Raw genomic sequence first — 115,343 nt, 5'->3', positions numbered from 1 at the left:
GCAAGGGTCGGAAATTCGTCCACATCGACATCGAACCCACCCAGATCGGACGCGTCTTCGCTCCCGACTACGGAGTCGCCTCGGACGCCGGAGCCGCCCTCGATGCGCTGCTGGCGGGTGCACGCTCTCGGTCGGGCGGGCTGCCGGACTTCACCGGTTGGGCTGGCGAATGCACGGCACGGAAGTCGACCGAGCACCGGAAGACGAACTTCACCGAGGTGCCGATCAAGCCGCAGCGCGTCTATCAGGAGATGAACCAGGCCTTCGGCCGCGACGTCACCTACGTCTCGACGATCGGGCTCAGCCAGATCGCCGGTGCTCAGATGCTGCACGTCTACCGGCCCCGGCACTGGATCAACGCGGGACAGGCCGGTCCTTTGGGCTGGACCGGACCGGCCGCACTCGGAGTGGCCAAGGGCAAGCCCGGCGAGACCGTCGTGGCGCTGTCCGGTGACTACGACTTCCAGTTCATGATCGAAGGGCTCGCTGTCGGCGCGCAGCACCGGATCCCCTATGTCCACGTCGTCGTCAACAACTCCTACCTCGGTCTCATCCGCCAGTCCCAGCGCGGATTCGAGATGGACTACGAGGTGTCGCTGGCCTTCGAGAATATCAACGCCGCGGGTTCCGCATCATCCGGTTACGGAGTCGACCATGTGGCCGTGGCCCAGGGGCTCGGGTGCAAGGCGCTGCGGGTCGAGGATCCCGAACTCATCGGCGAAGGCCTGCGGGTGGCCAAGGAACTCATGGACGAGCATCAGGTGCCCGTGGTCGTCGAGGTCATCCTCGAGCGCGTCACGAACATCTCGATGGGAACCGCCCTCGATCAGATCAATGAGTTCGAGACGCTCGCCCAGACCCCGGCCGACGCTCCGACGGCGCTGAGCCCGATGGGCGAACTGGCCGCAGCGAAATAGGCCGGGCCCGGTCTCGCTGGCCCGAACCGCGGGAGGGCTGGGCCGAACCGCGGGAGGGCTGGGCCGAACCGCCCGAGGCGAGTAGGCTAGAACGGTATACCGAAACTGCATCCACCGGCCCCCAGGGGCGGGCGACCGAGGAGGAAAATTGAGCAACGACGCCGACTTCGACCTGATCATCCGTGCCGAGAAGGCTCTGCTGCCCGAGGGTATCGAACCGGTGACGATCGGGGTCAGGGATGGGAAGATCGCCGAGATCGCCCGCGGTGGACAGGATCTGGACGCGGCCGCCTCGGCGGAGGTGAAAGTCATCGAGGTCGGGGATGATCGGGTGCTGCTGCCCGGTCTCGTCGACTCCCACGTCCACGTCAACGATCCCGGTCGCGCCGAGTGGGAGGGCTTCGCCAGCGCCACCCGCGCAGCTGCGGCCGGGGGAGTGACGACGATCGTCGACATGCCGCTGAACTCGCTGCCGCCGACGGTCAACGTCGCAGCCTTGGAGACGAAACGCGAGGTCGCAGGTCCCAAGGCCTTCGTCGACGTCGGCTTCTGGGGCGGGGCGATCCCCGGCAACACTGCGGATCTGCGGCCCCTGCATGAGGCCGGCGTCTACGGCTTCAAATGCTTCCTCGAGGACTCCGGCGTCGAGGAGTTCCCGCCGCTCGAACCGGCCGAGATGAAGGCGGATATGGCCGAGATCGCCTCCTTCGACGGACTGCTCATCGTCCACGCCGAGGACCACGAGGTGATGACGTCGGCGCCGAAGAACTCGGGTCCGAAGTTCGCCGACTTCCTCGCCACGCGCCCCCGCGAGGCCGAGAACGTCGCGATCGCCCGGGTCATCGACGCCGCCCGGGAGACCGGGGCCCGGGCGCACATTCTGCACCTGTCCTCGGCCGATGCGCTCGACCAGATCGCCGCGGCCAAGGCCGAGGGCATCAAGCTGACTGTCGAGACCTGCCCGCACTACCTCGTCTTCACCGCCGAGGAGATCCCGGACGGGGCGACGACGCACAAATGCTGCCCGCCGATCCGTGAGGAATCGAACCGGGAGGCGCTGTGGCAGGGGCTCATCGACGGCACGATCGACTGCATCGTCTCCGACCATTCGCCCTCGACGGCCGAGCTCAAGCTGCTCGACACCGGTGATTTCGGTGCGGCGTGGGGTGGGATCTCTTCGCTGCAGCTGGGGCTCTCGCTCGTGTGGACCGAAGCCGCGAAGCGCGGAATCGAGCTCGCCGAGGTGGTCCGCTGGATGTCCGCGGCACCGGCGGCCGTGGCGCGGGTCGAAGGCAAGGGAACGATCGCCGAGGGCAATGACGCGGACTTCGCCGTCTTCGCCCCCGACGAGGAGTGGACAGTGCGGGCTACGGAGCTCTGGCATCGCAATCAGATCAGCGCGTACGACACTCGCACCGTCCGCGGCCGGGTCACGCAGACGGTGCTGCGCGGCGCCCCGGTCGACTTCGAGGCCCCCGCCGGCCGCCTCCTCACCGCCCGCTGACCAATTGCTACCTGACGGCGGCCCAGCAACCCCGCGCGTGGTTGCTGGGCCGCCGTCAGGTAGTTCTGGGGAGAAGTTATCCACAGATTGCACTCGTCTATTGTCTTTTGGTGCGAGACGATGCAATTTGGTGTTATGTATCTGTGTATGACAACTGAGAAGCTCTACCGCTTGGGTTTCACCAAGGATGAAATCAGGCGCGGAGAGCGATGCTGCCTCACGCGCATCGCCCGCGGACGCTATGTGGCGACCGGATCGTGCGACGACGCACGACACGAAACCATCTGGGCGGCCCTGAGTGAAGCGGACTTCGAGGAGTTCGGCCACCAAGGCGATATGCGCGACGAGATCGAACCCCTGAGGGTCCTCATCCGCACGCGTGCGGAGAAGATCCACACCGCATCCGGCAGGTGGCGGGTGACGAAGGGACGAGAAGTCTTCTCGCATCTGTCAGCGGCGCTCGTCCACGGCCTCCCGCTCGCCTATCCGGCCGAGACGAGGGTGGAGGTGTTCCGGCCGAACGTCAGTCGCAAGTACCGGCACCTCTACGTGCGCAATCGCGAGGTGCCGTCGGCGCATCGGAAGATGGTCGGCATCTATGCGGTGACGACGATGGAGCGCACGCTCATCGACATCGCCCGTGACTACCCACCGGACGTGTCTGTGCCGATGTTCGACGAAGTGATCCGTCGGGGCCGCACTACGCGTTTTCGCATCGAGGCGGTGCTGGCCGAATGCCCCGAATCCCGCCGGGACGCGGCAGTGCTGCGTGCCCTCGACCTCGCCGACGGGCGGCGGGAGGCCCCTTCGGAGTCGATCGCGGCGGTGCGCTTCTTCGAACACGGAATTACTGGTTTCGAACCGCAGGTGGAGTTCTTCGGCCACCTCGGCGAAGTCATCGCCCGCGTCGACTTCTGCAACCACGATGCCCGACTCATCATCGAGATCGATGGGCTGGAGAAATACACGATGGAGGGGCGTTCGACTCGTGAGAGTCTCGCTGCAGAGAAGGCTCGCGAAGCCGCGCTCGAAGCCAGGGGGTACAAGATCATCCGTCTGACCTTCGGCGATCTGTTCCGCACGGCGCCGTTCGAACGGATCCTGGGCATCCTCGCCGCGCGTCTGCGCACCGGATGATCCCGCCCCGAACTACCCGACGGCGGCTCAGCAACCTCGCGCGAGGTTGCTGAGCCGCCGTCAGGTAGCAATTAGGGGAGGAGTTGGGTGCGGAGGCGGGCGACGTGGCCGCGGGCGTCGACGTTGTACTCGGCGTGAGTGAGCGTGCCGTCGGCGCCGATGACGAAGGTCGAGCGCTGGGTTCCCTGGAACGTGTGCTCCCCGATCGTCTTCTGCCCGTAGCTGCCGTAAGCCTTCGCCACCGCCGCACCGGGGTCGGAGAGCAGCGAGAACGTCAGGCCTTCCTCAGCGGCGAATTCCTTGAGCGATTCGGTGTCGTCGGGGGAGACTCCGAGGACCTCGAAGCCGGCGGCCGCCAGGGCAGAGAGATTGTCCCGGAAATCGCAGGCCTCCGTCGTGCAGCCCGGCGATGCCGCCTTCGGGTAGAAGTAGAGGATGGCGCTGCGGCCGGCGAAGTCGTCCTTCGACACGGTCCGTCCCTCGGCGTCGGTGAGCGTGAAGTCGGGAGCGATGTCTCCGACGGTGAGCTGAGTCTGATTGGTCGTGGTCATGGTGCGTCCTTTCGTCGTTGAAATGGTGTGTTCGGCGGCGAGTTGAGTGCACACGCCTGCGCGGCCGTGTCCTCGATGAGCGCTTCGGCGCGCTCGGACAGGGTGGCCAGGTCCGCGGGTCCCGGTGCGATCGACAGCGCCGCCGTGATCCCGGCCTCCCAGCACTCCGCGGCGGACAGGCCGACCCGACCGGCGATGACGATCACCCTCGCCGAGGCGGGGGCGTGGTCCCGTACGGCCGCGACGACCTTCCCGCCCAAGGATTGGGAATCGAAGGACCCCTCTCCCGTGAGCACAAAGTCGGCCTCGGCCAGCGCCTCGGACAGGCCCACAGCCTCGGCGACCATCGTCGATCCGGGAACCACCTCGGCGCCGAGCAGCGTCGTCAGCGCCAGCGGAATCCCGCCGGCGGCCCCGAACCCCGGAGTCGCCGCCAGATCCTTCGCCTCGGCAGAGGTGCCGGTGAGCACCTCGGCCAAATGACCCAGCCCGGAATCGAGCACGGCTACCGAGTCCGCGTCCGCCCCCTTCTGCGGACCGAAGACAGCGGCGGCCCCGCGGGGCCCGGTGAGCGGATTGTCGACATCGACGGCGATGCGCCACCGCACGGCCGTCGCCCGCCGGTCCAGCCCCGAAGTGTCCACCGCAGCGATCGCGGCCAGGCCGCCTCCGCCCGGTGTGACCGGCTGACCTGCAACGTCGGTGAAGCGTGCGCCGAGGGCGGCCAGTATTCCGGTTCCGCCGTCCGTGCTCGCCGAGCCGCCGATGCACAGCAGGATCTCCTCGACGCCGAGGTCGAGTGCCGCGGCCGCGATGAGCCCGACGCCGTAGGTATCGGCGCGTTCGGGCTGCAGCTCCACGTCCGAGACCTGCGGCAGGCCATTGGCTTGGGCCGCCTCGATGACCGCGGTCTTTCCGTCGGGGGAGAGGCCGAAGTCCGCCGAGGTGGTCCTGCCCAGGGCATCGACCGTGTCCACAGTGCGCGGCCGGGTTCCCCAGACGGCGAGCAGGGCGTCGAGCGTGCCCTCCCCGCCGTCGGCGAAGGGCAGTTCGGTGACTCGTGCGCCGGGGAAGACCGCCCGAGCTCCGCGGGCCATGGCGGCCGCGGCGGCGGGAGCGGAGGCCGAGCCCTTGAATGAGTCAGGGGCGCAGACGATTGACGGGGTCTGATCTGTCGTTGTCAGGCTCATGCACTCATTCAACCTCATCGTCGATGGCCGGGTGTGCGGCGGTTGCCACACGAACAGTATCCACCATACGGAAGAAAGTTTCCACAAAAATGTGTGAGCAATTTGACATTGCCGATGACGCCCAGCAGACTCGGAGCAGTTGTTCGGAAATGGTATTCCGAACGGTGAAAGTCATTCAGCGCCTGCCAAGGAGGTCGCCGTGGACCTGGCCGAGTTCAACCGACTCCCAGCCGATGATGCCCGCGGAATTCTGCGTCCCTGCCTCGACGTCGACCGGTGGATCGACGCGATCGTCGACGCCCGCCCCCTGGCCGACCTCGACTCCGCCAAGGCGGCGTCCAGCGCCGCCGCACCGCTGACCACCGCCGAGATCGACGCGGCGATGTCCCATCATCCGCGCATCGGTGAGAAGGCGAAGGGCGATAGCGCCGAGGCGGCCCACTCGAGCCGTGAACAGGCCGGACTCGGCACCCTGGAAGCCGATGTGCAGTCCCAGCTGGCCGCCGGAAACGCCGCCTACGAAGACCGCTTCGACCGCGTCTTCCTCATCCGCGCCGCCGGTCGCACCCCTGAGGAGATCCTGTCCGAACTGCAGCGCCGAATGGACAACACAGCCAAGGATGAGACCGCCGAGGTCGGGCAGCAGCTCATCCAGATCGCCGAACTCAGACTCGAAGGGATCCTCTCATGAGCTTCATCACCGCCCATGCACTCGACTCCATGGTCGGCACCCCCGCCGCCGACCTCGAGGTCACTCTCTACTCCGGCGACGAAGTCATCGTCTCGGCTCGCACCGACGACAACGGGCGAGTCTCCGACTTCGGCCCCGACCACCTCGAGCCGGGGGACTACCGGATCGTCTTCGGCACCGGCGACTACTTCGCTGCCCGCGAGATCGATCACTTCCACCCCGTGGTCACCATCGACTTCACCGTCCAGGCCGGGCAGGAGCACTATCACATCCCGCTGCTGCTCAGCCCCTTCGCCTACAGCACCTACCGCGGCAGCTGAGCCGCGCCCACAATCGCTCACAGGGGAAGCAGGCCCCCTGCAGGATCTCCATCCTCAACAAACCGCCGAAGCCGACCGGGAACTGCCGGCAGGCCTCGCCAATCGAATGGTCACGGCTTGTGCAGGTGCGCACGCCGACGAACTGGAGGAAGAAAATGAGCAAGGTCCGACTGACATCGAACCAGTACGGCAAGGCGGAGAACCGACTCATGCGGGTCTACCGCGACGCCGACCGCCACGAGATCCGCGATCTGAACGTCACTTCACAGCTGTGGGGCGACTTCGAGACCGCTCACACCGAGGGCGACAACGAGCACGTCGTCGCCACCGACACCCAGAAGAACACCGTCTTCGCGAAGGCCAAGGAGCTGGGCGTGAGCTCGCCCGAACAGTTCCTCATGGGTCTGGCCGACCATTTCACATCGAGTTTCGACTGGGTCACCGGCGGACGCTGGGAAGCCGAAGAATACGGCTGGGACCGGATCAACGACCACAAGCACTCGTTCTACAAGTCCGCTCCCGAGGTCCGCACCGTCGTCTTCACCCGTGACGGCGACAAGGACACGCTGATCTCCGGCTTCAACGGACTCACCGTGCTCAAGACCACGGAGTCGGGCTTCGTCGGCTACCCGAAGGACAAGTACACGACCCTGCCGGAGACCCAGGATCGGATCCTCGCGACAGATATCGCCACCCGGTGGATCTACAACACCACCGACCTCGACTTCGAAGCCGTGTACACCAAGGTCAAGGAGATCATCCTCGACTCCTTCACCGATCACTTTTCCCACGCCCTGCAGCACACGCTGTACCAGATGGGCGAGAAGGTCATCGAGGCGGTGCCGGAGATCGACGAGATCCGCTTCTCCTGCCCGAACAAGCACCACTTCCTCTATGACATCGAACGTTTCGGGTTCGAGAACCCGAACGAGGTCTTCATCGTCGCTGACCGCCCCTACGGCCTCATCGAAGCCGCCTTCACCCGTGAAGGCGTCGACGAGAACAAGGATGCATGGGCACAGGTCGCCGGCTTCTGCTGAGATCTGAACATCACCTGCTGAGACAGGACTTTCCATCTCCGGGCTCCCGGGGTACTGTTCCGGGAGCCCGGACCCCGTGAGAAGGAAACCCCGATATGACACAGGACACAACCTCGGCGAGTCCGAGGGGAAGCGTCGACGAAGAGGTCGATGAATGGATCGAGTCCTGGGAAGGGCTCGTCGGCGCGCGCGGAACCCAGCGCGCGGCCGAGATCATGGAGGCGCTGCGTGCACGCGCGGCCACGAACTCCGTTGCCCAGCCCAAGGTCACCACCACTGACTACGTCAACACCATCCCCGTTGACCAGGAGCCGTTCTATCCCGGCGAGGAGAAGGTCGAGCGCCGCTTCCGCAGATGGCTGCGGTGGAATGCCGCAATGCTCGTCCATCGGGCGCAGCGGCCCGAGATCTCCGTGGGCGGGCACATCTCCACCTACGCCGGAGCCGCCACGCTCTACGAAATCGGATTCAACAACTTCTTCCGTGGTCAGGACCATCCCGGCGGCGGCGACCAGGTCTTCTTCCAGGGCCATGCCTCACCGGGAATGTACGCCAGGGCGTTCCTCGAGGGCCGCCTGACCGAGGCCGACCTCGACGGGTTCCGGCAGGAGGTCTCACGCGCCCCGCACGGACTGAGCTCGTATCCGCACCCACGGCTGATGCCGGAGTTCTGGCAGTTCCCGACCGTGTCGATGGGTCTGGGCCCGATCAACGCGATCTACCAGGCGCAGATGAACCGCTACCTCCACAACCGCGGCATCTCCGATACCTCGGACCAGCGGGTGTGGGCGTTCCTCGGCGACGGCGAGATGGACGAACCCGAATCGCGCGGCGCCCTGCAGCTGGCCGCGAACGAAGGGCTGGACAATCTCACCTTCGTCATCAACTGCAACCTCCAGCGTCTCGACGGACCGGTGCGCGGAAACGGGAAGATCGTCCAGGAGCTCGAGGCGACCTTCACCGGCGCCGGCTGGGACGTCATCAAGGTGCTGTGGGGCCGCGAATGGGACGACCTGCTGGCCGAGGATCGCACCGGCGACCTCGTGAAGATCATGAACGAGACCCTCGACGGTGACTACCAGACCTTCAAGGCCGAATCCGGCGGATTCATCCGCGACAACTTCTTCGGCCGCACCCCTGCGACGAAGGGGCTCGTCGACCACCTGTCCGACGACGAAATCTGGAACCTCAAGCGCGGCGGCCATGACTACCACAAGGTCTTCGCCGCCTACCAGAAGGCCGTGAACACCAAGGGCAAGCCGACCGTCATCCTCGTGCAGACCGTCAAGGGCTACGGTCTGGGCACGACGTTCGAGTCCCGCAACGCCACGCACCAGATGAAGAAGTTCACCGCCGACGACGTCAAGGCCTTTCGCGATCGGATGGACATCCCGATCAGCGACAAGGTCATCGACGAGGACCCGTACGCGGTGCCCTACTACCACCCCGGCAAGGATGACGACGCGATCCAGTACATGCTCGACAGGCGTCGCCAGCTCGGCGGATTCCTGCCGGCGCGCAAACCCGAGCACAACAAGATCACCCTGCCGGCGCCCAGCGACAAGGCGTTCTCGCAGACGAAGAAGGGCTCGGGGCAGCAGATGGCCGCCTCGACGATGGCCTTCGTCCGGCTGCTCAAGGACCTCATGCGTGAGAAGGGGCTGGGCGAGCGGATCGTGCCCATCATCCCCGATGAGGCCCGCACCTTCGGCATCGACGCGTTCTTCCCGACCGCGAAGATCTATAACCCGAACGGGCAGAACTACCTCGCCGTCGACCGCGAGATGTTCCTCTCGTACAAGGAAGCCACGAGCGGGCAGCTCCTCCACGTGGGCATCAACGAGGCCGGTGCCGCGGCCGGATTCACCGCTGCGGGAACCGCGTACTCCACCCACGGCGAACCGATGATCCCGATCTACGTGTTCTACTCGATGTTCGGGTTCCAGCGCACCGGCGACGCCTTCTGGGCTGCCGGCGACCAGATGACCCGTGGGTTCATCATCGGCGCCACCGCCGGCCGCACGACCCTGACCGGTGAGGGCCTGCAGCACGCCGACGGACATTCCCCGGTGCTCGCGGCCACGAACCCGGCCGTGCGCGTCTTCGATCCGGCCTTCGGCTACGAGATCGGGCATATCGTCCGCGACGGTCTGCATCGCATGTACGGAGAGCACGACCTCGGCGAGGACGAGCGCAACGTCATGTACTACCTCACCGTGTACAACGAACCGATGCTCCAGCCCGCCGAACCGGAGGACGTCGATGTCGAGGGCATCCTCAAGGGCATCCACCGCGTCGCCGAGGCGGCTGCGGGCGACCGTCCGCAAGCGCAGCTGCTCGCCTCCGGTGTGGCCGTGCCCTGGGCACTCGAGGCCCGGGACCTGCTCGCAGCCGACTGGGGCGTCGACGCCGCCGTATGGTCCGTGACCTCATGGGCCCAGTTGCGCCGAGACGGTCTCGAATGCGAAGCCGCAGAACTCAACGCCGCCGACGGTGGCGACGAGTCCGCGGACCGCGTTCCGTATGTGCGTCAGAAGCTGGAGGGCCAGCCCGGTCCGATCGTGGCCACGAGCGACTTCGACTCCACCCAGCCGGACCTCATCCGGCCGTACCTGGACCACGATTTCGCGACCCTCGGCGCGGACGGGTTCGGCTTTTCCGACACCCGTGCCGCCGCGCGCAGGCACTTCAAGATCGACGCGCACTCGATGGTCGTGCGCACCCTGCAGCTGCTCGCCAAGCGCGGTGAGATCGACGGATCCATTCCCGCCGAGGCGGCTCGACGTTATCGTCTGAACGACGTCAACGCCGGCACCTCGGGAACGGCCGGCGGAGACTCCTGACCGGTTCGGGAACCGAAGCCAGAGTCAGCGGCCGCTCTGCATCTCTGCGGAGATGCGGGCGGCTGCGTCTTTGAGCAGCGGTACGGCGCGATCGGCGAACGACTGGTCGACGCGGCTGATCGGTCCCGATACGGAGATCGCCAGAGGAACGGGTGAGTCGGGGATGGCCATGGCAAAGCAGCGCACTCCGAGCTCCTGCTCCTGTTCGTCGATGGCATAGCCGCGCTCACGGATGCGGCCGAGTTCGGCTTCGAGGTCCTCGATCGTCCCGATGCTGTATTCCGTGGGGGTGGGCATTCCGGCGGTGGCGGCGATATGCCGCACCTGCTCAAATTCGAGCCCCGCGAGGATGGCCTTGCCGACCCCGGTGGCGTGCATATGGGCACGGCGTCCCACCTCGGTGAACATCCTCATCTGACGTTCGGAGGCGACCTGATCGACGTAGACGACCATGTCTCCGTCCATCGTCGCGACGTTCGCCGACTCCCCGAGCTCGGCGACGAGCTCACGCAGATAGGGGCGGGCGACGGCACCGAGCTGGGAGCCGGCGATATCGCCGAGTCGCACCAACCCGGGTCCGAGCGCATAGCCGCGGTCGGGCAGCTGTCGGACCACACCGAGGTTGACCAGGGTGTTGAGCAGACGATGGATCGTCGGCAGGGGCAGATTGACGTCCGCGGCGATATGGCTCAGCGTCGCCGATCCTGCGGAGTTCGCGATGCACTCAAGCAGTCCGAACGCGCGTTCGACGGACTGCACGCCGCCTTTGGACTGGCGGATTGCCGGGGTGTCCTTGCTGCTCATCGATGTTCCTTAATCTGTGGTGAGTCTCGGCTGTGAGACTCCGTTCAGTCTAGTCCCGAAATGGAAGAAACTTTCCGAATCCACTGACACTGTCTAGTACTTCCACTCGGCAAAAGTTATTCTCCATAATACGGAAACTCGATATCAAGGAGGATATTGCCCATGGTCGCCACCAGCCCCGGATACTCCACCCCGGCTGCGTCATCCCCTCCGTGTTCGATCCCGAAGTCGCGAAGAAGGTCGCCGAGGCGGTCGCCCGGGTCTCGTCCTGAAACCCCAGAGAGCCTTGCGTGCCTGGGGACGGAGAATGAGAGACAATGAGGCAAGGTCAGGCATCGCCGCCTCGCCGTCGAACCCCGTGCAGAGAAAGAGAATGTGAAAGTGGAACGATCAACACTCGCCGATATCGACTCACTGCTGGGAGACACGGATGAGCTTCTGGCGACCGCATACCCCGGTGATCGTGACGTCCGCCAGCCAGTGCACACCGTGTACGTGCCCGGACACCGCACGAGTGCGGACCTGCCGTACCAGTGGGGGCAGCAGGCGCTCGAATGCGTCGAGGCCCACGGCGGAATGCTGCAGCTGGCCGAACGCGTCATCACCGCCGGCCGGAAAGAAGCCGGCCCCGCGATCCCCGGCCAGGTGCCCAGCATCCACCAGGTGGCACGGGAGGCCGAACTCCTCGCCGAGGCGGTCACCGCGAAGCTCGAACGTGAGCCGATCGAGGACCTGCGTCTGGACTTCGAAGACGGGTTCGGCGACCAGGGGGATGAGACCGAGGACCGGTGGGTCGTCCAGGCCGCCCGCGATGCGGTGGCCGGCCGCTCGGAGAAGGCAGCCCCAGGCTTCGTCGGCATCCGGTTCAAATGCATGGAGAAGGCTACCCGGCAACGCGGTCTGCGCACTCTCGACCTGTTCCTCTCCGAACTCATCAAGGCAGGCGGCAGCCTGCCGGAGAATCTCGTGCTCACCCTCCCGAAGGTCAGCACCGTCGATCAGGTCCGGGCGATGGTGCTCGCCGCGCGAGCGCTGGAAGCCGAGCACAGCCTCGGCGAAGGGACGATCACCTTCGAGATCCAGGTCGAGACCCCGCAGCTCGTCCTCGCCGCCGATGGCACCGTGCCGCTGGCGACGGCGCTGCACGCCGGGGCCGGGCGCGTGAGCTCGCTGCACTACGGAACCTATGACTATTCGGCGTCGATGGGCGTGGCCGCGGCCTACCAGGCGATGGACCATCCGGTCGCGGATTTCGCGAAGAACCAGATGATGCTCGCCGTCGCCGGCACCGGAGTCCACCTCTCCGACGGGTCGACGAACATCCTCCCGCTCGGCGAACCCGCCGAGGTCCACCATGCGTGGGCACTGCATGCAGGCCTCGTCCGCCGCCACCTCAAACGAGGGATCTACCAGGGCTGGGACCTGCACCCGCACCAGCTGCCGACCCGGTTCCTGGCGACCTTCGCCTTCTACCGCGAAGGCGGGCCACGGGCGGCGCAGCGCCTGCACGACTACGTGTTCAAGGCGGATTCGACGGTCCTCGACGAACCCGCGACCGCGAAGGCGCTCGCCCGCTACCTCGACAGGGGACTCGTCTGCGGAGCCCACACCGAGGAATTCGTGACCTCGCGGACGAATCTCAGCCTCACCCAACTCGGGCAGCTCGCCCGCACCGGCTCGCTCGACTGAGCCCACCGACCACCGACCGAAGGAGACCCTGCCCATGACGACGACCGACCCGTACACCTACTGGGCCCCGACCGGCGGCCACCCGCCGCAGTCCGATCTGCTCACCGACCGAGCACTGGTCACCGAGGCCTATACGGTCATCCCGCGCGGAGTGATGCGCGATATCGTCACTTCGAACCTGCCCGAGTGGACCGGGACCCGATCGTGGGTGCTGAGCAAGCCCGTGGCCGGGGGAGCGGTGACGTTCTCGCAGACGATCCTCGAAGTCGCGCCTGGCGGCGGCTCGCAGGCGCCGGAACCGCAGCCCGAGGTCGAGGGGTTCCTCTTCGTCATGGCGGGAACGCTCGAGGTCACCCACGAGGGAACCGCGCACACGCTGACCCCCGGTGGGTTCGCGTTCCTGCCCGCCGGATCGACGTGGTCGACGACGTCCACCGGCACCGAGGCGGCCCGTTTCCACTGGGTGCGCAAACGCTACCAGCCCGTGGCGGGACTGACCCCTGAAGCGAAGTTCGGCAACGAAGCCGATGTCGAACCGTCGCCGATGCCCGGAACCGACGGACGCTGGCGCACGACCCGTCCGCTCGACCCGGACGACCTCGCCTACGACATGCACGTCAACATCGTCACCTTCGAAGCCGGAGCGGTCATCCCGTTCGCGGAGACGCACGAGATGGAGCACGGCCTCTACGTGCTCGAGGGCAAGGCCGTCTACCGTCTCAACGGCGACTGGGTCGAGGTGCAGGAGGGCGACTTCATCTCCATGCGCGCCTTCTGCCCGCAGGCCTGCTACGCCGGAGGGCCCGGACGCTTCCGCTACCTGCTGTACAAGGACGTCAACCGCCAAGTCGAGCTCTGAGGTTCTCGACGCTCCGAACTCCTGAGGGAACGCAAGAAGCGGCTGGCCGGAAAGGCTTCCGGCCAGCCGCTTCTCCTGTATGTCAGTCGGCTGAGTGCGTCAGTCCGCTCAGATGAGCTGCAGGGTCCGCGAGGTGTACTCGGAGACCTCCTTGAGCAGCGTCTCGTCATCGACGAGGTCGCGGCCGAGCGACGGGATCATGTCCTTGAAGGACTTCTCCCAGCCGGCGAACTCGCGGGGGAAGCAGGTCTTGAGCAGGTTGACCATGATCGGCACGGCGGTCGAGGCACCCGGTGAGGCGCCGAGCAGAGCCGCAATCGATCCGTCGGCCGAGGAGATGAGTTCGGTGCCGAACTGGAGGACGCCGCCCTTCTTCGGATCCTTCTTCATCACCTGCACGCGCTGACCGGCCTGGATGAACTCCCAGTCGGACGGGTCGATGTTCGGGATGAACTGGTGCATAGCCTCGAAGCGCGCCTTCTTCGTCGCAGCCAGCTCACCGAGCAGGTAGGTGACGAGGTCGGTGTTGTCTTTGGCGACGTTGAGCATCGTGGCGAGGTTGTTCCCGCGCACGGAGAACGGCAGGTCGGTGAAACGGCCCTTCTTGAGGAACTTCGGCGAGAAGCCGGCATAGGGGCCGAACATCAGGTAGTCCTTGCCGTCGACGACACGGGTGTCGAGGTGCGGCACAGACATCGGGGGAGCGCCCTGCGCCGCCTGGCCGTAGACCTTCGCCTGGTGGCGGGCGACGAGATCCTCATTGCCGGTGCGCAGGAAGATTCCGGAGACCGGGAAGCCGCCGTAGCCGCGGCCCTCGGGGATCCCCGACTTCTGGAGCAGGGGCAGGGCACCGCCGCCGGCACCGACGAAGACGAACTTCGCGCCGATTCGGTGGGTCTCATGGGACAGCAGGTCCTTGACCGTCAGTGTCCACCCGTCGGAGGCGCGTTCGAGGTCGGTGACCTGGTGGCTGGTGCGCACGGTCGCCCCCTTGTCCGCGATGTAGCTCAGGAGCTGGCGCGACAGGGAGCCGAAGTCTACGTCGGTGCCCAGTTCGGTTCGCGAGATGCCGTTGACCTGTCCGGGCCCGCGGCCTTCGAACATCAGCGGCAGCCATTCGGCTTGGGTCGCCGGGTCGTCGGAGTACTCCATCTGCGAGAACAGCGGGTTTCGCACCATCGTCTCGTAGCGGCGCTTGATGTAGTCGCGGCCCTTCTCGCCACGGCCATAGCTGACGTGGGGGATCGGGTTGATGAACGACTTCGGGTCGGTGAGCACACCGGTGTCGACGAGGTGCGACCAGTACTGGCGCGAGTGGTGGAACTGCTGGTTGATCGTCGAGGCCTTCTGCAGGTCGATGTCGCCGTTGGAGTCCTCGGGGGTGTAGTTGAGTTCGCAGAGTGCGGCGTGGCCGGTGCCCGCATTGTTCCAGGGGTCGGAGCTCTCCGAGGCCACATAGTCGAGCTTCTCGTAGACACGGATGTTCCAGTCGGGCTGAAGTTCGGTCAACATGGCACCGAGGGTGGCGCTCATGATTCCGCCGCCGATCAAGACGACGTCGACCTTTTCCTGCGGTGAGGGCATTTGGACTCTCATTCCTCGTCACTGACTGCTTCTATTCGTCTCCCAGACTACTCTTCGGTGTCGGCTCACCTGTAACCAGGGCAGGGTGAACACCCGTGCGTGGGAGCATTATCACAGCGGATGGGCGTCCGCCGCGCCCGCCCGTATCCGACCGTTCGGTCACATTCCCCGGACACTCTGTGTCGCCCGCCACAAGGTGTGCAAACATGGGCACATGTCCAATCGTTTCCAGCTCCGTGACGCGCTCGCCGAATTCCCTCCCTACGTTCCCGGCAAGCCTCCCGTCGCGTCCCCCGGCCTGACCCCGTACAAGCTGTCCTCGAACGAGAACCACCTGCCGCCGCTGCCTGGTGTCCTCGACGCCGTCACCGCCGCAGCGGCGATTCCCGCGAACTATCCCGACCCCACCGCTGCCGCCCTCGTGGCCGACATCGCCGATCGTCTCGATGTCGACCCCGCCGAGGTGGTCCCCGGCGCCGGCGCCTCCGAGATCCTGTCCGCGCTGACGAACATCACCCTCGAATCCGGCACCTCCGTGGTCTATCCGTGGCCGTCGTTCGAGATGTACCCGATCCTCGCCTCGGCCCGCGGGGCGGAGAAGCGACCCGTTGACCTCATGCCAGACGGCCGACACGACTTCGCAGGGCTCGCCGCCGCGATCGATGACACGACCCGCATGGTGCTGCTGTGTTCGCCGAACAATCCGACCGGTCCGACGATCACCGACGCCGAGCTCCAGGGCTTCCTCGCCGAGGTGCCCGACAACGTCATCGTCGTCCTCGACGAGGCGTACCTCGAATTCGCCACCGAGGCCGCGGACAGTCTGGCCGCGCGGAAGAAGCATGCGAACCTCGTGCTCGCACGTACCTTCTCGAAGGCGCACGGCCTGGCCGGTCTGCGCGTGGGCTACGGCATCGCTGATGTCGAGATCGCCTCGGCGATGCGCCAGGTCATCGCCCCATTCTCCGTCACCGCCGGTGCCCAGGCCGCCGCCCGGGAATCCCTGGCACGCGTCGACGAGGTGGCCGTACGCGCCAAGGAAGTCGCCGCGGTGCGCGACCGATTCGCCCATGATCTGCGAGAGCTGGGTCTGTCCGTGCCCGACGCTCAGGGCAACTATGTGTGGATCGCACTCGACCCCGAGGCGGCCGTCGCCTTCGAAGGTGAGTGCGCGAAACAGGCCGTTGCCGTGCGTCGCCTGCAGGGAGGGGTGCGTGTGAGCATCGGACCCGATGAGGCTCTCGACCGCGTGCTCAAGGTGGCCGCGTCGCTGTGACGACGAGTGCGGAGACGACGGTGGGCACGGATCTGGACGGACTTGCGGCCGAACTGAGCTCGGGCGCCCTGGTCACCGACCGGGATGTCATCGACTCCTACTCGTCGGACAAGGCCCTGTTCTGTCCGGTGGGGACCGCCTCGGCGCTCGTGCGAGCGGCCGACGTCGATGATGTGGTCGCGGCGATGCGGTTTGCCACGGCGCATCGGATCCCGGTGGTCACTCAAGGTGCCAGGACGGGACTGTCGGGGGCGGCGAACGCCACCGACGGAGCGATCCTGCTCAACCTCGCGAAACTGAACGCGATCGTCGACATCGACGAGGTCAACCAGACGTGCCGGCTCCAACCCGGAGTCATCAACCAAGACCTCAAGACCGCGCTGGCCGAGCACGGTCTGTCGTATCCGCCGGATCCGGGGTCGGTGGCGATCTCCACGATCGGCGGGAACGTCGCGACGAACGCCGGCGGCATGTGCTGTGTGAAATACGGGGTGACGCGAGACTATGTGCGGGGACTGACCGTGGTCCTCGCGGATGGGACAGTGACCCGGTTGGGTCGGCAGACTGCGAAGGGGGTGGCCGGTCTCGATCTGGCGGGACTGTTCGTCGGGTCCGAGGGGACTCTGGGCGTCATCGTCGAGATCACCCTCGGGCTCAAACCTCTGCTGGCGCCGCCGGTGACCGGAGTCGGGATCTTCCCGGACATGGAGTCGGCCGGGCATACGGTCTCTGAGTTTATGGCCTCCGGGGCGGCCCCGTCGATGCTCGAGCTCATGGACGGAAGCACCGTGGGCATGATCAATGCCTACGGTGATTTCGGACTGCCCGACGAGGCCGGTGCGCTGTTGTTGGTGCAGTCGGATGCTCCGGGGCAGGCCGGTATGAGCGAGTTGGAATCGTTCGAAGCGATCGCCACGGCGCAGGGCGCCGATGAGGTGTTCGTCTCCGACGATCCGGCGGACTCGGAGATGCTCGTCGCGGCACGGCGGGCGGTGTCGCCGGCGTTGGAGAAGTATGTATCCGGGATTGGTGGGGGAGAGCTCATCGATGATGTTTGCGTTCCCCGGTCCCGCCTCGGCGAGTTCTTCGCCAGCTTGGACGAGATCGCGGGTCGGCATTCGGTGGAGGTGTCCACGGCCGGGCATGCCGGGGACGGGAATATGCATCCGAGTGTGCTCTTCGACGCCCAGGATGAGGCGAGTGTGGCCGAGGCGAAGGAGACGTTCGCTGAGATCATGCAGCTGGGTCTCGATCTGGGTGGGACGATCACGGGTGAGCACGGCGTCGGGTATCTGAAGAAGGACTGGCTGGTGCGCGAACTCGATGCGGGTGCGCGGGCGCTGCAGACCTCGATCAAGGCGGCGGTGGATCCGTTGGGGATCCTCAACCCGGGCAAGATGCTCGGCTGAGATCTCGGGTGATCGAACTCAGCCCGGTCGACGCATGTCGAAACGCTGATCCGAGCTGATCCCGAAGTATGCGGTCGGTCCTCCGCCGCGCAGCACCGGTTCGGCGGCGACTGTGTCGACGATTCCGTTGTCGAGCAGGGATTCGTCGAGATGGACACCCACCACTTCGCCCACGGTGAACCACGAGCCCGAGCCTTCGCCGTCCGAGGTGCGGAGGTCGATGATCTGGGTGACTCGGCATTCGAAGGTCGCCGGTGAGGCTGCCACGCGTGGCGCAGAGATCTCCACGGACTCGGCCGCCTCGACTTCTGCGGCGGTGAACTCGTCGACCTCAGCGGTGGTCGACGAGGCGTTCATCGCCTCGGCGAGGGGCCGAGTGACGAGATTCCACGTGAACTCCCCAGTCTCCCGGCAGTTGGCGACGGTGTCCTTCCACGCGTTACTGGAGAAGCCTACGAGCGGTGGAGAGTAGTTCAGCGCATTGAAGAACGAATAGGGCGCGAGGTTCCGACGACCGTCGGCATCGAGGGTGCCGATCCAGCCGATGGGACGCGGCGCGACGATGGCGTTGAAGGGGTCGTGCGGCAGGCGGTGGCCCTCGGAGGGGCGATAGAAGTGGGTCACCCGACCTATTCAAGCAGGTGTTCGGGGAGAGCGCACTGTGCGGGACGGTCTCTGTCTGGTTTCGTCCGTGACACGATGATGACGGAGTGTGGCGCTCCGTGACACCGCTCACACACTGGCTTCCTGTCGCGGTCTACCGTGATGGCATGACTCTCACCCAGCTGCCCGTCCTCGACCTCAGCCTCGCCGATGACCCTGCGACCGCGGCCGACTTCCGCGCCGAGCTGCGTCGTGTCACCCACGAGATCGGCTTCTTCTACCTCACCGGCCACGGCCTCCCCGAGAACGAATTCACCCGCATCATCGACACCGCTCAGCGGTTCTTCGCCCTGCCCGAGGCCGACAAGCTCGCGATCGAGAACACGAACTCGCCCCACTTCCGCGGCTACACCCGCACCGGCGGGGAACGCACCCGAGGCAAGGTCGACTGGCGCGAACAGATCGACATCGGACCCGAACGCGCACCCGTGGCCGAACCCGTCCACGATTACGACCACCTCACCGGCCCCAACCAGTACCCGAAGGCACTGCCCGAACTGCGGGAGGTCACCGACTCGTGGCACGCCCGGCTGAGCGAGGTCGGCAACCGACTGCTCAGCGAGTGGGCACTCAGCCTCGGCCAGAGCGCCGACCACTTCGCCGAGGCGTTCGCCACCGATCCCGAATCCTTCATCAAGATCGTCCGCTACCCCGCGGCCGAGGACGACACCGTCACCCAGGGCGTCGGCGAACACCGCGACGGCGGCACCCTCACCCTGCTCTATCCGCAGCCGGGAACGAAGGGTCTGCAGGTGCTCACCGACGACGGCTGGATCGACGCCGACCCGATTCCCAACTCCTTCGTCGTCAACATCGGCAAACTCCTCGAAGTCGCCACCGACGGCTACCTCAAGGCCACCGTCCATCGGGTGCTGCCGACGAAGCCCGGCGAGGATCGGATCTCGATTCCGTTCTTCTTCAACCCTGCGCTCAGCTCACAGCTGCCGCCGGTCGAGTTGCCCGCCGAATTCGCCGAGCAGGCTCGCGGAGTCTCCGTCGACGAACTCGACGCGCTGCACTCGGTCTACGGAGAGAACGCGTTCATGTCGCGCGTCCGCTCCCACCCGAACGTCGCCGAGAAGTTCTACCCGGAGCACGTGAGCACCACGCCCTGAGCTCTCTGGCCAAATCGGTCAGGGCTCGGCGATCAGCGCTCAGTCTGCTCCGCCAGCCTCGCAATATCTGTCGCACGCACCCGGCAACAGCCGCCGATGAGGCGGGCACCGAGGCGGGCCCACGACTTCAGCGGCCACGATCCGATACCGGCCTCTGTGCCGTCTTCGCGCCATTGCATGGCGGTCGCGTCGTAGGTCTCGCCCGAATTCGGGTAGGCGATGAGCGGCAGCTCGGTGTGCGCGGACAGTTCTCTCAGTGCCGGAGTCACGAGGGACGGGCGAACGCAGTTGACCCCGACCGCCCGCACGCTCGCCGAGGCGGCCGCCACCTCGGCGAGTTCTGCCATGGAGCTGCCGTCGGGCAGGGTGACAGCCGTGCCAGTGCCCTCGCGTAGAGTGCCACTCACCCACGCGGGCAGCCCGACCTCCTCGGCGAGTCCGAGGATCGCGCCGATCTCGTCGAGACGCGGCTGGGTCTCGAAGGCGAGCAGATCCACTCCCGCCTCGGCGAGAGCTGTGATGCGGGGGCGATGAAAGGCGGTGTACTCGGCGACTGTCAATCGGTAGTCACCCGTGTACTCCGCGCCGTCGCCCAAGGCGGCGCCGTAGGGGCCGACGGACCCGGCGACGAGCACGCGTGCATCGCTATGGCCGGGACCGCTGCCGGATAGCGAGGCAGACGCTTCCGTGCCGGTCGGCGGGGCTGCCACCTCGGCGGCGAAGCGGGCGATCTCCACGCTGCGGTTGATGATCTCACGTCCCTCGTCGGCGCTGACCCCGGCCGCGGCAAATCCGAGCGGGGTCGCCTGATAGCTCGCGGTCGTCACGATCCGGGCACCGGCGGCGACGAACTCGGCATGCACCTCGGTGAGCGTCTGGGCGTCGTTGCGGATGAGCTCGGCCGACCACAGCTCATGGCTGAGGCCGATGCCGCGGGTCTCGAGCGCTGTGCCCAGCCCGCCGTCGAGGACGAGGGGGTGGGCCGCCTCGGCGGAGGCGAGCATCTGCGCGAAAGTCATGGTCCCAGTTAAGCTTGTCCGGTGAGCTCAATCGAATCCCTAGCATCATCTGAGACGTCGACCCCTGGGCCGGCGGGCGACGCCATCAACGACCGGTCCCGCTTCGGCTTCGAGGTGGGCACGCGCCTGGACACGGGCGGACGCACCGGAGTCATCCACACCCCGCACGGGGACATCCAGACCCCGGCGTTCATTCCGGTCGGCACGAAGGCCACGGTCAAAGCCGTCCGCCCCGACGAGGTCGCCGAACTCGGCGGACAGGCGGTGCTCTCCAACGCCTACCACCTCTATCTGCAGCCGGGCTCGGACCTCATCGACGAGGCCGGGGGACTGGGTGAGTTCATGAACTGGCACGGACCCACGTTCACCGACTCGGGCGGATTCCAGGTGATGAGTCTCGGCTCCGGGTTCAAGAAGGTCATCTCGATGGAGTCGACGGGTGAGCAGAATGACGAACTCGTCGCCGTCGGCAAGGAACGGCTGTCGAATGTCGACGACGACGGGGTGACGTTCAAGTCCCACCTCGACGGATCGATGCACCGGTTCACCCCGGAGATCTCGATGCGGGTCCAGCACGAACTCGGCGCCGACATCATGTTCGCCTTCGACGAGCTCACCACGCTGGTCAACACCCGCGGCTACCAGGAGGAATCGGTTGAGCGGACCCGACTGTGGGCGCTCCGCTGCATCGACGAGCACTTCCGCCTCACCGAGGCCCGTTCTCACCGGCCGTACCAGGCGCTTTTCGGTGTGCTGCAGGGTGCACAGTACGAAGACCTGCGGCGCAAGGCCGCTCGTGACCTCGGCGCCATGGACTTCGACGGCTTCGGCATCGGCGGGGCGCTGGAGAAGGAGAACCTCGGCATCATCATCCGCTGGGTGTGCGAGGAGCTGCCGGAGAACAAACCGCGGCACCTGCTGGGCATCTCCGAACCCGACGACCTGTTCGAGGCGATCAAGACCGGCGCGGACACCTTCGACTGCGTCTCGCCCTCCCGCGTGGCCCGCAATGCCGCGATCTACACCCGCGACGGCCGGTACAACCTCACCGGCGCGAAGTACCGCCGTGATTTCGGCCCGCTCGACCCGGACTGTTCGTGCTACACGTGCCAGAACTACTCACGGGCGTACCTGCGGCACCTGTACAAGGCGAAGGAGATGCTCTTCTCCACCCTGTGCACCATCCACAACGAGCACTTCGTCGTCTCGCTCGTCGCCGAGATCCGTCAGGCGATGATCGACGGCCGCTTCGACGAACTCGAAACCGAGGTCCTCGGCCGGTACTACGCGAAGAAGTAGGCGCGCTTTCGGCAGTCGCTGCGATCGCCCCGGCCCCACACGCTGCCGCCCGCGGTGAGTCATCGACTTCTGATCAGCGCATCGAGTTCAATCCCGATGACCTGATCAGAAGTCGATGCGACCAGGGACGAAACTCGATGACACTTGCCGTCGGCCCCCTCTCGTACAAGGCCGGCCACATTGCGTCCGGTCGGCCTAAGCCCGGGCCTCGTCGAGTTCGTAGCTGGGTTCGTGGCGCTTGACGAGCTTGATGACCCGGTAGGTCACGGGCAGGAAGATGATCTCGACGGCGACCTTGTAGACGAAGCCGACGATGATGTAGTTGAGGAAGTCGAGCCCCGGGATGACACCGGCGAAGGCGATGATGCAGAACAGAAGCGTGTCGACGAACTCGCCGACACCGGTCGACGTGAGCAGCCGCACCCACAGCTTCGACTCGCCCATGCGCTTCTTCACCGCCACGAGCACCCACGAATTGAGCAGCTGGCCGACGAAGTAGCCGACGAGGGAAGCCGCGACGATGCGTGGGTAGAAGCCGAGCACGGCGGCGAAGGCGTCCTGGTTCTCGTAACCGGGCCCCGGAGGCGAGATGAGTACGAGCCAGAAGACGAAAGTGGCCAGAATCTGCAGAGCGAATCCGGTGATCACGGCCTTGCGAGCGGCTTTGAAGCCGTACACCTCGCTGATCACATCGCCGAGGATGTACGCGATGGGGAAGAGGAACGCGCCGCCGTCGGTGACGATCGGACCGAAGCCGATGACCTTCGTTGCCGAGATGTTCGAGATGATGAGCACCGCGCAGAACACGGCGAGGAAGACCGCGTAGTAGCGGCCCCGGGAGGAAGCGAAAGCTGCGAATCGTGCAGCCGAGGTGGTGGTGTGCGCCGGACCGGTGGTGCGATCCGGCTGCCCAGACTCTGCTTCGGAACGTCCGGACTCGGCCTCAGGCCTCTTCTGCGACAACGGTGATTTCCTTCCCTCCGGTGACCGCGAGCAGCTGCTCGTACGTCAGAGGCACCATCGAATTCGGTGTCCCCGCGCCGGCCCAGAGAACAGGATAGTCCTTCAGCGACACATCGACATAGGTGGGAATCGGCGCCGGGTGCCCGCAGGGAGCGACCCCGCCGATGACCTGCCCGGTGGCCTCGCGGACGAGTTCCTTCGACGCCCGGTCGAGGGAGTCGACGCCGATGAGTTCGGCGACATGTGCGGTGTCGACCCGGTGGGCGCCCGAGGCCATGATGAGCACGGGGTCGCCGTCGGAGGAGAAGATGAGGCTGTTCGCGATCGCCCCGACCTCGATGCCCAGCGCTTCGGCCGCCGCGGCCGCCGTCGGCGTCGAACCGTCGAAGATCTCGATGCGCGGATCGATGCCCGCAGCCGCGAGATCAGCGGCGACCGCCTCGTGGTTGGGGTGGTCCCACTTCGCCGAGGCGACTCCGGACTCGGTCTCGGTCGTTTCCTCCTCGTCCTCCCCGTCGACCTCGGTGACGGGTTCCGCGAGGCCGCGACGACGCAGCAGGGGCGCGACGTCAGGGCGGGTGCCGAAGAAGCGTTCGATCGCCGACATCGGATCGACCGAGTAGCCGGGGGCGAGGATGGCTTCACGGAAGGCGTCTCCGGCCTCGCGGTTGAGGCCGCCCTGGGATTCGAACCATTCGCTCACCCAGGCGGCGATGACCTCGGAGTAGAGGTAGGAGTAGTAGCCGGCGGCATAGCCGGAGGCGAAGATGTGCCCGAAGTAGGTCGACCGGTAACGCGGCGGCACGAGTGGCGAGAAGCCGGCGGCGGCGAGCACCTCGGATTCGAAGGACAGCACATCGGTGATGTGCTCGCCGGCCTCGAGCGAATGCCACGACAGGTCGAGCATCGCGGCGGCGAGGTATTCGATGGTGTCGAAGCCCTGCCCGAACTTCTCGCTGGCGATGAGGGCGTCGACGAGTTGGGCCGGCATCGGCTCACCCGTGTCGACGTGTTTGGCGAAGTGGGGGAGGACCTGCGGGTGGAAGCGCCACATCTCGTTGAGCTGCGAGGGGAATTCGACGTAGTCGCGGGGGACCGCGGTGCCCGCCGTCGACGGGTACGTCGAGTTCGCGAAGAGCCCGTGTAGGACGTGGCCGAATTCGTGGAAGAACGTCGTCAGCTCGGTCGGGTTGAGCAGAGTGGGCCGGCCCGGTCCGGGCTTGGCGAGATTCAGCGAGAGGGTGACGACCGGCAGCAGACCGGTCAGCCGGGAGGCGGGAACCAGCTGGTCCATCCAGGCTCCGCCGCGTTTCGTGTCCCGGGCGTAGGGGTCGATGAGGACGAGGCCCAGGGGGCGTTCGGTGACGTCGGTGACCTCATAGGCGCGCACGTCCTCATGCCAGGCGGTGACGCCGTCATAGGGGGCGAAGGTGACGCCGTAGAGTCCGGTGGCCGCGCGGAAGACACCCTCGGTGAGCACGGTGTCGAACTCGAAGTACTTGGCCACCTCGTCTGAGTCGATGCCGAATTCGTCGGCCCGGTACTTCGCGAGGTAGTACTTCACGTCCTCGGGCGCGACGTCGTCGAGTCCGTAGCGGTCCCGAACCAGGCCGAGCTCCTCGTCGAGCTGAGCCTTGGCGGGGTTGATCAGGGAGGACACGATATCTGCAGCGGCGTCCGGATTGCCGGCGGTCTGATTGTCGATGGCGAAGGACGAGAACGAAGGGTATCCGAGCAGATGCGCCTTCAGCGCACGCAGCGCCGTGGTGTCGGCGACCTGGGTGCGGGTGTCGCCGTCGCCGCCGCGGGACCCGCGGGCCATCGAATTATTCAGCACATGCCGGCGCGTCTGTGCTGTGTCCAGGGATTCGAGGACGAGCTGCTGGGTGAAGTTGTTCAGCGGCAGCAGGTAGCCGTCGACGCCGCGTTCGGCGGCACGATTCGCCGCTGCCGCGATCTGATCGTCGTTCATCCCGGCCAGGGATTCGGCTTCGCTGAGGTGGACGGCCAATTCGCGCGTATCGAGCTGCAGCGCGCGGGAGAACGAGTTCTCCAATGTGGTCAGTTCGGCCGCGATCGTGGCCATCTGCTCGCGTTCGTCCTCGCCGAGGCGGGCTCCCGCACGCACGAACTGATCGATGGTCAGCTCCTGCTGACGCTTGTCCTCGGGGTTGAGGTCGGAGACCGAGACCTGTTCGATGCGGTGGAAGAGGTCGACGTTAAGCAGGATCTCGGTCTCGGTGGCCGACAGGAGTTCCCAGGTCTCGGAGACGGCGTCGGTGAGCTCGGGGCGCAGATGATTCGATTCGATGGCTGCCGCGACGGAGGCGATGCGGGTCATCGGCACGGACGCGGATTCGAATCTCACAGTGGTGGAGAAGAACGTGGACTCGGCGTCGTCGGCGATGATGGCAGCCACCTCGGCGCGAGCGAAATCGGTCGCCGTGCGAACCGCGGTCAACAGCGTCTTCGGGGTGACTGCGGCGAAGTCGGGCAGCGAATAGTCGGTCTGCGGGTCGAGGAACGCTTCCCAGACATCGATGCTGTTCGGATCTGCGCTCATTCTCGACGATTCACTTTCTTAGCGGTTGAGGGTTCGCTCTGATCCTAACGTGAGTCGACCGTCCAGTGCATGATCGCTGGTTACACTGGTTTCCATGGGCACTGGGCAGGGCAAGTCCCTCACACTCAACAGCGCGTTCCGGCTCGGTTTCACCGGAGCCTTGGGCGTGGGGCTGGCGATCCTGGTGATGACGGCGCTGCAGTCCGTGGCGACCGTGATCATCTACATCGGTCTGGCGCTGTTCCTCGCTCTCGGGCTCGAACCGATCGTCCAGTGGTTCGTCGACCGCAAGGTGCCGCGGTCGCTGTCGGTGCTCATCGTCGTCGTGGCCTTCATCCTCATCGTCGTCGGCGTCGCACTGCTCATCGCCCCGGCAGTAATCAGTCAGATCCAGACGTTCGTCGCGGATCTGCCCGGGATCGTGGCGAACCTTGCCACGACCGGGTGGGTGACGGAGCTCGAGGAGCAATTCACCGGCGCGATCGACATCGATGCGGTGTTCGCCAACATCTCGGAGTGGGCCTCGGATCCGAAGAATGTGCTGTCCCTCGGCGGCGGCGTCGTCTCGATCGGGGCGGGGATCTTGAGCTTTCTCACCGGCGTGATCATCGTCGTCATCCTCACCATCTACTTCGCCGTGTCCATGCCGACGATCAGATCCGCGATGTTCTCCCTGGTCGCGGCCTCATCGCGACCGACGGTCGAATCCGTCACCGAGGAGGTCACCCGATCCATCGGACGCTACGTCCTCGGTCAGGTGTCCTTGGGCGTCATCAACGGCGTATGCTCGGCAATCTTCCTCACCATCATCGGCGCCCCGCTGCCGGCGCTGTTGGCGTTCGTGGCGTTCCTCGCCTCGCTCATTCCCCTGGTCGGTCCGATCACCGGTGCGATCATCATCACCGCGTCCTGCCTGATGGTCTCGCCCGGGCTGGGCATCACAGCCGGAATCTACTACCTCGTGTACATGCAGGTCGAGGCGTATCTGCTCAGCCCGCGGATCATGAACAAGGCCGTCGACGTGCCCGGTGCACTCGTCATCATCGCCGCGATCGCCGGCGGAACCCTCGGAGGCGTGCTCGGTGCGGTGGTCGCGGTGCCGGTGGCCGCCTCGGCGCTCATCATCATCCGCAAGGTCGTCGTCCCGGCGCAGGCGAAGAAGTAGGAGCGGCGGGCCGACTGTCAGTCGTGGTCGTCGTGGTGGTCTGAACCGATCCGGGTGACGAGGGCGTGGATGATGAGCTTGACGATGAAGTATGTGCCGAAATAGCCGACTGCTGCGACGACGAGTGTGACGAGCAGGTTGGACTCCCCGGTGCCGACCACTGACAGTGTGGCGAACACCGTGACGGTGATCGCCGCGAGATACGGGATCAGTCGGAGGACGGGGGATTCGGGCTCGCTCATGGGGCTGAGTCTAGCAACGGGGCACCGGAGCATCGACGTGGAGTCTAGGGTGGAGCCCATGACTGAAACGGGCCGTAGAGCCGGGGCGTAGAGCCTGACGACCGCATCGACATCTTCTCGGATTCCTGCCGACGATATGCGACTTCTCGCTGGCAGGGTGCCACCTGCGAACTCCCTCAACGGCTATTGTCCGCGCCTGGGTTCCGGCTTAGGGTGAGAAGGACACAGACATATCCGCTCCGCGCCTCCGAGCGGCATCGGACGAGGCGCATGATGCGGGTGGATGGACCCACACGAAGGAGTGTCATGGCAGTCTGGTCAGCGCCCGGTACCGACGGGCGCACTCGTCACGGTCAGGCTCCGCTATGGGAACTACACCGGGGGAGAGTGGGTGCCGCCGTGAGAACCACAAGATGATGCTCGACCACTACCAGCAGACGAAGAACCTGCTGGTCCGCTACTCCGAAAATGCTTAAGGATTCTTCTGATGAGTGAAACAGCCGAAACTGCCGCTCTCGAATCGACACCGACGATCGAGGGCGAAGAGAAATCGCGAGTGGCGATGACTGAGGCCGCCATCGACCTGCTGACCAGCCTCGTCGACAAACACGGCCAGCTCATGTTCCACCAGTCCGGTGGCTGCTGTGACGGCTCGTCGCCCATGTGCTTCCCCGAAGGCGACTTCCTCACCTCGGAAGCCGATGTGCTGCTCGGTCACTTCGACCTGCCCATCGACGATGCTGAGAAGGCCGGACTGGACTTCTGGATGTCGACGGAGCAGTTCGAGTACTGGAAGCACACGCATCTGACGATCGATGTGGTGCCGGGACGGGGGAGCGGCTTCAGCGTCGAATCACCGACGGGAAACCGCTTCATCATCCGCTCGACGCTCATGGACGTCGGCTGAGCCGAGGCGCGACCGGGGAACCGGCGCGGTTATCGCTCGATTGTGTGGTCGATCCACGGTGTTCTGATCGCAGAAAACGCCGTGGATCGACCACACAATCGATGCCGCAGAACGCGTGTAGCCACCGCGCCTGCGAGAAGAGGTCACTTCCCGGCGTTCAGCTGCTCCGGCTCGCCGAGGGAGAGCATCAGCCGGTTCGCCCAGTTGAAGAAGGCGGCACAGCTGAGTGCGTCGATGATGTCGCCGTCGCCCAGACCCGCCGCACGCAGCTGCTCGACGTGTGCGACGCCGAAGGTCTGCGGGGTCAGGGTCAGCGCCACGGAGGCATCGACGACGGCGTCCCACACCTGATCACAGAGGTGGCTCTTCGCGCCGATTCCTTCGTCGAGGAGGCGCTGGACGACGTCCCGACGCCCGGATTCCTCGCTGGCCCGATCCGCGTGGACCGACGCACAGAACAGGCACCCGTTGAGCCGCGAGGCCGCGGTCGCGGCGAGTTCGCGTTCGGCGCGGCCGAGCCCGTCGGTGGTGTTGAAGAAGATGTCGAAGTCGGTCAGGGTCCGTGCCTTGAGTGCGGCAGGATCCCTCGCCAGCAGCCGGAAGTACGGGTTCTTCGCCCGTCCTGCCTCGATGAGGGCATCCCGTTGGTCATCGCTGAGGTCCGCCTCGGCGACGGGAGCGATCCACGGCACCCACCCGAGCCCGCCCCGCTGGAACAGCTCGGGACGATTGAGGCTCGGGTACGTCTTCACCCGGTCCCCGACGGACTGCAGTGCGTCGTCCACCTTCGCCGAGGCGTGGCTGTCGTCGGCATCGTCCGTCTCGTTCGCGGATTCGCCTTCCGACCGATCCGCCTGGTGCGGTTGGGCATCCGCGGTCGCGGAGGCCGCATCGGTGAGTGCGGCGAGTCCGGTGCTGATGCGGATCTGGAAGTTGAGGAACGACACGAGCTGAGCGAGGGTGACGATGCCGTCCTCGTCCCATCCCGCCTCGAGCAGAAGCGCGAGGTGACCCGGGCGGCTGTCGCGCGGATGGAGGACGAGAAGATGAGCGAATTCGAGTCCTGCCGTCAGCTTCTCACCGAGTCGCGCCGCCGTCGCCTCGGCGGCAGTCAGCCACGGCCCGGGGGCGTTCTCTTCGGCCAACGCCGCGGATTCGAAGATTCCGTAGGGACCAGCGGTGCCGGCAGGCGAGGTCGCCTCGTCGAGGAGTTCGGCGACCGCCCAGGACACGGACTCGTCTTCGTCGCGCAGGAGATCACGGTAGAACTCCTCGGCCCGCGCGGAACCGAGCAGACCCGCGGTGAACGCGGCGATCGCATATCGGTCGCGGAAGCTCACGTTCTTCGGATCAGCGGGTTCGAGCAGAGCTTCGAAACTCAGCTGCGCGTTCTCCTTCGCCTGCGCCCGGTGGTCGCGCAGCTCATCGAGAGGATCGTTCGCCGCGATTCCGGCGAGGAGGTTGATGATATCGGCCATCTCAGCGCACCTTCTCCTTGGTCACAGACAATCCGAGCGCCGGAGCCACCTCGGTGGCCAGCAGCTCGATCGACCGCAGAGTGGTCTCGTTCGTGGCCGGAACCGAGTGCACCTGGAAGCTGACATCGGTGGCCCGGTCGAGGACGCGGTCGTGACGCAGCCCCTCGACCACCTGCTCGGGCGTGCCGAGGTAGGTGTCGGTGGCGATGAGGAGCTCATCGAGACTCAGCCCAGAGGTGTCATAGCCGACGAGTCGGTCGGCCTCGGCCCGCAGCGCCGGTTCGGTGATCTCGCGCAGCCGGGGCAGATCCTCGGTATCGGCGACCACGGCGGTACGAGAGGCGAGGATGCGCGGTTCGGCCCCCTCAGGCAGCTGGGAGAGATAGGTGTCGATGACCGGCAGCTGAACCTCATCGAGAGGTGCCGACGGGTTGTCCTTGGGCCGTGGCTGTGTCCGCGAGAGCATGAGTCCGTCACCGGCGGCGCCTGCCGCACCGGCCCCGCCGGCGGAGAACGTCGCCTGCCACAGTCGTCGCTCGAGGCTCGGACGCTGCCCATCGGGAGCGGGGTAGAGGCCATGGTCGGTGGGCAGCCGGTCGCCTGAGAACAGTGTGCGCAGGGTCGCGAGATTGTCGGCGAAGACTTCACGACGCTCATCGAAGCTCGTGCCGAAGGCGGGGAACGACTTCGGGTTCCCGCCCGAGCCCAAACCGATCTCGAGGCGACCGCCGGAGAGTTCGTCGAGGACGGCGGCGTCTTCGGCCACGCGGACGGCATTCTCCATCGGCAGGGTGATGATCGCGGTGCCCAGAGAGATTCGGGTGGTGCGGGCGGCGGCGTGGGAGAGGAAGACGAGCGGGGACGGCAGCCCGCCCTCGGCCGCGGAGAAGTGATGCTGGGCGACCCAGGCCGAATGGAAGCCGAAGTCCTCGGCTGCCTCGATCTGTTCGAGGGCGAAGCGATAGCGGTCCGCGGCCGGGGCATCTTCGAGCAGGCGGGTGAAGAATCCGAGCTTCGGTCCGGTCGTCCGGGTGTCGGTGGGTTGCGGGGTCATGGTTCTCAGCTTTCTGCTGCTGCGGTGAGCAGGGTAGGGGTTGCCGGTCGATTGTTCGCAGGCGCTGAGGCGACCGACAGCGTCGCGGGACGGGGGATCGCCTCAAGCAGAGTGCGGGTATAGGCGGAGCGTGGGCGAGTGAAGATCTCTTCGGTCGCGCCGTCGTCGACGAGGTGTCCGTGCGACATCACGGACACCGTATCAGCGATCTGGCGGACGACGGCGAGGTCGTGGGTGATGAAGACGTAGGTCAGACCGAGCTCCCGCTGCAGCTCGTCGAGCAGTGTGAGGATCTGCGCCTGCACGGTCACGTCGAGAGCCGAGACCGCCTCGTCGAAGACGACGAGTTCGGGTTCGACGATGAGGGCGCGGGCTATCGCCACCCGCTGCAGCTGACCGCCGGAGAGTTCGGCGGGGCGCCGATCGAGGAAGTCGGCGGGCAGCGCCACCCGGTCCATCGCCTCGGTGACGAGCCGTGGCCGGGAGGCGCGATCGCCGAGGCGGAAGTTGCGCAGAGGCTCCGTCAGGGTCGACCGGATCGAATGCTTGGGATCGAGAGCGGAGAACGGGTTCTGATGGACGAGCTGCACGGTGCGCCGGAACTCCCGCAGCCGCTGCCGTGAGGGACGACCGCGTCCGAGCTCTGCAGCATCGAAGTCACCGATGCGCACATGCCCGGACTGCGGGGTGAGGAACCCGGTCAGCGCCTTGCCCGTGGTCGTCTTGCCCGACCCGGACTCGCCGACGAGACCGTGCGTGGTCCCGCGCGCCACAGTGAAGTCCACCCCCTCGATGCCGGTGATCCGATCATCCGTACGGTCGAAGACATGGGTGAGAGATTCGACGGAGACGAACGGGTCTGTGGACTCCGTGGTCGCCTCGGCGCGGACAGATCGTGCCTTCGTCTGCAGTGCGGGAGCGTCGGCGATGAGACGGGTGGTGTAATCGGTGGCCGGGTCGGAGAAGACCCGTCCGGCCGGCCCCGATTCGACGATGCGCCCGCCCTGCATGACCACGACCTCGTCGGCGCGTTCGCCGGCGACGGCGAGATCGTGGGTGATGAAGAGGATGCCCATCCCGGTCTCGGCGCGCAGTTCGTCGAGGAGGTCAAGGACCTGCTTCTGGACGGTGACGTCGAGGGCGGAGGTGGGTTCGTCGGCGATGAGCAGGCGCGGGCGCAGCGCGATGGCGGCGGCGATGAGCACACGCTGTCGCATCCCACCGGAGAGCTCATGCGGGAACTGGTCGGCCCGCTTCTCCGGCTGGTCGATGCCGACCCGGTCCAGCAACTCGATGACCTGGGCGCGAGCCTCGGCGCGGCCCGCTCGACGGTGGATACGCAGCGCCTCGGCGACGGATTTCCCGACCGTCTGCAGCGGATTGAGCGAGGACCCCGGATCCTGTGGGACGTAGCCGATCTGAGATCCGCGCACACCGCGCCAACCGGAGGTGCCCAGGCTGAGCAGATCAACTTCGCCGAGGCGGATCCGCCCGGCCGCGACCCTGGCCGAGGAGGGGAGGAGGCCGATGAGGGCGTTCGCCGTCGTCGACTTCCCCGAACCGGATTCCCCGACCACGGCGGTCATCGAACCGGGATGGACCACGAGATCGAGCTCGCTCACGGCCGGTGCCGCGGAGCCGCCTCGGTGGGAGTAGTCGACGGACAGGCCGTCGATGCGCAGCAGTGAGGAGTCGGTCATGATGTCACCTTTCGCAGGGTGTTGCCGATCTGGTGGGTGGTGAGCACGATGGCCATGACCACGAGGCCGGGCAGCACGGTCAGCCACCAGGCGGTGGCGACGAAATTGCGGCCTTCGGCGATGATGAGTCCCCATTCCGGGGTGGGCGGCGGGGTGCCATAGCCGAGGAACCCGAGCGTGGAGATCTGGAGGATCGCCGAACCGACCTGGAGGACCGCCAGCGAGAGCACGGGAGAGATCGAATTCGGGAGGATATGGCGAGCGAGGACGGAGAAGAAGGTGCCGCCGGAACCGTAGGCCGCGGCCACGAAGTCGCTCGTACTGATCTGCACCGCCTGTGACCTGGCGAGACGCGCAAACTGGGCGATGGCGGTGACGCCGACGGCGATGGCCGCGTTGATCGTGCCGAAGCCGAGGACCACGACGATCGAAAGGCTGAGCAGGATCGCGGGGATGGACAGCAGCACATCGATCAGGCGCATGAGCACATCGTCGATGAGTCCGCGCCGGGTGCCGGCGATGAGCCCGATCGTGGTGCCGACGATCAGCCCGACCCCGACAGCCACGAGCGCGGCCAACAGGGATTGGGAGGCGCCGTAGACGACTCGGGTGAAGGCATCCCTGCCGGTCTGGTCGGTGCCGAACCAATGCTCGAGACTCGGTGCCAGCAGGGCAGGGGTATCTCCGCCGTCGTTGGGGTCGAAGTGGGTGAAGAGGCCGGGAGCCAGCGCCCAGGCGACGGCGATGAGCAGAACCAGAGCGGAGACGATGGTCGCCGGGGAGAGCGCGGCGCGGGCCCGGCCGCCGCGTGCGCGCCGGGTCTCAGTGCCCTGGCCGCGGGTGAAGACGATGCTCACGAGTTCTTCTCCTTCGTCTCGTCATTCCAGTCGAGGTCGACGCCGACGCTGGCAGCGGATGCCGTGAGAGCGCGACGTGCCGGTTCATCGTGGATGCGCAGGGCCCTGCCCGCCGAGGCGGAGCTGGGTTTCGTGCGCAGCCGGACGTCGATGACAGGGTAGAGGAGGTCGACTGCGAGGTTGATGATGACGTAGCCGAAGGTGGCGATGACCACGACGGCCAGCAGGATCGGATTGTCCCGGTGAGTGACCGCTTGGGCGGTGATGAGTCCGATGCCGTTGCGGCCGAACACGGTCTCGGTGACCACTGCGCCGGCGACGAGTTCTCCGAAGACGAGGCCGATGATCGTCAGCCCCGGCAGCACCGCATTGCGGGCGACGGTGTGGACGAGGATCCACAGTTCGGAGGCGCCCTTCGCGGTGGTGACCTTGACGAATCCGGAGGCCTGCACCTCGGTGATGGAGCGGATGAGCACCTGGGCGATCGGGGCCGAGAGCGGAACCGCCACGGTCAGGGTCGGCAGCACGAGCGCCTCGGCGGGGCCGGGATCGACGACGGAGACGACGCCGAGCTGGAAGGAGAATACCTGTATGAGCAGGATTCCGAGCCAGAACACCGGGATCGAGATGAAGAGACTGGGCACCGAGTCGAGGACCAGGCGCACCCGAGCAGTCGGCCCGGTGGACGGTCCGAAGGTGGCGAAGACGGCGATGATCACGGCGAGGACGAGGGCGGTGACGAACCCGGAGGCCGCGAGGACTGCGGTCGACGGCAGAGCCGCAGCGATGATCGTAGACACGGCCGCACCGGTCTGGACCGAATAGCCGAAGTCGCCAGTGAGGAACCCGGTGAGGCTGAGGACGTAACGCGACCACCAGGAGTCGTCGGCGCCGGTGGCCTCACGGATCTCGGCGATCTGGTCATTGGACAGACCCAGGGCGGGATCGGCGAAGCGGGCAGTGACGCCGTCGCCGGGGATGAGGCTGAGCAGGATGAACGCCGCGGTGAACGCGAGCAGCAGCACGAGGATCGCTTGGCCCAGGCGCAGGATGAGGTAGCGGGTGTCGAGGATCATTTCTCTCCTGCCAGCCAGGTGCTGTAGAAGTCGGGCCGTCCCACGGGTTCGGTGGCGAAGCCGTGGACGCGGCGGCGGAAGGCGAAGACCTGCGGCTCTTCGAAGAACGGCAGCACATAGGCCTGGTCGACGAGGTAGTTCTGGACAGCCTCGGCGGCTTTTTGGCGCTTCTCCTGGTTCGATTCGGATGCCAGCGTCTCGAGGAGTTCGTCGACCTTCGCATCGATCGAATCGTCGTCGGCGTCGGGGCGGTCGGCTCCGTTGAGGAAGACATCGCGGTTGCGTGAGGAGTAGTTCGAGCGCAGGTTGTCGAAGTCGGCGCGGGCGACCATGGAATGGTAGATCTGCACGGTGTCGAGTTCGAGGGCGTCGAGGGTCTGCTTGGATTGGTCGCCGGGATTGATCGACAGGCGTACGCCCACACGGCGCAGCTGCTGTTGGATGAGGGTCTGGACCTCGTTCGACCGCGGCTGCGGCAGGGCGATATTCACCGTCAGCGCCAACGGCTTGCCGTCCTTGACGCGGTAGCCCTGTCCGTTGCGCTCGCTCCACCCGGCCTCATCGAGGAGGCGGTTCGCCTTGTCCGGGTCGAAGTCCCACGACCCCGACTGGTCGACATACCCCATGGCGCCCTTGGCCAGCAGACCGGTGGCCAGGGGGTAGTTCGGGGTGAAGAGCTTGTCGACGATCTCTTGGCGATCGATGGCGGCGATGAGCGCTCGCCGGACGTCGATTTCGGCAAGAAGGTCGTGGCGGAACCGGAAGTTGATGCTGTTGTTGATTCCGTTCGTCGCCTTCGCATAGAGACGCAGCCCCTGCTCGGTGACACGGGACTCGTCCGGAGCCTGGACGTCGCGGACGCCGTCTGCCTGTCCGGAGAGCACGGCTCCGATGCGCACGGAGTATTCGTTGTTGGTCAGATAGTCGATGCCGTCGAGATGGGCTCGGCCCTGGTGCTTCAGATGCGGGGGAGCCCAGTCGTAGTCTTCGCGGGCACGGACGGAGAGCTTTGTGCCGATGGTCTCGGCCGTGATGTGGAAGGGCCCGCAGGTGTGGATCTGCGTGGCTCCGCCCGGGCCGAAGCCTGCGGCGTCGAGGTCGAGAGTGGAATCGGCGAGCAGTCCTGCGTTCATCGTCGACGTCGCCTGTGCGAAACCGGGGGAGGGGGCGGAGAAGTGGAACCGAACCCGATGCTCGTCGAGGACTTCGCTGCGCTCGTAGTTCGAGATCTGTTCGGACACCGGCAGCGTGCGTGCTTCGTCGCCGCGGCCGAAGAGGTCGAAGTTCTTCGCCACATTCTCAGGAGTCAGCGGCGAACCGTCCGAATAGGTCACGCCCTCACGGATGGTGAATGTGTAGGTCGTGGAATCGGCATTCGTCTCCGGAAGTTCGGTGGCCAGCCACGGATGAAGCTCGAGGGTCTTCGGATCCTGCCACAACAGGCGTGCGGAGATGTTGTTCATGATCCCGCCGTTGGGGTAGAAGCCGACCGACGGCGGGTAGAGCAGGGTCCACGTCTGGGGTTCGAAGTAGGTGAGCACTCCGCCGCGGACGGGTTCGCCCTCGGCCAGCGAACCGGAATCGTGGGGTGTGCAGGCGCTGAGGGTGAGCAGAGTGCCGAAACCGAGACCGAGGCTGAGGACCGAGCGTCGGTCGAGGCGGCGCTGAGTCAGACTCGCGGAGACGGAGAGACGGTCTGTCATCGAAGAGGTCCTTCGGGCAAGTGGGATGGATCAGAGGGAGCTGAGTGTGATAGTTCAACAATTTGCGGACATCGCAGGTGCCGCTGACGGCAGGCAGAGGCGGTGTCCGGTGCGGGGCCCGAAGTGGATGTGCATGCTTTGAGTTAAGCGCATCCGTGCAATCTCCGTCAATCCGGGGCTTAATATTGTGACATGTTGAACAGTGCGGAATTCGATCATCTCGTCATCGCCGTCCCAGATCTGCAGAAATATGTTGAGCAATGTGAGGGTCGTCTGGGGGTGAGTGCGGTCAACGGTGGTGCGCATCCTGGCTTGGGCACGGCCAATGCGCTGCTCGGGCTCGAGCTCAGCGATGAACTCTCCGATTCGCTGGGACTCACACGTCAGAGCGGTCCGAAACCGCTCACGTACCTCGAGATCCTCGGTCCCGACCCCGAGCAGGACCCGGCGCTGGCGGACACGCGGCTGGCCGGGGTCACAGCACCGACCGTGCAGAGGTGGGCGATCCGTCCGGACGATTTCGACGGCTTCGTCACGGCCGCTGCGCGGTCACGGGAACCGCGCGTCCGCCTCGGCGAGGTCCATGACATGACCCGCCGCAGACCGGACGGAGCGGTCCTCGACTGGCGCCTGACCAGGCGCACCCCGCTGCCGTGGTCGGGGATCCAACCGTTCCTCATCGATTGGAAGGACTCCGAGCATCCCGCGATGCAGGAGATGCCGTCGGTCCGACTCGAGAGCCTGTGGGGCACGAGCGACGACCCGGAAGCGGTAGGTTCGGTCCTTGACTTCCTCGGCATCGGGCTCGACCTCATTGCCCTCGATGTCGAAGAAGGGGAGACTGAGGGCCTACACGCTCATCTGAAAGGTCCGGGTGGATCATGGACTCTCTGAAAACCATTCCCGCGCAGCTCGACCACCTCATCATCACGGTGCCCGACCTCGACGCCGGGGTCGCCGCCGTGGAAGAGGCCACCGGGCTGCGCGCGGTTCCCGGCGGTTCGCACCCGGGGCGAGGGACCGCGAACTATCTGCTCGGGCTCACCCCGAATGGTTGGCCGGAGGGAGCCTACACCTACCTCGAGATCCTCGGCCCCGACCCGCAGCAGGCGCCGCCCGCCGACGGCACCCTGCCGCTCGACGCTCATCTGGCCGCCGAGCCGACCCTGCAGACCTGGGCCATCCATCCGCCGGCGTTCCTCGCGAAGATCGCGGCCGCGAACACCGCGGGCATCGACTTCGGCGAGGTCCAGGACATGGCTCGGGACACTGCCGAGGGCGACCGCCTCGAATGGCGACTGACCACCCGATCTCCATTGCCGCATGGTGGTGCGCAGCCGTTCCTCATCGACTGGGGCGAATCCGTCCATCCCGCCGAGGCGGCCTTGCCCGCCCTCGAACTGCTCGATTTCCGTGTGGAATCGCCGGACCCCGAGGCGGCGCGGCAGGTGCTCGAGGTGCTCGGGGCCGGTGACACCGCGGTAGTCGAGGGGCCGGACTGTCGTCTGCGTGCCAGGTTGCGCGGACCCGGCGGCGTACTCGAGTTCTGACTTCGCCGAAAAACAGGCGGAGTGTCGAGACACGGGTGTGCGCGCACGTTTGTCGACACTTAACCCGTTTCTCGATGAATCGGCAGGAGATAAACTCACAGGCGTGCTCAGTCGAACCCGTCTCGCCTCCCGTCCACGCCTCTGCACCCTGACCTCGCTCGTCGCTGTCTCACTGGTCGTCGGACTGAGCGCCTGCGCGCCCGCCGCCGACGAAGAGACGCGGCCGACTCCGAAGGCGGCCGAAACGCAGGCCGCCTCGCCGGACCCGAGCGACTCAGCGGAGGCCAAGCCGAGTGAGTCGCCCACGCCCACCCAGACCGCGAACGTCGAGGATGCAGGAGCGGCCGATGTCAGCGAAGACGATATCGACGATCATGGCAGCGGAAAATGGGACCGGCCGAAAGAGGAGACCGGACCCAACCGCGACGAGGGTAAGACGTTCAAGGTCGCCCTGCGCGTCGAAGACAACCTGCCCATCGGCGTCGATGAGGCCGGAGACTTCATCATCAAGACCTTGCAGGACGAGCGCGGCTGGCAGAACATGGACGACGTCTCCATCGAGCTCGTCGATGAAGGTCAGGACACCATGATCTCCATCGCCAGCCCCGATACCGTCGACGAGATGTGCCTGCCGCTGCGGACCCTGGGCAAGCTCTCGTGTCGCAACGGTCCCAACGTCATCCTCAACGCCAAACGCTGGGTCTCCGCCACCGAAGAGTTCGATGACATCGTCCAGTACCGGCAGTACCTCATCAACCACGAGGTCGGTCACGCTCTCGGCCACGGCCACGAATCCTGCCCCGGACCGGGCAAGACCGCACCGCTCATGCAGCAGCAGACGAAGGGCCTGCAGGGGTGTGAGCCGAACGGATGGCCCTCGAAAGGCTAGTTCCGCGGCAATCGCGGAGAGACTCCGGACGATACAGCGCAGGCCCCGCAATTGCGGGGCCTGCGCTGTCATTGCGTCGACGTGCGTATCAGTGCTTGGGCGAGCGGGGCCGCAGAGAGTATTCTCCGGCACCCTGCGTGGCCTTCTCGTACTCGATCTCATCGCTGACGGAGCTCGTGCCCGAGGGGGTCAGCGAACCAGGCTGTTCGACGACAGCGATGCTGTCGGTCGCGACGACCTCACGCTGATGGTCCGTCGGGGCGCCCGCATCGATCTTCGTGGCCAGAGCCTTCTCACGAACGAACATGAGGATGACTGCCGCGATGATTCCCAGCGGGCAGACCCACAGGAAGATCGGCACCAACGCATCGCTGTACGCATTGACGATGATCGAATGGATCGGCTCGGGCAGCGACTTGACCACTTCGGGGGTCAGCGAATTCGACCCCGTGCCCTTCATCGCCTGAGCGCCTTGGGGTCCCAAGGACTTGATGCCGTCCTCGAGGTTGGATGCCAGCCGCGAGGTGAAGAGCGAACCGATCAGCGACATGCCCAGCGTGCCGCCGATCTGGCGGAAGAAGTTGTTCGACGCCGTCGCCGTGCCGACCATCGCCACCGGGAACGAGTTCTGGACGATGAGCACGAGCATCTGCATCGACAGTCCCAGGCCGAGGCCCAGCACACACAGGCAGCCGATGACGACGAGAACGTTCTGATCGGCCGTGACGAAGGTCCCCATGAGGAAGAGGGCGACGCCGACGATCGCGCTGCCGAGCACCGGGTACCACTTGTACCGTCCCGTCTTCGAGACGACGAAACCGATGATGACCGAGCTCGGCAGCATCACGGCCATCATGGGCACCATGAGGAGCCCGGCCTTCGTCGCTTCGATCCCGTGGGCCATCTGCAGGAATGTGGGCATGTACGAAAGGACGCCGAACATGCCGATGGCGATGCACATGCCGGCGATCGTGCAGAGGACGAAGTTCGTGTCCTTGAACACGAACATCGGGATGACTGGTTCGGGCACTGCCTGTTCGACGAAGACGAAGACGACGGCGCTGATGACGGCGATGGCGATGAGTCCGATGATGATCGGATCATTCCAGTCGTACTGATGCCCGCCCCACGAAGTCGTGAGGATCAGTGCCGAGGTGAATTCGGCGATGAGGATCATTCCCGCGACATCGACATGGCGTTTGACCGACCGATCCGACTTGGGGACCTTGAGGAAGAGGATGGCGGCGATGAGCGCGAGCACGCCGAACGGAAGATTGAGAGCGAATGTCCAGCGCCAGCCCGGACCTTCGGTGATCCAGCCTCCGATCAGCGGTCCCGCCACCGAGGTGACCGCGAAGTTCGCCCCCATGATGCCCATATACGGACCGCGCTTGCGCGCCGGCACAACCGCGGCGATGAGAGCCTGCGAGAGGATGATGAGACCGCCGCCGCCGAGGCCCTGAATGACGCGTGCGGTGATGAGGACGGCCATGTTGTGGGCCAGGAAGCCGACGACCGAACCGAGGATGAACATGCAGATGGCGAAGATGAAGATCTTCTTCCGGTTGAACGAGTCTCCCAGTTTGCCGTAGATCGGCATCATGATCGTCGACGCCAACATGAACGCCGTCGAGACCCACAGCATCTGGTCGACGCCGTTGAGGTCACCGACGATGGTCGGCAGGGCCGTGGCCAGCATGGTCTGGTTGAGCGAGAACATGAACATTGCCAGCATCAGGCCGGTGAACAGCAGGATGACCGACGAGGTCTCGATCTCCGGCTCCTCCTCGGCGCTGTGCTGCTTCGAGCCGGCGGGCTCGGCGGCGGGTGTGGTCATTTCAGCCTTTCTAAGAGGGTCAGGAACAGGTCGACCGAGGAGGTGAACGCCTGGTCCACCCGCTCGTCGTCCAATTCGTGTTCGGTGTCGAACCGCGCCGAGGCGAAAGCGTGTTCGATCGGGATGCTGCACAGTTGCGCGAGCATCCGGGTGGCTCGGGCCGCAGTCTCGTCATCTGGGAAGACGACCCCGCGACGTTCGACCCGCCGACGGATGCCGGTGATGATCTGCTCGGAGTAGTGCCGTTTCGTTTCCATGCTGAGCATGCCGAGGTGCGGATGCCGAGCCTGGATCGCGCGCAGCTTCTGCTTGTTCGCCGATCGCGGCAGCAGGAATTCGAACGCGGCGCGGATGGTGAAGGAGAGATCCTCTACCAGACGCTCGCGCCGGGGCTCGAAGTCCTCGATGAATCGCTGCAGAGCGGCGGCGATATCGTCCGAGGTCGTCAGTCCGACGATCGCCATCTCTTTGGTGGGGAAATAGTTGAAGAACGTGCGCGTCGAGACCTCCGCAGCTTCCGCGATCCGAGCCACAGTCACCTCGTCGAGCCCATGAACGAAGACGAGATCGACGGCCGCGGCGTGGATGGCGGCGCGGCGCTCACGGGTCTGACGCTCGCGCAGGGATTCGGTCGGTTCGGAACTCACCAGAAAATTATGCACCTCTTGCAAATTTGCACCAAATGCAGAAATGCATTCAATGCATTTCGCGACGGTGATGTTGTTCACACTCCGTCGTCGGGCGGGCGACAAGTGGGAATATATGTCCGCATGCACCTGTTGATTGAGTCGTATACGCTCAACTTTGAAAGAGGAGGTCAGCTTTGGCCACATTCCACGGACCCGCAGGCTCGGGCGGCGACTCGTTCGACGAGTTCCTCGCTCGCTACCTCCAGGGTCAGAACGGAGCCCGTCGAGGACGCTCCGTCGACATCAACCGGCTGCTGAGCAAGCGCAGCCACGAGGTCCTCGAGGCCGCCGCCCAGTTCGCCGGCGGCCGCGGCCAGTCAGAGGTCGACGCACTGCACATCCTGCACACCATGGTCGAGACCGAACCCGGCATCTCGGCCGTGCGCCAGGCTGGCGCCGATCCCGAGGCCATCGCCCATGCAATCGAAGAGCGCCTTCCGGCGACCACCGACACCGAGGCGGATTCCTCCCCCTCGCTGACCGGTTCCGCCCAGCGCGCCCTGCTCGACGCTTACCAGGTGGCGCGAGCCTTCGGGTCGACCTACATCGATCCCGAACACATGTTTTTCGCCTTCGTGCTCAACCAGGAGATGCCTGCCGGTCGGATCCTCGCCCAAGCCGGCGTCACCCAGGCTGCACTGCAGGCTGGTGCCGAGGCGGCCGAAGCCGCAGGTATGCACCCCGGCCAGGAGGCTGAAGGCGAGGGTGGTCAGGAATCCGTGCTGGAGAAGTTCGGCACGGACCTCACCGCGCTCGCCGCGGAAGGTCGCCTCGACCCCGTCATCGGACGCGCGGAGGAGATCGAACAGACGATCGAGATCCTCGCCCGGCGGACGAAGAACAACCCCGTCCTCCTCGGTGAGGCCGGGGTCGGCAAGACCGCGATCGCCGAAGGGCTCGCGCAGGCCATCCACTCCGGTGAGGTGCCCAAGCAGCTCCACGGCAAGCGCATAGTCTCCCTCGATCTGCCCGGCATGCTCGCCGGCACCCGCTACCGCGGTGACTTCGAGGAGCGGCTGACCGGGGCGCTGAACGAGATCGCCGAGGACGGAGACATGATCGTCTTCGTCGACGAACTCCACACCCTCGTCGGAGCCGGCGGCAACGGCGAATCGAACTCGATGGACGCCGGCAACATCCTCAAGCCGAGGCTCGCGCGCGGAGATCTGCACATGATCGGCGCGACCACGCTCAAGGAATACCGGACAATTGAGAAGGACTCAGCTCTCGAGCGCCGGTTCCAGCCGGTGACCGTGGGCGAGCCCGGCGTCGAGGATGCCGTGACGATCCTCGAGGGACTCAAGGACCGCTACGCCGAATTCCACGAGGTCACCTACACCGCCGAGGCGGTCCGGGCAGCCGTGGAGCTGTCGAACCGCTACATCACCGACCGGTTCCTGCCGGACAAGGCCATCGACCTCATCGATCAGGCCGGCGCCCGGATGTCGCTCAGGCGCGCGCCCGCGGCCGATATCGACGCGCTCAAGCTCAATCTCTCCGAACTCGAAGCGGAGAAGAAGTCTGCTATCGAGGTGGAGGACTACGAGCGTGCCGGCCGTGTCCGCGATGAGATCAACGAGGTGACCGCCCGGATCGAATCTGCCGAGAATCTGGACGCGGCGGCCGCGAAGACCGCAGCCGCCGAGGCGACCATCGGTGAACAGGAGATCGCGCAAGTGGTCTCCCGGGCCACCGGAATCCCGGCAGCACGGATGACGCAGAGCCAGAAGGCACGACTGGCGAATATGGAAGAGGTCCTCCACGACCGCGTGGTCGGACAGGACGAAGCCGTGACCGCCGTGTCGCGCGCGATCCGCCGCAGCCAGACCGGTATGGCCGATCCCAATCGGCCCATCGGCAGCTTCCTCTTCCTCGGCCCCACCGGTGTCGGCAAGACTGAGCTGGCGAAGGCTCTGGCGCAGACCCTGTTCGACGACGAGTCGGCCATGATCCGCTTCGATATGAGCGAGTTCGGCGAACGCCACACGGTGTCCCGCCTCGTCGGTGCTCCTCCCGGCTACGTCGGCTACGACGAGGCCGGGCAGCTGACTGAGAAGGTCCGCCGTCGCCCGTATTCGGTCATCCTCCTCGACGAGGTCGAGAAGGCCCACCCGGATGCGTTCAACCTGCTGCTGCAGGTCCTCGACGACGGACGGCTCACCGACGGCCAGGGCCGCACGGTCGACTTCCGCAACACCGTGGTCATCATGACCTCGAACCTCGGTTCCGAGTTCATGTCCGGCACTCCGCTGGGCTTCGCCTCCGGGGCTGCGGGAGATGCGGAGAAGGATCTCAAGGCCAAGGTCATGGGTCGCCTCAAGGAGTTCATGCGGCCGGAGTTCATCAACCGCATCGATGACACCGTGATGTTCTCGCGGCTCGATCGCGAGCAGCTGCGCTCGATCGTCGATCAGCAGCTGGCCGCGTCGAAGCAGCGCCTCGAGGCTCAGGGCATCGCCCTCGACGTCTCTGCAGAGGCTCTCGACTGGCTGGCCGATGAAGGATACGAGCCCGAGTTCGGTGCCCGTCCGCTGCGTCGCACAATCCAGCGCGAGCTCGACGACCGGATCGCCGATCTCCTCGTCACCGAGGCGGTCGATGAGGGTGGCACCGTGCGCGCCACCGTCGTTGACGGCGCACTCAAGGTCGTTGCCGGGACCCGCCCGGAGCCGATCATCGCCTGATCACCGAGGCGGCCCTGCACCGGCCGTCGCCGCAGAGCCCGGGTCGGAGGATTCCAATCCTCCGACCCGGGCTCTGTTGTGTTCCCGACTCAGCCGGACACCGGGGTGGTCGCCTCGGACCGCGGCTCGTTCGCACCGAGGAGGTTATTGAGGACGAGCCGTTCGCCGAGGGTCCACGTGGTCGTCGTCGCCAGGTAGAGAGCGGCGGCCAAGGGGACGAAGAGCGCGAAGATCGCCGTGAGGAAGGGCATAAAGCTCAGGGTCTTCATCACTCCTGAGAGGTCCGGCATCGCCGGAGCATCTGCCCCGTTCTTCGCCGGGGGAGCGGTCGGAGTCTCGGGTGTGGCCGGGGTAAGCAGATGCCGGGAGAACCCCGCGACGACGGCGATGAGGACGACGAGGATGAGGTAGACCGTGATCGCGGTGCCGGTCAGATCGCCGGCGCCGAGCAGTTTGACGAAGCTCGTGCCCAGCGGCAGGCCGAAGAGCGTATGCCCGAGCAGCTCATTGGCGTGTCCGTCGATCGTCGCATTGATGAAGAGACCGTAGACCGCCATGAGCACGGGCATCTGCGCGAGCACCGGAAGGCACCCGGCGAAAGGGGACGCGTTCTCCTCCTTGTACAGCTCCATGATCTTCTGCTGCATGAGTTCGGGCTGCTTCTTGTGTTTCTTCTGCAGCTCGCTGATCTTCGGCGCCAGTCGTTTCCGAGTGATGCCGGCTCTGACCTGGGACACCCCGACGGGGATGAGCACGGCGCGGACCAGGACGGTGAGCACGATGACGGCCAGGGCGGCGCTGAAGCCGCCGGCGAGCGGTTCGAGAATGTCGCTGATCCCCGTGACCACCGTGTAGGCGGCCTCGACGAGCAGACGGATGGGCAGGAGTTCGTAGATGTTCACAGGTGAGTGTCCTTCGGACTTAGGCGCACTGAGGCGCGGTTGATTGGGCCGTTGCAGGCCATCACCGTGACGTTTGATGACAATTGCCCGCGCCGAGGCGGGGAGACGTTCCGGACGGAACGTGATCGAGGTCGTTCAGGCGATGGCGTGAACGACGGAAGAGGGGGCTCTGGGCAGTGCCCTCCCCGGAGTGCCGGGCTCCTCCGGCATGCGGAATTCGCGGATGCTTCGGCGCGTGTCCGGCAGAGACGGCGGGCGCGCCGACAGCGAGAGCACACGCAGCAGAGCCATGCTCGCCCAGGCGGCGATCGGCGTCAGCAGGGCCGCACCGAGGAGAGCCAGGACGATGAGATGTGTGGGGGACTGGGGCACGACCGAATCGAGGTCGGAAGAGAGCACGACGACGAGCAGCTGCAGAGTCAGCCACATATTCGCCATCATCTCGTCCCCTTCCCGGTGCGTCGATGCTAGCACGCGGGCCTGCGCGGAGGTCTCAGTCCTCTGCGCAGGCGGCGAGGTCCGGATCTCGGGCGAGACGCACGAGCGCGGCCGCGAGGCCGGCGAGGTCGTCGTCACCGACCAATGCGGTCAGCTTCTCGTCCTGCTCCGGCAGCCCGGCCGTCTTCGCGCCCTTGCGGACGAGCGGGTCGAAAGCGGGCCTGACCGAGGGCCAAACCTGCTGGACCTCTCGGAGGAAGATCGACGCTCCGGTCGGACCGATGCCGGTGAATTCCTGCAGCAGCCTCGCAATCCGACCAGGCTGCCCCTCGGCCTCATCGCGCAGCTTCCGCAGGTCCCCGTCCCAACGGTCGATGAGCAGATCGGCGGCCTCGGCCAGACGCGTGGCGGTACTCTCGTCGTAGCGCCGATATCCGCCTCGACCGAGCGCATCGACCCGTTGCTGCCACGTGCTCGCGCGCAGACGCTGCGGCGTCCTCCACTTCGCCGAGAACAGCTCGCGCGCGCTCGCGAGGGCGATGTCGGAGCTGATGCGCGTGGACAGGAGCAGGCTGAGGACGAGCAGCTGCCACAGCGGGGCCGGCTTGTCCCGGAGAGTGATCGCAGCCTCCGCGGCGAAGGTCCGCCCGTGCGCATCGATGAGTCGAGCGGCGTGTTCTCGCTGTGTGCTCATGCGGCCGATCCTATGTCCGGGCCCGGTCGAAGAGTCAAGGGCCACCGGAGCCTCAGCCGCCGGTGCCCGTCCGCTCATAGCGGCACGGTCGAGCGGGATCGGCGGAGCCGCCGACATCGAACTCCAGGGCGACGACCTCCGATCGGTCAGAGACACTGTCCTGCAACGGATCGCCGAGGCGGCCGGAAAGACGTACGACCGCATCTTCGACGACTCCCTGCGTGACCGGTGGTTCACCGCCGAGGAGGCGATCGAGTACGGACTTCATCGATCGCGTCATCGACTCCCGGTCCGACCTGCGAGCTCCGATCGGAATGAGGATGACTGAAGTGAAGTGGCTCACAGGTGTTGCGGAAACCGCAGTAGGTTAAGTTAGGCTGGCCTACGTTAATGTCGAGGGGCCGCATCAGGCTCCGACCACTGTCGAAAGGACAGGAATGTCAGTTCCTCACAGCCGCCGGGCCGTCATCGCCGGAGCGCTCGTCGCGCTCTCGCTCACCGCCACCGCCTGCGGGCAGGGATCGCAGGCCGCGGAGGAATCCGGGTCCGCGAATTTCGAGACCGTGACGATCAAGCACGCGCTCGGCGAAGCGGTCATCGAATCCGAGCCCGAACGCGTCGTCACCCTCGGCCAGGGATCGACGGAAACTGCGATCGCTTTGGGCAAGACGCCGGTCGGCATGGAGGAATATGCCTGGGGATCCGATGACACCGGCTACATGCCGTGGATCTACGAGGCTGTGAAGGACAAGGGTGAGAAGCTGCCCGAACAGTTCCAGGGCGATACGGAACTCGACGTCGAGGCCATCGCCGAACTCGAACCGGATGTCATCCTCGCCCCCTGGTCGGGAATCACTGCCGAGCAGTACAAGCAGCTCGATGCCATCGCCCCGACCGTGGCGTACCCGAAGCAGCCGTGGACGATCAAGTGGGATGAGCAGATCACCACGATCGGCAAGGCGCTCGGTCAGGAAGAGGAATCAGAAGGCCTCGTCGACGACATCAAGACGCAGCTGAAAGAGGCGAAGCGGGAGGAATACAAGGACCTCACGTTCTCCTTCATCTACAACTCGGGTCCCGGCACCCTCGGCGTCTTCTACCCCAACGAGCAGCGGGTGGCGATGGTCTCGGCGCTCGGGCTGACCCCGGATCCGATCATCGACGAGCTGAAGAAGGACTACGACGAGCCGGGAACGGATTCAGCGCTCATCGGTCTGGAGAATGCGGACAAGCTCAACGATTCGGACCTCATCTTCACTTTCTACTCCGATGAGAAGAACAGGAAGGAGATCGAATCGCAGGGACTGTATGCGAACATTCCGGCGATCAGAGCCGGGTCCGTCGTGGCGCCGGATGATCAGCCCTTCGTCACCGGATCCTCGATCATCAACCCGCTCACCGTCCCCTGGACGCTCGAGCGCTATGTGCCGATGATCGACAAAGCCGTGAAGAAGCTCGACAAGTAAGTCGTCGGCGAGGAGCCTGCCGCATCAGTCAGGCAAGCAAGCTGGGCGCTCTCAATCGAGGGCGCTCAGCTTCTTCCATTCATCCCACGAGTACACCCAATCAGAGATGTCGCTGTCATTGGTCGACAGGCTCACTTGGGAACCGGTGACCTCGACGGGATCGCCGAAGATCGCGGAGTCGTAGTACTCCTTGGCCCGTTCGGTGGTGAGATTGATGCAGCCGTGGGAGACGTTCTGCGAGCCTTGGACGCCTGCCGACCACGGTGCGGCGTGGATGAATTCGCCGTTGTTGTGGATGCGCACCGCCCACTGCACATCTGTTTCGTAGTCCCACTGTTCGGAGGTCATCGTATAGTCGGCGGCCTTCGACATGACCACATGCGTGCCGTTGTAGGACGGGGACTTCGGTGCGCCGAGCGAGGCCGGGAAGTCCATGACGGTCTTGCCGTCACGAGTGACGGTCATACGATGGGACTTCGCATCGGCCTTGACGACCTGCTTGCGTCCGATCTCGAAATCGAGGGTGAGGTCGTTCTGACCCACGCTGTTCTCACCCGTCGGCACATCCTTGAGCGGAACGTCGACGGAGACCTTCGAATGAGCGGGCCAGAATTCCTTCGGGCGGAAATGCAGGCGGGACTGGGGATCGTCGTAGAGCCAACCCCAGGAGCCCTCGACCTCCCGCTCCTTGCCGTCCTCATCGGTGACCTTGACCGAGAGGCGACGTTCGACATCGTCGCGGAAGTCCTTGGACACCGTTGAGCCGAAGTTGAGCATGATGGGGGCGGCGATGCCGACCGTCTGATCATCGGCGAGCGTTGTGCGCACCGACATCGGAGCGCCGTCGCTGGCGCCGACGGTGATCGTTGCGTCGAGGTCGACCTCGTCTCCGTCGGCAGTGGTGGCGGTGACTTTCAGGGTGTATTCGCTGTCGGCGACGAGGCCGTAGGTCGAGATCCAGGCGGCGGATTCGTCCGGGGCGGCGACCGCCTCGGCGGTGTCCTTGTCGTCTGTTTCGGCGTCCTTCGAACGATCGTCGGCGGTCTCGGACTCGGTGGAGCTCGGTGTCGACGAACCGGCTTGGGCGTCGTCATCTGTCTCGAGCGCCGTGCCCGAAGCGTCGAAGAACATGCCGGGATCCTGGGCTATCCGGGGGTGGGCCTCCTCGGTGACGGAGATGTCACTGAGGTTGGCGTTCTCGACGGAGATGCCGATCCGCTGGCCGGCCTCGAGGTCGATGTCGTCGCCGGATTCGGTCACCTCGCCGAAGTCCCCGGCGCCGGGCATCGCGGCCGCCGCATCGGCGGACTCGCTCGGCTCAGCTGAGGAGGTCGCATCGCTGGGCTGCGAAGACGGCGTCGATTCGGACGCGGATTCTGCTGCCTCGGAGGTGATGGCTCCGACGCGGAACACGGGATCCGCGGCCGCCTCGGCGGTCTTGTTCGCGCCATTGCGGGTCGCGTCGGGATCGTCGCTCGACGGCGTGCACGCAGTGAGCAGGGCCAGCGCCGAAAGGGCGGCAACGGCCCCTTGGATCTTCGTGGACAACAGGGAAACCTCGTTATAACACAGGGATGAGAACTGCGAATAATGGTAATGAAGCAAAATCACGAAAGTATTAACGCTTTCGCTTCTTCGCTCCGATTCCGGCGCCCGAAAGGTCGTGGAGGCAGAGCTGACCTGGGCAGATGGGGGAGAGGGGGAGTTGTGGAATTGTGATGTTGGGGAATAGAGGACTCCCCGTGCACCCGACAGAGCTCGCTTACCCTTGCTGCCTTCCGGCCCTGGGGGAGTTCACAAGATGACGCCGCACGGGGAGCCGTGAATTAGTCTAGTCGAGAGCGGCCTCGGTGGACAAAACGAGTGGGCGGGGCCACAAGATTACGACAAGGACACTGTTATCCACTCGTGACAGAAACATCATCTGAGCGGGACATTCACTGGATAGTGTGGACGCTTCCTCGTTTCCCATCCCTAAGGAACGACGGAAGCATCGAGCGCAGACGGGAGGACGGAGCGCAGCCGTCGGCAGAACGGCATCTCCGCGCCGTCGCCGATTGAACCGCGTGCCGTCGGGCGATGAGGTCGCGTGTTCACCTGCGGGAAGTGGGATGCTTCACACTCGGCCACCGCGATTTCGCATTGTCGTCATGACTCGGATAAGCTGATTCGCGGAGGATTCGCCTAGTGGCCTATGGCGCTCGCCTGGAACGCGGGTTGGGTTAACGCCCTCAGGGGTTCGAATCCCCTATCCTCCGCCACAGAAGTCCCGGTCTCGCAGTTTCTGCGGGCCGGGACTTCGTCGATTCACCGGCTGCGGGTTCCGAGTCGGTCGCGGGAGGCTCGTATTCGGACATCCCACACCGATTGTGACGGTTCGCACCATCGAGTACAAGAAGATCCGCGTCGACCTCTTCCTCACCGGCTTCCTCCACTTCCAGGAGGAACTCGAAGCGTTCGGCAAGACCGTCATCCCGATCGTGCGCGAGAAGGAAGCCGAACTCGTCAACAGAGGACTGCTCACCCCTGCCGGAGTCTTAACCTGGAGGCGAGGTTCCCTCAGGCCACGCTGAATGACGCGGACCTGAGCTTCAGCTTCGTCCGCAGCTGATCGCCGGTGAGGCTCGCGGTCTTCCCCGTCACCGAGGTGGCTTTCACCGTCTTCACCAGACCTGAGCCGGTCTTCGCCACCGCCACAGACCGGACGTCTGCCAGCCCGAAGGCCCGTGCCATGTCGGCCTGCTTGGCCGTCACCGACCACGAGGCGTTCGGGTTCTGCGCAGAGGCATACTTCGACGGAGAGTCATCGACCGAGACCAGGTACGGCACGGCCGACCCCCACACCTCGGCAGCCGAATGCGTCTTCGACCCGGCCGACGACGAGTAGACAGCATCGATGAGCCCGCCCTTGTAGGTGATGAGGCGCGCCGACTTCACCGTCGACCCGTTCGTGGTCTGTGTCGCGGCCACGGCGTTGCGCCATGGACCGGAATCGCCTGCATTCTCGTGAGTCCACCCGAGGAAACGCTGCGAGGCCACCTCGTCATAGACGTTGCACCCGCAGGCCGGCTTCACCGCACCGAGATTGCGGTAGGCGTAGGTGCGCGACGCGATGGCCTGAGAGCGCAGGGCCTCGGACTGCCACGACGCCGGCATCTCGGCGATGCCCGGCAGATATTCCTTGTTGAGACCCACCACGTTGATGACGTTGAGCGAGCTCTTCAGCTGACCGATCTCGAGCCGTCCGTGTCGGTAGGTGCCGGTCGCCCCGTTCTGGGCACCGCTGACCGACACCGTCGTCGCCGACGAACTCTTCCAATATCGGGTGCCCTGCCATTCGAGGGTGAGCTTCGACCCCGAGTAGCTCTTCGACCCGACGGTCGCCTTGACCGAACCGGACGACGTCCGTTCGATCGTGACCTTCGAGCCCGATTCGATGGTCTTCGACCCGACCTTGACCCGCAGACGGCCGGACCGCGGAGTGACAGTCACGGACTTCTTTCCGGTCAGGAGCTGCACCTTGAGACTGGCGTCGGCGTTCTTCGACATCGTCGTGACCTTGGCACCCGTGTAGTAGTGTTGCAGGATCTGCGTCGACGACTTTCCGGCTGCCGCCATTCCGCGCGCTCCGTACTGGCTCATCCCGACCCCATGGCCGAACCCCGACCCCTTGATCGTGAACGACGACGGCGCCTTCGTCAGCGTCACTTTCGCCCCGGACTTCGCCGTCCACACGATCTTTCCGTTCTGGAACTTCTGCCGGGTCTCCGAACCTGAGCGGTATTCGTTGCTCGTCGGATAGCCGAGCGGACCGCGTTCCCACCCGGACTTCTTCCACGCCGTGCGGATCGCACCCAGAGTCGCATGGGCGCCGGTGGCCTTCGTCCAATGGATGCTGCCGTGCTTGAACGACTGATAGCAGCCCTTCTGGATCAGCGTGCACCGCTGCGGGCCGACCGCTGGGCCGAGCTTGCCGGAATTCCCACCGAGCGATCTGTGCATCGTCCCGATCGCACCCGAAGTCGCATAGGCAGCATGTGCCGGAGGCAGTGTGGAGCAGAGAATGAGAAGGAACCCGATGAGCAGTGCCGCGAGGGCAGGAGTCGTCGCCTTGACGAACAGGGAGGGTGGCATGAGTTGATCATAAGCGCGGCTGTCAAGACCCCAGGTGACGAACAGACGAACTCCCCGGAACGATCGTTCCGGGGAGTTCGTCGCCGAGGTGGTTCCGCCTCGGCGAAAGAGGCATCGTTCCAGGTCAGCTGAAGTTATCAGCGATTGCCTTGTTGAAGGCGTCGAGGTCGTCGGGGCTGCGGGAGGTGATGAGGTTGCCGTCGATGACTACCTCGGTGTCGGCCCAGTCGGCTCCGGCGTTGATGAGGTCAGTCTTCGTCGAGATGAAGGACGTCAGCTTCCTTCCCTTGGCCACTCCTGCCTCGGCGAGGATCCACGGAGCATGGCAGATGGCCGCGACCGGTTTGTCGGCGGCGAAGAACGCCTTGACGAGGTTGACGGCGTCCTCATTCAGACGCAGGGCATCGGAGTTGAGGGTGCCGCCGGGCAGAACGAGGGCGTCGAAGTCATCGACCGAGGCCTCGGCGACGGGAACGTCGACGTCAAAGGTCTCGGCATGCTCCCAATCGCCTTCCATCGCCTGCAGCGTTCCCTCGGACGGGGAGACGATGACGGTCGTCGCCCCGGCCTCGTCGAGAGCGGTGCGGGGACTGGTGAGTTCGATCTGCTCGACGCCGCGGGTGAGGAGGAATGCGACCTTCTTGTCAGAGAGTGCCATGGTGGTGCTCCTTGTCAGTTGTGATCTGTGAAGTTGTCGAATCTGACATGGGCCCGGCTGGCCGGAACGTCGAGGCCGACGTGCGGCTGGACCGACACCCACACTGGGCTCAACAGCGAAGAATACCGATTTGTTCCAGACCGCGACGAACGCATTCCCCTGGCCGAGGTGACCAGGGGAAAGCGAGTCGGGATGCGAGACGCTCGAGGGGTACGTTTCGTAGGCCCGGCGGGCGGCTCAGATGTTCGGGAACTCGAGGCTGTAGCCGATGCCGGACTGCGACGCCGAGGTGATCTTCACAGTGCCGTAGTGATTCTTGCCGGCAGCGGTGACGGTGCAGTTCTGCGAGCCGCTGTGGGAGAAGATCCGCAGGTCGGAGTAGCAGTCGACGGTGTCGACCGTGGTGCCCTGTTTGGCGTAGGCGTTCTTGATGTCCGCCTCGAGAACGTCGGCGGGGATCTTGCCGTTGCCGTCGGCGTCGAGTTCGACTCCGTCTTCGCCGATCGGCGGGCCCTGGTAGCCGTTGTCGGTCGTGCCGCTCGACGACGATGATCCGCTCGAGGTGGAGTCGCTCGAGGACGACGACCCGCTCGACGACGACGACCCGCTCGACGGCGAGCCGGTCGAGGTGGAGGAGTCACTCGCCGAGGAGGCGCTGGACGAATCGGTGGATCCGCCGCTGCCGGTGGTTCCGGACGAACCCGAACCGGCGGAGTCCGAGGAGGAGCCCGAATCCGATGCCGGTTCTTCGGCGGTGGTCTCGGTCTCTTCGGTCGGCTGCTCCTGCTGGCCGTCCTGCTCCTGGCCCTGTTCCTGCCCCTGGTCTTCTGGGCCGAAGGTGATGTTCATATCGCAGGCCGAGAGCGTCAGGGTCGCGGCGACGGCTCCGGCAACGGTGATGGTCTTGAGAAGTGTCTGTGCCTTCATGATCTGCTCCTGGTCTCGTGTGCAAAATGCTGTCGGTGTTTCGTACAAGACAAGCCTCTCAGCGCGGAGCCGTGACCTGGGCCGATTCGTGTTCGGATCCGGTGACGCATGTTCCAGGACGGACACATCGGCCTATTCTGGGATTGTGTTCGATGACTGGAGCCGAAGAGATTCGAGAAATCTTCGCCGCCGATGTCGAGAACACGCTTCCGGCTGCGTCCCAGACATGTCAGCGAGCACAACCCGTGCGAGCGGCACGAGACAAGGAGACCGTCATGGCCAAGTACCTCATGCTCAAGCACTATCGGATGCCGGAGCAGTATATGGATTACACCCCGATGGATCAGTGGAGTCCCGACGAGGTCGACGCACATGTGGGGTATATGAACGCCTTCGCCGACAGACTCAAGGACTCCGGCGAATTCGTCGACTCCCAGGCGCTCTCGCCCGAGGGCGCCTTCGTCCGATCCGGCGGACCGGGCAAGCCTCCGGTCACCGACGGTCCCTTCCCCGAGACGAAGGACCTCATCGCCGGGTGGATGGTCATCGACGTCGAGAACTACGACCGGGCTCTCGAACTCGCCGGTGAGCTGTCCGCCGCACCGGGCAAGGGAGGAGAGCCGATCAACGAATGGCTCGAACTGCGCCCCTTTCTCGACCACGCACCCAGCGTGGACGAATGATCAGGGACGCGAACGGAGTCCGCGATGACCGATCCGGATCTCCTCGCCGAGGCGGAGCTGCGTGAGCTCGTCCCCGCCGTGATCGGCATCCTCGTCAGTCGTGGAGCAGACTTCGCGACCGCCGAGGACGCCGTTCAGGACGCGCTCATCGAAGCCCTGCGATCGTGGCCGTCCGACCCGCCCCGCGACCGGCGGGGCTGGCTCGTGACGGTGGCGTGGCGGAAGTTCCTCGACACCGTGCGGTCTGAAGGATCGCGGATGAAACGCGAGGAACGGGTCATGGCCGCCAGTCTGGTTGAACCCGGAAGCTCGGCCGAACCCGGAACGGACAACGTCCCAAACGCTGATGACGCCCTCGACCTCTATATCCTCTGCGCCCATCCCGACCTCAGCCCCGCCTCGGCGGTAGCCCTGACCCTGCGGGCGGTGGGCGGACTGACGACGAAGCAGATCGCCGAGGCCTATATGGTGCCCGAGGCGACGATGGCCCAGCGCATCAGCCGCGCCAAATCCAGGATCGCAGGCTCCCGACTCAACCGGCCCGGCGACCTGTCCTCGGTGCTCACCACCCTCTACCTCGTGTTCAACGAAGGACACTCGGGCGATGTCGATCTCGTCGCCGAAGCGATCCGCCTGACGCGCACGCTTACGTCGATGATCGACTCCGCCGAGATGGACGGTCTGCTCGCGCTCATGCTGCTCCACCATGCCCGTCGCGATGCCCGATTCGGTCCCGACGGCCGCCTAGTCGCCTTGGCCGATCAGGATCGCACCCGCTGGGACCGAAAGCTCATCGCCGAAGGCATCGAGATCCTGCAAGCGGCGCTTGCCCGAGATGAGCTCGGCCAATATCAGGCACAGGCCGCCATCGCGGCACTCCACGCCGATGCGCAGAACGTCGAGGACACCGACTGTGACCGAGACGCCGATGACGGCGGTGGTCACGGTCTCGGTGGGCCGCCTCGGCGAGCGAGGTTGATCACTCCTGTCGGCAGATGACATTCGTCAGCCCCGATGACGGACTACGATCGAAGGGAGCACTCAGCTCACCAACCCACGTCAGCGATCCCGTCACCGGGGTCCGTTCCCGATGCCGAAAGAGGCCGAACCCGTTTGAGCCACCTGCAGGAGTTCTTCCGCATCCCACCGGGCGAACGCGACCATATTCCCGCGTCCCGCATCGCCCTGGGAGTCGCCATCCCGCTCCTCGTGCTGCTCGGAATCGACCGCCTCGACCTCGCCGTCTATGCCGCCTTCGGCGCCTTCACCGGCATCTACGCGCGCTTCGAATCCCCACGATCGCGGACCAGACGCCAGTCGATCGCTGCCGCCGTCCTCGTCGTCTGCGTGGGCATCGGCGCCCTGCTCAGCAGCCTCGGAGCTTCGGTCTGGGTGCTCGTCGTCATCACCTCACTCGTGTCCGGTGCGGGTGCGGCCATCGCCCTGCGCTTCCGGCTCAAACCCGGCGGGTCGATCTTCTTCATCTTCGCCACAGGAGCCGTCGGATCCATTCCGGGCGGCGCATCTGTGCCGGTGGCAATGGGTGTGGCGGCCGCCTCGGCGCTGGTGTGCATCGGTCTCGGAGCGCTCGCCCACTACGCCGGCGAACGCATGCCTCCGGAGAAGGAGACCTATGTGCGCGTCGGGCTGTCGCCGGTGGGCAAGGCTGATCTGGCAGCCCACGCCGCCCGATTCACTATCGCCCCGTTCATCGCCGGAGTCCTCGGCACCCTGCTCATCGGTGTGCTCCCGCTTCTGTCCCACAGCTATTGGGCGATGGTCGCGGCGGTCGCACCGATCACTCCGCCCGGCCGTTCGGCCCGTCTCAAGCGCGGCGTCCACCGGGTGGTCGGAACCCTGCTGGGCGTGATCGTCACAGCGTTCCTGCTCTCGTTCCCCACCGAAGCGTGGCAGCTGGTGGTGTGGGTGATCCTGCTGCAGTTCCTCGCCGAGATCTTCGTGCTGCGCAACTATTCGGTGGCTCTGCTCTTCATCACTCCGTTGGCACTGCTCATGACCCAGATCGGCAGCCCGCACCCGGTTCCGGAGCTGTTGGCCTCGCGTGCCATCGAAACCGTCATCGGGGCCGTCGTCGGCATGCTCGTCGTCATCGTCGGCTTCAGCAGTGCGAAGAGGACGCGCGCCGAAATCGATGCCTCCCCGCATGCCGATGATGATGACTGATCCTAGGAGGACACCTTGACCACCAGCACCGAGGTGCTCGCCACGCTGGCCTCGCTCGAGAACGAGAAAATCCGCGCCGTCAACGCCCGCCACGGCGACGACCACGCGGTCAACCTGACGAAGCTGCGCGCCGTGGCGAAGGACCTGAAGAAGAACGATGAGCTCGCCGCCGAACTGTGGGACTCCGGTGACACTGCGGCCCGCCTCGTCGCGATCCTCATCATGCGTCCGAAGGCCTGGAGCGAAGCACAGCTCGATGAGATGCTGCGTGACTCGCGTGTCCCGAAGGTCCACGGTTGGCTGGTCAGCTATATCGTCAAGAAATCGCCCCACGCCGAGGCGCTGCGCGGTTCGTGGATGGACGATCCGGATCCCGTGGTCGCCTCCGCCGGATGGACGCTGACGAGCGAACGGGTGAACCGGAAACCTGAAGGCCTCGACGAGTCCGGTCTGCTGGACGTGATCGAGGCCGAGATGGCCGATGCCCCCGAGCGCCTGCAGTGGGCGATGAACGAGACGCTGTCCTATATCGGCATCGAGAACCCGGACCTGCGGAACCGGGCCATCGACATCGGAGAGCGCCTCGGCGTGCTCCGCGACTACCCGACTTCGCCCGGCTGCACCTCACCCTTCGCCCCGACCTGGATCACGGAGATGGTGGCCCGCAACGCGGCGAAGTAAGCCGCGGTGCTGCTTCTACAACTTGGGGTGGCGGGTGTGGAAGTCCGTGACCTGCTGGAAGGCGTGACCGGCGGCCAGAACGTGCGCCTCCTGGAAGTCACCGCCGACGAACTGGGCTGCCAGGGGAGTGCCCCTTTCGGTGAACCCTGCGGGCAGAGTGATCGACGGCATTCCGCAGTTGTCGATCGGTGCCGTCGGCACGGTGACCGCGGCGAACAGCTTCTGGTCGGAACCCAGGTTCGCCATCTGCGCAATCGTCGGTGAGCCGACGCCGATTCCCGGCAGCAGGAGCAGATCGATATCGGCCATGAGGGTGCGCATTCGGCCGGTGAAGTCTCTCCGCGATTCGAGCAGCCGGTGGTAGTCGATGGCGGAGAGTCCGCGCCCGATCTCGATGAGACCGGACAGGTCGGGACCGTATTCGTCCGCCCGGGCCGTGTACGTCTCCGAGTGGACACCGGCGGTCTCGACCCCGCACAGAGCCGTCCATTCCTTGGCCGCGGCCTCAAATCCGGGAGTCTCGACCTCGAGCACCCGCCAGCCCAGGTCGGTCACCGTCTCGATGGTGTCCTCGAGCATCGCATTCGTCGCAGCGTCGAAGTGCTCTTCGGCCAGCTTGCGGTCGAAACCGACGACCGGGGCGCGGTCGACGCGCAACGTCTGCGGGTAGTCCGGTACCGGTTCGAGCGACGAGGTGGGATCGGCCGGATCGTGGCCGGCGATGGCCCGTAGCACGATCGCGGCATCACGGGAGCTGCGGGTCATCGGCCCGATGTGATCGAGGCTGGGAGCGAGTGCGAAGATGCCGTAGCGGGAGACCCGGCCCCAGGTCGGCTTGAGCCCAGTGACGCCATTGGCCGAGGACGGAAGGCGGATCGATCCGCCGGTGTCCGAGCCGAGAGCGGCGAAGCAGAGCCCGGCTGCAGTGGCCACACCGGACCCCGAGGAGGACACCCCCGACCAGGCGTCGGCATCCCACGGGTTGACCGGGGTCGGCAGGTCGGGATGGTGACCGGCGAATGCCCCCTCGGTCAGACGCAGTTTGCCGAGGATGACGGCTCCGGCGGTTCGCAGACGAGCGACGACGGTGGCATCGTAATCTGGGCGGAAGTCCGCATGGATCGTGGTGCCTGCACCGGTCGGTGCGTCGTGGGTGTTCGCAAGATCCTTCACCGCCACGGGGACACCGTGCAGATCGCCGAGCCAGTTCCCGCGGGACAGGAGCGCATCGGCGCGGTCGGCCTCGGCGAGGGCGGATTCGGTCATGACCGTGGCGAAGGCCTGGAGTCGGGGTTCGAGGTCGGCGACGCGTTCGAGCATCGCTTCGGTGACCTCGCGCGAGGTCAGCTGCCTGGTCCGAATGAGTGTTGAGACTTCGTGGAGTTCGAGGAACGGGATCTCGGTGCTCGTCGGTGTGGTCATCATGCCTCCCTGCATCGGTTTCCCTCACCCTAGCCGATCTTCTCACCAGGGGGAATAGTGATTTCCAGGGCTATGCTCCGGCCAGTTCCCGCAGTGCTTGGATGTGTGCCTCGAGTCGTCTGCTCCCGTTTTTGCTGATCGAGACCCAGGTGCGCGGGCGTTTGCCCACGTACCCTTTGTTCACCTCGACCATTCCGGCCTTCTCGAGTGCGGTGATGTGCCGGGAGAGCACGGAATCGGAGACGCCGAGACTGTCGCGCAGCAGTTTGAACTCGGCTCTGTCCCGATTCTTCAGGCTCGAGACGATGCCGAGCCTCGTGGGGTTGTTGAGCTCCGGTTCGAGGCGGGTCAGAGAGTCGCCGAGGTGGGGGATCGTTTCGTTCTCCTCCGCTGAGTCTGTGCCGTCTGCGCGATCGTCGGCGGAGTCTGTCATCGAGTTCTGTTTCGCAGTCATCGTCGGTCCCTCCTCAGCGGCGCAGGGCCAGCAGGGAGAAGACCGGGGCGGCGACCCACAGCAGTCCTGCGGCGATGAACGGGATCGGACCGCCGGCTGCGAACGAATCGGCCATGACGCCGGCGATGAAGGCGACGATGATGACGCCCAGCCATGTCAGCAGCAGGGCCGTGGAGCGGCGGCTCCAGGACAGGGCCTTGGCGAGGTAGACGACCAGGGCGGGAATGATCCAGCTCAGTCCGGCTCCGGCGATGATGAGCTGGGTGGTGTTGTCGTCGATGATGCCGATGGCCATGAGTCCGACGGAGAGTCCGGCAGAGAGGACGAAGAGCAGTGTGACCAGCGGCCACGCATCGCCGCTGCGCGCCTGGGACTGGTTCGCTTCGACCTGGTTGAGAAGATCTGCAGCCTGCTGTGGGGTGGGGTCGGCGTTCATGTCGGTTCCTCTGATTGGGGGTTGCTCTGTGGAAGTAATTCCACAGTACCAACTACTTTCCATATTAGAAAGTACTTTCACCTCAAACTTCCCCGTTGCTACCTGACGGCGGCCCAGCAACCCCGCGCGAGGTTGCTGGGCCGCCCTCAGGTAGCAATTAGGGGGTGGAGACTGCGACTGTGGCCGCGAGCTCTGTGGCCCGCTCCAAATGTTCCTCGGTGACTTCGCCGGTGACGATGAGGGGATCGAAAGCGAGCTTCCAGCCCAGGCCCGTCGTGATCTGCTTCATCGCAGTCTCGGCGCCGGTCGTGTCGTAGCCGCCGTGAATCCAATAGGAGAACGGTCTGCCGGCGGTCGGTTCGCGCACCGCGTCATAGGTGGTGTCGAAGAAGTGCTTGAGGGCACCGGAGATATAGCCGAAGTTCGCGGTCGTGCCGAGCACATAGGCATCGGCGGCGAGCACATCTTCGACGCTCGCCTCCAGGGCCGGACGGACGGTGACGTCGATGTCGCCGAGCTCGGGCATGCGCAGTCCGGATTCGGCCGCCTCTGCTATCTGTGCTGTGGCGGCGGACGGGGAATGATGGACGAGCAGAACCTTGACCATATTCCCACCTTAGACCTCGGCGAGCGCCCGGTCAGCCCCTTGCTGTCGCAGGCGCGCCCCGCCGGCGAGACTTAAGAGGGGCCAGATTGCGCATTCTCGACGCGAAAATGGCAATCTGGCCCCACCTAACTGGGCGACGGGGCGGGTCCGATGTCTACAGTGGAGCCATGGCAGTCATCTTCGACCCCCTGCGCGGACGTGTGCGTCCGGAAGCCAGCCACCCCGATGCCGCGATCATCGACGTCCTCACGAAGACCTATTCCGACGCGGACTGGGCGGTGCTCACCGGGGCGGGAATGAGCACGGACTCAGGCGTGCCCGACTACCGCGGACCGGATTCCCCGCCGCGGAATCCGATGACGATCCAGACTTTCCTCTCCCACCCCGATCAGCGCGCCAGGTACTGGGCACGATCGTGGATGGGCTGGCCGCGGATGCGCAGCACCCAACCGAACCAAGCCCACCTCGCCCTGGCCGAGCTGTCCTTGGCCGGAATCATCACCCAGAACGTCGATGGACTCCATCAGGCCGCCGCCGAGGCGGTCGCCGCCGACCGTGCGACAGAGGCCGGAGCGCCGGCGCCGAGTCCCGTCATCGACCTCCACGGCAGCCTCGACCGAGTGATCTGCCTGAGCAACGGACACCTGTTCGACCGCGACTGGGTACAGCGGAGACTGAGCGAACTCAACCCGGACTTCGCCGAGGCGGTCGGCATCGACCCCATCGACGTCGAAACCGCACCCGACGGCGACGTCGAACTCGAGGACACCGCCGGATTCGCAGTCCTCGACTGCCCCGAATGCGGTGGACTGCTCAAACCCGATGTCGTCTACTTCGGCGATTCCGTCCCGGCCGCCAGGGTCCAGGCAGCCAATCGGATCGCCGACGAGGCTGCCGGACTCGTGGTGCTCGGGTCCTCGCTGGCAGTGTTGTCGGGACTGCGGTTCGTTCGGGCCGCCGCGAAGGAAGGCAAACCCGTCGTCATCGTCACCGACGGGCCAACTCGCGGAGACGAATTCGCCGACTTCCGGTCGATCTCCCGCGTCGCCGACTTCGTCACTGCGTGGGCCGCCAGGTGAGGCGATCGGGCGGCGAGTGGGCCAGGCATCCAGGGGAGTCCAAGCCGGGAATGGAAGACTGAGGATCATGAGAGACAATCTGGCTCGCGCCGAACGACTGCGCCTTGTCGACACAGCCCGCCGCGCCGGGGACGACGCACCCACCCTGTGTGAAGGGTGGACGGTCAGGGACCTTGCCACCCACCTCGTCATCCGCGAACGTCATCCCCGCGCCGCCGCGGGCATCTTCATGCCGAAGTTCTCCGACCGCCTGCAGGCGAAGGAAGACGAGTACGCCGAGATGCCGTTCAGCCGGCTGCTCGGACTCGTCGCCGCACCGCCGAAGTGGACCCCGGGCGCCCTGCCGGGAGTCGAAACGCTGATGAACACGACAGAGTTCCTCGTCCACCACGAAGACATCCGCCGGGCCGCGATCGAATGGATTCCGCGTCAGCTGTCGCAAGCAGAGACCGCGACCGTGTGGGCACAGACGAAGGTGGCCCTCCTGCCCTACGCTGCGAAGGCGAAGGCGCCCGTGACGATCGAAGCTCCAGGCTTCGGTATCCGCACAGCTGGGAAGAAGGGCAGCGGTGAGGCCGCGACGATCACCGGGGCACCACTCGAGCTGCTTCTCTACCTCATGGGACGAGAGGACCATGCGCTCGTCGACGTGCGCTGAGTTTCGGGAAAACCCCATCCAGGTCGGGGGATTGGTCCCTGTCGGCGTCCGGTGAAGTCTTCCTAGGCTGGTGTCAACAGCCGTTACCAAGGAGGTCAGCACCATGAACGCAGCACCCACCCACTCCCGATCAGTTCGACCATCCCTCCGCGGGACAGTACGCTCACCCGTCCACCGGACTGTACGAAGCACCGCAGAGCTACCAGAGCCAAAACCGCTATAGCCAGCGTGCCGAGGAGGATCCGGGCAAGGTGCTCGGCATCATCGCGCTCGTGGCGACCCTGTCGACCTTCCTCGGATTCAACTTCATCGGACCCGTCATCGGCATCATCACCGGTCACATGGCGCGCAAGCGCTCACAGGAAGCCGGGTTCGGAGACAACGAGATGGGCAAGTGGGGCTTCATCTTGGGCCTCGTCTTCCTCGGTCTCCTCGTCCTCGGATGGGCACTCGGAATCTCCTTCGGCATCGTCGGCGGGCTGGCCAGCCTCATGGCCGGCTGACCGTAGCGAAGAGACAGCACCGAACGAAAGACGGCAGAGGGCCGACCCGCAGGGGTCGACCCTCTGCCGTTGTCAGAAGCCCGTGTCGGACGAATTCAGTATCCGACCCAGGCTCCGCGTTCCTGGTCGAGGACCCGCGGGTGCAGCAGCGTCGAGGCTTCGACCTTGCCCACAGCCGCGCGATCACGGTCCGGTGGGAACGTCGTCGAGGCGGCGAGCACCTCGGCGGTGGCGAATTTCAATCCGTCCGGAGCATCATCGGGCACGGACACCTCGGGACCCGCTCCGTCGAGATCGGCGAGGAAGTATCCCCAATCACCGAAGCTGGGGACATCGACGTGATACGGAGTCGTCGACAGTCCCGCCTCGGCGACGGCCTCACCGATGCCCCAATAGGCCTCGGGGGCGAAATAGGGGGAGCCAGCCTGGACGACGAGCCGCGCCTCCGGGGACATCACCTGGCGGATGAGCCCGTAGAACTCGATGCTGTAGAGCTTCGACGTCGCGACATCATCGGGATCGGGCAGATCGGCGATGACCGCGTCGTAGGCCGAATGCTTCGCCTCCCGCAGCCACGTGAAGGCATCGGCGGCGATCGTTCTCACCCGCGGATCGTCGAGGGAGTCGTCGTTGAACGCGGTGAAGTGCTCCGAGGTCTTCGCCAATGCGAGGACCGCCGGGTCGAGGTCGACGAGCGTGACGGACTCGACGTCGGGATACTTGAGGATCTCACGCACGGCCAGGCCATCACCGCCGCCGAGGACGAGGACGTTGCGGCGCGGACCGTTCAGCAGCGGATGGACAAGGCTTTCGTGGTACCGGTACTCATCGGCCGAGGCGAACTGCAGATCCCCGTTGAGGAACAGCCGCGTATCCCCGGTCCTCTTCGCCTCGGTGAGCACGATCTCCTGGTAGTCCGACCGCTGCGAATACACGATCGGATCCCGGTAGAGACGCTGCCGGGTGGTGACTTCGATGTCGTCGGTGTACACCCACACCACGGTGAGCCCGCCGAGGATGAGCACGAGCAGAGCCGCCAACGTCAGCTGCGCGGCGCGGCTGAGTTCAGAGCGGAAGAGCCAGAGGACGATGAGGATGCCCACCAGGGCATTCGTCATCCCCACCGCCAGCGCTCCGCGCGGCAGACCGAGCAGCGGCAGCAGGAGGAACGGGAAGGCGAGTCCCCCGATGAGCCCGCCCACATAGTCGGCGGCGAAGAGGTCGGCGACCGCGCTCGAGGCCTTCTGGGCGCGGATGCGTTGGACGAGCTCCATCAGCAGCGGGATCTCCGCGCCGATGAGCGCGCCGATGACGAACGCGAGGGCCACCATGGCCACCGTGTAGACGTCGGCGAACGCGAAGGCGAGGTAGAGCAGGATGACGGAGAGCCCGCCGATGATGCCCAGGGCCGCCTCGATGAGGGCGAAGGAGACCGCGGCGAACCCGGTCAGCCGTTTGGTCGCCAGCGACCCCACACCCATGGCGAAGACCATGACCGCCAGGACGATGGAGGCCTGGACGATGGTGTCGCCGAGCAGATAGGACCCCAAGGCCACGAGCGCGAGCTCGTAGACCATTCCGCAGCTCGCGCAGATGAACACGGCGAGCAGGACGAAGAATCGGGCCGGCCCCGGACGCATCGGCAAAGTGATGGGTCGGGCCGCCTCGGTGGCGGTGCCGGTCGGTGCGGTCCCGGCCGAGTAACGACCGGATTCGGCAGCGGTGCTCAAAGGAGGGCTGCGGCCATGATGCCCGCGATGCCCAGATGGGCGGTGGCGTTGACCCAGACCTCGGGATGCATCTGTGGGGAGTTGATGATGTCGCCGGTCTTGCCCGGAGTGAGCAGGCCGATGAGCACGAAGCTCACTCCCATGAGGATGATGCCAAGGACGCCGAAGACGAGAGTGGACAGGATGCCCGCGGCCAGGTCATCGGAGCTGGCGCGGATGGCCGCGATGACGATGATCGCGACTCCGGCCAGGTCGGAGGCGACGAGGACCGCGGCATTGCGCGACTTCTGCTCCCACAGGATGACGTGGAGCTTGCCCGGGGTGAGCAGATCGACGACGAAATAGCCGATGACCATGAGGAGGAGTCCGCAGCCCGCATAGGAGAGGACGACTCCGGTCTCGTAGATGAGGTAATTCAGGAGCATGTCTGCCTTTCGCTGTGCCTGATCGTGCCTATTTTCCGGTGCCCGGTCCGCCGCCGCGGAAGCCGGAGCCGTCGCCGTAGTTCGATCCGCCGCCGGTGAAGAACGGGAGGAAGAAGAAGCCGCCGCCTCCGGAGCGGGAGGAGTCGCAGCCGACGTAGTCATAGCTGCTGCCGTTCTTCTCGTAGTCGCCCTCGCCTGGGTTCGAGACGTATTGGCCGTCTGAGAGGTCGTAGTCGCCGCAGTTCGCCGACGATCCGGACGAACCGCAGCCTCGGAACATGTTGCCGATGACGATGAGGATGACGACGAAGAAGATGATCGTTCCGCAGCCGATGCGGCGCGGCTTCCGCCCCGATCCGCCGCCGGGCCGCTGCGGTCCGCTGGGACGCTGTGGGTCGGATGGACCGGAGTTTTCGCGGTCGAAATCGAAAGAGCCGCCGCCCAGCGAGACGTTCGGTCCCTGACTCATGCCGACCTCCTCAAATCGGAGCTGCTGTGCACGATCTCTCCATGCTGCGGGTAGCAGTGCCACGACTGCCAAGCGATCCGGTCGGGACCTGCTGCGGTCAGCGACAGTGCCGTCAGAGCGCCGGGCTGTCCGGGGAACGCGACCGAGAGGTGGTCGTCTGCGGTGAGGGCACGGTCGGCACCGGCGGCGAGCACCTCGGCGGCGGCTGTCGGGAAGTCCCCGGACACGTGGGTGCGGGTCGCGGTGATTAGGTGTTCGGTGAAGCCGGCCCACCGACCGTGGCGGACCTCTTCGCGGTCCCACTGCGGTCGTTTCGGAGGCGAATCGTTCCCATCCTCGCCGAGGCAGGCGAAGGTCTCGATGAACACATCGGTGGGCCCGACGCTCAGGATCGCCTGGTGGGAGGAGCCGATGACGGTCAGTGTCAGGGCCAACGCGGGCGTCGCCTCGGCGAGGGTGGGCTCTGTGTCAGCGATCTTTGTGTCAGTGGGTGCGGCTACGGTGGGCACATCGATGCGGCGGGCAGCCAGCGGGGCGATTCGGTCGTGGTCGAGGCTCAGCCGCAGCGCCTCGGCACTGGTGTCGGTGAAGGGGACGTCGAGTGGGCGGGGGAGGGTGAGCATCAGCTGCCGGAGTAGATGGTGAAGGAACCGGTCGGGATGCTCTCTCCCGTGCTCACTTCCCAGCGTCCGTGGTCGAAGCGTTCGAAGGCGAGCAGGCGGCCGTCGCCGGATTCGTAGTCGACATAGTCGACCCCGCCCTTCTCGTTCAGTCCCGTCGTGCCTTCGGACCGGTAGGAGGCGGTGCCGTGCTCGACGAGATCGTAGTCGGTGCCGTCGATGGTGATGGTCCGGGCCTTCGGTTCGATGTCGAGATCGGGCCGGTCGCGCCAGCGCGCGACCTGCACGTCGGGGTCGCGTTCGACGCTCAGCCACATGCGGGTCGCCGAGGCGTCGGCCTGGAAGAAGTGCTCGGCCCAGTCGTAGCCGCCTTCGGAGATGCGCAGGGTGCCGCGGACGAAGAACTTCTCGTTGCCGAATTCGAGGAGATCGCCGGCCTTGATGGTCTCGGGATCACCGCCGGTATTCTGGTCGGCTGCGAAGGGATCGCGCGGGGCGGGCGGCTGCTGTGTCTGCTCCGGCTTGCGGGCCTTGTTGGCACGGGAGCGGATGACGAGCACGGTCACGAGGACGACGATGATGAAGACGAGGACGGCGATGAGGAGTTCTGTGGGCACGGCGGTCTGCTTCGATTCGATGGCCGGACGGGTCACCGCCCACTCTAGTCGACCGGAATGTTACGTACGGCTGTGATCGGACTTCTTCTCCAGCGCGGTCATCGTGTCGGCGATGACGAACCCGAGGTCGCGGTTGAGTGCGAGCATCGGTTCGTTGTCCGTCGCCGTGTACGTCTGCACCCATTCCGCCGAGGCGGTCGCGTCGACCGCAGGCAGCTGGCGCAGGTTCGCGACCTTGAGGGCCCGACCGATCCCGCGGCCCCGATAGGCGCGGTCGACGAGGGTGTCCTCCTGAATGACGATCTGCGGATCGTGCGACGAGACCATGATCTCCGTGTAGCCGACGGCGAGGTCGCCCACATGCGCCATCGAGCTGACCAAGGTCCAGCCCTGCTCAGCCATCCGCTCCTCATGGCTGCGGATCGCCGCAGTGCTGGCATGGGTGGCGGCACGGGTGAGTTCTCCGACAGGCACGTCCTCATCCATCTGCTCCCGCAGCTGCGTCCAGGACTCCAGGACCTCCTCGGGGCAGGCCCCGATCCACGAGGTGACCGAGAAGTCCGGATCCTGCCTGATCACGGGGACAACCGTCGACGCCCCCGAATCCTTGTACCGATTCGCATCGGCCTCCAGGTAGGCGGGCAGGTCGAGCAGCAGCCGGTGCTCTGCGTTGCCGACGCTCATTCCATGCGCCTGCGCGAAAGCGACCCCGGCCGGGCAGTAGGTCTCGGTCTGCACGATCGCCGAGGACTCCTCACCGCCATCGAGGAACTGTGCGGCCGCCTCGGCGAGGGCCGTGCCGAAACCCCGACGACGGTGATCGGGGAGGACACCGAGTTCGATATCGGTCGGTGTGTCGGGGGAGAGGCTGATCTCGACGCCGCCGACGATCTCCTTACCGAGGCGGCCCACCAGGGCGATGTCCTGCCCTCCCGGGCGCGGGTGGGCGAATTGGGTCAGCGTCGTCTCGGCGCTGCGCCACCAGGCGGCGGTGCGGCCCTCGGTGTAGGCGGTGCGCATGACGTCGTTCCATGTCAGCAGCGCAGACTCATCGCCGGCCGCGATGCGCGTGATCTGAATCTCAGACATAGTGAAAGTCGATCACGGCGGGGACCGGTTTTCAAGGATGCCGGTGACCGTCATCAGCGCTGTCGGGGCCGTCGGGGTCATCTGCTCCGGTTCGGTTCGCAGCGGATCCGCGGTCGGGCGGGTCGGTGGGGGCCGCCTCGGCGTGGGGGTCGTGTTTGGGCAGGCGGGAGCCGATGTGCGCACCCGGTTTCGTCATCACCCGATAGACGAGCCAGGCGCCGATGCTGAAGACGACGATGATGCAGACGGTGAGGAAGATGACAGCGCCGAGTCCGGTCTCCATCATTTCGCCAATCGACGGCGGTCGAAGTAGTTCGCGAAACGGGCCTTGAAGGAGCCCATTCCGATCGATCCGCCCACGCGCACGAGAGGTCGGCGGCCGGTCGGAATGGCGTCGACCACGGATTTCACGCTTCCCCAGGACTTCGAGAGCTGGTCGACGTTGACCGCCCAGTCGTCTGGGATGACGACGGTGACCGAGCCCATACCGGCGACGACCTCGATCTCGATGACCTGCAGGTCCGTGTCGACCTCGAGGAAGTTCAGTTCGATGTTCGACATCGAGGGCTCGCAGCGGATGTACGGCGGGACAGCCCATCGGGCGCGGCGGACCTCGGACTCCCAGCCGGCCCTGATGACTAGCGGATCGAAGCGGTCGTGGCCCTGGACCGCCTGCGCGCGGCCGGCGGCGGGAGTGATCGCCGAGGTGGGACGGAAGCGATCGTAGGGCAGCTCGGTGGTGAGGTCGGCGAGCACCTCGTCGAGGTCGATGGGAAACTTCGCAGCCTGGACCTTCTCCATCCGCTCGTCGAGCTCGTCGACCGTGATCCGACCGTCTCCGGCGGCTTCGCGGAGCAGCTCGATCGCCTCGTCGCGTTCCTTGTGGCCGATGCGGAAGGTCTTCGCGGGGTCGTTCTCGCCGGGTAAGGGGGTGGCTGAGCTCATGATCTCTATCGTGCCTGATCGGGAGGTCAGCGACAACGGCGGGGAGTCGGGGAACCGTGTCTCGTGTCAGCCGTTGGCATTAGGCTAGGGGACGTGTCCACCGCACTGTACAGAAGATACCGCCCAGAGACCTTCGACGAGGTCATCGGTCAAGAGCATGTGACCGATCCGCTGAAGGCCGCCATCGAACGTGGCCGCATCAACCATGCCTACCTCTTCTCCGGCCCGCGCGGGTGCGGCAAGACCACCTCGGCGCGGATCCTGGCCCGGTGTCTCAACTGCGAGCAGGGACCGACCCCGGTGCCGTGTGGGGAATGCCCGAGCTGTCGGGATCTGGCCAACGGCGGACCCGGCTCGCTCGATGTCGTCGAGATCGACGCGGCCAGCCACAACGGCGTCGATGATGCCCGTGACCTGCGAGAACGTGCCATCTATGCGCCCGCGCGCGATCGGTACAAGGTGTTCATCCTCGATGAGGCGCACATGGTCACCTCGCAGGGCTTCAACGCTCTGCTCAAAATCGTCGAAGAGCCGCCGCCGCATATCAAGTTCATCTTCGCCACGACCGAACCCGAGAAGGTCATCGGCACGATCCGGTCGCGGACCCACCACTATCCCTTCAGACTGGTGCCACCGGAGGCCCTGGGCAACTACCTCGAAGAGCTGTGCGCTCGTGAGAGTGTGCAGGTGGCCAAGGGCGTGCTGCCGCTGGTCGTGCGGGCCGGCGGGGGATCGGTGCGTGACACGCTGTCGGTCCTCGACCAGCTCATCGCGGGGGCTGGGCCCGATGGAGTCGACTACGGCAGGGCCGTCGCGCTGCTCGGATACACTCCGGATTCGCTGTTGTCCGACATCGTCGATGCGTTCTCGGCCGGTGACGGGGCCGGAGTGTACCGCGCGGTGGAGCGGGTCATCGAATCCGGTCAGGACCCGAGGCGCTTCGTCGAAGATCTGCTCGAGCGCTTCCGGGATCTCATCGTCATCAATGCCGCCCCCGAGGCGGCCCATGCCTTCCTGCCCGAAGTGCCGCCGGACCGCCTGGAGAGGCTGACCCTGCAGGCCAATGGTTTCGGACAAGGTGAACTCTCCCGCGCCGCAGACCTGCTGAATGTGGGACTGACGGAGATGTCGGGTGCCACCTCGCCGAGGCTGCAGCTCGAACTCATCTGTGCCCGCATTCTGCTGCCCGGTTCCGGCCGCAGCCGAGACGCTGTGCTCAGCCGTATGGAGCGGATGGAACGTCGCATCGGCATGTCTGCCACCGGCGTGGCCGCAAACATGCCGCCGGCGCAGGCCGTCCCGGACCAGGGTGCGGCGCAGGCCCCTATGCAAGGGCAGGCGCCTGCCGCCGAACAGGGACAGTCGGGCGGTCGACCGCCGGCAGGTGATGCGTCGCCGGGCCGCGGAGCCGGAGCACCGGCTGCGAACACGCCCTCCGGACAGCCCCAGAGCTCAGCTCACGACGACTTCGAGGACATCGCGGCCATGGCCGCGGCCGCCGAGTCGATGCTCAACGAACCGGTGGCGCAGCCAGGGCAGCAGCCTGAGCAGGGGCAGCAGCGTCAATCTGACCGGCAAGGGTCGCAGGGGCAGGCCGAGCAGCGAGATCAGTCGGATCAGCAGGCTCAGTCGTCTCAGCACGATGGCCAGACCGAGCCGGAGCAGGCATCGCCGTCCGGACCTCAATCTCAGACCGCGCACGCGGGTCCGCAGGGGCAGTCTGCTGAGAACCCTCGGAACGCAGAAAGGGGCCGGCCAGCGCAGGAACAGCAGCCGTCTCCCGATTCGTCGCTCGAGCCTTCGGCCGAAGCGTCGGGTGCGCCGCAGAATGAGTCGCAATCTGTGCCGGACAACCAGCAGAGACAGGACTCTGTCGGTGCCTCCGCACACAGCTCTGCACCGGACTCCGCGCCGGCGAACCAGCCTCAGCGCCAGTCGGCTCCCGCGTCTGCGGCACCAGCCGGACCTGGCGATGGCTCACGACAGTCCGAGCAGGCAGCGGCACCGGAAGCGACATCGGTGGCGGGAACCGGCGACATCGGCGGTGAGATCGAAGCGATCCGCCGCGCATGGCCGAGCATCCTCGCCTCGGTGGAGAAGCGCAGCCGACTGACGCGGGCGATCATCGCGGCCAATGCGATCCCGCAGTCGTTCTCCGACGGGGTCGTCTACCTCGGCTTCAACAACGCCGGATCCGTGCAGGGATTCCAGCAGCGTGACCATGCGGCCAAACTCGCAGCGGCGATCAACGATGTCCTCGGCATCCAGGCTCGTATCGACGTCGGTGATGTCGGTCGGATCGGCGGAGGAACTGCCGGCGGAGGCAGCCAGGGTAAAGGATCATCGGCTCCGCGCATGAATGACTCCGGCGGCAATCACGGACCGGCGCCGAGCCAGCGCCGCCCGAGCCCGCAGGAAGTCGCCGCGGTCGTCGGCACCCGTGAGGTCGACAAGCCGCAGGTCGACCATGAGAAGTTCTGGGAACCGAGCGGTCCGACACAGGGCCCGTGGTCCTCCGACGACGAGGAGGGGGAACAGCCGGGCCCACCGACTGAATCCACGACAGCAAGCAGCCCCGTCAACTCTGCCGAATCGCCCGACGAGCGATCGGCCGGTGCCGAGCAGCCCGACAGCGAGGCCGCGGACGGCTACCGGCAGCAGGATGATGTGGACCCCGCCGGAGAATCGGAGACCCCGACTGGCTCGGAAGACGACTCCTCGGCCGCTGAGACTCCCGATTCGGGCTCATCCGCAGACTTCTCCGGGTCGAGTGTCTCCGAACCTAACGGCTCTGTACCGGACGTGCCGGACGTCGTCGTCCCCGACCTCTCCGACGATGACTTCTTCGGCTCACCGGCCGACACCAACACCGCACCGACCGACGACTTCGACCAGCCTGATCGTTCCCACCAGCAGGAATCGACATCAGTGACGTCGACCGGCTTCGGGGACGATTCGCCGATGGAGTATGTCGAACCGCGCTGGGAGGAACCGAATTGGAATGACGGTCCCTCACCGATCGACCCTTCGCCGGTCGATGCCGCATCGCCAGGCACGGCTTCGGCCGACGTCGACGAGACGAGCGCCGGCAGCGGAGCTGTCGACGTCGGGGCCGTCGTCGTTCCGCCGCCCGATGACGATCTCGACTATCCCGATCTCGGCGACACCTCGAGCGACTTCGGGGGAGGCAGCCAGTCGGCACCTGCCGTGCAGTCGCCGCCACCGGCCCATGGGGGAGAGGCGAAACCATTCAAATCGCGCTTCGCCGCCCTGGCCGAGAAGCACGGTGTCACCACCACTCCGCCTGCCGGACCCGGATACGGGTCTGCACGGCAGACCAACCCGGCTGGCGGGACAGCACCGGGGTCCGCCTCGGCGCCGGAATCGAACCCCTACCCGCAGCGGTCGGGATCGGACGAAGACGAGTATGATCCGGAAACGGACCTCGACGTCTCCGAAGCGCCGCAGATGGGCGTCGATGTGATCGCACGGGTCCTCGGCGGCGAAATCATTGACGAAAGAGAAGTATGAGCGCTGTATACGAAGGTGCCCTTCAGGACTTGGTCGAAGAGTTCGGCAAGCTTCCGGGCATCGGGCCGAAATCGGCCCAGCGTCTGGCGTTCCACATCCTGCAGACGGACTCGCAGGACGTCAATGCGCTGGCCCAGGCGCTCACCGACGTGAAGAAACGAGTACGGTTCTGCGAGATCTGCGGAAACGTCTCCGAGGAAGCCGAATGCACGGTCTGTCAGGACCCGCGCCGCGATCGGTCGATGATCTGTGTGGTCGAAGAGCCCAAGGACGTCGTCGCGATCGAACGGACCAGGGAATACCGGGGGCTCTACCACGTCCTCGGCGGAGCCATCGACCCGATGGCCGGGGTCGGACCCGACAATCTGCGGATCAAAGAGCTCATGACCCGCCTGCAGGACGGTGAGGTCAAGGAGACCGTCATCGCCACCGACCCGAACCTCGAAGGCGAAGCCACCGCCACCTACCTCGTCCGCCTACTCGGATCGCTCGGTGTGACCGTCACCCGCCTGGCCTCGGGGCTGCCGGTCGGCGGCGACCTCGAATACGCCGACGAAGTCACCCTCGGTCGGGCATTCTCCGGTCGTCGTGAAATCGACTGAGCGCCTCGGCGGGAAGACTCTCGGCTTCACGGATCTTCCGCACCTGCTCGAGTGACTCGCCGAGCTCAAACGTCCCCGTTCATCCAGCTCGGACGTCCCGTTTATAACGATTTCTGAGCAGGGGCTGAACGCCCGGTGACCAACCGCCGTCTCGCCTTTGTGCACAGTCAACGCTCGGGTCTGCACGTGCGGACATTCGGCCCGGTCAGGCAGTGTCTGAATGACGGGCGAAGGTGAACCGAAATGACCTAACTCATACAATGGTTCAGGTGCCGGGAGCCCGACACGGCTGAAATCCTGATCGATGCAGCACGAGACCTCCATGTTTGGAACCATGGAATCGATCGCCTGGCACGGAACTTATCAGCGATAAGGAAGATACTGCAGTGAGCATAGTCGTCCAGAAGTTCGGTGGGTCCTCGGTAGCCGATGCGGAATCGGTCAAGCGGGTGGCCAAACGAATTGTCGAGTACCGTCAAGCCGGCCACGAAGTAGTTGTCGTGGTGTCGGCCATGGGTGACAGTACCGATGATCTCATCGACTTGGCCCAACAGGTTTCCCCCATGCCCCCCGCCCGCGAACTCGATATGCTGCTGACCGCCGGTGAGCGCATCTCGATGGCGGTGCTGGCCATGGCGATCGCCAACCTCGGCTTCGAAGCCCAGTCCTTCACCGGTTCGCAGGCCGGAGTCATCACCGATGAGCAGTTCGGCAAGGCCCGAATCATCGACGTCACTCCCGGCCGCATCCGGTCCTCCCTCGACGAGGGATACGTCGCCATCGTCGCAGGATTCCAGGGCGTCAGCCAGACTGCGAAGAACATCACCACACTCGGCCGCGGCGGCTCCGACACCACCGCTGTCGCACTGGCCGCGTCGCTCGATGCCGATGTGTGTGAGATCTACACCGATGTCGACGGCGTCTTCACCGCCGATCCGCGGATCGTGCCCACGGCGCGCAAGATCGATGAGATCGGATATGAGGAGATGATGGAGATGGCCGCCTCGGGCGCCAAGGTCCTCATGCTCCGCTGCGTCGAATACGCCCGCCGTTACAACGTGCCGGTGCACGTGCGGTCCTCATTCTCTCGCAACCAAGGAACCTGGGTGACCGATTCACCCATCCCCGAAGCCTTCCGCCAGAGCCGGGGATCCTCGACCCCGGCAGCGGAACCAGAAACGGAGTCCACCATGGAACAGGCAATCATCTCCGGCGTCGCCCACGACCGCTCGGAAGCCAAGGTCACGATCGTCGGTGTTCCCGATGTCCCCGGCAAGGCCGCTGAGATCTTCAAGACTCTGGCCAAGCAGGAAGCCAATATCGACATGATCGTCCAGAACATCTCCACCCGCGAGCCGGGGAAGACGGACATCTCCTTCACCCTGCCCATGGACGACGGAGCCAAGGCGCTTGAAGCGCTCGACGGTGTGAAGGCAGAGATCGGCTTCGACCAGGTCCGCTACGACGACCAGATCGGCAAGCTCTCCGTCGTGGGCGCCGGAATGCGCTCCCACCCGGGCGTGACCGCGACCCTGTTCGAGGCACTCAGCGAAGCCCAGGTCAATATCGACATGATCTCCACCTCGGAGATCCGCATCAGCGTCGTCACCCGAGCAGACTTGCTCGACGACGCGGTCCGCGCCGCTCATGCCGCCTACGGACTCGACAGTGAAGACAACGAAGCAGTGGTGTACGGAGGTACCGGACGATGAGCGTCAATATCGGAGTAGTCGGTGCGACCGGCCAGGTCGGCGGAGTCATGCTCGACCTGCTGGCTGACGATCCCGGATTCGAGATCGGTTCCCTGAGGCTCTTCGCCTCCGCCCGTTCGGCGGGGAAGACGATCGACTTCAAGGGTCGGCCGATCACCGTCGAAGACGCCGCCGAGGCGGATCCGAGCGGACTCGATATCGCCCTGTTCTCCGCCGGCGGAGCGACCTCGAAGGCGCAGGCCGAGCGTTTCGCAGCCGCCGGTGCCATCGTCGTCGACAACTCCTCGGCGTGGCGTTCGGACCCAGAGGTCCCGCTCGTCGTCAGCGAAGTCAACCCCGATGCCCTCGACGAGCCGCCCAAGGGCATCATCGCGAACCCGAACTGCACGACCATGGCCGCGATGCCCGTGCTCAAGGCCCTCCATGACAAGGCCGGGCTCAGCCGCCTCATCGTGGCCACCTACCAGGCCGTGTCCGGTTCGGGCCTGTCCGGGGTCGAAGAACTCGCCGGTCAGCTCGAAGCCGGTCTGCCCGATGCCCGGAAGCTCACCACCGACGGAAACGCGGTGAGCCTGCCGGAGCCGAACAACTACGTCGAACCGATTGCGTTCAACGTCCTGCCGATGGCGGGATCGGTCGTCGACGACGGGCAGAACGAAACCGATGAAGAGAAGAAGCTGCGCAACGAGAGCCGGAAGATCCTCGGCCTGCCCGACCTTCTGGTCGCCGGCACCTGCGTGCGCGTGCCTGTCTTCACGGGACACAGCCTGAGCATCCACGCCGAATTCGACTCCGACATCAGCCCCGAGCAGGCCACCGAGATCCTGTCGCAGGCACCCGGAGTCTCCCTCGACGAGGTCCCTACCCCGCTCAAGGCCGCAGGTCGGAATGACAGCTACGTCGGTCGCATTCGCGCCGACCAGTCGGCACCGGAGGGCAAGGGACTCGTCCTCTTCGTCTCCAACGACAACCTGCGAAAGGGTGCGGCACTGAACACCGTGCAGATCGCCGCCCTGCTGGCGAAGAAGCTCGAGGCGAAGGCCGCCTGAGCAACTCGATTGCTGATCGCCGGCGTTGACCGGTGACGTGCAGCAGTCCGCTGCGGATCGCAACCGCCCGGAAGCACCCGCTTCCGGGCGGTTCGTTGGTTCCCACAGTCGCACTCGACTGCCCGTCAGCGGCAGTCTCGTTCAAGGCAACGCTAGTTTATCCAGAGTTCCCGCACGCCGGTCGAACTCGTTCAAGCGCAACCGCAGATTGCACGCGGTACACGGAGCGAAAAGTGCGCTCCGCCTTGAACGAGCGGACCTCGGGTGACGGTATGGGTGCAAAGCGTCGAAAGTGGCCAGAACATATAAAAGTCTCGCTATATATAAATATTTATATTAGTGGCGGGCCTCTGATCTGAGTATCGTCGACGATGTTGCTTCATCCACGATGCCTTAGAAAGGCTCCTCATGACCTCCTCGCGCATTCTTCTTACTTCCGCTGCCATCGCCTCCTCGGCGGCGCTGGTCCTCAGCGGCTGTGGGGGACAGGCCTCCGAAGCCGACACCGGTGCTCTGCGCGTGGTGACCTCGACGAATGTCTACGCCGACATCGTCTCCAAGGTGGCCGGCGACTTCGCCGAGGTGAGCCCGATCATCGATGATCCGAACCAGGATCCGCATTCCTACGAGGCGACCACGCAGGACCGTCTCAAATTGTCGAAGGCCGACCTTGTGGTTCAGAACGGCGGCGGCTACGACGCATTCATGACCGGAATGCTCGATGCCTCCGGTACTGACGTCGACATCATCGATACCGTTTCGATCTCGGGCCTGCCCGGCTCGGAAGGCCTCGGCAACGAGCCCCACGACCATGAGCACGGTGACGGCCATGACGACGAGGAAGCCCACGGCGGCGGGCACGCTCACGAAGGTGAGGAGGCACATGATCATGAACATGCCGCAGAGGGCCACGATGAAGAGGGCCATGAAGGCCATGATCACGGATCATTCAACGAACACCTGTGGTATTCGGTTCCGACGATGACGAAGCTCGTCGACGAAGCGGCGAGTCACCTCGGCGAGGCCCTGCCCGAACGTCAGGGCGAGTTCGAGGAGAACGCGAAGGAGTACAAGGCGCAGCTGACCGCCCTGCAGGACGATATCGATGCGGTGAAGAAGGAGCACGGCGGCGAGAAGGTCGCTGCGACCGAACCGATTCCGCTGTGGCTGTTCGACGATATGGGGCTCGAGAACGTCACCTCGATGGAGTTCCTCGCCGCCGTCGAAGAGGGCAACGATGTGCCGCCGCTGGTGCTCAAGGCCGCTGAGAAGCAGATCTCCGATGGAGATGCCGTGCTGCTTGGATACAATACTCAAGCGGCAGGTCCGCAGGCAGAGGCCTTGAAGTCCACCGCTGAGGACTCCGACGTCCCGGTCGTCGACCTCGCCGAGACCATGCCTTCGGGAACGCACTACGCCGACTGGATGGGTGGCTACATCACCGAAATCTCAACCGCACTCGAAGGGCACAAGCACTGAACATGGCCAAGGAATCCGACGCTTCCGCACCGGCAATACGACGGGAGCCGGTGATTCGACTGCGCGACGCCGAACTGCGGTTCGGCCCGCGAGTGCTCTGGCACGATCTCGACCTCGACGTCGCGCCCGGGGAGTTCCTCGCCGTGCTCGGCCCCAACGGCACGGGAAAGACCTCCCTGCTCAAGGTGCTGCTGGGACAGAATGCGCTGTCGGCCGGCACCGCTGAGGTCGGCGGTCGGGAAGTGCACAAGGGCAATCCTGCCATCGGCTACATTCCGCAGCAGCGCGGAATCGATCCGCACACTCCGATGCGCGGCCGCGATCTGGTGCGCATGGGCATCGACGGTCACCGGTGGGGGATGGGCCTGCTGTCCCGGGGACGAAAGAAGAAGGTCGAAGACCTCTTGGCCTCCGTCGGCGCCACCGACTATGCCGACGCCCCCGCCGGCACGGTCTCCGGCGGTGAGATGCAGCGACTGCGTGTGGCCCAGGCCCTGGCCAACGATCCCACGGTGCTGCTCTGCGACGAACCGCTGCTGTCCCTCGATCTGCACCACCAGCAGGTGGTGGCCGCACTGCTGCACGAACAGCGGGTCAAACGCGATGCCGCCGTCGTCTTCGTCACCCACGAGATCAACCCGATCCTGCCGTATGTCGACCGAGTGCTCTATATCGTCGGCGGGCATTTCCTCATCGGAACCCCCGCCGAGGTGATGACCACCGAATCGCTGTCCCGCCTCTACGGAGCTCCGGTCGAAGTGGTCCGCGTCGGCGGCCGCCTCGTCGTCGTCGGCGGTGAAGAGGAATGCGTCGACCACCACAACCTGCCCGATGACTCCTTCGACCTCGACGGGACGGTGGTGAACCGATGAGCATTCCTGAGATCTTCGCCAACCTCTTCACCTTCGAGGACTACGGCGAACTCGTCGCGCTGCTGGCCAATTCGCTCATCGCCGCGGCGCTGCTCGGCGTTGTCGGAGGCCTCATCAGCGTCTTCGTCATGGCTCGGGACATCCCTTTCGCCGTCCACGGGGTCTCCGAACTCTCCTTCGCCGGTGCCGCCTTCGCTCTGCTCGTCGGCTTCGACGTCGTCACCGGGTCGATCGTCGGGTCCGTCGTCGCCGCTCTCATCATCGGCATCGGCGGGGCCAAGGATTCGGAGAAGAACGCGATCATCGGCGTCCTCATGCCCTTCGGCCTGGGACTGGCGATCCTCTTCCTCGCCCTCTACGACGGGCGAGCGGCGAGCAAGTTCGGGCTGCTCACCGGCCAGATCGTCGCGATCACACCCGGCCAGATCCTCACCCTCATCATCTGTGCGCTGGCCGTACTCGTGGTGTTGGCGATCGTCTGGCGGCCGCTCATGTTCTCCAGCCTCGACCCCGAGGTGGCACGGGCCAAAGGTGTGCCTGTCAGTGTGCTCACCATCGTCTTCATGCTCACCCTCGGCCTCGCGGTGGCGCTGAGTGTGCAGGTCGTCGGTGTCCTGCTCGTCCTCGCTCTCCTCATCACGCCGGCCGCCGCGGCGACTCAGCTCTCGGCCTCTCCGGTGTGGGTTCCGGTGCTCAGCGTGATCTTCGCCGTGACCGCCTCGGTCGGTGGCATCCTCATCGCGCTCGGTTCGCCGGTGGTCCCGATCAGCCCGTTCGTCACGACGATCTCGTTCCTCATCTACGTCGTCTGTCGCCTCGTCGGCGGTCGCCGGATGAAATCCCTGCACCGTCGCCGCGCCCACCGCGCCGCGAAAGAACACAACACCCCCAGCCCCACCCCCTAATTGCTACCTGACGGCGGCCCAGCAACCTCGCGCCAGGTTGCTGGGCCGCCGTCAGGTAGTCCTGGGAGCGGATAGAGTTGGGGGAATGAAGAAGCGCGCTCTCCTCGCCGGTGCTCTGGCCGCCCCCACGGCCGCCGGAATCTGGGGTGCGGTCATCGAACCCCACCTCTTCGCCATCCGCCGCCACACCCTGCCGATCCTGCCTGCCGGAGCCGAATCCATCCGGATCCTCCACGTCGCCGACCTGCACCTGGCGCCCTGGCAGAAGCACCGTGCCTCCTGGGTCAAAGCGCTCACCCGGCTCGAACCGGACGTCGTCGTCAACACCGGTGACAACCTCTCGGCCGATATCGTGCCCGACGTCCTCGACGTCTTCTCCGGTCTGCTCGACACACCCGGAGTCTTCGTCCTGGGGTCAAATGACTTCTTCTCCCCTCAGGCGAAGAATCCCGCGAAGTATCTGCGATCGCCGTCCCAGGTCAAACACCGAGTGAACCCCGATCTCGACGTCGGGGCCCTCGTCCGCGGATTCGAAGAACCGACATCCCCGTCGAGTTCCGAGGACGGAGGCCAGGGATGGCATTTCCTCGACAACACCGAGGCGACCCTGACGATCAAGGGCACCCGGATCCACTTCTCCGGGCTCGGCGACGCCCATATCGACCGCGACCGGATCCGGTGGAGCGGGGGAGAGCCCGGCGAAGGCGAGATCGAGCATCCGCGGTTCGATCCCGAGGCCGACCTCAAAGTCGGCGTGACACACGCCCCGTATTCGCGGACCTTGGAGGCGTTCGCCTCGGCGAGGGCGGACCTCATCATGGCCGGACACACTCACGGGGGACAGATCCGCGTGCCCTTCTGGGGCGCGCCGGTGACGAACTGCGACCTCGATCGGACACGCGCACGCGGAGTCTTTCCGTACCGAAAGAGCCTCGTCGCCATCTCCGCCGGTCTCGGATTCTCACCGTACTCACCAGTGCGTTTCGCCTGCCGACCCGAAGTCAGCGTCTTGGAACTCGTCGCAAAGGCCTAGCCCGTTCAGCGGTTTCTGAAGATTTGCACAAGGCAAATTCGTTAAACTGGCTACCATGGTGTCTCCTGAGTCAAACGCCCCACCCACGAAAATGGGCGCGTTCATGCAGTTCGTGGCCGTCAGCGCGGTGGCGGGAATCGTCGCTGCCGGTCTGGCCATTCCCGGAGTCGGTGTCGCAACAGCCAGCGCGAACAGCGCTGTCGAGATCTTCGATTCACTTCCCGCGACCTTGGAGATCAAGGATCTGGGAGAGAAGTCGACGATGCTTGCCTCCGACGGTTCCGAGATCGCGGACTTCTACTGGCAGAACCGCCAGGAGGTGCCGTTGGATGAGATCTCGCAGGACATGCAGAACGCGACGATCGCCGTCGAGGATTACCGGTACTTCGAGCACGGCGGCGTCGACATCGCGGGCATCGCTCGTGCAGCGGTGCACAACATGGTGTCTTCGACGACTCAGGGCGGATCGACGCTGACCCAGCAGTACGTGAAGAACGTACTGGCAGAGAACGCGAACGCCGAGGAGGACGCTGAAGGTGTGGCAGCGGCGAAGGAGTCCGACGGCACTGCCGGCTATGCGCGCAAGCTGCGTGAGGCTAAACTCGCTGTCGCGGTTGAGAAGAAGTACTCCAAGAAGGAAATCCTCAACCGCTACATGAACATCAACAACTACTCGGGATCCCCGAACGTCTACGGCGTCGAAGCTGCCGCCTACCGGTACTGGGGCATCCACGCGAAGGATCTCAACATCCAGCAGTCGGCGATGCTCGCCGGCATCGTGCAGAACCCGTCGGCGTTCAACCCGCAGCGGTTCCCCGACCAGGTGCTCAAGCGTCGCAACACCGTGCTCGGGCAGATGCTCAAATACGACCACATCACGCAGAAGGAATACGACAAGGCGGTCAAGACCGACCTCGACCTCGACCTGCATGAGACCCCGAACGGCTGTTCGGCAGCCAAGAGCAAGGCAGAATTCTTCTGCAACTATGTCCAGAACGTCATCATGAATGATGACACCTTCGGCGACACGGCTGACGAACGACTGGCCTTCCTCCAACGAGGCGGTCTGAAGATCAAGACGAGCCTCAATCCCGATATCCAGAAGATCGCGGACAAGGAGATCAAGAAGCGCGTCCCCGTCGGCGACCCCTCCGGCGCCGGTCACGCCCTGGTGACGATCGAACCTGGAACCGGTGAAGTCATCGCCATGGCCGAGAACCGCGAATACACCGCGGGAGAGGTCAAGAAGAAGGACAAGAACAAGAAGACCTCGATCAACTACACCGTCGACAAGAAGCACAACGGAGGCGGTGGCTTCCAGGTCGGTTCGACGTGGAAGCCTTTCGTCCTGACGGCATGGCTGAAGGAAGGCAAGAGCCTCAACACCACCGTCAATGCGACGAAGCGCAACTTCCCTGCCAGCTCCTGGAAGTACGAGGGCTGTCCGAATATGGGCGGAGACTGGGACCCGAACAACGCCGGCGACGGTGAAGGCAAGGGTTCGATGACCGCGCTGGAGGCGACGAAGAAGTCCGTCAACACGGGCTACGCGGCGATGGGCAACCAGCTGAACATGTGTGATGTCTTGGACACCGCGATGGACCTCGGCATCCGCTATGGCAGCGGAGAGGCGCTCGACTACAAGGACAAGTCCGGCTTCATCCAAGCCCTGTCACCGTCGTCGATCCTCGGTACGACGGAGACCACCCCGATCGCCATGGCCGCGGCGTTCGCCACCTTCGCGAACGAAGGCGAATTCTGCGGACCGAAGCCGATCATCGAGATCAAGGACCGCAACGGCGAGAAACTCGACCTGCCTGGCGAAGGCTGCAAGCGAGTGCTCGACAAGGAAGTGGCCAAGGGCGTCGCCTACGCGCTGACTCAGACGTTCAACGGCGGTACGACGAGCTCGCTGAAGATCGGAGTTCCGGCAGGCGCCAAGACCGGCACGACGAACTTCGAGGTCGGCCACACCTGGCTGCTCGGGTTCACCAAAACCCTGTCCACAGCAGTGTGGACTGGTGATCCGGGGGGTACTCGCGACTGGCGCACCAACGGCGCCGGCGCCGTCAGAGGCCACATCTACGGTGCGACCATCTCCGGTAAGACCTGGCAGGCATACATGAGCCAGGCGGTGAAGGAGACCAAGGGCAACACCGGGTTCCCGAAGCCCAGCAGCAAGTACTTCTCCGGCGGCGGCTCCGGCGGTGGCGGCGGTTCGTCCACCGGCGGAGGCGGTGGTGGCACCGGTGGCGGCAACTCCGGAAACAACGGAGGCGGTGGCACCGGTGGCGGCGGCGGCACCGGCGGCGGTGGAGGCGGCAACTCCGGAAACAACGGAGGCGGCGGCAACGGCGACGGTGGTGACGGCGGCGGCGAGGCTCCTGGCCTCGGCGGCAACTGAGCCGATGAGATGCCGGTCGTGACAGGCCGATAGAACCCAGCGGAGAACGTCCCGGTGCAGGCGGGGAGGACCAGATCCTCCCCGCCTTCGCTGTCTCACTTTCACGGGTGTCGTCACAGCGAATCAGCCGTGACCGCCGCCCACGGAACACAGGTGCCCAGCGTGCCCAGTCTGGGCTAGTGTGGGGAACGGACCAGCGTCGTCGACCGCACCAGGAAAGCCTGGTCATACCGGATCACCCGGACCGCCTCGGCGACGCACCGACAACTGAGGAGAACCATGACCAAGTGGGAATACGTCACCGTGCCGCTCATCGTCCACGCGACGAAGCAGATCCTCGACCAGTGGGGCGAGGACGGATACGAACTCGTGCAGGTCGTCCCCGGCCCCGACAACAACGGACTCGTGGCCTACCTCAAACGCCCCAAAGAGTGATCTGAACCGGCCGGACCGCAGACACCTCACCCCCACCGAAAGAAGAACAATGTCGAAGACCCTTGAGCGCCTGAACGAACTCGGCCTCGAACTGCCGGAGATCGCCACACCAGCCGGCGCCTACGTCCCCGCCCTGCGTACCGGCGATTACGTCTACACCTCGGGCCAGCTGCCCGTCGTCGACGGCAAGCTGCCTGCGACCGGTCACCTGGGCACGGACGTCGACCTCGACACCGGCTACCAGCTGGCACGCACCGCCGGGCTCAACGCTCTGGCCGCCATCGCCGGAGTCATCGGCGATCTCGACAAGATCGTGCGCGTCGTCAAGGTCACCGGTTTCGTCAACTCCGCCGACGACTTCACCCAGCAGCCGGCCGTCATCAACGGCGTGTCCGAGCTCTTCGGTGAGATCTTCGGCGACCGTGGGCAGCACGCCCGCAGCGCGGTCGGTGTGAACACTCTGCCGCTGGGCACGCCCGTCGAGGTCGAGGTCATCGTCGAGGTCTCAGGCGATGCCGCTTAGCGGACGCACACTTCCCGTCTCGTCGGAGCTGCGGTGGCTGCTTGACCACTGGCAGTCCGACGGACGGTGGCCCGTGCCGGAGGCCCCGCGACCCACCTCGGCGATCGTGCTGATCCGGGACTCCGCGGACGGGCTGGAACTCTACATCACCCGGCAACTCGACGCCCGCGGCGTCGAAGACCGTAACCGGTGGGCATTTCCCACCAGCAGCCTGCGCCCGGGAGATGTGCGGAAGCTGCCTCTGGCCGGATGGAATTCGTCCCGGTGCGCGCGTGCGCTGAGCATCGAGAACAAATCCCGCGCCCTCCACCATTTCTCCGCGGCCGCCCGCATCACTTTCGCCGCCACCGGAATCCTGCTCGCCGAGGATGTCGACCGGGAGATCGTGGCCACACCGCAGACGGACTGGCACACCACCCGATCGAGGCTGTTCTCGAACGAAGTGTCATGGTCGCAGGTCTTACGCGACCGTGACCTGCGGCTGCGTCCCGATCTGTGCAAACCGTGGCTGCGCTGGATCAACACTCCCACCCAGCTGCACCGGTTCGACACCACCTACTTCATCGCCACCGTCCCCTTCGGCCAGGAAGTCGACTTCCTGTCACCGAACGAGACCTCCGCCGGATGGAAACGCCCCGGACAGATCCTCGCCGAGGTGGGTGGAGACCCCAACCGCATCAGCGCGGCCGCCCGCATCATCGTCGAGAGCCTCGCCGAGGTCCCGACCGTGGGTGCGGCCATGGCGCAGATCCGCAACCTTCACCCGCTGCGTCCGGAGATCGTCGATGACGACGGCGACTGGAAGGTCGTCATCCACACGGGCAAGGATCCCCACAGCAAGGGCAGCCTGCGCGACCGGGCCGTGGCCGTCGGCGAGACCGACACCGACCAGAACCCCGGCTTCCTGACATTCAGCGGTGACGATGACGAAACGACAGACGAGGAGAACGACGACTCATGAGAATCCGTGCGAACAACCCCGGCCCGATGACCCTGACGGGTACGAACACCTACGTGCTCACCAGCCAGGATGACACGTCCGCGGTTGTCATCGATCCGGGCCCGGAGATGGCCGATCATCGTGAAGCCTTCCTCTCGGAGGTGGCCGACCGTGATCTGGCGGCGATCGTTCTCACCCACCAGCACGCCGACCATTCCGAGATGCTCGGAAGCATCGACCAGTGGGCCCCCGAGGTTCCCGTCTACGCTGAGCTCGAGCGTTTCGCGCGGCACACGGATCCCGTGGTCGACGGCGACGAGATCGCCTTCGGCAGCACCCCGGCGGATGTTCTGCGCGTCGTCGCCACCCCTGGCCACACGAGCGACAGCATCAGCCTCATCCACTCCGGAGCTCTCTACAGCGGCGATACGATACTGGGGGAGGGGACGACGATCGTCACCCACCCTGAAGGTTCGCTGCGTGATTACCTGAACTCCCTCGATCGGTTGAGAGAACTGCTCGACGCCGGTGAGTTCGCGATCATCGAGCCGGCCCACGGCGAGCGCATCGACGCCCCCGCCGAGGTGATCGACTACTACCGTTCCCACCGACTCGAACGCATCGAGCAGGTCGAAGCGGCACTCGAGCAGGGTGCGAGCACCGCCTCGGAGGTCTGTGACATCGTCTACCACGACGTCGATGACAGCGTGCGGCCGGCGGCCGAGCAGATCGTCAAGGCCCAGCTGGCCTACCTCGACGCTCTGCCCGCCGCCGACGCCTGAGTCCCGCCGCTGACGTCGCAGCTGCAAGCGCCTTGAGTGCCCGGCCGCGGTGCCTGGCGCGCGACGTCTCCGGTCTAGCTGGATGACACACCACTCACGACTCGGGTTCGGATCCAGTCATCGAGTTCAAACTCGATGACTGGATCCGAACCCGAGTACGAAGGCTCCCACACCTGACGCGACAGCCCCTGAGACGGCGAGCACTAACCAGGTCGCACACCTGCCCGGCCAGGACGAACGCCCCAGCCGAATCGGCTGGGGCGTTTGTGCGCTGTGGCGGTTTGGAAGCCGCGAGGAGGATCAGCGGGCGCGGTTGCGCATACGGTCCATGTCGAGGATGACGACGGCGCGGGCCTCGAGACGGATGAAGCCGCGGGCGGCGAAGTCGGCCAGCGCCTTGTTCACGGTCTCGCGAGAGGCACCGACGAGCTGAGCCAGCTCTTCCTGTGTGAGGTCGTGAGCGACGAGCACACCGTCGGGAGCGGGCTTCGAGAAGCGAGCGGCGAGGTCGAGCAGAGCCTTGGCGACACGGCCGGGCACATCGGAGAAGACGAGGTCGCCGACGGTCTCGTTGGTGCGGCGCAGACGCTGAGCGAGTGCCTTTAGCAGGTTCATCGCAGCCTGCGGGCGATCGTTGAGCCAGGTGGTGAGGTCCTCGTGCTTGAGGCTGAGCAACTCCGACTGGGAGACGGCAGTGACAGAGGTCGAACGCGGGCCCGGATCGAAGAGGCTGAGCTCACCGATGATCTCGCCGGGGCCGACCACGGACAGCAGGTTCTCACGGCCGTCGGAGGACTCACGGCCGATCTTGAGTTTGCCCGAGGAGACGATGTAGAGCTCGTCACCGGCATCGCCCTCATGGAAGAGCACGGTTCCCCGACGGAGACTCCGCGGGTTCATGAACTTCATCAATGCACTGGTGGCTTCATCGTCCAGACCTGCGAAGAGCGTCGCGCCCCGCACCACTTCAATATCCACTGGTTCCTCCTTGTCGTGATAATCACACACAAATCTACCTGGTCATCTGCATCGATACCAGCAAAGACGCGGGAGTGTGGCCCATCAGTACGAAAACCTCTCCCGCACCGCCCAACACGGCTCCTGTCCACACCATTCCCGCAGCCGGCCAGAACAAGGTGCGCAGATCCGGACGCGAACATGTTCCGCGGGTGTGACCGGCATGACTGCGGAATGACAGGGCACGGATTAGGATGGTGAGTCGTGTTGACTGTGGCAGAGAAGAGCGCGCGGAAGTTCGCGAAGGAGACCCCGCTGGGCCGGATTCGCCGGGCGCGGAAGATCCATCGCATCCTCGCCGAGGTGTATCCGAACGCGAGATGCGAGCTCGACTTCGAGACTCCGTTCCAGCTGCTCATCGCCACCGTTCTCTCCGCCCAGACCACCGATATCCGTGTCAACTCGGTCACCCCGAGCCTCTTCGCCGCTTTCCCCGATGCTCACGCCCTGGCCGTGGCCAATCTCATCGAGGTCGAGGAGCACATCCGCTCCACCGGGTTCTACCGGGCCAAGGCCCGCAACATCGTCAAGCTCGCGAATGAACTCGTCGATGAATACGACGGCGTGGTGCCGAATAGGCTGGACAAGCTCGTCAGGCTCGCCGGAGTCGGACGCAAGACCGCGAACGTCGTCCTTGGAAACGCTTTCGACACCCCCGGGCTGACCGTCGATACACATATGGGCCGGCTGGCCCGCCGTTTCGGCTGGACCGAGGAGACCGATCCGGTCAAGGCCGAGCACGAGATCGCGGCCCTGTTCCCGAAGAAGGACCTCACCATGCTTTCGCATCGGGTGATCTTCCATGGCCGCCGCATCTGCCATTCCCGCAAGCCCGCCTGTGGAGCCTGCCCCCTGACGGCGCTGTGCCCATCGTTCGGGATCGGGGAACTCGACCCGGACAAGGCCCGTGCCATGCTTCGGTTCGAAATGGCGCCTTTGGCCGCTCCCGCCGAGGAGGCTGTTGCCGAGGACGGACAGTGAGCGCCCGAATCCCCGACCTTCCACCCGAATCGGCGACGATCGCCGATGGGGCCCTGCGCGGGCAGCTCGAAGACCTCGCTGCCTCGCACGGGTCCCCGCTGTGGCTGCGTCGACAGAAGGACGCCGCCGAGCAGTCCGCCCGTGACGCCGCCGTGCTCCTGCTCTTCGGGCGTGGGGGAGAGCCTCGCACCGAAGCGGGAGGGGCAGAAGCATCGCGCTTGGCCGAACTCGGCGTCGCCGATGTCGACATCGTTCTGCTCCAGCGGGCCGCGACCCTGCGCCATCATCCCGGACAAGTTGCCTTCCCCGGAGGCGGTCGTGACCCCGAAGACGATTCCATGGCGGCCGCCGCGCTGCGTGAGGCGGAGGAAGAAGCCGGAATCCCACCGGACACCGTCGAAGTTCTCGGAGAGATGGACCCGCTCTATATCCCGGTCTCGAAGTTCGAGGTCACTCCGGTCATCGGCTATTGGCGTCAGCCGGGCCAAGTCCAGGTGATGGATCAGCGGGAGTCCTATTCCGTCTATCGGGTGGCCATCGCCGACCTCGTCGCCCCCGCCAACCGCGGAACCTTCGCCCGTCCCGATCTGAAGATCTCGACCCCGGCCTTCGACGTCGGAGTCCTCAAGGTGTGGGGCTTCACCGCCGGCATCCTCGACTTCGCCCTCGACCACCTCGGCTGGGCCGGCGACTGGGACAAGAAGGCTCCCATCGCCATCGACTTCTGAAGCAGATGCGAAGGCGGCGCCGGACTTCATGTCCGGCGCCGCCTTTGTTCCTGCCGCGGTTCTCAGATTGGGAGAGGTGTCAGTACCTGGGTCCCGAGGGGTTCTTCACTGCGCGCTTGACCGATGCCACCAGCGACTTGGCCGAACCGATCGCGGTGCCCGGAACCGGATTGCCCTTCTTCAACAGGGGGAGGGCCACAAGGACGAGGATGATCGCAATGACGGCGAGGATGCCGAAGACGATGAGGAAGCTGCCCCACCACGGCCAGCCCAGACCCTCATGGAATGCTGCCGCACCGGCGAAGATCACCATGAACGAGGACAGGAAGAGCAGGAAGAGAGCGACGATGGCCAGTCCGCCCCCGATGCCCAGGTTCTTCGCACCGGCAGTGGCCTCGGCCTTGGCGAGGGCAATCTCTTCTTCGGCGATCGCTTTGGAATCGTCGCTGATGCCTTTGATCAGTTCGCTGATGGACCGTTCGGCCATGAGAGCTCCTAAATCGAGAACGAGGACAATCTAACTTAAGAGTAGTCTGAACGGGCTCTGCGGCCAAAGGCGAATCGGCGGGGAACCGGGAAAACCCGTCGGATCCGGACGACGGCCGTTGTGCGGCCGGGTCATCTGTCACCGACGGGTCATCCGATTTCGGCCTCAGAGCGAGGGGCTCAGGATCCTGTGATGGACTTTTCGATCTGATCCATCACCGAGGCATCAGCGAGGGTCGACGTATTGCCGACCTCGCGGTTCTCGGCAACGTCCTTGAGCAGGCGACGCATGATCTTGCCCGAGCGGGTCTTGGGCAGGTCCGTGACGATGTGGACCTTCTTCGGCTTCGCGATGGGGCCGATGTCCTTGCCCACATGCTGACGCAGCTCCTCAGAGGTCTCGGGCGAATCCTCGACGCCGTTGGAGACGATGACGAATGCGACGACGGCCTGACCGGAGGTGTCGTCGGCGGCGCCGACCACAGCCGCCTCGGCGACCTTGGAGTGGGCGACGAGCGAGGATTCGATCTCCGCAGTGGACAGGCGGTGACCGGACACATTCATCACGTCGTCCACGCGGCCGAGGAACCAGATGTCCCCGTCCTCGTCGCGGCGGGCTCCGTCACCGGCGAAGTACGTGTCCTCGAACCGGGACCAGTAGGTCTCCTTGAAGCGCTCCGGGTCTTTCCAGATCCCGCGCAGCATCGACGGCCACGGACGGCGGATGACGAGCAGGCCGCCTTCGGGACCTGCAGGGTTCTCTCCCGAATCATCGACGACGTCGACGGAGATGCCGGGGATCGGACGCTGGGAGGAGCCGGGCTTGGTTGAGAGCACGCCGGGCAGGGGCGCGATCATGTGGGCCCCGGTCTCGGTCTGCCACCAGGTGTCGACGATCGGGCAGCGCTCACCGCCGATGACACGGTGGTACCAGCGCCAGGCCTCGGGGTTGATCGGTTCGCCGACGCTGCCGAGCAGGCGCAGACTGGACAGATCGTACTTCGCCGGGATCTCTTCGCCCCATTTCATGCAGGTGCGGATCGCCGTCGGAGCGGCGTAGAGGATCGTGGCTCTGTACTTCTCGATGATCTCCCACCAGCGGCCCTGATGCGGGGTGTCGGGGGTGCCTTCGTAGATGATCTGAGTGGTGCCGGCGGCCAGTGGGCCGTAGGTGACGTAGGAGTGACCGGTGATCCAGCCGACGTCGGCGGTGCACCAGAAGACATCGGATTCGGGTTTGATGTCGAAGACGGCCTTCATCGAGTAGAGCACCTGAGTGAGGTAGCCGCCGGTGGTGTGGAGGATGCCCTTGGGCTTTCCTGTCGTACCGGAGGTGTAGAGGATGAACAGCGGGTGCTCCGAGTCGAAGAATTCGCACTCGTGTGTGTCGCTTGCCTGGCCGACGGAGTCCTCCCACCACTGGTCCCGGCCTTCGACCCAGTCGACGTCCTGACTGGTGCGCTTGACGACGAGGACGTGCTCGACGGGAGTGTCGCCCTGGGCGATCGCTTCGTCGACGGCCGGCTTGAGACTCGTGGGTTTGGCGCGGCGGTAGCTGCCGTCGGCGGTGATGACGACGCGAGCTTCGGCGTCGATGATGCGCGAGTGCAGAGCATCGGCGGAGAATCCGCCGAAGACGACGGAATGCGCCGCACCGAGGCGGGCACAGGCGAGCATCGAGATCACTGCTTCGGGGATCATCGGTAGATAGATGGCCACCCGGTCGCCGGTCTTCACTCCGAGGTCGGTCAGCGTGTTCGCCGCCTTCGACACCTCGGCGAGGAGTTCGGCATAGGTGAAGGTGCGGGAGTCGCCCGGTTCGCCTTCGAAGTTGATGGCTACCCGGTCGCCGTTGCCTGCGAGGACGTGACGGTCGAGGCAGTTGTAGGCGACGTTGAGCTTTCCGCCGACGAACCATTTCGCGAACGGCGGGTTCGTCCAATCGAGAATCTCGTCGAAGTCTTTGTGCCAGTCGACGAGCTCACGGGACTGTTCGGCCCAGAAGCCCAAGTAGTCCGCCTCGGCGCGTTCGTATTCATCGGCCTTGACGTTGGCTGCGGCCGCGAACTGCTCAGGTGGAGCAAACGTCTCGGTCTGGTCAGCAGCGGTTTCGGTCATGTTTTCCCTCCGACTTCGTTGGTGGATCGAAAATTCTAGTTGCACTGTATACCTGTGGTCGGGGGCTGGGGAGAGCTGTTTCACTCGATGAACGGGGAAATCGGGGGTAGCCACCGCGTATTTGTCGTGGTATGGCTCACATCATTTCGATGGTTGCGCGGCGACGGAAGGGCCGCCTCGGCAGGGGATTGAGGAGTTTTCGACGTGTCTGAGAATGCGCATATGAGTGCACAGGAGGCCTGTGTTCTGCAAGGATGGGGTCAGAGTCTGTCGGGATCCATCCCGCGCGGACACGGAAACACTGTTAGCTTTTCCCCGAGATCGACTGGAGTCAGCGATGAGTTCGCCGCAGCATCCAACCGGGTCCGGACCACAGCCGTGGCAGGATCAGCCCCCGCAGCACCCGGGCCAGAACGCGCAGCAGCCCGGTGGTCAGCCGCCGGCCTACGGTTCGGGACCGGGACAGTTCGGTTCGGCGCCCGGCCCGGCCTACGGTTCGGGACCGGGACCCTACGGTTCGGCACCGGGACAGTCCGCCGCACAAGGTCCCTATGGTTCGGCCCCGGCCCAGTACGGTTCGGGACCCGGCCAGTACGGTTCTGCTCCCGGTCAGTACGGATCGGCGCCGGGACCCTATGGTTCGGCTCCGGGACAGGGCCAGTTCGGTCAGGCGCCTGCACCGAAGCGGAAGACCGGCCCGGGGATCCTCGGCCCGCTGACTCTGCGCGACCTCTTCCTTCTGTTCGCTGGTCTGCTCGCCTTCATCGCGCTGTTCGTGCCTTACCGGGGTTACAGCTACGGCGTCGGCAGCGAGACGGTCACCCTGTGGCATTGGAACGTTGCGGACATGGGCGCGCTCGTATTCGGAGTGCTCACGATTCTGCTCATCGTGGCGGCCGTGCTCGTCAACAAGCTCGGCAACAGCCGACTGCGGGTCGGATCGCTCAGCTTCGACCAGTTCATCTCCGTGCTCTCGGCGATCGCCTTCACCTATGTGTTCATCGATCTGCTCACCTCGGCGGTGTACTGGCATGTGGGCTCGTACCTGACGTTCTTCGCCGGCCTCATCGCGTTCTTCGCCGGAGTATTCACGATGCTGCCGTTCTTCGCCAAGGAGTTCGCCGGCCGCGAGGACATCGAAACCCATCCGAAGGCTCGCCCTGTCACCAAGCACACTCAGCACCCGGCACCCGTGGCCAATGTGCCCGGTGCTGCCGGCCCGGGCGCCGGTGCACCCGGATTCGCACCCCCCGGCGCGGCTCCGGCCGGTGGAGGACAGGCGGGACCCGGTCAGCCGGATCAGTTCGGCGGACCCGGACAGCAGGACCAGTTCGGCGGACCCGGACAGCCTGGTCAGCCTGCACAGCAGGGTGGACACGACCAGTTCGGTCAGCCGGGTCCGTTCGGTAGCTCGGAGCAGCCGACTCAGTTCGCCGCTCCCGCCCAGCAGGATCAGCCCGCCGACCAGCAGAACCAGCCCAGCCCCTACGCTCCGCCGCAGGAGCAGGATTCCGAGCGTTCGGCCAGCTTCTTCGCCGCAGCCCCTGCTGCAGGCACCTCGGACGCGGGCGCTGCGCCCGAATCCGCGGTTGCGGCATCGGACCAGGCCTCGGCCGACGGACCGGTGCACAGCACCGGTGACGGACAGACCTATCTGGGTCGTCACGATTCGGACGCCCCACAGCATTCGCAGAGCGAACCGACTCAGGCATTCGGTGTCGGAGCCGGTCAGCCGCAGACCGATGCGGCCGGAGACCAGACCGCAGCTGCGGGAAGCCAGACTGGTGAGTCGGACACCCGGCCCGCAGCGTCTGACGCTCAGCCCACGCAGTCAGATGACAAGTCACACTCGGGAGCCGCGGCCGCTGCCGCAGGTGCCGGAGTGATCGGTGCCGGTGCCGCCGGCGTCGCTGCCGCGCATTCGGATTCCGAACGTCGCCGTGGCCGCCACGCCGCTCCCGAAACGGAGTCCGACGCGGAACAGACTCCCGGTGCGGGACCGACTCCTGGTGCGGAATCAACCGACACCGGGTCGGCGGCTCAGAAGGATGAAGCGAACGACGACACGTCCGCGGACGGGTCCACGGCCGCCTCGGCGACGTCGGCCGAGACCCCCGCAGTGGTGTCACCGGCTGAGAGCAGCGACCTGGTCTCCAAGGTCAACGCCAAATCGTCCGACACGAATGCCGCCGAAGGTGCGACCGTCACCGGCGCGAACTCGGCTGCACAGGCCTCGACCGAAGCCGATCGGTCTTCGACAGGAAACGCACCGGAGAACGCGGCTTCGGCAAATGCGGAGTCGAACGCTTCGCCATCGGATTCCCCGGCATCGACCGACGGAACCACGGCGCAGGGTCCGGACGATGACGCCAACATCCGCTCCACCGAAGCCACCGTCGTCAGCACCTCGGCCGACGACAATGTCGTGTCAGATGACGAACCCACCTCAGTTGGCAAGACGGGCGCGGGCGACGATGAACAGGCGACCGCTGTGATGGAGCCGTCAGTCGGCTCGGAGCGGACCACCGCTCCCGAAAGCGAAGAGCCGACTCAGTACGTTCCCGTGGCCGAATACGCCAACCGGCCGGAGACCGACGGGGGCGCGGAGAGGTCGAACGACGAGACCATGGCACAGACGGCCGTCGACAACCAGCCGGTGCCCGTCGACGCGGGGCAGAACCGGTCCGGTGATGCGCCGAACGACGGACGGAGCGCCGATCAGGACAACGGCCAGGCTGAGAACCAGGACGGTGGACGCCCCATCATCCAGGCCTTCTGGTTCGCCGTTCCCGAACCGCGCGAAGCCGTAGACGAGACCACCGGAATGCCGGTGTTCACGATCTACCCCGGCGACTGGTACCTCAGCCTCGAAGACAACGGATCCTGGTTCAAGGTCCGCGACTCCGACGGCAGCACCACGGGACTCCTGCGCAATATCGAAGGAATCCAGCGCGGCTGATCCGACCGGAATCCACTCACACGTCAGCGTTGTGGACAGACCTCGGTCGAATCGGTGCCTACCGGCACCACATGATACGACCGGCCGGGCGGACCACCGCGGCTGACGTGGGCGGAGGCCACTGGCTGCCACTAGGGGCGCCTCCTGTGACTCAACCTCACAGGGGGCGCCCCTTCGTCGTCTCATCCACAGGGTGGTGCTCCGGTCTGGCCGGTGACGGCCGAGCGGGTCCAGGCTCGGTGCATGCAGGTAGCCCTCATCACCGACCTCGGAGCGATCACCGAAGAATGCGCTCGAGTGGCCGAAAGCATCGGCATCTCGCTGACCGTCCTGCCTCCCGACTCCGGAGGCTGGCAGTCCGCGTCGCTCATCCTTCTCGGCGAAGACGTCCGCGAAGCCCCCGCCACCGACCGGGCAGACACGGTTCTCGTCGCCCTCGACGATGACGAACCCTCCTCGACCTGGGCGAAGGCCGCCCACCTCGGCGTCGACCAGCTCGCCGTGCTGCCTGCTGCTGCGGAATGGCTGAGTGGGCGGATGATCGCTGCTGTCGAACCGCCGACGGCACCCGGGACCACGGTCGGCGTCGTCGCCGGATGCGGGGGAGCCGGAGCCTCCGTGCTCGCCTGCGCACTCGCCCGGCGGGCCGGAGCCGATCACAGCACCGTCCTCGTCGACGCGGACCCGCTCGGCGGGGGACTCGACCTCGTCCTCGGCGCCGAGCAGGCGCCCGGTCCCCGGTGGACCGACCTCAGTGCTTCCCGCGGACAGCTGCGCCCCTCCGCCCTGGCCGACGCGCTGCCCCGCCACGAGGGCCTCGCCCTTCTGTCGTGGGGGCGAGACGACACCGTCGACCTCGACCCGGACGTCTTCGATGACTTCCTCGCTGCGGCCGGTCAGGCCTTCGACCTCGTCATCGTCGATCTGCCCCGCCACGCCCCACCCCAGTGGACCCGGCGCTGCCATCATGTCCTCCTCGTCTCCCCGGCCCGGGTCAGATCCGCCGTCGCCTCCTCCCAAGTGGCCAAGCGGCTCTCCCACGCCCACCCGGATGTGCGCCTCGTCGTCCGTGAAACCGGGGCCGGCGGTCTCGACGCCGACCTCCTCGCCGATTCCATCGGGCTGAGCCTGGCTGGGAGCATCCGCGACGATCGGGGCCTGTCCGCCGCCGTCGACCGCGGCGAGGGAATCCCAGGTGGCGCGCACCTCGGCCGCCTCGTCGACCGGTTGCTGGGGGAGTGGGTGGAATGAGCGAATGGCTCGACGCCTCGCTCGTCGCCGATGTTCGCAAAACGCTGCTCGACAATCCGGGACCGGTGACCACGGCCGCCGTCGCCGAGGCGGTTCAGCGCACCGGACGCGTGCTCGGTTCCTCCGCCCTGCTCGAACTCGTCACCCGGCTGTCCGCGCAGCTGTCCGGGGCCGGACCCCTGCAGTCCGTGCTCGAGGTGCCCGGCACCACGGACGTGTTCGTCAACGGGCCGCGGGAGGTCTTCGCCGACACCGGTGACGGTCCCCAGCTGCTCGACCTGATCCTGGGATCCGAAGAGGACGTGCGGTCCTTGGCGGTGCGTTTGGCCGCCCTCGGCGGGCGCCGCCTCGACGATTCTTCCCCCTATGTCGACGTTCGTCTGCCCGACGGGGTGCGGATGAACGCGATCGTCCCACCGATCTCGGGGGAGACGACGACGATCAGCTTCCGCGTACCCAAACGGGCCGGATTCCCCTATTCCCAGCTCTGCGCCGAAGGGTTCGTCCCCGCTGAGATCAGCCCCCTCGTCGCCGAGGCGGTCACCTCACGGGCGAACATCCTCGTCTCCGGCGGAACGGGCACGGGAAAGACCGTCCTCCTCGGCGCTCTGCTGTCGCTGGTCGAACCGATCCAACGCATCGTCATCGTCGAGGACTCCCGTGAGCTCATCGTCACCCACCCGCACACCGTGCAGCTCGCCGCGCGTCAGGCCAACGTCGAAGGCGGCGGCGAAGTGACCCTGACCGACCTCGTGCGCAATGCCCTGCGGATGCGGCCTGATCGCCTCGTCGTCGGGGAATGCCGCGGCGCCGAGGTCCGGGACATGCTCACTGCCCTCAACACCGGGCACGAGGGTGGGTGTGCGACGATCCACGCGAACACCGCCGAGGCCGTGCCCAGCCGGGTGGCCGCGCTCGGTGCGCTGGCGCAGATGAGTCCGGACGCCGTGTATTCGCAGTTCTCCACCGCCATCGACCTTGTCATCCATTTGCGTCGCACGGGTTCCGAGCGGGGAGTCACGGAGCTGGCGATCCCGACGAGGACCGGATCCGAGGGAGTGGTGATGGAACCGGTGTGGGGTCGCCCCTCGCCGTCGACGGCCGGCACTGTCAATCGGCGTGCCCTGGCACGGTTCGAAGCCGTGCTCGAACAAAAGTCCGCGCAATGATCGTCGTCACCGCCGTCCTCATCGCGGCCGGGATCATCCTCGCCGCGCCCCCGGACCCGGGCTCCAGGCTGCGCGAGCTCTTGCGCCGTGGCGAGAGCGGCGAATCGGTGCGGAAAGGGGTGCGTGCCTTCTTTCGCCGAGGCGGTCATACCGCCGATGATCAGGCCGAACGGCTGTGGGCGATCGCCGCCGTGGAGAACTGCGCCCACCTGCTCAAGGTGGGGATGACCCCGCAGGCGGTGATGAGCACGCTGAGTCGCCGCAACGACGCCCTGATCCCGATCTCGCGAGCGATCTCACTGGGCGAGGAACCGGGACGCGCCATAGCCACCCGCAGCTCCGGACTGTCGGAGACCGCTGCTCACGTGCTGTCGGGAATGGCAGCTGTGTGGACGGTGTCCGAACGCTCCGGAGCACCGGCAGCGGAGATGATCCTCAGGTATGCGGCAGCGCAGAGAGACGCCCTCGACGCCGAACGCGAACGCCGCATCGCGATGGCCGGACCGAGGTCGACGGTGCGGGTGCTCAGCTGGCTGCCGCTCATCGGCGTCGGTCTCGGCTTGCTCATCGGCGTCCGCCCTCTGGAACTCATCACCGGACTGCCGGGACAGCTGAGCATCGGCGCCGGCCTCCTCCTGTACGGGGCCGGCCGGTGGTGGATGCGGACGATGATGCTCAAGGCACAGAGATGACCATGCTGATTGTGCTCATCGGTGTCTGCGTCGGACTCGGTGTGCTCCTGTGGTCAGGCTCGACCCGCGGGAGACTGCAGAGCCTCCTCGGCGAGGGCAGATCCGTTCCCACCGACACCGAGGCGGCCGCTGAGGAGGCGGGAACGGCGGAATCGGGGACGGCAGGAGCGGTGGCCGATGATCAGCTGGCGTTCGACCTCGACCTTGTGGCGATCTGCCTGACCTCCGGTCTGCCGACTCCCGTGGCGCTGACCCTGACCGCCGAGGCGACCGACGACCGGTCGGGCCTGCAGAGGATCGCCCGTGCGATGGCGATCGGAGGGCGCAGGCTCGCCGACGACGATCGTCTGCTTCCGGTGCTCGAGGTCTTCGAGTTCTCCGAACACACTGGAGTCGGCCCGGCACCGCTCATCGAGTCAGTGGCCGAGGAGCTGCGGGCTTCGTCCCGTCGGCGTCGGCAGGAGGCGGCCGCTTCGCTGGGTGTGCAGCTGGTGCTGCCCTTGGGCGTGTGCATTCTGCCGGCGTTCCTGCTGCTGTCTGTCGTTCCGGTCGTCATCTCACTGCTGACCGACCTCACGACCGTGTTCTTCTGAAGTGGTGACCGGGTGTTCAGACTCGACCGATAGGCTCGGGCCATGGCACCGGTCACACCTTTCAATCAGCTGTCCAATGTCGAACAAGCTGAGGACTACGCCGAGAATCTCTTCGTCGGTCGATCCGTGCGTCTGCGGCCGCTGAGGGAGGATGATCTGCCGTATCTCGAACAGTGGTGGTTCGATCCCTCGATCGTCGTCCTGCAGAATCACACGGTTCTGCCGCGGCCCGAAGGGGGTGTGTCCGAGCAGTTCTCGCAGTGGAGCGCGAACACCTCGAGTGAGGCAGTCGGCTTCAGCATCGAGCTGACCGAAACCGAGGAGTTCGTCGGCCATGTCACCCTCTACGGACGCAACCCCATCAACCAGTCAGCCACTCTGGCGATCGTCCTCGGACCTGAATTCCACGGCCGCGGATACGGCTCGGACGCCGTGCGACTGGCAGTGAAATACGGGTTCCTCCAATTGGGACTCAACCGAATCGAGCTGCAGACCTGGGCATTCAATACCCGCGGAATAGCCTCCTATACAAAGGCCGGATTCGTCGAAGAAGGCCGTCGACGTGAGGCTGTGTTCTTCAACGGTCGGCGCCACGACGAAGTGATCATGGCCATCCTCAGAGACGATTGGGCCGGCAACAGCTGAAGCGTCGGCGCCACTGACTCGCACGCCGTTTCCTGTGGACGGCGCCTCCACCCGCACACCGTGAGCCTGTGGATGCAGAACCCGTTTCCACAGGTGCGAATCCGGCCCTGGACACGGCAGCATGCCGACTCCCAGGCTGAAGGTCCGCTCGCAGAGTGCGAACGGGGATTCAGCCAAGGAGGAGAGCATGGCCACCACATCACCGTCCCCGGAGATCGAGGAACCGTCGACCGGGCACATCGAACCGGTCGAGGACCACAGTGAGATCGAACAGTTCTGGGAACCCGACGCCGGAGCGACCACAGCTGAATATGCGATCACCACTCTGGCCGCGTGCGGATTCGCCGCACTGCTCGTCGTGGTCCTCAAATCCGAACCGATCAAGGAACTCATCACCGGGGTCATCTCCTCGGCGCTCGGTCTGGGAAGCTGAACCGTCATGCCATGCGGACGCTCCCGTCAGCGGCAGCGAGGATGGGATCGGGATGCGGGAACGGCGACGGCGGAATTCGCCGTCGTCATGCCGGCGGTCGTTCTTCTCATCGTGCTGCTCACGGGAGCCGCCGCTGTCGGGTTCTCCCAGCTGCGAGCCTTCGACGCGGCACGGTCCGCGGCCCGTGAGATCGCCCGTGGCGAACCCCGGGCCGCTGTCGTGTCCGAAGCGAAGAAGCACGCCGGTGACTCCTCCTCGGTCCGCGTTCGAGCCGACGGCGGATACTCGGTCGTCACGGTTACGATCGAGCTGCCGGCCGCGATCTTCTTCCTCGACACCGTCGACGCGGATGCCACCGCACGATTCGAAGGGGACAGAGGCGGACCGTCATGACGAACATCGTCGTGGGACTCTGCTCGATCGTGCTCGTCCTCGTCACCGCGATCGGCAGCCTCGGCCAGGCGTTCGTCGCCCACAGTCGGGCACAGAGCGCCGCGGATCTGGCGGCGCTCGCCGCCGCGGATGCCGTGCGCGGACTGGCCACCGGGGAACCGTGTGAGACGGCGAAGGAGGTAGCGGTTCGCAACGGCGGCCACCTCAAGGACTGCCGTGCTTCATTGAATGAGCAATCGGCCTATGTCGTCATCGAAGTCGACATCCCGGGACCACTGCCGAAAGTCAGAGAGGAGGCGGTCGCCGGGAAATGAGGGGGATCGCTACCTGAGCACGGTGCGCAGCAGCCGCAGCGCAGCGTCCTTCTCCAGCGGTTCGTTGCCGTTGCCGCACTTCGGCGACTGCACGCACGACGGGCAGCCGTCGACGCACTCACATGCGGCGATGGCGTCCCTGGTTGCACCTAGCCATTCTTCGATGACCTCACTGCCGCGTTCGGCGAATCCGGCACCACCTGCCAGACCGTCATAGACGAACACCGTCGCCAGTCCGGTGTCGGCATGCAGCGCCGTCGACACTCCGCCGATATCCCAGCGGTCGCAGCCGGCGAAGAGCGGCAGCAGACCGATCGAGGCATGCTCGGCGGCATGGACGGCTCCCGGCAGGTCTCCGGAGACGACTTCGGCCTCGTCGAGGACGCTCTGCGGAATCGTCCACCACACGGCCTTTGTTCGCAGCGTGCGCTCCGGCAGGTCGAGCTCGTGTTCGGCGATGATCGCTCCACCGCGCTTGGCCCGCATCCGGTAGGCGACGACCTGATCCTTGACGTCGACGGTGCCGCTGCACACAGCCACCCCAGAGGGCAGAACCCGCTGCGCATCGGTGTCGACGATCGAGATCTCGGTCTGCGAGCGCGGCTGAGTCGTGTAGTCGACCTCGGCACGTTCGACGGCGACGATCCGGTCCTCTAGGTCGAGATCGAGGACGGTGAAGTCGATTCCCTGATGTGTGTACACAGCGCCCGGGTGGGCTCCCGTATGTGCACCCGATTCGTCGACCGTGCCCAGCAGAGTGCCGGTGCTCGCTTCGACCAAGCTGAATTGTCCGCCGCCGGAACCGCGGATATCGGACAGGTCGGTCGCCGGTTGGTCTTTTGCCCAGAACCATCCGGTCGGCCGTGCCCGCAGCATCTTCGCCTCCACGAGGTCGTCGATGACGGCGGGCGAATTGTCCGGGAAGTGCACGAGGTCGGCCGACTTCAGCGGCACCTCGGCGGCGGCCGCACATAAGTGACCCGAGAGCACGTGCGGATTGCCCGGATGGATGACGCCGGCGTCGACGGGGGAGTCGAAGATGACTTCGGGGTGATGGACGACGAAGGTATCGAGCGGATCGTCGCGGGCGATGAACACGGCCATCCACCGTTGACCGGCTCTGCCGGCACGCCCCGCCTGCTGCCACAGGGAGGCCAGGGTTCCCGGCCAGCCGGAGATGATGACGAGGTCGAGTCCGGAGATGTCGATGCCCAACTCCAGAGCATTCGTCGACGCCACGGCCAGCAGCTGACCCGACCGCAGAGCCGTCTCGAGCATCCTGCGCTCTTCGGCCAGATACCCGCCCCGGTATGCGGCGACCTTGCCGGTCAGGGTCTCATCCACCTGACCCACCTGGTCTCGGACCGTCTGCGCCAGGGCTTCGGTGCCTCGGCGGGAGGCGATGAACGTGATCGATCGATATCCGGCGCACGTGGAATCGGTGATGACATCGGCGGCCTCGACCAGACCGCTGCGCCGGTCCCCGCCCGGTGACACAGGAGGCTCCCACAAGGCGAAGCTGCCGGCCGCGCGTGGGGACGAGTCCTCGGTCACCGCGTGTGCGGGCCGCCCGGTCAGCTTCGCAAAGGCCACGTCCGGGTCCGCCATCGTCGCCGAGGCTCCGATGACGACCGGGGCCGCTCCGTAGTGGGCGGCGATGCGCAGCAGGCGGCGCAGGATGAGAGCGACGTGGGAGCCGAACACTCCGCGGTAGCGGTGGGCCTCATCGATGACGATGAAGCGCAGGTTCTTGAACATTCGGGCGAAGCGCTCGTGCTGGGGCAGAATGCTGCGGTGGAGCATGTCCGGGTTGGTGAAGATGATGTTCGCATGCCGTCTCGCCCAGTCCTTCGAGACTTGAGAGGTGTCCCCGTCATAGCTGGCCGGGCGCATGCCCTGGATGACGAAGCGTTCGAGTTTGGTCAGCTGATCGGCGGCCAGAGCCTTCGTCGGAGCGATGTAGATCGCCGAGGCGGTGCGCAGCTTCCCGCGAGTCGATTGGATCGCTTCGAGCACCGGCAGCCAGAATCCCAATGACTTGCCCGACGCGGTGGGGGTGGCGATGACGACGTCGGAACCGTCCCTGGCCGTCTGCGCCGCCTCGAGCTGGTGCTGCCACAGAGCGTCGACGCCGATGGAATGGCATGCGTGCTTGAGTTCCTCGTCGATCCAGTCCGGCCACTCGGCATCCCGTTCGAAACGCTGCGGGATATCGCGGACATGGACGATCCGCTCATCCCGGGCACCGAAACCGGTGACGATGTCGAGAAGAGCAGAGGAGGCCATGAGTCAATTATGGCGCAGTCGCTAGGATTCTTCTGTGACTGATCTGCCGTTTGCCCACCTGGGCGAGACCCTCTACCGTTCCGGATACACCGAACCACGGCTGCGCCAGTTCTGGGGTGGTCCGACCTCGGCGGCGCTGCTGCGCAACAACGCCGCACCCGCCATCCACCACTGCGCCCGGACGCTGGCGGACCAGTCGTCGACGGCCGCCGACCGGGCCATGGCCAGCGCGGCGCTGCTCTTCCACTTCCACCGCACAGTCCCGGTCGCCCAGGCCCGTGCCCTGCTGGGGGAGTCCTTCGACACCGCCGCCGAGGCGGGGCTGATCACCGTGGACGACGACGAGGTGACCGCCGCCTTCGCCCTGACCCCCTATGAACTTCCCGTCGGTGTTCCGCGCGGCTTCCGTCCCGGGGACGAGAACCTCTACCTCGTGGCCGACCACGGCACCCTGACCACACCGGATGTCCTCGACGGAGAATTCGTGCTCGGACTCGGGGGAGCCGGCAGGACACTGGTGTCGATCACCCCGCGCGACCACGTCGGTGTGGCCGCCGACATCGGCACCGGCTGCGGAATCCAAGCACTGCTGCTGGCCCGTCACAGCGACCGAGTCATCGCCACTGACATCTCCCACCGAGCACTGCGTCTGGCCGAACTCTCGGCCGGACTCAACGGCGTGACGACGATCGAATTCCGGCACGGCTCGCTTCTCGAACCATTGAACGAACCCGTAGATCTGCTCGTGTCGAATCCGCCGTTCGTCATCACCCCGCGCAGCACGGACACCACCTTCGAATACCGAGACGGCGGAATGACCGGGGACCGACTCGTTCGGGAGCTCTTCACCCGGATCCCCGAGAACCTCACCCCGGGCGGACGCAGCGTCTGCCTCGGAAACTGGGAAGCCGCCTCGGGGACGGACGATGGACCGGAGACCTGGGTCGACGATGCGGATACATCGGTGTTCGTCATCGAACGCGAGGCCCTTGACCCCGTCGCCTACGCGGAAACGTGGATCCGCGACAGCGGGATTCCTCGCGCCAGCACCGCCTGGAACGACGCAGTCGCCGCATGGCTCGACGACTTCGCCACCAGAGCTGTGGACGAAGTCGTCTTCGGGTACGTGCTGATGGCGAAGTCCGATAACGATGTGCCAACGATTGGTACCGAAGATCCCGCGATCGGAGACGTCACCTCGGACGTCGACCGCGGACCGTCGGGGACGGCCGAGGGAGTATTCAAGACCGGGGTCAGAGTCACCTCGGCGCCGGCGAACAATCCGTACGGACTCGCAGAGTTCCTCACCACGATCATCGCGATCCGGTCGTGGCTGGCAGCGGCCGGACCGGAGGAGATCGCCGCGACCGCTTTCACCCGCTCACCCGACCTCGTCGAACATCGCCACTACGTTCCCGGAGCGCCGGAACCCAACTCGATCACCTTGGAACAGGGGATCGGCTTCGGACAGGTCTTCGACCTCGATACGGCACTGGCCGGATTCGTGTCCGTCGCGGACGGGACGCTGACCCTGCGACAGACGGCCGGGGCCTTGGCCCAGCTTCTCGAGGTCGATCCCACGGCACTGGAAGACCAACTCGTGGCCCAGGTCAGAGCCCTGTGCGCGGCGGGTGCACTGCTGCCCGACGGCGGTTTGATCGGGAGCTCGACGGCTCGGACAGCGGCGGAATAGGGATAGGATCGGAAACCGTTGACCCCATGTCCGTGCCGAGATCGGACGAGACCCGGGCAGCATCCGGGCCGCAGGTGCCGATGAGGAACGTGTCCGTTCAACAGTGTTACATTGGGCCGGATCGTCCGTTGCAGCGGGCAGCTGATGCCGTGAGAGGAATGTGAAAGCGTGACCACAACCGAGAAGAAGCCCCGTCGCCTCGTCATCGTCGAGTCCCCGACGAAGGCGCGAACGATTGTGGGATACCTCGGCGACGGTTATGACGTCGAGGCCTCCGTCGGTCATATCCGCGACCTGCCCACCCCTTCGGAGCTGCCCGCCGACATGAAGAAGGGGCCGTACGGAAAGTTCGCTGTCGACGTCGACAACAACTTCGATCCCTATTATCGGATCGATCCGGGCAAGAAGAAGAAGGTCACCGAACTCAAGCGTCTGCTCAAAGACGCCGACGAACTCTACCTGGCAACGGATGAGGACCGCGAGGGAGAGGCCATCGCCTGGCATCTGCTCGAAGTCCTCAAACCGAAGATTCCGGTCAAGCGCATGGTCTTCCACGAGATCACGCCTGAGGCGATCGAACGGGCCCTGGAGAACACCCGCGATATCGATTCCTCGCTCGTCGACGCGCAGGAGACACGCCGCATCCTCGACCGTCTCTACGGCTACGAGGTCTCACCCGTGCTGTGGCGCAAGATCCGTGCCGGGCTCTCGGCCGGACGAGTGCAGTCCGTGGCCACCCGTCTCGTCGTCGAACGCGAACGCGAACGAATGGCCTTCGTGCCCGCAGACTACTGGGACCTCGATATCGATCTCGGTCTGCCGGACGGGACGAACCCGTTCGCCGCGAACCTCACCACTCTCGACGGATCGCGGGTGGCCAGCGGCCGTGACTTCAACGACAAGGGCGAGCTGAAGAACACCTCGGCGACGATCGTCGACCAGGCGCGAGCGGAATCCCTGGCCACGGAGCTGAACGGCAGCGCCAAGGATGCGCTGACGGTGACCGCGGTGGAGTCGAAGCCGTACTCCCGGCGCCCGGCCGCACCCTTCACGACCTCGACCCTGCAGCAGGAAGCCGGACGCAAACTGCGCATGAGCGCTCGTCAGGCCATGCGCACCGCTCAGTCGCTGTACGAGCATGGCTACATCACCTATATGCGTACCGACTCCTCGGCGCTGTCGGGTCAGGCCATCGCTGCCGCCCGCAAGCAGGTGACCGAACTCTACGGTCCCGAATTCGTTCCGCAGTCGCCGCGCCAGTATGCGAGCAAGCAGAAATCGGCGCAGGAGGCCCACGAGGCGATCCGTCCCGCCGGTGACTCCTTCCGCACCCCGGCACAGGTGTCCAAGCAGCTCAACGGAGACGAGTTCCGTCTCTACGACCTCATCTGGAAGCGCACCGTCGCCAGCCAGATGGCCGACGCGAAGGGCAAGACCGCGACCATCAAGGTCAGCGCCGCTCTCGCCGACGGCCACGAGGCCGGATTCAGCGCCAGCGGCACCGTCATCACCTTCCGCGGATTCCTCGCCGCCTACGAAGAGGGTCAGGACGCGTCCCGCTACGACACGAAGTCCGGGGAGTCGCGGCTGCCGCAGGTCGAAGAGGGACAATCGCTGTCGGTCGTCAAGGCCGAAGCCGACGGCCACACCACCGCTCCGCCGCCGCGCTTCACCGAAGCCAGTCTGGTCAAGCAGCTCGAAGAGCTCGGCATCGGCCGACCCTCGACCTATGCTGCGACGATCTCCGTCATCCAGGACCGCGGCTATGTGACGACTCGCGGCAACGCATTGGTGCCCAGCTGGTTGGCGTTCTCCGTCGTCCGCCTGCTCGAAGAGCACTTCACCGGTCTGGTCGACTACGCGTTCACCGCTGATCTCGAATCCGAACTCGACCGGATCGCGATGGGCGAGGAGGACCGCAACGACTGGTTGGCCGGTTTCTACTTCGGCGACAAGGACCAGGACCGTGAAGGTCTCAAGGCGATCGTCGACGACCTCGGCGATATCGATGCCCGCGAGGTCAACACCATCGCCATCAGCGAGGGCGTGAACCTGCGCGTGGGCCGCTACGGTCCCTACCTCGAGGTGGCTTCGGAGAAAGACGGAGAGGACCCGAAGCGGGTCTCCGTCCCCGACGATCTGGCACCCGATGAGCTGACAGCGGCGAAGGCAGCCGAACTCATCGAATCCCAAGGCGACGGCGACCGCGAGCTCGGTGTCGATCCGGAGACCGGACACACCATCGTGGCGAAGAACGGTCGTTTCGGACCCTATGTCTCCGAGGTGCTGCCCGAACCCGAGGAGAAGCCGAAGCGGGGCGCGAAGAAGCCGAAGCCGCGCACAGGTTCCCTGTTCAAGTCGATGGATCTGAACTCGATCGACCTCGAAACCGCGCTCAAGCTGCTCAGCCTGCCGCGCGTGGTCGGTCAGGACGAAGAGGGCACGGACATCACCGCGCAGAACGGCCGCTACGGACCGTACCTGAAGAAGGGAACCGACTCCCGCTCCCTGACCGATGAGGAGCAGATCTTCAACATCACCCTCGAAGAGGCGCTGAAGATCTACTCCGAGCCGAAGCAGCGCGGCGGTCGTCGGGCCGCGGCACCGCTGAAGGAACTTGGCGAGGACCCCGAGACGAAGAAGCCCGTCGTCGTCAAGGACGGTCGCTTCGGCCCGTATGTCACCGACGGTGAGACGAACGCGACCCTGCGCAAGGACGACTCCGTCGAAGCCGTGACGCTCGAACGCGCCGCGACTCTGCTCGCTGAGAAGCGCGCGAAGGGACCGGCGAAGAAGAAGGCTCCGGCGAAGAAGGCCCCCGCCAAGAAGACGGCTGCGAAGAAGACGACGGCAGCCAAGACGACAGCCGCGAAGAAGACCACCGCGTCGAAATCAACAGCGTCGAAGACGACAGCGGCGAAGAAGACAGCGGCGTCCAAGTCGACTGCGTCGAAGGCCACGGCGTCCAAGACGACAGCGGCGAAGAAGACGAGCACGGCCAAACCGAAGACTCCCTGAGTCGACGGCTGCCGAGCTCGCGGCAATCACCTGTCACCGCTTTCGCCACCTGCCTGATACTTCAGCCAGGTGGCGAAAGTCGTTTCTTCTCCCGTGGCCTGTGATTGTTGGGTCGATCCACGGTGATCTCAGCGCGGAAAACACCGTGGATCGACCCAACAATTGCCGATTGCCGATACCGGCCACGTACTCCAGTGCTTCTGGGACGAGGTCAGCCGCGTCAGGGGCGAGATCAGCCGCGTCAGGCGCGAGGTTAGCCGCGCGACGAATCTGCGAAGTCGGTGAGCGCCTGGCCGTCGAGTCGGTAGGTCTCCCACTCGTCCTGCGGCTTCGCACCCAGCGATTCGTAGAACCCGATGGACGGGGTGTTCCATTTGAGCACGCACCATTCGAGCCGCGTCAGTCCGCGCTCCTGGCAGATCTGCGCCAGCCGGCCGGGCAGCGCCTTTCCGGCTCCCGAGCCGCGATGTTCGGGCAAGACGAAGAGGTCCTCGAGCCAGATGCCGTTCCTGCCCGTCCAGGTCGAGAACGAATGGAACCAGATCGCGATGCCGATGACCTCGCCGCCCGCCTCGGCCACGAGACCGAACGTGTTCGCATGACCATCGTCGGGGAACATCACGGCCGCGAAATCCGCCTCGGTGGCCTCCACCGCATCCGGTTCCCTTCTCATAGACAGCCAGCGCGCGGACAAGCCGCAGGATCTCGGGCAGATCAGAGCGTTCTGCTTCACGAATGGTGACGGTCATGGTGTGTGCTCCCAAAGTCGTTCGGTCAAAGGAATTCAGCCTCCGCGGTTCGCGCGCTGTCCCGGCCTGTGGCGGCCACAGCTTTTGCCGACCTCACAGCCGGTGCTTGTCCGCGTGGGCGGCTACTTCGGCCAGCTCCTCGGCGGTGGGGGACAGGGGCGAATCCGGATTCGCGTCGGCGTAGTAGGCGGCGAACGCCTCGGCGACGGAATCGATCGTCACCGTCGGATGAACCTCGCTGATCGATCCGCCCGTGGACGGATCCCAGTTGATTCCGAGGGCGGCTTCGACGTCGGTGAGTACCGCGCGGATCGGTTCCGGGTCCTCGACGACGACGGACGACGAGAACAGCCAGGCACCGGAGACCACGCGCTGGGCGGTGCCGATCGCTTTGATCCGCCCGGCCACGTTGACACTGTGTTCACCGGGACAGTATTCGCCGGGAATCTCGCCGAGGCGGGCATCGATGCCCAGCCCGCGCAGCACCTCGACATAGTCCTGGCCGAAACCGGTGAACCGTGCGTTGGTGTTAGTGATGAATGAATCACTCGGTTCGATGTGATCGATGACCAGCGAACCCGGATGGTATGCGGCCGCGCGCCCGCCGAGGCTGCGCAGGGCAGGCGTGAAATCGTGATCCCGGGCCGCTTCGATGGCGGTGGCGAACCCGGGCAGGAAACGATCCCTGGCACCGAACGCCAAGGTCGGGGCCGGTCGGTACATCCGCAGGGTCGCCCCGCGGCGTCCGGCCTTGACCGAATCGAGGAGGACGCGGGCGAATGCGAGTTCCTCCACGGGGCCAAAGCCTTCCGCCGCCACCGTGGTCATCGCCAGTGAGTCTGTGTGCACGAGTTCAAGGGTAGAGGATCGGCAGGCCTGGTCGGGTTCGGGTTGTCGCAGATCGCACTCGTTTCCAAGAGATATGTCAGTTCGGGCAGATAGTGTAGGGCTGTGAGCATGTTGACGACTACAGGACACCGACTGCCCGGAGCCCCCGGCCGCCTGGTCACCGAGACCGCCGCCTGGGGTGCCCTGATCGTTCTTGTCGCGATCAGCTATGTCGTGGCAGGAACCAGCGGACTCGTCGCGACGGTGGGCGGACGCGCCTACACCGCCATGGGAGAGTCTCTCAGCGCCGGAGGCTTCGACAACCAGATGGGCAGTCTGTCGCTGCTCATCGTCTTCGCCCTCTCCTGCGCCGGTCTCTTCATTCCCGCGAAGGTCTTCGCCTCCCGACCGCCGGCCGTGCGCAAGACCGCTCTGAGCATCTCTGCGATCGTCGAAGCCGCCATCCTCGTCGTCCTCAGCCTCGCTCCCAGCGCCTGGTTGACCTGGGTCGCGGCCCTGTTCCTCGGGGCCGTGGTGGGTCTGCTCATGAGCATCAATCCCTTCAGACACGAGAAGCCGTGGCGCCGTGTCGGCATTCCCGCGGCCGTTCTCGTCTTCGTATCCTGCGCCTTCCAGATCCTCGGCGGCTCTGCAGCGGGAACTCAAGCGCTCGGCTGGGTGTCTCTGCTGGTGGGCATCGGCATGGCCGCCGGTTCCGTCATCATCTTCCTCACCCCCGAACGTGCCCTGCACGCAGAGTCGGCGACGACCGGACAGTTCCCTGAACTCAAGGCCCGGGTCGCCCGCCCCGCAGAGGCGATTGCGAACCCGTGGGTGTGCATCGGCCTCTTCGCCGTCCTCGGCGCCACCTTCATCCTCGCTCAGCCGACGGCGATCGGCCACGGCTATGGTCAGGCCGGGTTCGCGGTCATCATCGCCTGCTGCCTCGTCGGATGGGCCGTCGGATTCGAGATGGGACCGACTTTCGCCCCCGGGATGTCCCGTCCGCGTGTGTCCACTTTCGCTCTGCTCGTCTCCGGTGTGCTGCTGCTCGCCACCGGAGCCATCAACGAACTCTCCGGCAAGGTCGTGCTCTCGGCCGCAATCGCATTCCTCGTCGGCATCGGCGTGCGCGCTCAGCCCTATGACTTCTCCCGCCGCTACGGTGCCGTCGCGGGCGCCGGCCTGGCCTTGGTGATCAACGCACTCGATCTCGGCGGCACGGTCGAAGTCGGTTCAAGTCCTGACTGGATCCTGGCTCCCAGCGACGTCGCGTTCCTCATCTTCGGCATCGCCGCCCTGGTCGCCGGAGTCATCGGACTCTTCACCTTCGACCCGCACAGACTGCAGGGGCTGTCCGTCGACATCGTCCACGGATTCCGCCCGCCCAGCCAGCCGCAGCCTGCGGCCGGCGGACTCGGGAACTCGGCCGAACGCCTCGGCGCCGGATTCTTCATCGCCATCGAAGGCGGAGATGGTTCCGGCAAGACCACACAGATCAAACGCATCTCCGCGGCTCTGGCCGATGACGGCTACCACGTGGAGGCTACTCGCGAACCCGGCGGCACCGAACTGGGCACGAAGATCCGTTCTGTTCTCTTCGACTCCGACCCGCCGAGCTCGCGCACCGAAGCCCTGCTCTTCGCCGCTGACCGTGCCCACCATGTGGCATCCCTGGTCGACCCCAGCCTCGACGCCGGAAACATCGTCATCACCGACCGGTACATCGATTCGACGATCGCCTACCAGGCAGCCGGTCGCAGCTTCGACGAGAAGACGATCCTCGCGCTGAGTCGGTGGGCCACCCAGGGGCTCGTACCGAACCTGACGATCGTCCTCGACATCGAACCCGAGGTCGCCGCCGAGCGGATGGGCAAGCGCGGCGACAGCAACTACCTCGACCAGGAGAACCAGCAGTTCCACCAGCGGGTGCGCCAGACCTACCTGTCCCGTGCCCACAAGGAACTCGACCGGTACGTCGTCCTCGACGCTTCGGTCGACGCCGATGAGCTCACCGAACAGATCCTCGCAGCCATCCGCGCCCGCCTTCCGCAGACGCTGGTCAAACGCGACACCGGCACCGAGGCTGCCCCCGCCTCAACATCGAATGCTGAGCCCGACAGCGGCTCGGAACGCAGCTCCGTGCCGATCGCTGCCGTGGCCGTCGGAACCGTGCCTGACGACGACAAAGACGAAACATTCTCTCCCGACTCCTCCGCAGAAGTGGACGGTGCACCTGAGACTGCAGACGACTCTGTCGACAGCCGGGATACGGCAGATGGCTCCGCCGAGGATGACACCGATGCGGACGACACCGACGAACGCGATACGCGCGGCGAAGACGAGATGCACGAACGCGGACCGCGTTTCGTCCCCGCCTCCGGTGATCGGTTCATCCCCTCCGCCGTCACCGACGCCGAGGCCGAGATCTCGGGTGCTGTTCCCACCAAACGCGTCGACCTCGGAGCGGATCTGCGAGAGGATCCGGCCGCCTCGGCGAATGTGGAACGCTCCGCCGCTTCCGCATCCCCGGCATCCGCGGATGAGAATGCGGACCGGGATTCGGAACGCGACGAGGAGGAACTTCCGTCCTTCTTGGAACCGAAGGGCTCGCATCGTTCAGATGAGGCCCCGAACCGTTCCGACGAGGACGCGGCGACCACGGTGCTGCCGGCCAGCGGGACCGCCTCGGAGGCGCTCGTCGACGACAGCGACGAGGCCGATGGGGTGCCGACGGACCGAATCGCCACGGACGAGAATGCTGAGACTCGGATCGTCAACCGCGTCGACCCCGAAGACGCCGAAACTCGCGTTGTCCACCGTGCCGATCCACCTGCCGAAACCGGAACGGATGACGCAGCAGGCGACTCGGTCGACGGCGGGGACGCGGAGACCACGGTTCTGCCAGCCCGCACCGCCCGCGAGATGAGCCGTGAACGACTGCAGGCTCAGGCCGAGATCGAACGGCAGGCTCGGGAGCGCTTGCGCCAGCAGCGCGAACGCAGCAACCGTCGCTTCACCAACCGGGAGGATTCCTGAAGTGAGCGTCTTCGACGAACTCGTCGGCCAGGATGACGTCATCACCCAGCTCGGCTATGCGCTCGACAACCCGGCGGCGATGACCCATGCGTGGCTGTTCACCGGACCGCCCGGGTCGGGCCGATCGAATGCGGCGCGCGCCTTCGCCGCCGCGCTCATCTCCGGGGGCACTGAATCGAATGACGTGACCGCCCGAGTGCTGTCGGGTCATCACGAGTCCCTGACGATCATGTCGACGCAGAAATCGGTCATATCGATCGAAGAGGTCCGTGAACTCGTGTCCAAGGCACAGGCGTCGCCCGTGAACTCGAAATGGCGCGTCGTCATCATCGAAGATGCCGACCGGATGATGGAACGCACAGCGAACGTGCTGCTCAAAGCCATCGAAGAGCCGCCTCCGGGAACCGTGTGGCTGCTGTGCGCGCCGAGTCCGATCGATGTGCTCACCACCATCCGGTCGCGGTGTCGTCCTGTGCGACTGCGCATCCCCTCTCGGGATGCCGTGGCACAGCTGCTGATGCAGCGCGACAACGTCTCGGAAGATCGCGCACACTGGGCTGCCGCAGTGGCCCAGAACCACATCGGGCGCGCGAAATACCTCGCACTCAACGAATCGGCTGATGCCGAACGTAAACAGATTCTCGCGATCCCCGGCAAACTCACCTCCGTGGGGGCGACGATCCGTTTGGCCGGCCGCATCGTCGACAACGCTGCCGAAACCGCGAAGTCACGAGTCGAAGAGCGCAACGCCGCCGAGCGGACTCAGCTGTTGACCACCTTGGGTGTCGAAGGGGAGAAGACGATTCCGCCGTCGGCCAGAGCGCAGATCAGGAAGCTCGAGGAGGAGCAGAAGCGTCGCTCGGTGCGGGCCCGCAACGATGAGCTCGACCGGATCTTCCTCGAGCTCATGAGCCTCTACCGGGACATTCTCATGTACCAGCTGGGGATCCGAGACGGATGGATCAACGCCGGCGAAGTCGATCTCATCGCCGAACAGGCGAACCGGGACGGCCCCGATACCACTTTGCTGCGCATCGACGCGATCACCGAGGCCCGGCAGCGCCTGCAGACGAACATGTCGCCCGTGCTCATCGTCGAAGCAGCCTTCGTGCTGCTGTCGAACCCCTGGCTGCAGGAAGACCGCACCGGCGCGATCTGAGAGCCGATGGTCGAGCGCGCCAGGGGAGTGGCAGAAGAGGCTCAGCCGTTGCCGAGGAGTTCTGCGACGAGTGCCGCGCTGAGTTCGATGCGGCGGGGAATCCAGATCTGCAGAGCGTGTTCGGTCCGGGCGTGGGAACCTCCGCCGACGGTGCCGAGGCCGTCGAGGGTCGGCGTCCCGACTCCGGCGGTGAAGTTGCCGTCCGACCCGCCGCCGACTGCGACTGACCGCAGCGGGGGATGCCCGAGTCGTCCGGCCAGCCGTTGGGCACGGGCATAGAGGCCCATCGCCATGTCCTCTTCGAGCGGAGCGCGGTTGATTCCGCCCTTGAGTTCGATCTTCGCACCAGCCACGGCGGGCGTCAGGGCGCGCAGAGCGTCATCGATGCGCACCTGTTCATCCGCCGAGGCAGCTCTGGAGTCGATTCCGACGACGGCTTTGGCTGGCACGGTGTTCGTGGTCGATCCGCTGGTCATCACGGTCGGGACGACGGAGGTTCCGACCGAGGGTTTGTGCAGTGCAGCGATCTCGATGACCTGGTTGGCCACTTCGATGGTGGCGTTGATGCCTTTCTCCGGTTCGACTCCGGCATGCGATGCCAGACCGGTGACTTCGAGCTGATAGATCGCCACGCCTTTGCGAGCGATCTTGACGGCACCATCGGCGGCACCGCTCTCGAACACGAGTGCGGCCCTTGCCTCACGCGCTTCGTCTTCGATGATCTGTCGGGAACCAGGGGAGCCGAGTTCTTCATCGGCGGTGATGAGGAGGCTGACACCATCGAGGTGGCCGAGTTCGGCACGGACCTTCGCCAACGAATAGATGGCGATGAGCAGACCGCCCTTCATATCGTCGGCCCCAGGTCCGCGGACCACTCCGTCCTTGACCGAGTACGGGAAGTCGGCGAGGGTGCCAGTGGGCCAGACGGTGTCATGGTGGCCGATGAGCACGACCTTGCGCAGTCCGGTGCCGAAGCGCCACAGAACATGCGGGTGACCGTCGGTCTCGATGATCTGAGGTGCGGCACCGAGCATTCCGGTGCCGATTCGCGAGACGAGTCGGGCACTGCGGGCCAGGGAAGAGAGGTCGTTGGAGAACGACTCGCATTCGATGAGCGCCTGGAAATCACTCATGAAGTCGTCGGAGTCGAACTCTGCCATGGATGTCTCACCCTCGTGTCTGTGCCAACTGTCCTTTCAAGGTTAGCGGGTGCGTGACTGTTGCTGTGCGGCACCCGTTCGACGGCGGGCCAGACGCCCGGATGTCGCCCGTCAGTAAGGGGGTGACGAAGCTCTCTGTCTTCACCGCCCAGCTGGGTGATCGCCGTTTTGACCGCTGGCAGAGAAGTTGGCTAGAGTTGGTTCGGTTGCCGCCTTAGCTCAGTCGGCAGAGCGATTCACTCGTAATGAATAGGTCGCGGGTTCGATTCCCGCAGGCGGCTCGGCAACAGCCCCTCCCACCAGGACAGACTCTGGTGCGGGAGGGGCTTTCTCGTTTCCCAGAACACCGAATAATGCGGTTACGATGCGCTTTGCAACCACTCATCCAGCACCCCCAACCACACCGGCAGGGCCGATATTGAGCCGCTGCACATAGTGTTTCGCCGTCACTCCAACCTCAGAGTGTCCAAGCTGCTGGGACGCATTGTCCCAGCCATCCGCCGTGTAGATCGTCGTGGCAACGGTCTTGCGGATCGTCTTCGGCGTCACCCAGTCGAGCTCAGCGATCTTCCGCACCTGCCGGAAGTGAGCACGATAGTTTGACGGATCCCGCCACGTCCCGGTCTCTGACGCGAACACTGCCTCCGACTCCGGTCTGAACTCCCGGTCTTCAAACTGTCGGCGCGATGCTTCGGCTGCGATAGTCGGCAGGTACAGGATCCGTTTCGAGGTCTCCGACTTCGGCGCCGGCTGGTACTGCATCCCACCACCATCCGCACCCAGAGTGACAGTGCCCATGACGGAGATCGTTGGGGGAGTGGCTTCGAGGTCGACGTCGTCCCAGCGAATGGCGAGGAGTTCACCGATGCGAACGCTGGTGCCGAGCATGACGTCGATGCTGTCCGCGATTTCTCGGCGCACGGGCTTGTTCGCGGTCACCGGTGTTGCTTCCCATGTTCGGGCCGCGGTGCGCAGCTGTTGAACTTCGGCTGCCGTCATCGCCCGAACTTCCTGCGGTTGTTCTTTCACCGTGGAGATACCGAGAGCAGGGTTCGCCGTGAGGGCGTCCAGGTGTACCGCGTCAGCGAAGATCCTGCGCAACACAGAACGTGCCTGTTTCGCTGTTGTTTGCCCGTGAGCGTCGCTGATACGCACAACACCTCGTTCGAGGCGTCCTGTGGTGCATTCTGTGAGCCTGAGCATGCCGAGCTCTTCCTTGATCCACTTCACTGCTGCACGGTAGGTGCGAACAGTTGAGGCCGGCGGGTTCGCGGATTCGCGCCACCGGGTGAACCAGTCGCCAGCGAACGAACCAAGGGTGCCCGTGCCGGACACTTCCCCGGCGATCGTCTGCTCACGCAACTCAGTCAGATGCTCGAGGAGTGCGTTGCGTGCGGCTTCCTTCGTGGCGCCGGTTCGGAACCGCGGCACCGTCTTCCCGTTTGCCTTCCGAAACCGTGCGCTTGCCCGGTAGTTGCCGCGTGTTCCGGAGACACTGATGTTGCCCCATGCGCCCACGGGGAGGGGTATGCGTGCCATGGGTGTCCTATCTGGTGCTGGTGATATGGATGAGCAACGCCCGTTCTGTCGGTGAGAGTGCCCGCAGCCGGTCCTCAAGAACTTCCGGTGTCACCCAGAGTTCGTCGGCGGCCTCATGAGCGTTGTGAGCCCACCGGAACACGTCAACCAGGGCATCCCAGTCGATGAGTTTTCGGGCGGCGTAACGGCGTGCCGTGAGTTCTTCTTGGACAGTTGTCTCAGTGGTGTGTCCAAGATCAATGTGTGCGAGTTCGTGCGCGAGCGTGCAGCGGCGCTCGACCTGCAACAGGTCGACTTCTAACCAGATAGCGCTGGTGCCGTCCGTGGCGCCGCGAACACCTGGGGGAAGATCACGCCACGACAGTGTGATGTGAGGACGCGACCGGAGGTCACGCCAAGGGTGGTGACTTTTCATGGGACCGACCATAGCCAGACCCACGGACACGACAGGATTAGTCGTCGATCTTGTCGAACACGTGAGTCCTCGCGATTTCAGGGCCCTCTGAGAGCTTGTAGCCGCGAGCTGCCGCAACCTTCACTAGAACGTCGTAGCCGATCTTCGAAGCCCGGGGAGTATGCACCACCGTCGCGGATCCGTCGAAGACGTGGTCGAGGATGGTGTCAGCATTCTCTTCGTCCTTTTCCGCTGACTCTCTCCGGGCGCGAACATGCCGAAACCGATGAACGCACCGAGCATGGGTTGACCGGTAAGGAAGATGGCGCCCAGGACCAAAAAGAAAATGATGATCTCCTTGGGCGAACCCTATCTGTAGTTGCCTACTCTGGGGAGTCTTCTCCTCGGGCGCGACGCTCCGCTTCTGACTCTCCGGTGTCTGCCGCGAGTCCGAGGATTTCGTCGATCGGTGTTTCGTCTGCCTCCCGTTGCCGACGGCGAAGCTCTTCTAGCTCGTCCGCCGTCAGCCCTGCTTCGAAATCCCATTCGAGTAACCACCTACTCGCTGTTGAGGTGTTCACCCCGACTGCGGCCGCAATGTCGGCAATGCTCTGCCCAGCCTCACGTCGCATGGTTATCTCGTCGCGCAGACGCGCCTTGTCCTCGGCCACCGCATGACGCTTTGTTGGAGAGATGGGGCTGATGCCACGCCGATACCGGTCATAGCAACGTTTGCACAATCCACGCGCTATTGCGTCTCGGTCACACCACACTGTGGCACAGGTACTCATGCTGGGCTCATCGTTGAGGACATGGCAATAGGGTAGCGGATGCAACGTAGGCCCCCACGTAACAGTGGTGGGGGCCTACGTTGCTTCATAGCGGGATCGTCGTGGCTGGACGGGCCCGAGTAGCGACTACTTTTCGCCCAGCACTCTCTTGACGAAGCTGGTGGCACGCTCGTTCAGTTTGTCGACGCGCATTGACACATGGGCTTCGAAGTCATTGTGACCTTCGACTGCGCGAGGAGGATTCCTGACGATCTCGGAGCACTCGAAATTGCCGTGTATGAGCGTCCCGAGCGAATTGCCGTTTCGTCCCGAAGGACCGGCCTTCTTCGCTGTGAACATCCGAACGCCGGTGGTCTCGTGCAAGTCCTCGCACCAACTGCACATCGCTTGAGACTTCGCCATGGGCACTGCCCTGAGCATCAGTCCGCGTGGGACGTCGTCCACGGGGACGACAATATAGGCCCGTTGGGGGATTTTCGCATCAGCCCAACCAAAGTAGTCGAGCTCCGCCCACTCGATCTCAGCGAGATTAGGCGGCAGTGCGATCTTTTCCACTTCGCGGCGAGAGGTGTTGATAAAGGACTTCTTGATCTGAGTGGCATTAAGTTGCTGCATGACTGGCTTTCTCTGATGTCAGTAGTTGCCTGAAGTTGAATAGCCGTGAAGCCGGTACAGTTTAGCCTTCGCGCAATCTTGCGGGCAGCTCATTTGGGGGTGCTGGCGGACTGTGTTCGCACCAAGCATGACCGGTGAACGCGAGTGGCTAACTGAGAATGGTTAGCTTGGCAATCGGCTACGGCAACAGGGAATGGGTAGAAGCTAGGTCGACTGTGATTAGGCACAAGTCACCCATCACCCGACCGGCTGTCAACGCGGGGTTCGGGTGATTCTAGAGCAGCAAGACTAGAAGCAGGCCACGAAGGCCACCATTCCCTTCTTCCTGAGATTCCAGGAGGTTCGGCGAAAGTTTTCGGATTTGACTATACCCAAGTCCGCGGCGCGGGTACAACAACTGACGCGTCTGCTGGCGCCGATGCTTCCCGAGCGAAATCTGTGCTAGCTCGGGTCGTGTGCAACCGTGTCCGGTTCGGAGTTTGGCTGTGGGCGAAGTACGGTGGATGCACAATAGAACACATGATCGAATATGATGACTACGGCACGGCCACTTGGCGGTACTGGCAGAAGATCCGCAACGACGTCGGTGCCCGCGGCTCGTATCGAGACCGTCCGCCGGTCGCGGTGCGTGCCCGTGTGGGACTGGTGCAGAGAGAGGTGACAATCGGGGTGTCACGCTGCGACTGCAGGTGACTCAATAATTGCTTCGTACTCAACAGGTGTCAAACGACCCAACCGGGCTTGCCGCCGACGTCGGTGATACGTCCGCTCAATCCACGTCACGATCGCGAGCCTCAACTGCTCTCGGCTCGCCCACGGGACTGATGCAGGGTTTGGGGACATCTGATCTGGCTTGTTCACAGGCAAGCCTGGAAGGATTGACACCATGCCACAGCCCTATCCGAAAGAGTTCCGCGACGACGTCGTCCGAGTCGCCT

105 protein-coding genes, 2 tRNA genes, 1 other RNA gene and 1 pseudogene (1 of these 109 running past the window's edge) are annotated in these 115,343 nt (G+C 65.4%); 60 read left to right on the top strand and 49 right to left on the bottom strand.

What is annotated here, in order from left to right:
- The 3 genes from gcl to HK353_RS11430 form a co-directional block, all read left to right on the top strand.
- Positions 1 to 917, top strand: partial view of a glyoxylate carboligase gene (gene gcl, locus HK353_RS11440; protein ID WP_173156234.1) — the 3' portion only. Its footprint begins 877 nt before the window's first position; the window shows 917 of its 1,794 coding nt (coding positions 878-1,794); its start codon lies beyond the left edge, outside the window; it ends in the stop codon at positions 915 to 917.
- A 148-nt stretch (positions 918 to 1,065) separates the two neighbouring features.
- Complete coding sequence (allB, locus tag HK353_RS11435; protein WP_173156232.1) at positions 1,066 to 2,421, top strand: allantoinase AllB; 1,356 nt, start codon at positions 1,066 to 1,068, stop codon at positions 2,419 to 2,421.
- Positions 2,422 to 2,568: 147 nt separating this feature from the next.
- Entirely contained in the window at positions 2,569 to 3,558 is a 990-nt protein-coding gene (locus HK353_RS11430) for a DUF559 domain-containing protein (protein WP_173156230.1), read from the top strand.
- 71 nt (positions 3,559 to 3,629) lie between these two features.
- Here the strand turns inward: HK353_RS11430 and HK353_RS11425 are convergent, their stop codons facing one another.
- Together HK353_RS11425 and HK353_RS11420 are read right to left on the bottom strand one after the other, a co-directional pair.
- Positions 3,630 to 4,109, bottom strand: coding sequence for a peroxiredoxin (locus HK353_RS11425; protein WP_173156228.1), 480 nt, complete (start codon positions 4,107 to 4,109; stop codon positions 3,630 to 3,632).
- Positions 4,106 to 5,299, bottom strand: coding sequence for a glycerate kinase (locus HK353_RS11420; RefSeq protein WP_173156226.1), 1,194 nt, complete (start codon positions 5,297 to 5,299; stop codon positions 4,106 to 4,108). Before HK353_RS11420 ends, HK353_RS11425 begins: the two co-directional genes overlap by 4 nt.
- Positions 5,300 to 5,498: 199 nt before the next feature.
- Here HK353_RS11420 and uraD point away from each other — a divergent pair, with 199 nt between their 5' ends.
- From uraD to aceE, 4 genes are all read left to right on the top strand, one after another.
- On the top strand, positions 5,499 to 5,990 hold the full coding sequence (gene uraD, locus HK353_RS11415) for a 2-oxo-4-hydroxy-4-carboxy-5-ureidoimidazoline decarboxylase (protein WP_173156224.1): 492 nt from the start codon (positions 5,499 to 5,501) through the stop codon (positions 5,988 to 5,990).
- Positions 5,987 to 6,310, top strand: a complete 324-nt coding sequence (gene uraH / locus HK353_RS11410) for a hydroxyisourate hydrolase (RefSeq protein WP_062861137.1) — start codon at positions 5,987 to 5,989, stop codon at positions 6,308 to 6,310. Before uraD ends, uraH begins: the two co-directional genes overlap by 4 nt.
- A gap of 155 nt (positions 6,311 to 6,465) precedes the next feature.
- Positions 6,466 to 7,350, top strand: a complete 885-nt coding sequence (pucL, locus tag HK353_RS11405; RefSeq protein ID WP_173156222.1) for a factor-independent urate hydroxylase — start codon at positions 6,466 to 6,468, stop codon at positions 7,348 to 7,350.
- A 95-nt stretch (positions 7,351 to 7,445) separates the two neighbouring features.
- On the top strand, positions 7,446 to 10,193 hold the full coding sequence (gene aceE / locus HK353_RS11400; protein ID WP_173156220.1) for a pyruvate dehydrogenase (acetyl-transferring), homodimeric type: 2,748 nt from the start codon (positions 7,446 to 7,448) through the stop codon (positions 10,191 to 10,193).
- A gap of 24 nt (positions 10,194 to 10,217) precedes the next feature.
- On the opposite strand, the gene HK353_RS11395 is transcribed toward aceE, so the two are convergent.
- Positions 10,218 to 10,997 (bottom strand): IclR family transcriptional regulator, encoded by a 780-nt coding sequence (locus tag HK353_RS11395; protein ID WP_173156218.1) that lies wholly within the window; start codon positions 10,995 to 10,997, stop codon positions 10,218 to 10,220.
- Between the two features lie 381 nt (positions 10,998 to 11,378).
- Between HK353_RS11395 and HK353_RS11390 the strand changes: the two genes are divergently transcribed.
- Together HK353_RS11390 and HK353_RS11385 are read left to right on the top strand one after the other, a co-directional pair.
- On the top strand, positions 11,379 to 12,686 hold the full coding sequence (locus tag HK353_RS11390; protein ID WP_173156216.1) for a DUF6986 family protein: 1,308 nt from the start codon (positions 11,379 to 11,381) through the stop codon (positions 12,684 to 12,686).
- A 34-nt stretch (positions 12,687 to 12,720) separates the two neighbouring features.
- The gene (locus tag HK353_RS11385) at positions 12,721 to 13,545 is read left to right on the top strand and encodes a bifunctional allantoicase/(S)-ureidoglycine aminohydrolase (protein WP_173156214.1); all 825 of its coding nucleotides are present in this window, start codon (positions 12,721 to 12,723) and stop codon (positions 13,543 to 13,545) included.
- Between the two features lie 108 nt (positions 13,546 to 13,653).
- Here HK353_RS11385 and HK353_RS11380 read toward each other — a convergent pair whose 3' ends face one another.
- Positions 13,654 to 15,129 (bottom strand): malate:quinone oxidoreductase, encoded by a 1,476-nt coding sequence (locus HK353_RS11380; protein ID WP_173156212.1) that lies wholly within the window; start codon positions 15,127 to 15,129, stop codon positions 13,654 to 13,656.
- 214 nt (positions 15,130 to 15,343) lie between these two features.
- Here HK353_RS11380 and HK353_RS11375 point away from each other — a divergent pair, with 214 nt between their 5' ends.
- Both HK353_RS11375 and HK353_RS11370 read left to right on the top strand, forming a co-directional pair.
- Positions 15,344 to 16,405, top strand: a complete 1,062-nt coding sequence (locus HK353_RS11375) for a pyridoxal phosphate-dependent aminotransferase (RefSeq protein ID WP_173156210.1) — start codon at positions 15,344 to 15,346, stop codon at positions 16,403 to 16,405.
- Positions 16,402 to 17,814: an FAD-linked oxidase C-terminal domain-containing protein gene (locus tag HK353_RS11370; protein WP_173156208.1), complete on the top strand. Its 1,413-nt coding sequence runs from the start codon at positions 16,402 to 16,404 to the stop codon at positions 17,812 to 17,814. The genes HK353_RS11375 and HK353_RS11370 overlap by 4 nt, the downstream gene beginning before the upstream one ends.
- 18 nt (positions 17,815 to 17,832) lie before the next feature.
- Here the strand turns inward: HK353_RS11370 and HK353_RS11365 are convergent, their stop codons facing one another.
- Complete coding sequence (locus HK353_RS11365; RefSeq protein ID WP_342589904.1) at positions 17,833 to 18,438, bottom strand: flavin reductase family protein; 606 nt, start codon at positions 18,436 to 18,438, stop codon at positions 17,833 to 17,835.
- Between the two features lie 146 nt (positions 18,439 to 18,584).
- Here HK353_RS11365 and HK353_RS11360 point away from each other — a divergent pair, with 146 nt between their 5' ends.
- The gene (locus HK353_RS11360; RefSeq protein ID WP_173156206.1) at positions 18,585 to 19,592 is read left to right on the top strand and encodes an isopenicillin N synthase family dioxygenase; all 1,008 of its coding nucleotides are present in this window, start codon (positions 18,585 to 18,587) and stop codon (positions 19,590 to 19,592) included.
- A gap of 32 nt (positions 19,593 to 19,624) precedes the next feature.
- Here the strand turns inward: HK353_RS11360 and mmuM are convergent, their stop codons facing one another.
- Complete coding sequence (gene mmuM / locus HK353_RS11355) at positions 19,625 to 20,611, bottom strand: homocysteine S-methyltransferase (RefSeq protein WP_173156204.1); 987 nt, start codon at positions 20,609 to 20,611, stop codon at positions 19,625 to 19,627.
- A gap of 21 nt (positions 20,612 to 20,632) precedes the next feature.
- Here mmuM and tgt point away from each other — a divergent pair, with 21 nt between their 5' ends.
- A complete protein-coding gene (gene tgt / locus HK353_RS11350; RefSeq protein WP_425350546.1) occupies positions 20,633 to 21,910 on the top strand; it encodes a tRNA guanosine(34) transglycosylase Tgt in 1,278 nt (425 codons plus the stop codon).
- Positions 21,911 to 22,105: 195 nt separating this feature from the next.
- Here the strand turns inward: tgt and HK353_RS11345 are convergent, their stop codons facing one another.
- On the bottom strand, positions 22,106 to 22,873 hold the full coding sequence (locus HK353_RS11345; RefSeq protein ID WP_173156201.1) for a queuosine precursor transporter: 768 nt from the start codon (positions 22,871 to 22,873) through the stop codon (positions 22,106 to 22,108).
- A complete protein-coding gene (locus HK353_RS11340) occupies positions 22,854 to 25,436 on the bottom strand; it encodes a M3 family metallopeptidase (RefSeq protein ID WP_173156199.1) in 2,583 nt (860 codons plus the stop codon). Before HK353_RS11340 ends, HK353_RS11345 begins: the two co-directional genes overlap by 20 nt.
- Before the next feature lie 94 nt (positions 25,437 to 25,530).
- On the opposite strand from HK353_RS11340, the gene HK353_RS11335 reads away from it, so the two are divergent.
- Entirely contained in the window at positions 25,531 to 26,601 is a 1,071-nt protein-coding gene (locus HK353_RS11335) for an AI-2E family transporter (RefSeq protein ID WP_173156197.1), read from the top strand.
- A 17-nt stretch (positions 26,602 to 26,618) separates the two neighbouring features.
- Here the strand turns inward: HK353_RS11335 and HK353_RS11330 are convergent, their stop codons facing one another.
- On the bottom strand, positions 26,619 to 26,843 hold the full coding sequence (locus tag HK353_RS11330) for a hypothetical protein (RefSeq protein ID WP_139469332.1): 225 nt from the start codon (positions 26,841 to 26,843) through the stop codon (positions 26,619 to 26,621).
- 487 nt (positions 26,844 to 27,330) lie between these two features.
- Between HK353_RS11330 and HK353_RS11325 the strand changes: the two genes are divergently transcribed.
- Positions 27,331 to 27,750, top strand: a complete 420-nt coding sequence (locus tag HK353_RS11325) for a DUF779 domain-containing protein (protein ID WP_173156195.1) — start codon at positions 27,331 to 27,333, stop codon at positions 27,748 to 27,750.
- Positions 27,751 to 27,893: 143 nt separating this feature from the next.
- Here HK353_RS11325 and HK353_RS11320 read toward each other — a convergent pair whose 3' ends face one another.
- Genes HK353_RS11320 through HK353_RS11295 form a run of 6 tightly spaced genes read right to left on the bottom strand, consistent with a single transcriptional unit; the run spans position 27,894 to position 35,618 of the window.
- A complete protein-coding gene (locus HK353_RS11320; protein ID WP_173156193.1) occupies positions 27,894 to 29,228 on the bottom strand; it encodes an alkylhydroperoxidase domain protein in 1,335 nt (444 codons plus the stop codon).
- 1 nt (position 29,229) lies between these two features.
- Positions 29,230 to 30,282 (bottom strand): putative FMN-dependent luciferase-like monooxygenase, encoded by a 1,053-nt coding sequence (locus HK353_RS11315; RefSeq protein ID WP_173156191.1) that lies wholly within the window; start codon positions 30,280 to 30,282, stop codon positions 29,230 to 29,232.
- Between the two features lie 5 nt (positions 30,283 to 30,287).
- On the bottom strand, positions 30,288 to 31,982 hold the full coding sequence (locus tag HK353_RS11310) for a dipeptide ABC transporter ATP-binding protein (RefSeq protein WP_173156189.1): 1,695 nt from the start codon (positions 31,980 to 31,982) through the stop codon (positions 30,288 to 30,290).
- Positions 31,979 to 32,839 carry an ABC transporter permease gene (locus HK353_RS11305; protein WP_173156187.1) on the bottom strand — a complete coding sequence of 287 codons (861 nt, stop codon included), beginning with the start codon at positions 32,837 to 32,839 and terminating at the stop codon, positions 31,979 to 31,981. The genes HK353_RS11310 and HK353_RS11305 overlap by 4 nt, the downstream gene beginning before the upstream one ends.
- Positions 32,836 to 33,915 (bottom strand): ABC transporter permease, encoded by a 1,080-nt coding sequence (locus tag HK353_RS11300; RefSeq protein ID WP_173156185.1) that lies wholly within the window; start codon positions 33,913 to 33,915, stop codon positions 32,836 to 32,838. Before HK353_RS11300 ends, HK353_RS11305 begins: the two co-directional genes overlap by 4 nt.
- Positions 33,912 to 35,618, bottom strand: a complete 1,707-nt coding sequence (locus tag HK353_RS11295; protein ID WP_173156183.1) for a TIGR04028 family ABC transporter substrate-binding protein — start codon at positions 35,616 to 35,618, stop codon at positions 33,912 to 33,914. Before HK353_RS11295 ends, HK353_RS11300 begins: the two co-directional genes overlap by 4 nt.
- Before the next feature lie 192 nt (positions 35,619 to 35,810).
- On the opposite strand from HK353_RS11295, the gene HK353_RS11290 reads away from it, so the two are divergent.
- From HK353_RS11290 to HK353_RS11280, 3 genes are all read left to right on the top strand, one after another.
- Positions 35,811 to 36,512: a VOC family protein gene (locus tag HK353_RS11290; protein WP_173156181.1), complete on the top strand. Its 702-nt coding sequence runs from the start codon at positions 35,811 to 35,813 to the stop codon at positions 36,510 to 36,512.
- On the top strand, positions 36,500 to 37,168 hold the full coding sequence (locus tag HK353_RS11285; RefSeq protein WP_173156179.1) for a VOC family protein: 669 nt from the start codon (positions 36,500 to 36,502) through the stop codon (positions 37,166 to 37,168). Before HK353_RS11290 ends, HK353_RS11285 begins: the two co-directional genes overlap by 13 nt.
- A 103-nt stretch (positions 37,169 to 37,271) precedes the next feature.
- Positions 37,272 to 38,057, top strand: coding sequence for a DUF3152 domain-containing protein (locus HK353_RS11280; protein ID WP_342589903.1), 786 nt, complete (start codon positions 37,272 to 37,274; stop codon positions 38,055 to 38,057).
- A gap of 88 nt (positions 38,058 to 38,145) precedes the next feature.
- On the opposite strand, the gene HK353_RS11275 is transcribed toward HK353_RS11280, so the two are convergent.
- Both HK353_RS11275 and HK353_RS11270 read right to left on the bottom strand, forming a co-directional pair.
- Positions 38,146 to 39,894, bottom strand: a complete 1,749-nt coding sequence (locus tag HK353_RS11275) for a DHA2 family efflux MFS transporter permease subunit (RefSeq protein WP_173156177.1) — start codon at positions 39,892 to 39,894, stop codon at positions 38,146 to 38,148.
- Positions 39,891 to 40,622 (bottom strand): TetR/AcrR family transcriptional regulator, encoded by a 732-nt coding sequence (locus HK353_RS11270; protein WP_342589902.1) that lies wholly within the window; start codon positions 40,620 to 40,622, stop codon positions 39,891 to 39,893. The genes HK353_RS11275 and HK353_RS11270 overlap by 4 nt, the downstream gene beginning before the upstream one ends.
- 95 nt (positions 40,623 to 40,717) lie before the next feature.
- Here HK353_RS11270 and HK353_RS11265 point away from each other — a divergent pair, with 95 nt between their 5' ends.
- Positions 40,718 to 43,267, top strand: coding sequence for an ATP-dependent Clp protease ATP-binding subunit (locus HK353_RS11265; RefSeq protein ID WP_173156173.1), 2,550 nt, complete (start codon positions 40,718 to 40,720; stop codon positions 43,265 to 43,267).
- An 89-nt stretch (positions 43,268 to 43,356) separates the two neighbouring features.
- On the opposite strand, the gene HK353_RS11260 is transcribed toward HK353_RS11265, so the two are convergent.
- From HK353_RS11260 to HK353_RS11250, 3 genes are all read right to left on the bottom strand, one after another.
- Positions 43,357 to 44,169 carry a membrane protein insertase YidC gene (locus HK353_RS11260; protein ID WP_173156171.1) on the bottom strand — a complete coding sequence of 271 codons (813 nt, stop codon included), beginning with the start codon at positions 44,167 to 44,169 and terminating at the stop codon, positions 43,357 to 43,359.
- Between the two features lie 135 nt (positions 44,170 to 44,304).
- On the bottom strand, positions 44,305 to 44,607 hold the full coding sequence (locus HK353_RS11255) for a hypothetical protein (RefSeq protein ID WP_245395962.1): 303 nt from the start codon (positions 44,605 to 44,607) through the stop codon (positions 44,305 to 44,307).
- A 55-nt stretch (positions 44,608 to 44,662) separates the two neighbouring features.
- The gene (locus HK353_RS11250; protein WP_173156167.1) at positions 44,663 to 45,301 is read right to left on the bottom strand and encodes an endonuclease; all 639 of its coding nucleotides are present in this window, start codon (positions 45,299 to 45,301) and stop codon (positions 44,663 to 44,665) included.
- On the opposite strand from HK353_RS11250, the gene HK353_RS11245 reads away from it, so the two are divergent.
- Positions 45,300 to 45,629 (top strand): ATP-dependent Clp protease proteolytic subunit, encoded by a 330-nt coding sequence (locus HK353_RS11245; RefSeq protein ID WP_245395966.1) that lies wholly within the window; start codon positions 45,300 to 45,302, stop codon positions 45,627 to 45,629. The genes HK353_RS11250 and HK353_RS11245 overlap by 2 nt on opposite strands.
- Before the next feature lie 109 nt (positions 45,630 to 45,738).
- Positions 45,739 to 46,767: an iron-siderophore ABC transporter substrate-binding protein gene (locus tag HK353_RS11240; RefSeq protein WP_173156165.1), complete on the top strand. Its 1,029-nt coding sequence runs from the start codon at positions 45,739 to 45,741 to the stop codon at positions 46,765 to 46,767.
- A gap of 51 nt (positions 46,768 to 46,818) precedes the next feature.
- Here the strand turns inward: HK353_RS11240 and HK353_RS11235 are convergent, their stop codons facing one another.
- Entirely contained in the window at positions 46,819 to 48,315 is a 1,497-nt protein-coding gene (locus HK353_RS11235; protein WP_245395961.1) for a L,D-transpeptidase, read from the bottom strand.
- Positions 48,316 to 48,495: 180 nt separating this feature from the next.
- Positions 48,496 to 48,591: signal recognition particle sRNA small type (gene ffs, locus HK353_RS11230), an RNA gene on the bottom strand.
- A gap of 349 nt (positions 48,592 to 48,940) precedes the next feature.
- Here ffs and HK353_RS11225 point away from each other — a divergent pair.
- Together HK353_RS11225 and HK353_RS11220 are read left to right on the top strand one after the other, a co-directional pair.
- Positions 48,941 to 49,028 (top strand) — tRNA-Ser (locus HK353_RS11225).
- A gap of 108 nt (positions 49,029 to 49,136) precedes the next feature.
- Positions 49,137 to 49,340 carry a hypothetical protein gene (locus HK353_RS11220; protein WP_342589901.1) on the top strand — a complete coding sequence of 68 codons (204 nt, stop codon included), beginning with the start codon at positions 49,137 to 49,139 and terminating at the stop codon, positions 49,338 to 49,340.
- On the opposite strand, the gene HK353_RS11215 is transcribed toward HK353_RS11220, so the two are convergent.
- From HK353_RS11215 to HK353_RS11205, 3 genes are all read right to left on the bottom strand, one after another.
- Positions 49,327 to 50,901 carry a SpoIID/LytB domain-containing protein gene (locus tag HK353_RS11215; RefSeq protein WP_173156163.1) on the bottom strand — a complete coding sequence of 525 codons (1,575 nt, stop codon included), beginning with the start codon at positions 50,899 to 50,901 and terminating at the stop codon, positions 49,327 to 49,329. The genes HK353_RS11220 and HK353_RS11215 overlap by 14 nt on opposite strands.
- A 124-nt stretch (positions 50,902 to 51,025) precedes the next feature.
- Complete coding sequence (locus HK353_RS11210; protein ID WP_173156161.1) at positions 51,026 to 51,559, bottom strand: type 1 glutamine amidotransferase domain-containing protein; 534 nt, start codon at positions 51,557 to 51,559, stop codon at positions 51,026 to 51,028.
- Between the two features lie 237 nt (positions 51,560 to 51,796).
- Positions 51,797 to 52,486 (bottom strand): hypothetical protein, encoded by a 690-nt coding sequence (locus HK353_RS11205; RefSeq protein ID WP_173156159.1) that lies wholly within the window; start codon positions 52,484 to 52,486, stop codon positions 51,797 to 51,799.
- 275 nt (positions 52,487 to 52,761) lie between these two features.
- On the opposite strand from HK353_RS11205, the gene HK353_RS11200 reads away from it, so the two are divergent.
- The 4 genes from HK353_RS11200 to HK353_RS11185 all read left to right on the top strand — a co-directional run bounded on the left by HK353_RS11200 (position 52,762) and on the right by HK353_RS11185 (position 56,034).
- A complete protein-coding gene (locus HK353_RS11200) occupies positions 52,762 to 53,169 on the top strand; it encodes a YciI family protein (RefSeq protein ID WP_173156157.1) in 408 nt (135 codons plus the stop codon).
- A gap of 24 nt (positions 53,170 to 53,193) precedes the next feature.
- A complete protein-coding gene (locus HK353_RS11195) occupies positions 53,194 to 54,168 on the top strand; it encodes an RNA polymerase sigma factor (protein ID WP_342589900.1) in 975 nt (324 codons plus the stop codon).
- A 114-nt stretch (positions 54,169 to 54,282) separates the two neighbouring features.
- Positions 54,283 to 55,353, top strand: a complete 1,071-nt coding sequence (locus HK353_RS11190; RefSeq protein ID WP_173156155.1) for an FUSC family protein — start codon at positions 54,283 to 54,285, stop codon at positions 55,351 to 55,353.
- 15 nt (positions 55,354 to 55,368) lie between these two features.
- Positions 55,369 to 56,034 carry a DNA alkylation repair protein gene (locus tag HK353_RS11185; protein ID WP_173156153.1) on the top strand — a complete coding sequence of 222 codons (666 nt, stop codon included), beginning with the start codon at positions 55,369 to 55,371 and terminating at the stop codon, positions 56,032 to 56,034.
- Between the two features lie 15 nt (positions 56,035 to 56,049).
- Here the strand turns inward: HK353_RS11185 and HK353_RS11180 are convergent, their stop codons facing one another.
- The 4 genes from HK353_RS11180 to HK353_RS11165 all read right to left on the bottom strand — a co-directional run bounded on the left by HK353_RS11180 (position 56,050) and on the right by HK353_RS11165 (position 58,953).
- Positions 56,050 to 57,456 (bottom strand): amidase, encoded by a 1,407-nt coding sequence (locus tag HK353_RS11180; RefSeq protein ID WP_245395960.1) that lies wholly within the window; start codon positions 57,454 to 57,456, stop codon positions 56,050 to 56,052.
- 70 nt (positions 57,457 to 57,526) lie between these two features.
- The gene (locus HK353_RS11175; protein WP_245395959.1) at positions 57,527 to 57,910 is read right to left on the bottom strand and encodes a winged helix-turn-helix domain-containing protein; all 384 of its coding nucleotides are present in this window, start codon (positions 57,908 to 57,910) and stop codon (positions 57,527 to 57,529) included.
- Positions 57,911 to 57,923: 13 nt separating this feature from the next.
- Entirely contained in the window at positions 57,924 to 58,346 is a 423-nt protein-coding gene (locus HK353_RS11170) for a hypothetical protein (RefSeq protein WP_173156149.1), read from the bottom strand.
- 157 nt (positions 58,347 to 58,503) lie between these two features.
- A complete protein-coding gene (locus HK353_RS11165; protein WP_173156147.1) occupies positions 58,504 to 58,953 on the bottom strand; it encodes a flavodoxin family protein in 450 nt (149 codons plus the stop codon).
- A 167-nt stretch (positions 58,954 to 59,120) separates the two neighbouring features.
- On the opposite strand from HK353_RS11165, the gene HK353_RS11160 reads away from it, so the two are divergent.
- The 3 genes from HK353_RS11160 (at position 59,121) to HK353_RS11150 (ending at position 61,193) form a co-directional block, all read left to right on the top strand.
- A complete protein-coding gene (locus HK353_RS11160; RefSeq protein WP_173156145.1) occupies positions 59,121 to 60,032 on the top strand; it encodes a Sir2 family NAD-dependent protein deacetylase in 912 nt (303 codons plus the stop codon).
- A 67-nt stretch (positions 60,033 to 60,099) separates the two neighbouring features.
- The gene (locus HK353_RS11155) at positions 60,100 to 60,690 is read left to right on the top strand and encodes a TIGR03085 family metal-binding protein (protein ID WP_173156143.1); all 591 of its coding nucleotides are present in this window, start codon (positions 60,100 to 60,102) and stop codon (positions 60,688 to 60,690) included.
- A gap of 251 nt (positions 60,691 to 60,941) precedes the next feature.
- Positions 60,942 to 61,193: a DUF4190 domain-containing protein gene (locus HK353_RS11150; protein WP_173156141.1), complete on the top strand. Its 252-nt coding sequence runs from the start codon at positions 60,942 to 60,944 to the stop codon at positions 61,191 to 61,193.
- Between the two features lie 95 nt (positions 61,194 to 61,288).
- Here the strand turns inward: HK353_RS11150 and HK353_RS11145 are convergent, their stop codons facing one another.
- The 8 genes from HK353_RS11145 to HK353_RS11110 are packed head-to-tail and all read right to left on the bottom strand — an operon-like array spanning position 61,289 to position 67,088.
- Positions 61,289 to 62,923: a polyamine aminopropyltransferase gene (locus HK353_RS11145; protein ID WP_245395958.1), complete on the bottom strand. Its 1,635-nt coding sequence runs from the start codon at positions 62,921 to 62,923 to the stop codon at positions 61,289 to 61,291.
- Positions 62,920 to 63,348: a DUF350 domain-containing protein gene (locus HK353_RS11140; protein ID WP_173156139.1), complete on the bottom strand. Its 429-nt coding sequence runs from the start codon at positions 63,346 to 63,348 to the stop codon at positions 62,920 to 62,922. The genes HK353_RS11145 and HK353_RS11140 overlap by 4 nt, the downstream gene beginning before the upstream one ends.
- A 28-nt stretch (positions 63,349 to 63,376) precedes the next feature.
- Positions 63,377 to 63,817 (bottom strand): hypothetical protein, encoded by a 441-nt coding sequence (locus HK353_RS11135; protein WP_217278426.1) that lies wholly within the window; start codon positions 63,815 to 63,817, stop codon positions 63,377 to 63,379.
- Positions 63,814 to 64,440, bottom strand: coding sequence for a DUF2617 family protein (locus HK353_RS11130; protein WP_173156137.1), 627 nt, complete (start codon positions 64,438 to 64,440; stop codon positions 63,814 to 63,816). The genes HK353_RS11135 and HK353_RS11130 overlap by 4 nt, the downstream gene beginning before the upstream one ends.
- Positions 64,440 to 65,090: a DUF4178 domain-containing protein gene (locus HK353_RS17125; RefSeq protein ID WP_342589899.1), complete on the bottom strand. Its 651-nt coding sequence runs from the start codon at positions 65,088 to 65,090 to the stop codon at positions 64,440 to 64,442. The genes HK353_RS11130 and HK353_RS17125 overlap by 1 nt, the downstream gene beginning before the upstream one ends.
- A 24-nt stretch (positions 65,091 to 65,114) precedes the next feature.
- Positions 65,115 to 66,143: a GNAT family N-acetyltransferase gene (locus HK353_RS11120; RefSeq protein ID WP_173156135.1), complete on the bottom strand. Its 1,029-nt coding sequence runs from the start codon at positions 66,141 to 66,143 to the stop codon at positions 65,115 to 65,117.
- 31 nt (positions 66,144 to 66,174) lie between these two features.
- Entirely contained in the window at positions 66,175 to 66,429 is a 255-nt protein-coding gene (locus HK353_RS11115) for a hypothetical protein (RefSeq protein WP_173156133.1), read from the bottom strand.
- On the bottom strand, positions 66,426 to 67,088 hold the full coding sequence (locus tag HK353_RS11110) for a DUF1707 SHOCT-like domain-containing protein (protein ID WP_173156131.1): 663 nt from the start codon (positions 67,086 to 67,088) through the stop codon (positions 66,426 to 66,428). Before HK353_RS11110 ends, HK353_RS11115 begins: the two co-directional genes overlap by 4 nt.
- A gap of 93 nt (positions 67,089 to 67,181) precedes the next feature.
- On the opposite strand from HK353_RS11110, the gene HK353_RS11105 reads away from it, so the two are divergent.
- From HK353_RS11105 to HK353_RS11045, 13 genes are all read left to right on the top strand, one after another.
- Entirely contained in the window at positions 67,182 to 70,619 is a 3,438-nt protein-coding gene (locus HK353_RS11105) for a DNA polymerase III subunit gamma and tau (protein WP_173156129.1), read from the top strand.
- Positions 70,616 to 71,221, top strand: coding sequence for a recombination mediator RecR (gene recR / locus HK353_RS11100; RefSeq protein ID WP_025780860.1), 606 nt, complete (start codon positions 70,616 to 70,618; stop codon positions 71,219 to 71,221). Before HK353_RS11105 ends, recR begins: the two co-directional genes overlap by 4 nt.
- A gap of 386 nt (positions 71,222 to 71,607) precedes the next feature.
- Positions 71,608 to 72,933, top strand: a complete 1,326-nt coding sequence (locus HK353_RS11095) for an aspartate kinase (protein WP_173156127.1) — start codon at positions 71,608 to 71,610, stop codon at positions 72,931 to 72,933.
- A complete protein-coding gene (locus HK353_RS11090) occupies positions 72,930 to 73,982 on the top strand; it encodes an aspartate-semialdehyde dehydrogenase (RefSeq protein WP_173156125.1) in 1,053 nt (350 codons plus the stop codon). Before HK353_RS11095 ends, HK353_RS11090 begins: the two co-directional genes overlap by 4 nt.
- Positions 73,983 to 74,390: 408 nt before the next feature.
- Positions 74,391 to 75,461, top strand: coding sequence for a metal ABC transporter solute-binding protein, Zn/Mn family (locus tag HK353_RS11085; protein ID WP_173156123.1), 1,071 nt, complete (start codon positions 74,391 to 74,393; stop codon positions 75,459 to 75,461).
- A 2-nt stretch (positions 75,462 to 75,463) separates the two neighbouring features.
- A complete protein-coding gene (locus HK353_RS11080) occupies positions 75,464 to 76,333 on the top strand; it encodes a metal ABC transporter ATP-binding protein (protein ID WP_173156121.1) in 870 nt (289 codons plus the stop codon).
- Entirely contained in the window at positions 76,330 to 77,238 is a 909-nt protein-coding gene (locus tag HK353_RS11075; RefSeq protein WP_101547215.1) for a metal ABC transporter permease, read from the top strand. Before HK353_RS11080 ends, HK353_RS11075 begins: the two co-directional genes overlap by 4 nt.
- 85 nt (positions 77,239 to 77,323) lie before the next feature.
- A complete protein-coding gene (locus HK353_RS11070) occupies positions 77,324 to 78,271 on the top strand; it encodes a metallophosphoesterase (protein WP_173156119.1) in 948 nt (315 codons plus the stop codon).
- A gap of 55 nt (positions 78,272 to 78,326) precedes the next feature.
- Positions 78,327 to 80,675 (top strand): transglycosylase domain-containing protein, encoded by a 2,349-nt coding sequence (locus tag HK353_RS11065; RefSeq protein ID WP_173156117.1) that lies wholly within the window; start codon positions 78,327 to 78,329, stop codon positions 80,673 to 80,675.
- A 279-nt stretch (positions 80,676 to 80,954) separates the two neighbouring features.
- On the top strand, positions 80,955 to 81,110 hold the full coding sequence (gene sp36, locus HK353_RS11060) for a Sp36 family protein (RefSeq protein WP_009883339.1): 156 nt from the start codon (positions 80,955 to 80,957) through the stop codon (positions 81,108 to 81,110).
- Between the two features lie 49 nt (positions 81,111 to 81,159).
- On the top strand, positions 81,160 to 81,633 hold the full coding sequence (locus HK353_RS11055) for a RidA family protein (RefSeq protein ID WP_173156115.1): 474 nt from the start codon (positions 81,160 to 81,162) through the stop codon (positions 81,631 to 81,633).
- Positions 81,623 to 82,594, top strand: a complete 972-nt coding sequence (locus tag HK353_RS11050; RefSeq protein ID WP_173156113.1) for an NUDIX hydrolase — start codon at positions 81,623 to 81,625, stop codon at positions 82,592 to 82,594. The genes HK353_RS11055 and HK353_RS11050 overlap by 11 nt, the downstream gene beginning before the upstream one ends.
- The gene (locus HK353_RS11045) at positions 82,591 to 83,355 is read left to right on the top strand and encodes an MBL fold metallo-hydrolase (protein ID WP_173156111.1); all 765 of its coding nucleotides are present in this window, start codon (positions 82,591 to 82,593) and stop codon (positions 83,353 to 83,355) included. Before HK353_RS11050 ends, HK353_RS11045 begins: the two co-directional genes overlap by 4 nt.
- Positions 83,356 to 83,655: 300 nt before the next feature.
- Here the strand turns inward: HK353_RS11045 and HK353_RS11040 are convergent, their stop codons facing one another.
- Complete coding sequence (locus HK353_RS11040) at positions 83,656 to 84,333, bottom strand: cyclic nucleotide-binding domain-containing protein (protein ID WP_173156109.1); 678 nt, start codon at positions 84,331 to 84,333, stop codon at positions 83,656 to 83,658.
- A gap of 243 nt (positions 84,334 to 84,576) precedes the next feature.
- Here HK353_RS11040 and nth point away from each other — a divergent pair, with 243 nt between their 5' ends.
- Positions 84,577 to 85,353, top strand: coding sequence for an endonuclease III (gene nth, locus HK353_RS11035; protein WP_173156107.1), 777 nt, complete (start codon positions 84,577 to 84,579; stop codon positions 85,351 to 85,353).
- A complete protein-coding gene (locus tag HK353_RS11030) occupies positions 85,350 to 86,081 on the top strand; it encodes an NUDIX domain-containing protein (protein ID WP_173156105.1) in 732 nt (243 codons plus the stop codon). Before nth ends, HK353_RS11030 begins: the two co-directional genes overlap by 4 nt.
- A gap of 79 nt (positions 86,082 to 86,160) precedes the next feature.
- Here the strand turns inward: HK353_RS11030 and HK353_RS11025 are convergent, their stop codons facing one another.
- Both HK353_RS11025 and acs read right to left on the bottom strand, forming a co-directional pair.
- Positions 86,161 to 86,568: a phage holin family protein gene (locus HK353_RS11025; protein ID WP_173156103.1), complete on the bottom strand. Its 408-nt coding sequence runs from the start codon at positions 86,566 to 86,568 to the stop codon at positions 86,161 to 86,163.
- Positions 86,569 to 86,747: 179 nt separating this feature from the next.
- Positions 86,748 to 88,685, bottom strand: coding sequence for an acetate--CoA ligase (acs, locus tag HK353_RS11020; protein ID WP_173156101.1), 1,938 nt, complete (start codon positions 88,683 to 88,685; stop codon positions 86,748 to 86,750).
- A gap of 337 nt (positions 88,686 to 89,022) precedes the next feature.
- On the opposite strand from acs, the gene HK353_RS11015 reads away from it, so the two are divergent.
- The 9 genes from HK353_RS11015 (at position 89,023) to HK353_RS10975 (ending at position 97,134) form a co-directional block, all read left to right on the top strand.
- Entirely contained in the window at positions 89,023 to 91,644 is a 2,622-nt protein-coding gene (locus tag HK353_RS11015; RefSeq protein WP_173156099.1) for a hypothetical protein, read from the top strand.
- A gap of 243 nt (positions 91,645 to 91,887) precedes the next feature.
- Complete coding sequence (gene ssd / locus HK353_RS11010; protein ID WP_173156097.1) at positions 91,888 to 92,895, top strand: septum site-determining protein Ssd; 1,008 nt, start codon at positions 91,888 to 91,890, stop codon at positions 92,893 to 92,895.
- Positions 92,892 to 94,064, top strand: a complete 1,173-nt coding sequence (locus HK353_RS11005) for a TadA family conjugal transfer-associated ATPase (protein WP_173156095.1) — start codon at positions 92,892 to 92,894, stop codon at positions 94,062 to 94,064. The genes ssd and HK353_RS11005 overlap by 4 nt, the downstream gene beginning before the upstream one ends.
- Positions 94,061 to 94,756 carry a type II secretion system F family protein gene (locus tag HK353_RS11000; protein ID WP_173156093.1) on the top strand — a complete coding sequence of 232 codons (696 nt, stop codon included), beginning with the start codon at positions 94,061 to 94,063 and terminating at the stop codon, positions 94,754 to 94,756. Before HK353_RS11005 ends, HK353_RS11000 begins: the two co-directional genes overlap by 4 nt.
- The gene (locus HK353_RS10995) at positions 94,753 to 95,349 is read left to right on the top strand and encodes a type II secretion system F family protein (RefSeq protein WP_245395957.1); all 597 of its coding nucleotides are present in this window, start codon (positions 94,753 to 94,755) and stop codon (positions 95,347 to 95,349) included. Before HK353_RS11000 ends, HK353_RS10995 begins: the two co-directional genes overlap by 4 nt.
- A gap of 42 nt (positions 95,350 to 95,391) precedes the next feature.
- A complete protein-coding gene (locus HK353_RS10990; protein WP_092016110.1) occupies positions 95,392 to 95,994 on the top strand; it encodes a GNAT family N-acetyltransferase in 603 nt (200 codons plus the stop codon).
- A 187-nt stretch (positions 95,995 to 96,181) separates the two neighbouring features.
- The gene (locus HK353_RS10985; protein ID WP_173156091.1) at positions 96,182 to 96,427 is read left to right on the top strand and encodes a DUF4244 domain-containing protein; all 246 of its coding nucleotides are present in this window, start codon (positions 96,182 to 96,184) and stop codon (positions 96,425 to 96,427) included.
- A 6-nt stretch (positions 96,428 to 96,433) separates the two neighbouring features.
- A complete protein-coding gene (locus HK353_RS10980) occupies positions 96,434 to 96,820 on the top strand; it encodes a TadE family protein (protein WP_173156089.1) in 387 nt (128 codons plus the stop codon).
- The gene (locus tag HK353_RS10975) at positions 96,817 to 97,134 is read left to right on the top strand and encodes an Rv3654c family TadE-like protein (RefSeq protein ID WP_173156087.1); all 318 of its coding nucleotides are present in this window, start codon (positions 96,817 to 96,819) and stop codon (positions 97,132 to 97,134) included. The genes HK353_RS10980 and HK353_RS10975 overlap by 4 nt, the downstream gene beginning before the upstream one ends.
- A 9-nt stretch (positions 97,135 to 97,143) precedes the next feature.
- Here the strand turns inward: HK353_RS10975 and HK353_RS10970 are convergent, their stop codons facing one another.
- Positions 97,144 to 99,420, bottom strand: coding sequence for a DEAD/DEAH box helicase (locus tag HK353_RS10970; protein ID WP_173156085.1), 2,277 nt, complete (start codon positions 99,418 to 99,420; stop codon positions 97,144 to 97,146).
- 34 nt (positions 99,421 to 99,454) lie between these two features.
- Here HK353_RS10970 and HK353_RS10965 point away from each other — a divergent pair, with 34 nt between their 5' ends.
- Positions 99,455 to 101,113 (top strand): methyltransferase, encoded by a 1,659-nt coding sequence (locus HK353_RS10965; protein ID WP_342589898.1) that lies wholly within the window; start codon positions 99,455 to 99,457, stop codon positions 101,111 to 101,113.
- A 168-nt stretch (positions 101,114 to 101,281) separates the two neighbouring features.
- Positions 101,282 to 104,131 (top strand): type I DNA topoisomerase, encoded by a 2,850-nt coding sequence (gene topA, locus HK353_RS10960; protein WP_173156083.1) that lies wholly within the window; start codon positions 101,282 to 101,284, stop codon positions 104,129 to 104,131.
- A 253-nt stretch (positions 104,132 to 104,384) separates the two neighbouring features.
- On the opposite strand, the gene HK353_RS10955 is transcribed toward topA, so the two are convergent.
- Positions 104,385 to 104,804 carry a GNAT family N-acetyltransferase gene (locus HK353_RS10955; RefSeq protein WP_342589897.1) on the bottom strand — a complete coding sequence of 140 codons (420 nt, stop codon included), beginning with the start codon at positions 104,802 to 104,804 and terminating at the stop codon, positions 104,385 to 104,387.
- Positions 104,805 to 104,973: 169 nt separating this feature from the next.
- Positions 104,974 to 105,708, bottom strand: a complete 735-nt coding sequence (locus HK353_RS10950) for a lipoate--protein ligase family protein (RefSeq protein WP_173156301.1) — start codon at positions 105,706 to 105,708, stop codon at positions 104,974 to 104,976.
- Between the two features lie 129 nt (positions 105,709 to 105,837).
- Here HK353_RS10950 and tmk point away from each other — a divergent pair, with 129 nt between their 5' ends.
- Both tmk and HK353_RS10940 read left to right on the top strand, forming a co-directional pair.
- Entirely contained in the window at positions 105,838 to 108,747 is a 2,910-nt protein-coding gene (gene tmk, locus HK353_RS10945) for a dTMP kinase (RefSeq protein ID WP_173156299.1), read from the top strand.
- A gap of 1 nt (position 108,748) precedes the next feature.
- Positions 108,749 to 109,906 (top strand): DNA polymerase III subunit delta', encoded by a 1,158-nt coding sequence (locus HK353_RS10940; protein ID WP_062244797.1) that lies wholly within the window; start codon positions 108,749 to 108,751, stop codon positions 109,904 to 109,906.
- A gap of 41 nt (positions 109,907 to 109,947) precedes the next feature.
- Here HK353_RS10940 and HK353_RS10935 read toward each other — a convergent pair whose 3' ends face one another.
- Positions 109,948 to 111,066 (bottom strand): M20/M25/M40 family metallo-hydrolase, encoded by a 1,119-nt coding sequence (locus HK353_RS10935; protein WP_173156081.1) that lies wholly within the window; start codon positions 111,064 to 111,066, stop codon positions 109,948 to 109,950.
- 208 nt (positions 111,067 to 111,274) lie between these two features.
- Between HK353_RS10935 and HK353_RS10930 the strand changes: the two genes are divergently transcribed.
- Positions 111,275 to 111,347: transfer RNA gene (locus HK353_RS10930), tRNA-Thr, on the top strand.
- Between the two features lie 100 nt (positions 111,348 to 111,447).
- On the opposite strand, the gene HK353_RS10925 is transcribed toward HK353_RS10930, so the two are convergent.
- The 4 genes from HK353_RS10925 to HK353_RS10910 all read right to left on the bottom strand — a co-directional run bounded on the left by HK353_RS10925 (position 111,448) and on the right by HK353_RS10910 (position 114,405).
- Complete coding sequence (locus tag HK353_RS10925) at positions 111,448 to 112,605, bottom strand: site-specific integrase (protein ID WP_173156079.1); 1,158 nt, start codon at positions 112,603 to 112,605, stop codon at positions 111,448 to 111,450.
- 7 nt (positions 112,606 to 112,612) lie between these two features.
- A complete protein-coding gene (locus HK353_RS10920; protein ID WP_173156077.1) occupies positions 112,613 to 113,020 on the bottom strand; it encodes an ImmA/IrrE family metallo-endopeptidase in 408 nt (135 codons plus the stop codon).
- Positions 113,021 to 113,382: 362 nt separating this feature from the next.
- A complete protein-coding gene (locus HK353_RS10915; protein WP_173156075.1) occupies positions 113,383 to 113,670 on the bottom strand; it encodes a helix-turn-helix domain-containing protein in 288 nt (95 codons plus the stop codon).
- A 246-nt stretch (positions 113,671 to 113,916) separates the two neighbouring features.
- Positions 113,917 to 114,405, bottom strand: coding sequence for an FBP domain-containing protein (locus tag HK353_RS10910; RefSeq protein ID WP_173156073.1), 489 nt, complete (start codon positions 114,403 to 114,405; stop codon positions 113,917 to 113,919).
- 519 nt (positions 114,406 to 114,924) lie between these two features.
- Between HK353_RS10910 and HK353_RS10905 the strand changes: the two genes are divergently transcribed.
- A complete protein-coding gene (locus HK353_RS10905) occupies positions 114,925 to 115,098 on the top strand; it encodes a hypothetical protein (RefSeq protein WP_173156071.1) in 174 nt (57 codons plus the stop codon).
- On the opposite strand, the pseudogene HK353_RS16835 reads toward HK353_RS10905, so the two are convergent.
- A pseudogene (locus tag HK353_RS16835) lies at positions 115,078 to 115,221 on the bottom strand (IS3 family transposase); the annotation flags it as partial. The gene HK353_RS10905 and the pseudogene HK353_RS16835 sit on opposite strands and share 21 nt — an antisense overlap.
- Positions 115,222 to 115,343: the final 122 nt, after the last annotated feature.

Source organism: Brevibacterium permense, assembly GCF_013280495.1.
Lineage (GTDB): Bacteria > Actinomycetota > Actinomycetes > Actinomycetales > Brevibacteriaceae > Brevibacterium > Brevibacterium permense.
This window is presented reverse-complemented; position numbering and strand designations above follow the sequence as displayed.

Coding starts and splice junctions, on each gene's coding strand:
- HK353_RS11000 (WP_173156093.1), top strand. CDS start 94,061: ATGATCGTCGTCACCGCCGTCCTCATCGCGGCCGGGATCATCCTCGCC.
- HK353_RS11165 (WP_173156147.1), bottom strand. CDS start 58,953: ATGGTCAAGGTTCTGCTCGTCCATCATTCCCCGTCCGCCGCCACAGCA.
- HK353_RS11115 (WP_173156133.1), bottom strand. CDS start 66,429: ATGATGGAGACCGGACTCGGCGCTGTCATCTTCCTCACCGTCTGCATC.
- HK353_RS10970 (WP_173156085.1), bottom strand. CDS start 99,420: ATGGCCTCCTCTGCTCTTCTCGACATCGTCACCGGTTTCGGTGCCCGG.
- recR (WP_025780860.1), top strand. CDS start 70,616: ATGAGCGCTGTATACGAAGGTGCCCTTCAGGACTTGGTCGAAGAGTTC.
- HK353_RS11380 (WP_173156212.1), bottom strand. CDS start 15,129: ATGCCCTCACCGCAGGAAAAGGTCGACGTCGTCTTGATCGGCGGCGGA.
- HK353_RS10990 (WP_092016110.1), top strand. CDS start 95,392: ATGGCACCGGTCACACCTTTCAATCAGCTGTCCAATGTCGAACAAGCT.
- HK353_RS11275 (WP_173156177.1), bottom strand. CDS start 39,894: ATGACCACACCCGCCGCCGAGCCCGCCGGCTCGAAGCAGCACAGCGCC.
- mmuM (WP_173156204.1), bottom strand. CDS start 20,611: ATGACTTTCGCGCAGATGCTCGCCTCCGCCGAGGCGGCCCACCCCCTC.
- HK353_RS11320 (WP_173156193.1), bottom strand. CDS start 29,228: ATGGCCGATATCATCAACCTCCTCGCCGGAATCGCGGCGAACGATCCT.
- HK353_RS11240 (WP_173156165.1), top strand. CDS start 45,739: ATGTCAGTTCCTCACAGCCGCCGGGCCGTCATCGCCGGAGCGCTCGTC.
- HK353_RS10950 (WP_173156301.1), bottom strand. CDS start 105,708: ATGACCACGGTGGCGGCGGAAGGCTTTGGCCCCGTGGAGGAACTCGCA.
- HK353_RS11290 (WP_173156181.1), top strand. CDS start 35,811: ATGTTGAACAGTGCGGAATTCGATCATCTCGTCATCGCCGTCCCAGAT.
- HK353_RS11430 (WP_173156230.1), top strand. CDS start 2,569: ATGACAACTGAGAAGCTCTACCGCTTGGGTTTCACCAAGGATGAAATC.
- HK353_RS11375 (WP_173156210.1), top strand. CDS start 15,344: ATGTCCAATCGTTTCCAGCTCCGTGACGCGCTCGCCGAATTCCCTCCC.
- HK353_RS11170 (WP_173156149.1), bottom strand. CDS start 58,346: ATGAACGCCGACCCCACCCCACAGCAGGCTGCAGATCTTCTCAACCAG.
- HK353_RS11155 (WP_173156143.1), top strand. CDS start 60,100: ATGAGAGACAATCTGGCTCGCGCCGAACGACTGCGCCTTGTCGACACA.
- HK353_RS11295 (WP_173156183.1), bottom strand. CDS start 35,618: ATGACAGACCGTCTCTCCGTCTCCGCGAGTCTGACTCAGCGCCGCCTC.
- acs (WP_173156101.1), bottom strand. CDS start 88,685: ATGACCGAAACCGCTGCTGACCAGACCGAGACGTTTGCTCCACCTGAG.
- HK353_RS11335 (WP_173156197.1), top strand. CDS start 25,531: ATGGGCACTGGGCAGGGCAAGTCCCTCACACTCAACAGCGCGTTCCGG.
- HK353_RS11205 (WP_173156159.1), bottom strand. CDS start 52,486: ATGAAGGCACAGACACTTCTCAAGACCATCACCGTTGCCGGAGCCGTC.
- HK353_RS11045 (WP_173156111.1), top strand. CDS start 82,591: ATGAGAATCCGTGCGAACAACCCCGGCCCGATGACCCTGACGGGTACG.
- HK353_RS10920 (WP_173156077.1), bottom strand. CDS start 113,020: ATGAAAAGTCACCACCCTTGGCGTGACCTCCGGTCGCGTCCTCACATC.
- HK353_RS11080 (WP_173156121.1), top strand. CDS start 75,464: ATGGCCAAGGAATCCGACGCTTCCGCACCGGCAATACGACGGGAGCCG.
- HK353_RS10995 (WP_245395957.1), top strand. CDS start 94,753: ATGACCATGCTGATTGTGCTCATCGGTGTCTGCGTCGGACTCGGTGTG.
- uraH (WP_062861137.1), top strand. CDS start 5,987: ATGAGCTTCATCACCGCCCATGCACTCGACTCCATGGTCGGCACCCCC.
- HK353_RS11065 (WP_173156117.1), top strand. CDS start 78,327: ATGGTGTCTCCTGAGTCAAACGCCCCACCCACGAAAATGGGCGCGTTC.
- HK353_RS11090 (WP_173156125.1), top strand. CDS start 72,930: ATGAGCGTCAATATCGGAGTAGTCGGTGCGACCGGCCAGGTCGGCGGA.
- pucL (WP_173156222.1), top strand. CDS start 6,466: ATGAGCAAGGTCCGACTGACATCGAACCAGTACGGCAAGGCGGAGAAC.
- HK353_RS11340 (WP_173156199.1), bottom strand. CDS start 25,436: ATGAGCGCAGATCCGAACAGCATCGATGTCTGGGAAGCGTTCCTCGAC.
- HK353_RS11130 (WP_173156137.1), bottom strand. CDS start 64,440: ATGCTCACCCTCCCCCGCCCACTCGACGTCCCCTTCACCGACACCAGT.
- HK353_RS10905 (WP_173156071.1), top strand. CDS start 114,925: ATGATCGAATATGATGACTACGGCACGGCCACTTGGCGGTACTGGCAG.
- aceE (WP_173156220.1), top strand. CDS start 7,446: ATGACACAGGACACAACCTCGGCGAGTCCGAGGGGAAGCGTCGACGAA.
- HK353_RS11255 (WP_245395962.1), bottom strand. CDS start 44,607: ATGGCGAATATGTGGCTGACTCTGCAGCTGCTCGTCGTCGTGCTCTCT.
- HK353_RS11360 (WP_173156206.1), top strand. CDS start 18,585: ATGACTCTCACCCAGCTGCCCGTCCTCGACCTCAGCCTCGCCGATGAC.
- HK353_RS11195 (WP_342589900.1), top strand. CDS start 53,194: ATGACCGATCCGGATCTCCTCGCCGAGGCGGAGCTGCGTGAGCTCGTC.
- HK353_RS11420 (WP_173156226.1), bottom strand. CDS start 5,299: ATGAGCCTGACAACGACAGATCAGACCCCGTCAATCGTCTGCGCCCCT.
- HK353_RS11050 (WP_173156113.1), top strand. CDS start 81,623: ATGCCGCTTAGCGGACGCACACTTCCCGTCTCGTCGGAGCTGCGGTGG.
- HK353_RS11070 (WP_173156119.1), top strand. CDS start 77,324: ATGAAGAAGCGCGCTCTCCTCGCCGGTGCTCTGGCCGCCCCCACGGCC.
- HK353_RS11285 (WP_173156179.1), top strand. CDS start 36,500: ATGGACTCTCTGAAAACCATTCCCGCGCAGCTCGACCACCTCATCATC.
- HK353_RS11160 (WP_173156145.1), top strand. CDS start 59,121: ATGGCAGTCATCTTCGACCCCCTGCGCGGACGTGTGCGTCCGGAAGCC.
- HK353_RS11330 (WP_139469332.1), bottom strand. CDS start 26,843: ATGAGCGAGCCCGAATCCCCCGTCCTCCGACTGATCCCGTATCTCGCG.
- HK353_RS11015 (WP_173156099.1), top strand. CDS start 89,023: ATGAGTTCGCCGCAGCATCCAACCGGGTCCGGACCACAGCCGTGGCAG.
- HK353_RS11300 (WP_173156185.1), bottom strand. CDS start 33,915: ATGATCCTCGACACCCGCTACCTCATCCTGCGCCTGGGCCAAGCGATC.
- HK353_RS11180 (WP_245395960.1), bottom strand. CDS start 57,456: ATGACCACACCGACGAGCACCGAGATCCCGTTCCTCGAACTCCACGAA.
- HK353_RS11110 (WP_173156131.1), bottom strand. CDS start 67,088: ATGAGCTCAGCCACCCCCTTACCCGGCGAGAACGACCCCGCGAAGACC.
- HK353_RS11310 (WP_173156189.1), bottom strand. CDS start 31,982: ATGACCGACTCCTCACTGCTGCGCATCGACGGCCTGTCCGTCGACTAC.
- tmk (WP_173156299.1), top strand. CDS start 105,838: ATGTTGACGACTACAGGACACCGACTGCCCGGAGCCCCCGGCCGCCTG.
- HK353_RS11120 (WP_173156135.1), bottom strand. CDS start 66,143: ATGTCTGAGATTCAGATCACGCGCATCGCGGCCGGCGATGAGTCTGCG.
- HK353_RS11245 (WP_245395966.1), top strand. CDS start 45,300: ATGCGGCCGATCCTATGTCCGGGCCCGGTCGAAGAGTCAAGGGCCACC.
- HK353_RS11085 (WP_173156123.1), top strand. CDS start 74,391: ATGACCTCCTCGCGCATTCTTCTTACTTCCGCTGCCATCGCCTCCTCG.
- HK353_RS11250 (WP_173156167.1), bottom strand. CDS start 45,301: ATGAGCACACAGCGAGAACACGCCGCTCGACTCATCGATGCGCACGGG.
- HK353_RS11425 (WP_173156228.1), bottom strand. CDS start 4,109: ATGACCACGACCAATCAGACTCAGCTCACCGTCGGAGACATCGCTCCC.
- HK353_RS11315 (WP_173156191.1), bottom strand. CDS start 30,282: ATGACCCCGCAACCCACCGACACCCGGACGACCGGACCGAAGCTCGGA.
- HK353_RS11395 (WP_173156218.1), bottom strand. CDS start 10,997: ATGAGCAGCAAGGACACCCCGGCAATCCGCCAGTCCAAAGGCGGCGTG.
- HK353_RS10935 (WP_173156081.1), bottom strand. CDS start 111,066: ATGGCAGAGTTCGACTCCGACGACTTCATGAGTGATTTCCAGGCGCTC.
- HK353_RS11135 (WP_217278426.1), bottom strand. CDS start 63,817: ATGAGTCAGGGACCGAACGTCTCGCTGGGCGGCGGCTCTTTCGATTTC.
- HK353_RS10925 (WP_173156079.1), bottom strand. CDS start 112,605: ATGGCACGCATACCCCTCCCCGTGGGCGCATGGGGCAACATCAGTGTC.
- HK353_RS10985 (WP_173156091.1), top strand. CDS start 96,182: ATGGCCACCACATCACCGTCCCCGGAGATCGAGGAACCGTCGACCGGG.
- HK353_RS11210 (WP_173156161.1), bottom strand. CDS start 51,559: ATGGCACTCTCTGACAAGAAGGTCGCATTCCTCCTCACCCGCGGCGTC.
- HK353_RS10910 (WP_173156073.1), bottom strand. CDS start 114,405: ATGCAGCAACTTAATGCCACTCAGATCAAGAAGTCCTTTATCAACACC.
- HK353_RS11140 (WP_173156139.1), bottom strand. CDS start 63,348: ATGCTCCTGAATTACCTCATCTACGAGACCGGAGTCGTCCTCTCCTAT.
- ssd (WP_173156097.1), top strand. CDS start 91,888: ATGCAGGTAGCCCTCATCACCGACCTCGGAGCGATCACCGAAGAATGC.
- HK353_RS10975 (WP_173156087.1), top strand. CDS start 96,817: ATGACGAACATCGTCGTGGGACTCTGCTCGATCGTGCTCGTCCTCGTC.
- HK353_RS11175 (WP_245395959.1), bottom strand. CDS start 57,910: ATGACTGCGAAACAGAACTCGATGACAGACTCCGCCGACGATCGCGCA.
- HK353_RS11325 (WP_173156195.1), top strand. CDS start 27,331: ATGAGTGAAACAGCCGAAACTGCCGCTCTCGAATCGACACCGACGATC.
- sp36 (WP_009883339.1), top strand. CDS start 80,955: ATGACCAAGTGGGAATACGTCACCGTGCCGCTCATCGTCCACGCGACG.
- HK353_RS11025 (WP_173156103.1), bottom strand. CDS start 86,568: ATGGCCGAACGGTCCATCAGCGAACTGATCAAAGGCATCAGCGACGAT.
- HK353_RS10955 (WP_342589897.1), bottom strand. CDS start 104,804: ATGAGAAGGGAACCGGATGCGGTGGAGGCCACCGAGGCGGATTTCGCG.
- HK353_RS11385 (WP_173156214.1), top strand. CDS start 12,721: ATGACGACGACCGACCCGTACACCTACTGGGCCCCGACCGGCGGCCAC.
- HK353_RS11005 (WP_173156095.1), top strand. CDS start 92,892: ATGAGCGAATGGCTCGACGCCTCGCTCGTCGCCGATGTTCGCAAAACG.
- HK353_RS11055 (WP_173156115.1), top strand. CDS start 81,160: ATGTCGAAGACCCTTGAGCGCCTGAACGAACTCGGCCTCGAACTGCCG.
- HK353_RS11075 (WP_101547215.1), top strand. CDS start 76,330: ATGAGCATTCCTGAGATCTTCGCCAACCTCTTCACCTTCGAGGACTAC.
- HK353_RS10980 (WP_173156089.1), top strand. CDS start 96,434: ATGCCATGCGGACGCTCCCGTCAGCGGCAGCGAGGATGGGATCGGGAT.
- HK353_RS11200 (WP_173156157.1), top strand. CDS start 52,762: ATGGCCAAGTACCTCATGCTCAAGCACTATCGGATGCCGGAGCAGTAT.
- HK353_RS11215 (WP_173156163.1), bottom strand. CDS start 50,901: ATGCCACCCTCCCTGTTCGTCAAGGCGACGACTCCTGCCCTCGCGGCA.